At 59.4% G+C, this 115,343-nt stretch carries 106 protein-coding genes and 2 tRNA genes (2 of these 108 only partly in view); 37 read left to right on the top strand and 71 right to left on the bottom strand.

Going from position 1 to position 115,343, the window contains the following annotated elements:
* Positions 1-248, top strand: partial view of a FadR/GntR family transcriptional regulator gene (locus tag F0M17_RS07800; RefSeq protein WP_038990947.1) — the final stretch only. Its footprint begins 487 nt before the window's first position; only the last 248 of its 735 coding nucleotides appear in the window; the start codon falls outside the window, past its left edge; its stop codon occupies positions 246-248.
* An 89-nt stretch (positions 249-337) separates the two neighbouring features.
* Here F0M17_RS07800 and F0M17_RS07795 read toward each other — a convergent pair whose 3' ends face one another.
* Positions 338-1,753: a GntP family permease gene (locus F0M17_RS07795; protein ID WP_149596857.1), complete on the bottom strand. Its 1,416-nt coding sequence runs from the start codon at positions 1,751-1,753 to the stop codon at positions 338-340.
* Positions 1,754-1,805: 52 nt separating this feature from the next.
* Positions 1,806-2,339 carry a gluconokinase gene (locus F0M17_RS07790; RefSeq protein ID WP_121866770.1) on the bottom strand — a complete coding sequence of 178 codons (534 nt, stop codon included), beginning with the start codon at positions 2,337-2,339 and terminating at the stop codon, positions 1,806-1,808.
* A 320-nt stretch (positions 2,340-2,659) separates the two neighbouring features.
* On the opposite strand from F0M17_RS07790, the gene F0M17_RS07785 reads away from it, so the two are divergent.
* A complete protein-coding gene (locus tag F0M17_RS07785; RefSeq protein WP_066138115.1) occupies positions 2,660-2,920 on the top strand; it encodes a GlsB/YeaQ/YmgE family stress response membrane protein in 261 nt (86 codons plus the stop codon).
* A 92-nt stretch (positions 2,921-3,012) separates the two neighbouring features.
* On the opposite strand, the gene F0M17_RS07780 is transcribed toward F0M17_RS07785, so the two are convergent.
* A complete protein-coding gene (locus tag F0M17_RS07780) occupies positions 3,013-3,945 on the bottom strand; it encodes a zeta toxin family protein (protein ID WP_149596856.1) in 933 nt (310 codons plus the stop codon).
* A 111-nt stretch (positions 3,946-4,056) separates the two neighbouring features.
* On the opposite strand from F0M17_RS07780, the gene F0M17_RS07775 reads away from it, so the two are divergent.
* Positions 4,057-4,746, top strand: coding sequence for a hemolysin III family protein (locus F0M17_RS07775; protein ID WP_174520593.1), 690 nt, complete (start codon positions 4,057-4,059; stop codon positions 4,744-4,746).
* Positions 4,747-4,834: 88 nt separating this feature from the next.
* Here F0M17_RS07775 and F0M17_RS07770 read toward each other — a convergent pair whose 3' ends face one another.
* The 4 genes from F0M17_RS07770 to F0M17_RS07755 form a co-directional block, all read right to left on the bottom strand.
* Entirely contained in the window at positions 4,835-6,109 is a 1,275-nt protein-coding gene (locus F0M17_RS07770; RefSeq protein ID WP_038991536.1) for an MFS transporter, read from the bottom strand.
* Positions 6,106-7,275: an acetylornithine deacetylase gene (gene argE / locus F0M17_RS07765; RefSeq protein WP_168201984.1), complete on the bottom strand. Its 1,170-nt coding sequence runs from the start codon at positions 7,273-7,275 to the stop codon at positions 6,106-6,108. Before argE ends, F0M17_RS07770 begins: the two co-directional genes overlap by 4 nt.
* Positions 7,276-7,682: 407 nt before the next feature.
* Positions 7,683-8,291, bottom strand: a complete 609-nt coding sequence (locus F0M17_RS07760; protein ID WP_149596855.1) for a bifunctional 2-polyprenyl-6-hydroxyphenol methylase/3-demethylubiquinol 3-O-methyltransferase UbiG — start codon at positions 8,289-8,291, stop codon at positions 7,683-7,685.
* Between the two features lie 110 nt (positions 8,292-8,401).
* Positions 8,402-8,477 (bottom strand) — tRNA-Val (locus tag F0M17_RS07755).
* 190 nt (positions 8,478-8,667) lie between these two features.
* Here F0M17_RS07755 and F0M17_RS07750 point away from each other — a divergent pair.
* The 3 genes from F0M17_RS07750 (at position 8,668) to F0M17_RS07740 (ending at position 10,445) form a co-directional block, all read left to right on the top strand.
* Complete coding sequence (locus tag F0M17_RS07750) at positions 8,668-8,976, top strand: hypothetical protein (RefSeq protein WP_149596854.1); 309 nt, start codon at positions 8,668-8,670, stop codon at positions 8,974-8,976.
* Between the two features lie 384 nt (positions 8,977-9,360).
* Complete coding sequence (locus F0M17_RS07745; RefSeq protein WP_210416708.1) at positions 9,361-10,080, top strand: hypothetical protein; 720 nt, start codon at positions 9,361-9,363, stop codon at positions 10,078-10,080.
* Positions 10,081-10,088: 8 nt separating this feature from the next.
* Positions 10,089-10,445 (top strand): hypothetical protein, encoded by a 357-nt coding sequence (locus F0M17_RS07740; protein WP_038991528.1) that lies wholly within the window; start codon positions 10,089-10,091, stop codon positions 10,443-10,445.
* A 480-nt stretch (positions 10,446-10,925) separates the two neighbouring features.
* On the opposite strand, the gene F0M17_RS07735 is transcribed toward F0M17_RS07740, so the two are convergent.
* The 3 genes from F0M17_RS07735 to F0M17_RS07725 form a co-directional block, all read right to left on the bottom strand.
* Positions 10,926-11,001: transfer RNA gene (locus F0M17_RS07735), tRNA-Val, on the bottom strand.
* A 115-nt stretch (positions 11,002-11,116) separates the two neighbouring features.
* Positions 11,117-11,569 (bottom strand): redoxin domain-containing protein, encoded by a 453-nt coding sequence (locus F0M17_RS07730; protein ID WP_149596852.1) that lies wholly within the window; start codon positions 11,567-11,569, stop codon positions 11,117-11,119.
* Positions 11,569-11,985: a DUF3052 domain-containing protein gene (locus F0M17_RS07725; RefSeq protein ID WP_038991524.1), complete on the bottom strand. Its 417-nt coding sequence runs from the start codon at positions 11,983-11,985 to the stop codon at positions 11,569-11,571. The genes F0M17_RS07730 and F0M17_RS07725 overlap by 1 nt, the downstream gene beginning before the upstream one ends.
* Positions 11,986-12,347: 362 nt before the next feature.
* On the opposite strand from F0M17_RS07725, the gene aceE reads away from it, so the two are divergent.
* From aceE to F0M17_RS07695, 6 genes are all read left to right on the top strand, one after another.
* On the top strand, positions 12,348-15,092 hold the full coding sequence (gene aceE / locus F0M17_RS07720) for a pyruvate dehydrogenase (acetyl-transferring), homodimeric type (RefSeq protein WP_149596851.1): 2,745 nt from the start codon (positions 12,348-12,350) through the stop codon (positions 15,090-15,092).
* A gap of 154 nt (positions 15,093-15,246) precedes the next feature.
* Entirely contained in the window at positions 15,247-16,458 is a 1,212-nt protein-coding gene (locus F0M17_RS07715; RefSeq protein WP_038991520.1) for a CdaR family transcriptional regulator, read from the top strand.
* 176 nt (positions 16,459-16,634) lie between these two features.
* Positions 16,635-17,558 carry an ACP S-malonyltransferase gene (locus F0M17_RS07710; RefSeq protein WP_149596850.1) on the top strand — a complete coding sequence of 308 codons (924 nt, stop codon included), beginning with the start codon at positions 16,635-16,637 and terminating at the stop codon, positions 17,556-17,558.
* Between the two features lie 219 nt (positions 17,559-17,777).
* Complete coding sequence (locus F0M17_RS07705) at positions 17,778-18,023, top strand: acyl carrier protein (protein WP_038991515.1); 246 nt, start codon at positions 17,778-17,780, stop codon at positions 18,021-18,023.
* A gap of 120 nt (positions 18,024-18,143) precedes the next feature.
* Complete coding sequence (gene fabF / locus F0M17_RS07700) at positions 18,144-19,391, top strand: beta-ketoacyl-ACP synthase II (RefSeq protein ID WP_066138960.1); 1,248 nt, start codon at positions 18,144-18,146, stop codon at positions 19,389-19,391.
* Between the two features lie 194 nt (positions 19,392-19,585).
* A complete protein-coding gene (locus F0M17_RS07695; RefSeq protein ID WP_149596849.1) occupies positions 19,586-20,161 on the top strand; it encodes a dihydrofolate reductase family protein in 576 nt (191 codons plus the stop codon).
* Between the two features lie 6 nt (positions 20,162-20,167).
* Here F0M17_RS07695 and F0M17_RS07690 read toward each other — a convergent pair whose 3' ends face one another.
* The 17 genes from F0M17_RS07690 to rpsP all read right to left on the bottom strand — a co-directional run bounded on the left by F0M17_RS07690 (position 20,168) and on the right by rpsP (position 34,556).
* A complete protein-coding gene (locus F0M17_RS07690) occupies positions 20,168-20,554 on the bottom strand; it encodes a VOC family protein (protein ID WP_149596848.1) in 387 nt (128 codons plus the stop codon).
* 300 nt (positions 20,555-20,854) lie between these two features.
* Positions 20,855-21,358, bottom strand: a complete 504-nt coding sequence (locus tag F0M17_RS07685; RefSeq protein ID WP_149596847.1) for a DUF3145 domain-containing protein — start codon at positions 21,356-21,358, stop codon at positions 20,855-20,857.
* A 141-nt stretch (positions 21,359-21,499) separates the two neighbouring features.
* Positions 21,500-22,495 (bottom strand): tyrosine recombinase XerC, encoded by a 996-nt coding sequence (locus tag F0M17_RS07680; RefSeq protein ID WP_168201983.1) that lies wholly within the window; start codon positions 22,493-22,495, stop codon positions 21,500-21,502.
* Between the two features lie 33 nt (positions 22,496-22,528).
* Positions 22,529-23,773 carry a DNA-processing protein DprA gene (gene dprA / locus F0M17_RS07675; protein ID WP_149596845.1) on the bottom strand — a complete coding sequence of 415 codons (1,245 nt, stop codon included), beginning with the start codon at positions 23,771-23,773 and terminating at the stop codon, positions 22,529-22,531.
* 8 nt (positions 23,774-23,781) lie between these two features.
* Positions 23,782-25,338: a YifB family Mg chelatase-like AAA ATPase gene (locus F0M17_RS07670; RefSeq protein WP_149596844.1), complete on the bottom strand. Its 1,557-nt coding sequence runs from the start codon at positions 25,336-25,338 to the stop codon at positions 23,782-23,784.
* Positions 25,335-25,697: a YraN family protein gene (locus F0M17_RS07665; protein WP_073706324.1), complete on the bottom strand. Its 363-nt coding sequence runs from the start codon at positions 25,695-25,697 to the stop codon at positions 25,335-25,337. The genes F0M17_RS07670 and F0M17_RS07665 overlap by 4 nt, the downstream gene beginning before the upstream one ends.
* 161 nt (positions 25,698-25,858) lie before the next feature.
* The gene (locus F0M17_RS07660; protein ID WP_038991500.1) at positions 25,859-26,179 is read right to left on the bottom strand and encodes a DUF2469 domain-containing protein; all 321 of its coding nucleotides are present in this window, start codon (positions 26,177-26,179) and stop codon (positions 25,859-25,861) included.
* Positions 26,179-26,904: a ribonuclease HII gene (locus tag F0M17_RS07655; protein WP_149596843.1), complete on the bottom strand. Its 726-nt coding sequence runs from the start codon at positions 26,902-26,904 to the stop codon at positions 26,179-26,181. The genes F0M17_RS07660 and F0M17_RS07655 overlap by 1 nt, the downstream gene beginning before the upstream one ends.
* Before the next feature lie 11 nt (positions 26,905-26,915).
* Positions 26,916-27,620 (bottom strand): signal peptidase I, encoded by a 705-nt coding sequence (gene lepB / locus F0M17_RS07650; RefSeq protein ID WP_245858301.1) that lies wholly within the window; start codon positions 27,618-27,620, stop codon positions 26,916-26,918.
* Positions 27,621-27,784: 164 nt separating this feature from the next.
* Positions 27,785-28,198: a hypothetical protein gene (locus F0M17_RS07645; RefSeq protein ID WP_210416707.1), complete on the bottom strand. Its 414-nt coding sequence runs from the start codon at positions 28,196-28,198 to the stop codon at positions 27,785-27,787.
* A 347-nt stretch (positions 28,199-28,545) separates the two neighbouring features.
* Entirely contained in the window at positions 28,546-30,681 is a 2,136-nt protein-coding gene (locus F0M17_RS07640) for a trypsin-like serine protease (RefSeq protein ID WP_149596841.1), read from the bottom strand.
* 424 nt (positions 30,682-31,105) lie between these two features.
* The gene (gene lepB, locus F0M17_RS07635) at positions 31,106-31,753 is read right to left on the bottom strand and encodes a signal peptidase I (protein ID WP_149596840.1); all 648 of its coding nucleotides are present in this window, start codon (positions 31,751-31,753) and stop codon (positions 31,106-31,108) included.
* 13 nt (positions 31,754-31,766) lie between these two features.
* Complete coding sequence (gene rplS / locus F0M17_RS07630; RefSeq protein WP_038991493.1) at positions 31,767-32,126, bottom strand: 50S ribosomal protein L19; 360 nt, start codon at positions 32,124-32,126, stop codon at positions 31,767-31,769.
* Positions 32,127-32,375: 249 nt separating this feature from the next.
* Positions 32,376-33,200, bottom strand: coding sequence for a tRNA (guanosine(37)-N1)-methyltransferase TrmD (trmD, locus tag F0M17_RS07625; RefSeq protein ID WP_149596839.1), 825 nt, complete (start codon positions 33,198-33,200; stop codon positions 32,376-32,378).
* 3 nt (positions 33,201-33,203) lie between these two features.
* On the bottom strand, positions 33,204-33,746 hold the full coding sequence (gene rimM, locus F0M17_RS07620) for a ribosome maturation factor RimM (RefSeq protein WP_149596838.1): 543 nt from the start codon (positions 33,744-33,746) through the stop codon (positions 33,204-33,206).
* Positions 33,747-33,900: 154 nt separating this feature from the next.
* On the bottom strand, positions 33,901-34,143 hold the full coding sequence (locus tag F0M17_RS07615) for an RNA-binding protein (protein ID WP_038991490.1): 243 nt from the start codon (positions 34,141-34,143) through the stop codon (positions 33,901-33,903).
* Positions 34,144-34,145: 2 nt separating this feature from the next.
* Positions 34,146-34,556, bottom strand: a complete 411-nt coding sequence (gene rpsP, locus F0M17_RS07610) for a 30S ribosomal protein S16 (RefSeq protein ID WP_038991489.1) — start codon at positions 34,554-34,556, stop codon at positions 34,146-34,148.
* Between the two features lie 250 nt (positions 34,557-34,806).
* Here rpsP and F0M17_RS07605 point away from each other — a divergent pair, with 250 nt between their 5' ends.
* On the top strand, positions 34,807-35,436 hold the full coding sequence (locus F0M17_RS07605) for a LysE family translocator (RefSeq protein WP_149596837.1): 630 nt from the start codon (positions 34,807-34,809) through the stop codon (positions 35,434-35,436).
* A 47-nt stretch (positions 35,437-35,483) separates the two neighbouring features.
* On the opposite strand, the gene F0M17_RS07600 is transcribed toward F0M17_RS07605, so the two are convergent.
* The 3 genes from F0M17_RS07600 to F0M17_RS07590 form a co-directional block, all read right to left on the bottom strand.
* Positions 35,484-37,211: an HNH endonuclease signature motif containing protein gene (locus F0M17_RS07600; protein ID WP_149596836.1), complete on the bottom strand. Its 1,728-nt coding sequence runs from the start codon at positions 37,209-37,211 to the stop codon at positions 35,484-35,486.
* Positions 37,212-37,275: 64 nt separating this feature from the next.
* Positions 37,276-38,331, bottom strand: coding sequence for an iron chelate uptake ABC transporter family permease subunit (locus F0M17_RS07595; protein WP_149596835.1), 1,056 nt, complete (start codon positions 38,329-38,331; stop codon positions 37,276-37,278).
* On the bottom strand, positions 38,328-39,446 hold the full coding sequence (locus F0M17_RS07590; RefSeq protein WP_246857164.1) for an iron ABC transporter permease: 1,119 nt from the start codon (positions 39,444-39,446) through the stop codon (positions 38,328-38,330). The genes F0M17_RS07595 and F0M17_RS07590 overlap by 4 nt, the downstream gene beginning before the upstream one ends.
* 81 nt (positions 39,447-39,527) lie before the next feature.
* Between F0M17_RS07590 and F0M17_RS07585 the strand changes: the two genes are divergently transcribed.
* A complete protein-coding gene (locus F0M17_RS07585) occupies positions 39,528-40,535 on the top strand; it encodes an iron-siderophore ABC transporter substrate-binding protein (RefSeq protein WP_149596834.1) in 1,008 nt (335 codons plus the stop codon).
* A gap of 120 nt (positions 40,536-40,655) precedes the next feature.
* Here F0M17_RS07585 and F0M17_RS17755 read toward each other — a convergent pair whose 3' ends face one another.
* Positions 40,656-40,784 carry a hypothetical protein gene (locus tag F0M17_RS17755; protein WP_255209554.1) on the bottom strand — a complete coding sequence of 43 codons (129 nt, stop codon included), beginning with the start codon at positions 40,782-40,784 and terminating at the stop codon, positions 40,656-40,658.
* A 60-nt stretch (positions 40,785-40,844) separates the two neighbouring features.
* On the opposite strand from F0M17_RS17755, the gene F0M17_RS17750 reads away from it, so the two are divergent.
* From F0M17_RS17750 to F0M17_RS07575, 3 genes are all read left to right on the top strand, one after another.
* The gene (locus tag F0M17_RS17750; RefSeq protein ID WP_256370204.1) at positions 40,845-40,967 is read left to right on the top strand and encodes a hypothetical protein; all 123 of its coding nucleotides are present in this window, start codon (positions 40,845-40,847) and stop codon (positions 40,965-40,967) included.
* Positions 40,968-41,091: 124 nt separating this feature from the next.
* Positions 41,092-42,897, top strand: a complete 1,806-nt coding sequence (locus F0M17_RS07580) for a glycosyltransferase (protein ID WP_149596833.1) — start codon at positions 41,092-41,094, stop codon at positions 42,895-42,897.
* A 67-nt stretch (positions 42,898-42,964) separates the two neighbouring features.
* A complete protein-coding gene (locus F0M17_RS07575) occupies positions 42,965-43,756 on the top strand; it encodes a CatB-related O-acetyltransferase (RefSeq protein WP_149596832.1) in 792 nt (263 codons plus the stop codon).
* Between the two features lie 74 nt (positions 43,757-43,830).
* Here F0M17_RS07575 and F0M17_RS07570 read toward each other — a convergent pair whose 3' ends face one another.
* Complete coding sequence (locus F0M17_RS07570; protein WP_149596831.1) at positions 43,831-44,700, bottom strand: VOC family protein; 870 nt, start codon at positions 44,698-44,700, stop codon at positions 43,831-43,833.
* A 127-nt stretch (positions 44,701-44,827) separates the two neighbouring features.
* Positions 44,828-45,688, bottom strand: coding sequence for a carbohydrate kinase family protein (locus tag F0M17_RS07565; protein ID WP_149596830.1), 861 nt, complete (start codon positions 45,686-45,688; stop codon positions 44,828-44,830).
* Positions 45,689-45,836: 148 nt separating this feature from the next.
* Here F0M17_RS07565 and F0M17_RS07560 point away from each other — a divergent pair, with 148 nt between their 5' ends.
* Together F0M17_RS07560 and F0M17_RS07555 are read left to right on the top strand one after the other, a co-directional pair.
* A complete protein-coding gene (locus tag F0M17_RS07560; protein WP_149596829.1) occupies positions 45,837-47,543 on the top strand; it encodes an AMP-binding protein in 1,707 nt (568 codons plus the stop codon).
* 355 nt (positions 47,544-47,898) lie between these two features.
* On the top strand, positions 47,899-49,611 hold the full coding sequence (locus F0M17_RS07555) for an AMP-binding protein (protein WP_149596828.1): 1,713 nt from the start codon (positions 47,899-47,901) through the stop codon (positions 49,609-49,611).
* A 77-nt stretch (positions 49,612-49,688) separates the two neighbouring features.
* Here the strand turns inward: F0M17_RS07555 and F0M17_RS07550 are convergent, their stop codons facing one another.
* From F0M17_RS07550 to F0M17_RS07540, 3 genes are all read right to left on the bottom strand, one after another.
* On the bottom strand, positions 49,689-50,882 hold the full coding sequence (locus F0M17_RS07550; RefSeq protein WP_149596827.1) for a hypothetical protein: 1,194 nt from the start codon (positions 50,880-50,882) through the stop codon (positions 49,689-49,691).
* A 141-nt stretch (positions 50,883-51,023) separates the two neighbouring features.
* On the bottom strand, positions 51,024-52,586 hold the full coding sequence (gene ffh / locus F0M17_RS07545; protein ID WP_149596826.1) for a signal recognition particle protein: 1,563 nt from the start codon (positions 52,584-52,586) through the stop codon (positions 51,024-51,026).
* A gap of 193 nt (positions 52,587-52,779) precedes the next feature.
* Positions 52,780-54,840 carry a peptidoglycan DD-metalloendopeptidase family protein gene (locus F0M17_RS07540; RefSeq protein ID WP_168201982.1) on the bottom strand — a complete coding sequence of 687 codons (2,061 nt, stop codon included), beginning with the start codon at positions 54,838-54,840 and terminating at the stop codon, positions 52,780-52,782.
* 438 nt (positions 54,841-55,278) lie between these two features.
* On the opposite strand from F0M17_RS07540, the gene F0M17_RS07535 reads away from it, so the two are divergent.
* From F0M17_RS07535 to F0M17_RS07505, 7 genes are all read left to right on the top strand, one after another.
* Positions 55,279-56,004 carry an alpha/beta hydrolase gene (locus tag F0M17_RS07535; protein WP_246857163.1) on the top strand — a complete coding sequence of 242 codons (726 nt, stop codon included), beginning with the start codon at positions 55,279-55,281 and terminating at the stop codon, positions 56,002-56,004.
* 122 nt (positions 56,005-56,126) lie between these two features.
* Positions 56,127-56,360, top strand: a complete 234-nt coding sequence (locus tag F0M17_RS07530; protein WP_246857162.1) for a DUF6480 family protein — start codon at positions 56,127-56,129, stop codon at positions 56,358-56,360.
* Positions 56,350-56,985 carry a cyclodeaminase/cyclohydrolase family protein gene (locus tag F0M17_RS07525; RefSeq protein ID WP_149596824.1) on the top strand — a complete coding sequence of 212 codons (636 nt, stop codon included), beginning with the start codon at positions 56,350-56,352 and terminating at the stop codon, positions 56,983-56,985. The genes F0M17_RS07530 and F0M17_RS07525 overlap by 11 nt, the downstream gene beginning before the upstream one ends.
* A gap of 88 nt (positions 56,986-57,073) precedes the next feature.
* Positions 57,074-57,337, top strand: a complete 264-nt coding sequence (locus F0M17_RS07520) for a hypothetical protein (protein WP_210416706.1) — start codon at positions 57,074-57,076, stop codon at positions 57,335-57,337.
* A 121-nt stretch (positions 57,338-57,458) separates the two neighbouring features.
* Positions 57,459-57,989: a hypothetical protein gene (locus tag F0M17_RS07515; protein ID WP_149596823.1), complete on the top strand. Its 531-nt coding sequence runs from the start codon at positions 57,459-57,461 to the stop codon at positions 57,987-57,989.
* Positions 57,986-59,413, top strand: coding sequence for an NAD(P)/FAD-dependent oxidoreductase (locus tag F0M17_RS07510; protein WP_149596822.1), 1,428 nt, complete (start codon positions 57,986-57,988; stop codon positions 59,411-59,413). The genes F0M17_RS07515 and F0M17_RS07510 overlap by 4 nt, the downstream gene beginning before the upstream one ends.
* A 428-nt stretch (positions 59,414-59,841) precedes the next feature.
* A complete protein-coding gene (locus F0M17_RS07505) occupies positions 59,842-60,168 on the top strand; it encodes a hypothetical protein (protein WP_246857161.1) in 327 nt (108 codons plus the stop codon).
* Positions 60,169-60,272: 104 nt separating this feature from the next.
* Here the strand turns inward: F0M17_RS07505 and F0M17_RS07500 are convergent, their stop codons facing one another.
* The 3 genes from F0M17_RS07500 to F0M17_RS07490 are packed head-to-tail and all read right to left on the bottom strand — an operon-like array spanning position 60,273 to position 63,425.
* On the bottom strand, positions 60,273-61,007 hold the full coding sequence (locus F0M17_RS07500) for a glycosyltransferase family 2 protein (RefSeq protein WP_149596820.1): 735 nt from the start codon (positions 61,005-61,007) through the stop codon (positions 60,273-60,275).
* Entirely contained in the window at positions 61,000-62,370 is a 1,371-nt protein-coding gene (locus F0M17_RS07495) for a bifunctional PIG-L family deacetylase/class I SAM-dependent methyltransferase (RefSeq protein ID WP_149596819.1), read from the bottom strand. Before F0M17_RS07495 ends, F0M17_RS07500 begins: the two co-directional genes overlap by 8 nt.
* Positions 62,364-63,425, bottom strand: coding sequence for an acyl-CoA dehydrogenase family protein (locus F0M17_RS07490; protein ID WP_149596818.1), 1,062 nt, complete (start codon positions 63,423-63,425; stop codon positions 62,364-62,366). The genes F0M17_RS07495 and F0M17_RS07490 overlap by 7 nt, the downstream gene beginning before the upstream one ends.
* Positions 63,426-63,807: 382 nt before the next feature.
* On the opposite strand from F0M17_RS07490, the gene F0M17_RS07485 reads away from it, so the two are divergent.
* The gene (locus tag F0M17_RS07485) at positions 63,808-63,999 is read left to right on the top strand and encodes a CsbD family protein (protein WP_038991459.1); all 192 of its coding nucleotides are present in this window, start codon (positions 63,808-63,810) and stop codon (positions 63,997-63,999) included.
* Positions 64,000-64,393: 394 nt separating this feature from the next.
* On the opposite strand, the gene F0M17_RS07475 is transcribed toward F0M17_RS07485, so the two are convergent.
* The 3 genes from F0M17_RS07475 to F0M17_RS07465 form a co-directional block, all read right to left on the bottom strand.
* A complete protein-coding gene (locus F0M17_RS07475) occupies positions 64,394-65,524 on the bottom strand; it encodes a YihY/virulence factor BrkB family protein (RefSeq protein ID WP_149596817.1) in 1,131 nt (376 codons plus the stop codon).
* Between the two features lie 136 nt (positions 65,525-65,660).
* On the bottom strand, positions 65,661-67,763 hold the full coding sequence (locus F0M17_RS07470; protein ID WP_149596816.1) for a catalase: 2,103 nt from the start codon (positions 67,761-67,763) through the stop codon (positions 65,661-65,663).
* 232 nt (positions 67,764-67,995) lie between these two features.
* Positions 67,996-69,216 (bottom strand): ammonium transporter, encoded by a 1,221-nt coding sequence (locus tag F0M17_RS07465; RefSeq protein ID WP_038991574.1) that lies wholly within the window; start codon positions 69,214-69,216, stop codon positions 67,996-67,998.
* 63 nt (positions 69,217-69,279) lie between these two features.
* Between F0M17_RS07465 and F0M17_RS17450 the strand changes: the two genes are divergently transcribed.
* Complete coding sequence (locus F0M17_RS17450) at positions 69,280-69,456, top strand: hypothetical protein (RefSeq protein WP_168201981.1); 177 nt, start codon at positions 69,280-69,282, stop codon at positions 69,454-69,456.
* 21 nt (positions 69,457-69,477) lie between these two features.
* On the opposite strand, the gene F0M17_RS17445 is transcribed toward F0M17_RS17450, so the two are convergent.
* Complete coding sequence (locus F0M17_RS17445; RefSeq protein ID WP_168201980.1) at positions 69,478-70,137, bottom strand: hypothetical protein; 660 nt, start codon at positions 70,135-70,137, stop codon at positions 69,478-69,480.
* Between the two features lie 67 nt (positions 70,138-70,204).
* Between F0M17_RS17445 and F0M17_RS07455 the strand changes: the two genes are divergently transcribed.
* Positions 70,205-70,915 (top strand): DNA-3-methyladenine glycosylase, encoded by a 711-nt coding sequence (locus F0M17_RS07455; RefSeq protein ID WP_246857160.1) that lies wholly within the window; start codon positions 70,205-70,207, stop codon positions 70,913-70,915.
* 71 nt (positions 70,916-70,986) lie between these two features.
* Here F0M17_RS07455 and F0M17_RS07450 read toward each other — a convergent pair whose 3' ends face one another.
* Positions 70,987-73,056: an acyltransferase family protein gene (locus tag F0M17_RS07450; protein ID WP_168201979.1), complete on the bottom strand. Its 2,070-nt coding sequence runs from the start codon at positions 73,054-73,056 to the stop codon at positions 70,987-70,989.
* Positions 73,057-73,544: 488 nt separating this feature from the next.
* On the bottom strand, positions 73,545-74,726 hold the full coding sequence (ftsY, locus tag F0M17_RS07445) for a signal recognition particle-docking protein FtsY (protein ID WP_066137952.1): 1,182 nt from the start codon (positions 74,724-74,726) through the stop codon (positions 73,545-73,547).
* Positions 74,727-74,902: 176 nt separating this feature from the next.
* On the opposite strand from ftsY, the gene F0M17_RS07440 reads away from it, so the two are divergent.
* The gene (locus F0M17_RS07440) at positions 74,903-76,138 is read left to right on the top strand and encodes an MFS transporter (RefSeq protein WP_168201978.1); all 1,236 of its coding nucleotides are present in this window, start codon (positions 74,903-74,905) and stop codon (positions 76,136-76,138) included.
* A 5-nt stretch (positions 76,139-76,143) separates the two neighbouring features.
* Positions 76,144-78,480 (top strand): cell wall-binding repeat-containing protein, encoded by a 2,337-nt coding sequence (locus tag F0M17_RS07435; protein WP_149596813.1) that lies wholly within the window; start codon positions 76,144-76,146, stop codon positions 78,478-78,480.
* Between the two features lie 284 nt (positions 78,481-78,764).
* Here F0M17_RS07435 and F0M17_RS07430 read toward each other — a convergent pair whose 3' ends face one another.
* Complete coding sequence (locus tag F0M17_RS07430) at positions 78,765-80,228, bottom strand: glycosyltransferase (RefSeq protein ID WP_149596812.1); 1,464 nt, start codon at positions 80,226-80,228, stop codon at positions 78,765-78,767.
* 77 nt (positions 80,229-80,305) lie between these two features.
* Entirely contained in the window at positions 80,306-83,884 is a 3,579-nt protein-coding gene (gene smc, locus F0M17_RS07425) for a chromosome segregation protein SMC (protein WP_149596811.1), read from the bottom strand.
* A 149-nt stretch (positions 83,885-84,033) separates the two neighbouring features.
* Here smc and F0M17_RS07420 point away from each other — a divergent pair, with 149 nt between their 5' ends.
* Entirely contained in the window at positions 84,034-84,849 is an 816-nt protein-coding gene (locus tag F0M17_RS07420) for a serine hydrolase (protein WP_149596810.1), read from the top strand.
* Positions 84,850-84,875: 26 nt separating this feature from the next.
* Here F0M17_RS07420 and mutM read toward each other — a convergent pair whose 3' ends face one another.
* Genes mutM through F0M17_RS07400 form a run of 4 tightly spaced genes read right to left on the bottom strand, consistent with a single transcriptional unit; the run spans position 84,876 to position 87,287 of the window.
* The gene (mutM, locus tag F0M17_RS07415; RefSeq protein ID WP_149596809.1) at positions 84,876-85,805 is read right to left on the bottom strand and encodes a bifunctional DNA-formamidopyrimidine glycosylase/DNA-(apurinic or apyrimidinic site) lyase; all 930 of its coding nucleotides are present in this window, start codon (positions 85,803-85,805) and stop codon (positions 84,876-84,878) included.
* 10 nt (positions 85,806-85,815) lie between these two features.
* A complete protein-coding gene (gene rnc / locus F0M17_RS07410; protein ID WP_149596808.1) occupies positions 85,816-86,514 on the bottom strand; it encodes a ribonuclease III in 699 nt (232 codons plus the stop codon).
* Between the two features lie 3 nt (positions 86,515-86,517).
* Positions 86,518-86,721, bottom strand: a complete 204-nt coding sequence (rpmF, locus tag F0M17_RS07405; RefSeq protein ID WP_013348816.1) for a 50S ribosomal protein L32 — start codon at positions 86,719-86,721, stop codon at positions 86,518-86,520.
* A gap of 2 nt (positions 86,722-86,723) precedes the next feature.
* Positions 86,724-87,287 carry a DUF177 domain-containing protein gene (locus tag F0M17_RS07400; RefSeq protein WP_128470482.1) on the bottom strand — a complete coding sequence of 188 codons (564 nt, stop codon included), beginning with the start codon at positions 87,285-87,287 and terminating at the stop codon, positions 86,724-86,726.
* A 383-nt stretch (positions 87,288-87,670) separates the two neighbouring features.
* Here F0M17_RS07400 and F0M17_RS07395 point away from each other — a divergent pair, with 383 nt between their 5' ends.
* Positions 87,671-88,960 carry a CDP-glycerol glycerophosphotransferase family protein gene (locus F0M17_RS07395; protein WP_149596807.1) on the top strand — a complete coding sequence of 430 codons (1,290 nt, stop codon included), beginning with the start codon at positions 87,671-87,673 and terminating at the stop codon, positions 88,958-88,960.
* A 70-nt stretch (positions 88,961-89,030) separates the two neighbouring features.
* On the opposite strand, the gene F0M17_RS07390 is transcribed toward F0M17_RS07395, so the two are convergent.
* The 10 genes from F0M17_RS07390 to coaD all read right to left on the bottom strand — a co-directional run bounded on the left by F0M17_RS07390 (position 89,031) and on the right by coaD (position 100,962).
* The gene (locus F0M17_RS07390; protein WP_168201977.1) at positions 89,031-92,543 is read right to left on the bottom strand and encodes a CDP-glycerol glycerophosphotransferase family protein; all 3,513 of its coding nucleotides are present in this window, start codon (positions 92,541-92,543) and stop codon (positions 89,031-89,033) included.
* 414 nt (positions 92,544-92,957) lie between these two features.
* Positions 92,958-93,419: an adenylyltransferase/cytidyltransferase family protein gene (locus F0M17_RS07385; RefSeq protein ID WP_149597725.1), complete on the bottom strand. Its 462-nt coding sequence runs from the start codon at positions 93,417-93,419 to the stop codon at positions 92,958-92,960.
* 249 nt (positions 93,420-93,668) lie between these two features.
* On the bottom strand, positions 93,669-94,559 hold the full coding sequence (locus F0M17_RS07380) for a glycosyltransferase family 2 protein (protein WP_149596805.1): 891 nt from the start codon (positions 94,557-94,559) through the stop codon (positions 93,669-93,671).
* 38 nt (positions 94,560-94,597) lie between these two features.
* Complete coding sequence (locus F0M17_RS07375) at positions 94,598-95,419, bottom strand: CDP-alcohol phosphatidyltransferase family protein (RefSeq protein ID WP_149596804.1); 822 nt, start codon at positions 95,417-95,419, stop codon at positions 94,598-94,600.
* Positions 95,416-96,453 carry a glycosyltransferase family 2 protein gene (locus F0M17_RS07370; RefSeq protein ID WP_149596803.1) on the bottom strand — a complete coding sequence of 346 codons (1,038 nt, stop codon included), beginning with the start codon at positions 96,451-96,453 and terminating at the stop codon, positions 95,416-95,418. Before F0M17_RS07370 ends, F0M17_RS07375 begins: the two co-directional genes overlap by 4 nt.
* 7 nt (positions 96,454-96,460) lie before the next feature.
* On the bottom strand, positions 96,461-97,348 hold the full coding sequence (locus tag F0M17_RS07365; protein WP_246857158.1) for an ABC transporter ATP-binding protein: 888 nt from the start codon (positions 97,346-97,348) through the stop codon (positions 96,461-96,463).
* Complete coding sequence (locus F0M17_RS07360) at positions 97,338-98,186, bottom strand: ABC transporter permease (protein ID WP_149596802.1); 849 nt, start codon at positions 98,184-98,186, stop codon at positions 97,338-97,340. Before F0M17_RS07360 ends, F0M17_RS07365 begins: the two co-directional genes overlap by 11 nt.
* A 136-nt stretch (positions 98,187-98,322) precedes the next feature.
* Positions 98,323-99,393 carry an LCP family protein gene (locus tag F0M17_RS07355; RefSeq protein ID WP_149596801.1) on the bottom strand — a complete coding sequence of 357 codons (1,071 nt, stop codon included), beginning with the start codon at positions 99,391-99,393 and terminating at the stop codon, positions 98,323-98,325.
* A gap of 115 nt (positions 99,394-99,508) precedes the next feature.
* Positions 99,509-100,408 carry a UTP--glucose-1-phosphate uridylyltransferase GalU gene (galU, locus tag F0M17_RS07350; RefSeq protein WP_149596800.1) on the bottom strand — a complete coding sequence of 300 codons (900 nt, stop codon included), beginning with the start codon at positions 100,406-100,408 and terminating at the stop codon, positions 99,509-99,511.
* Between the two features lie 83 nt (positions 100,409-100,491).
* Positions 100,492-100,962, bottom strand: coding sequence for a pantetheine-phosphate adenylyltransferase (gene coaD, locus F0M17_RS07345; protein ID WP_149596799.1), 471 nt, complete (start codon positions 100,960-100,962; stop codon positions 100,492-100,494).
* A 112-nt stretch (positions 100,963-101,074) separates the two neighbouring features.
* On the opposite strand from coaD, the gene F0M17_RS07340 reads away from it, so the two are divergent.
* Together F0M17_RS07340 and F0M17_RS07335 are read left to right on the top strand one after the other, a co-directional pair.
* Positions 101,075-102,286: an aminotransferase class I/II-fold pyridoxal phosphate-dependent enzyme gene (locus tag F0M17_RS07340; protein WP_149596798.1), complete on the top strand. Its 1,212-nt coding sequence runs from the start codon at positions 101,075-101,077 to the stop codon at positions 102,284-102,286.
* Positions 102,283-103,065, top strand: coding sequence for a spermidine synthase (locus tag F0M17_RS07335; RefSeq protein ID WP_149596797.1), 783 nt, complete (start codon positions 102,283-102,285; stop codon positions 103,063-103,065). Before F0M17_RS07340 ends, F0M17_RS07335 begins: the two co-directional genes overlap by 4 nt.
* Here F0M17_RS07335 and rsmD read toward each other — a convergent pair.
* The 4 genes from rsmD to F0M17_RS07315 are packed head-to-tail and all read right to left on the bottom strand — an operon-like array spanning position 103,042 to position 107,872.
* Entirely contained in the window at positions 103,042-103,626 is a 585-nt protein-coding gene (gene rsmD, locus F0M17_RS07330) for a 16S rRNA (guanine(966)-N(2))-methyltransferase RsmD (protein WP_149596796.1), read from the bottom strand. The two genes, F0M17_RS07335 and rsmD, sit on opposite strands and share 24 nt — an antisense overlap.
* Before the next feature lie 19 nt (positions 103,627-103,645).
* Positions 103,646-105,832, bottom strand: a complete 2,187-nt coding sequence (locus F0M17_RS07325) for an ATP-dependent DNA helicase RecG (RefSeq protein ID WP_149596795.1) — start codon at positions 105,830-105,832, stop codon at positions 103,646-103,648.
* Positions 105,825-106,793 carry a DAK2 domain-containing protein gene (locus F0M17_RS07320; protein ID WP_052253772.1) on the bottom strand — a complete coding sequence of 323 codons (969 nt, stop codon included), beginning with the start codon at positions 106,791-106,793 and terminating at the stop codon, positions 105,825-105,827. Before F0M17_RS07320 ends, F0M17_RS07325 begins: the two co-directional genes overlap by 8 nt.
* A gap of 23 nt (positions 106,794-106,816) precedes the next feature.
* On the bottom strand, positions 106,817-107,872 hold the full coding sequence (locus F0M17_RS07315; protein ID WP_066137896.1) for an LCP family protein: 1,056 nt from the start codon (positions 107,870-107,872) through the stop codon (positions 106,817-106,819).
* A gap of 114 nt (positions 107,873-107,986) precedes the next feature.
* On the opposite strand from F0M17_RS07315, the gene F0M17_RS07310 reads away from it, so the two are divergent.
* Complete coding sequence (locus tag F0M17_RS07310) at positions 107,987-108,463, top strand: DUF3515 domain-containing protein (RefSeq protein ID WP_371737266.1); 477 nt, start codon at positions 107,987-107,989, stop codon at positions 108,461-108,463.
* A gap of 74 nt (positions 108,464-108,537) precedes the next feature.
* Here the strand turns inward: F0M17_RS07310 and F0M17_RS07305 are convergent, their stop codons facing one another.
* The 6 genes from F0M17_RS07305 to leuC form a co-directional block, all read right to left on the bottom strand.
* Positions 108,538-109,650 carry a D-alanine--D-alanine ligase family protein gene (locus F0M17_RS07305; RefSeq protein WP_149596794.1) on the bottom strand — a complete coding sequence of 371 codons (1,113 nt, stop codon included), beginning with the start codon at positions 109,648-109,650 and terminating at the stop codon, positions 108,538-108,540.
* A complete protein-coding gene (locus F0M17_RS07300; RefSeq protein ID WP_371737265.1) occupies positions 109,650-110,690 on the bottom strand; it encodes an NAD(P)H-dependent glycerol-3-phosphate dehydrogenase in 1,041 nt (346 codons plus the stop codon). Before F0M17_RS07300 ends, F0M17_RS07305 begins: the two co-directional genes overlap by 1 nt.
* Before the next feature lie 27 nt (positions 110,691-110,717).
* On the bottom strand, positions 110,718-111,401 hold the full coding sequence (locus tag F0M17_RS07295; RefSeq protein ID WP_149596793.1) for a 1-acyl-sn-glycerol-3-phosphate acyltransferase: 684 nt from the start codon (positions 111,399-111,401) through the stop codon (positions 110,718-110,720).
* A gap of 95 nt (positions 111,402-111,496) precedes the next feature.
* Positions 111,497-112,816 (bottom strand): UDP-N-acetylglucosamine 1-carboxyvinyltransferase, encoded by a 1,320-nt coding sequence (gene murA, locus F0M17_RS07290; RefSeq protein ID WP_149596792.1) that lies wholly within the window; start codon positions 112,814-112,816, stop codon positions 111,497-111,499.
* Between the two features lie 256 nt (positions 112,817-113,072).
* Positions 113,073-113,678: a 3-isopropylmalate dehydratase small subunit gene (gene leuD / locus F0M17_RS07285; RefSeq protein WP_149596791.1), complete on the bottom strand. Its 606-nt coding sequence runs from the start codon at positions 113,676-113,678 to the stop codon at positions 113,073-113,075.
* Positions 113,679-113,692: 14 nt separating this feature from the next.
* Entirely contained in the window at positions 113,693-115,132 is a 1,440-nt protein-coding gene (leuC, locus tag F0M17_RS07280) for a 3-isopropylmalate dehydratase large subunit (RefSeq protein WP_149597721.1), read from the bottom strand.
* 122 nt (positions 115,133-115,254) lie between these two features.
* On the opposite strand from leuC, the gene F0M17_RS07275 reads away from it, so the two are divergent.
* A protein-coding gene (locus tag F0M17_RS07275; RefSeq protein WP_038991426.1) for an IclR family transcriptional regulator crosses the window boundary here: on the top strand, positions 115,255-115,343 show its 5' end (the start). The gene runs 637 nt beyond the window's last position; only the first 89 of its 726 coding nucleotides appear in the window; its start codon is at positions 115,255-115,257; its stop codon lies beyond the right edge, outside the window.

Genomic DNA, 115,343 nt, shown 5'->3' with positions numbered 1-115,343 from the left:
TCGCGAACCTCTCCACCCCGATCGGCGCGATCCTGCGTGGCCGCACCGAACTGGGCCTGATGCCCGAGCGCCCCCACGAAGAAGCACTGCTCTGGCACCAGTCAGTCGCCGATGCGATCTCCAATTCGGATGCCGCCAGCGCGCGGAAGAACATGGAAAGCATCATGCGCCGGACGCACAACGAAATCTGCAGCCTCTGGGACGGAGCACCGCGCTTGTTCGTGGATCCGGCCAAGAGCTCCCAGTAGCCGGGCTCCCCCGCATCGCACGAAGAATCTGCCGGGGCAGCGATCTGCATCGCTGCCCCGGCAGATTCTTGGCGTAGTCCGGGCTCGCTTTAGGCCAGTGCGGTCGCCAGGCCGTAGAGCACCATGACGCAGGCGAAGCCGACCACCGAAACCAGCGCCTGGCCAACAGTCCACACCTTCAAGGTCGTGGGCACATCGAGATCCAGGAAGCGCGAGATCAGCCAGAAGCCCGAATCGTTGACGTGACCGGCGAAGACCGAGCCCGCAGCCAGGGCCAGCACCATGGCAGCGATCTGGAAGGCGCTCAGCGAGGAATCGGCCAGTACCGCAGGCTGGACGATGGCGGCCGCCGTAGTCAGCGCCACCGTGGCCGAACCCTGGGCCAGGCGGACGATGGCAGCAATCAGGAAGCCGGCGACGATCAGCGGCATGCCCACCGATTCAAGCGAGCTGGCGATGGCGTTGCCGATGCCGCTGGCCCGCAGCACGCCGCCGAACATGCCGCCTGCACCGGTGATCAGGATAATCGAGCAGACCGGGCCCAGCGCCGAGTCCACCACGGTCTCGGTCAGCGTCTTGTCCTTGCCCTTGCGGAAACCGAGCAGGAAGATACCCAGCAGCACGGTGATGAGCAGGGCCACCGGGGTCTCGCCGAGCAAGCGCAACCAGCGCACCCATGCGGTTTCCGGATCCACGATGCCGGCGGTGCCGAGCATGTTCAGCCCGGTGTTCATGAAGATCAGCAGCAACGGAAGGAGCAACAGGCTGAACACCGTGCCCACCGACGGCGAGGACTTGAATTCGTCCTTCGATGCCCCATTGCCCAGGGCCGCATCCAGGATATTCGGGACCGGGATGTCGAACTTCTTGCCGACAAGCTTTCCGAACAGATGGCCGGCAACGAACCAGGTGGGAATTGCGACGACCAGACCGAGCACCAGCACGAGCCCGACGTTGGCTTCCAGCAGGCCGGACGCGGCCACTGGCCCCGGGTGGGGCGGCACGAATACGTGCATCACCGAGAATGCGGTGGCCGAGGGGATTGCGTAGAACAGCAGCGAACCGCCCAGGCGGCGGGCCACAGTGAAGATGATCGGCAGCATGACTACCAGTCCGGCATCAAAGAAGATCGGGAAGCCGAAGAGCAGCGAGGCCACCGACAAGGCCAGTGGCGCGCGCTTCTCGCCGAACTTGGAGATCAGCCAGCTGGTCATCACATCGGCACCGCCGCTGGTTTCCAGCATGCGTCCGAGCATGGCACCCAGGCCGACCAGCAGTGCCACGCTCGCCAAAGTCGATCCGAAGCCGCCGGTCAGTGTCGTGATGACCGATTCAGCGGGGATGCCCGACGCTACGGCGGTCAGCAAGCTGGTGAGAACTAGTGCGAGGAACGCATGGACGCGGAAGCGGATGATCAGCACCAACAGCAGCGCTACCGCGGCGACCGCCAGTAGCAGCAGGCCGGGCGTGCCCAGCGTCCAGTTCAGTTCAAGTTCGTTTGTCATTGTCTTCCTTGATCAATGGGAGGCCTTTGCCTTGGGGGTTTGCGGATCGACGTCAGCGCGCCGCACGAGGAGCGTTCGGCGAAGTGAGCTTTGCGGCCAATTGGCTGACGATCTCCTCTGGGCTATCGGCAATATCGGCACTGAGCACCGGTTCGTCCGGGTCCGGTACTTCGAGTGTGGCCAGCTGGCTGTCGAGCAGGCTGGCCGGCATGTACTCGTGCGAACGCGCAGTCATCCGATCCCGAATCAAGTTCGGGCCACCGGCCAGGTGGATGAAAACCGTCGCCGGTGCCAGGCGCCTGATGAGATCCCGGTAGCTTCGCTTGAGTGCGGAGCAGGCGATCACCAGCGGCGCCTGGCGCTGATTGCTTTGCGCCAGCTTCGTTCCAATCAGTTCCAGCCATGGCTCGCGATCTGCGTCATCCAGCGACTGGCCAGCAGCCATTTTTTCCTTATTGGCCTTGGGATGCAAGCTGTCGCCATCGATGAATTCATGCTCCAGCCGGTCGGCGAGCAGTTGGCCGATGGTGGTTTTGCCGCTGCCCGAAACACCCATCACCACAATGGGCGGGACTTGCTGATTCATGCATTCACTCCGTTGCGTGCAAACTAATATATGACTTATGGATTCTCGTGTTCCATAAAATATGATTTAACTAGACTAGAAGTGAGCTGGGCTACTGTCAACAAATGTCGCGGAGAATTTGCTTGGTCCACGCAAAAACACAGGTCAACGAACATATTCCCCGCAGAGCACGCCAATCCTTCAACCAATACTTGAAGCAAGTCTATTAAAACCCTGAATTTCGCTGCGATTTTCGTAGATCACCTGCTCAAACCCATGTATTGTCTCGTTTTAAGTGGATCGAACCCGACCACTACACAGTCTGACCATTGGAGCGAATCATGGGATTCATTGGATGGATCGTATTGGGCTTGATTGCCGGAGCGATCGCAAAGGCCATTCTGCCCGGCAAGCAAGGTGGCGGCTGGATCGCTACCCTCATTCTCGGCGTCGTAGGCGCTCTGCTAGGCGGATGGATCGGAAGCGCAGTCTTCGGCGAGGGCGTGGATGAGTTCTTCTCCATCTCAAGCTGGCTTCTTGCCATTGGTGGGGCCCTCATCGTGCTAGTCATTTGGGGCTTCATCACCAAGCGACGGGCTTAACGCGCTTTCCGCGGGGCACTTGTCCTCCGGATATAGATTTCCCGCCGGGTAACAGTTCTCGCTATTACCCGGCGGGATTTCTTTTGTCTTCGCTATTTCACCCGCACTAACAGAGCCCCAACGGATTCTCTGCGCAATTCGAGACGCAGGATACACCCATCCGAGTCCATTGCCGCTTCAGGTGCCGTATGGAACACCTTATAGCTGAGTACCGATGGGCAGTTCCGCGCGAATATCTGGGCAACGACGGCTGGCCGGGATCGATGGCCCGGAGCGTCGAAAACCATCTCGGTAAATTCTTCGGGGACCCAGCGCGCACCAAGGTAGTCGTCGCCGTCCAGGGAAGTTTCCTGTTGCTTCTGCCAACGTTCAACAATCCGTTCTTCTGAGACATCCTGCGGCGCGTAAGCCTCTACGACTTGAATTTCGTATCCGGCTTCCTGCAGTTGGGCAGCCAGCTTCTGCGCCGACTCTTCAGATGCGAGGACCTTGTCAATGACGACGTTCAGTCCTCGCGCTAGGCATGCAGCACGTAGTTTTTCACTAAGCATGGATGATTCCTCATGCACCAGGCTCGCCATGTCCATAGGGAAGAACTGCTCACCGAGTTCTTCTCGCTTCCTCACTTCAGGAGGCTTGAAAAAGCTATCGTAGGTGCCATCTTCTAGCGCTTCCCGCATCAACTTCTTCTTGAACTTGTCCGCATCGATTACTACATAGTCGTTTTCATGCCCTCCGAGCAGGTCTCGCAACAGACTGCTCTTGCCGGCTCCCGGAGCCCCTGCAAGTACGATGGCTTGACGCTCGGCTTTGGCGTTGCCCGATACTCGCAGTTCTTCGTCGACCAGCCGCCGATGCAACAGATCACGCTCCCCGATGGCCTTCCACGTGTCCGGAGCCACTTCTTCGAACCAGTCAATATTGCGCACGGAGATGAACGGTGAATCGTTAGCCAGCACTTCGCCGGGCTCATTGAGCTGAGCGATAGTCTTCAGGTGCTCGCTGATTTCTAACTTATCTGCCATATTCGAATCCTAATCGGGAATAAGCGCGACGCCCGTCCAGCGCGCGGGCAGCCAAGTACCGTATAGTTCGATGACGGGCCCAGCGTCCCGCGCACAATACAAAGGAGACTCATGGCTACCGCACCACTCCCCGCTCCAAGCACAGTCCGGGCAGCCCGCACTTTCGCGCACATCGGCACCGAACGCACGCGCTGGCGCGGGCTCATCCACGCCTGGTCCACCCCGGGCATCATCATCATGAACCTGGTGCTGATCGTGCTGGCCGACGGGCGCTTGGCCGAATGGACCACCGCCGTCTTCGCCCTCTGCTCGATCCTGCTCTTTGGCACCTCTGCGCTATATCACCGCGGGAACTGGACGGACAAGGTTATGGGCCTCTTCCGCCGAGCCGACCATGCGAACATTTTCCTGCTCATCGCCGGCACCTATACCCCGGTCGCAGCGCTGACCTTGCCGGGCCGGCAGGCGATCATCGTCCTGTCGATCATCTGGGCCGGAGCATTGGCCGGGATCGCCATCAAGTCCTTCTGGCCAGCTGCACCGCGCTGGGTAGGGGTCAGCCTCTACATCCTGCTCGGTTGGGGCGCCTTGATGCAGCTGCCAGCATTCTGGGCAGCGAACCCCGCGGTAATGATCCTGATTCTTGCAGGGGGCGTGGCATATACGGTTGGTGCGGTGTTCTACGCCACCAAGCGGCCTAATCCCCTGCCCAAGGTCTTCGGTTTCCATGAGCTCTTCCACGCCTGCACCGTCATGGCCTTCCTCTGCCATTGGACGGCAGTGCTTCTCGTAGCCCTGTAGCCGTACCGGCCAGTTGTTAAAAGCGATCGCCGCAAGCCTCGCCACAAAGCTTGCGGCATTCGCTTTTATGCATCCGCTACTATGCTGGCTACCGCTGGCCGTAGCGCTTGCGCACGACAACCAGTCCGAGCAGCGAGATCACGGCAATCGCCATGTAGTACAGGCTAGGCGCATCCAGCGACCCGGTCACATCCAGCAGCCAGGTCAGCACCAGCGGGGCGATGCCGCCCAAGAGGGTAACGCCCACGTTGTACGCCACGGACAGGCCCGAACCGCGGATCGCGGCCGGGAAGAGGTTTGAGAGCAATGCCGGCAGCGGGCCGAAGTAGAAGGACATGATCACGCCGAGCACCGCAATCACGATCACCATCACGATGACGCTCGGCTTCGAAGTCATCAGCTTGAACAACGGGTAGGCCAGCACGAACGCTGCCACTGCCGCATAGGTCATCACCCTTGCCGGGCCGATCCGGTCGGCCAGATGGCCCACCAGCGGAACACCGCACAGCGTGATGATGCCCGCCGAGATTCCACCCAGGAAGGCTGCATCGGCGGGGATCTTCAGGTTCGTGACGGCGAAGGTCGGCATGTACAGGATCATGTACACCGAAATCGTGGCCACGCCAATGGTTGCCACCGCGGCGAGAACGCGTCCGTAGTGCTGGGCAAACAGCGTGCCCAGCGGCGATTTCTCCTTGGCCGTGGAAATGAACTCCTCGGTTTCCTCCAGCTTTGCGCGAATGTACAGGCCGACCGGCCCGATCAGCAGGCCAACGAAGAACGGCACGCGCCAGCCCCAGCTCTCCAGGGCTTCCTGGCTCAAGCCCGTGGTCAGGAAATAGCCGAAGGCCGAGGCCAGCAGCATGGACGCACCCTGGCTGGCGACTTGCCACGAAGAGTAGAACGCTTTCTTATGCGGTGCCGTTTCAATCAGGAACGCCGTGGCCGTGCCGAACTCGCCACCGGCGGAGAATCCTTGGATCAATCGCGAGAGCAGGATGATCAAGGCACCCGCCACGCCCGCCACTTCATAGGGCGGCGCCACGGCCATGATCAGCGTTCCGAGCATCATCAACCCCAGCGTCAGGGTCAGTGCGCTCTTGCGCCCCTTGCGGTCGGCATAGCTGCCCAGCACCATGCCGCCCAAGGGCCTGATCACGTAGGAAATCGCGAAGGTGGCGAAGGTGAGAATCAGCGCGAACGTGCCATCGGATTCCGGATAGAACACCTTGGCGATCGTGGTTGCAAAGGTGGCATAGACAATGATGTCGAACCATTCAAGGGCCGCACCGATGGAACTGGAGATGACGGCCTTGCGCGCCTTGGCGATCTGTTCTGGGGTAGCCACGGCTCCGGTGCTCATGAGCTGGCCTTTGCAATCAGCGAATCAATGAAGTTCTCGCAGGCTACGATCTGCTCCAGCTCGATGTACTCGTCCGGAGCGTGTGCCTGGGCGATATCGCCGGGACCGCACACCACGGTGGGAATGCCTGCCGCCGCGAACAGCCCGGCTTCGGTGCCATAGGTGACCTTTTCATCGGTGGCAATGGCTCCGCAGGAGGCGGCGAAGGACACGATTTCTTCATCGGGTGCGGTATCCAGGCCCGGAGCTCCTGCCTGCTGGGCGAACTTCACTGAGCAGGCGGGGTTCTGCTCGCGCATTTCGGCCTGCAGCTTGGCCGCTTCGTCGCGGAAGCGTCCGGTGAGCGCCTCGCGGTCCACTACCGCCAGCGAGCGGTATTCGAAGTGGACCACTGCCTGCGAGGGAATGGTGTTCACGGCGATGCCGCCGTCGAACTTGTTCACGTTCATGGTGGTGGTCGGTTCGATGAAGGATTCATCGCGCGGACCATTGCTGCGCAGCTCGTCTGATACTTCTTCGACGAAATTCGCGAAGCGCAGCGCGTAGGAAATGGCGTTGACACCTTCGGATGGCAGCGAGGAGTGGGCGGCGACACCGTTGAACTCGGCACGGAAAACGTTCATCGACTTGTGTCCGCGGATGGCCCTCATGCTCGATGGCTCCCCCACGAAGCATCCGCGCGGTGCCAGGTTCTGGTCAACGATCTTCTGCACCAGCGACACCGCGCCGACGCAGCCGACTTCTTCGTCGTAGGACAGCGCCAGGTGGATTGGCTCGGCAAGCTTGGCACTGGTGAGCTGGTCCAGCTTGGCGAGGATCACCCCGAGGTAGCCCTTCATGTCGCAGGTGCCGCGGCCATAGAGCTTGCCGTCGCGCACCTGTGCATCGAACGGATCGCTGCTCCAGTCCTGGCCGTCCACCGGCACCACGTCGGTGTGCCCGGAGAGCACGATGCCTCCGGTGCGCGTCCCATCGGCCGCGGGGATGGTGGCTAGCAGGTTGGCTTTGGTGCCTTCGTCGTTGTGGATCAGCTGGGAGCTGATGCCGTGGGCGTCCAGCTTCTTCACCACATTCTCGATCAGTGGGAGGTTGCTGTCGCGGCTCGTGGTGTCCACGGCGATGAGCTCGTGGATTTCCTTCATGCTTGCTTCGCTGGGCGCGGCCATCTCGGCTCCTCGTTCTAGGCAATAAAGCTATGGACTCATAGTTCCACAGTGACCCTGCTCCGCCTAGAAGATGTCAAACAATGGCCATTTGGCTAGTGGAGAATAACGCCGGCACCACGCAGAGAGGCCATGATCGCGTTCATCAATGAGCAAGGCTTGCCCAGGTAGTCTGCGAAGAGGTTCGACCAGCGCGGGCCAGTGCAATTCAGGTGACCGGATTCGGCTTCTGCAGGATCTTGCCCAGTTTCGCGCAGTCAGCAATAGGCCTGAATCATCCGCTGCGCACAATGGTGCCCGCGCATTTCGGTGAATGGCCGAACCCTTCTGGCGATGGCTCCTTCATGGGCACGTGAATATAAACCGGGCGCGAAGCGGACTTTTCCTGCAGTGCAGTTATCTGCTTTCCACTATTTGCGACCGAGCACGGCCACCAGGAAATCATCGGCGGGCGAATGCAAGTTCCAGGTCGAATAGCGCTGCTGGATTGCCAACCCGGCTTGCAGTGCGTCGGCCTCGAATTCGTCGAACTCGTAGCCACGTCCGGAACCGAAGCCGATGATCACTCGTCCATCGGTAGCCAAGTGCTCGCGCAACTGATGCAGGGCTGGACGGCGTTCGGACTCGGAAAGAAAGGTGACGACATTGCCAGCGGAAACGATCAGATCGAATTCCAGCTTCTCCCGCGCTTCGTCAGTAACGGTGAAATCTGAGAGATTCCCGACTTCCCATTGCGCCTTGGGGTAGTCCACTCGCGCAACATCGATGAGATGCGGGTCGAGGTCGACGCCGACGACGTGGTGTCCTTGCTCGGATAGCCAGCCGCCGATGCGCCCGGTTCCGCAGCCGGCATCAAGGATCCTGCTGCCTCGGGCAACCATTGCGTCAACGGTGCGTGCTTCTCCGAAAATATCCTGGCCCTCGGCAGCAAGCGTGCGCCAGCGCTGGGCGAAGTTCTGCGAGTGGTCCGGATTCTTGCGCACGGTGGCAAGCCACAAGTTTTCTTCAGGTGCAGTCATGAATCCAGTTTCGCACCTTCACCGGATTTATACGATTTGCGGCCGCGTCCGGAAAACGAAAAGAGACCGTTTCCATCACTGTGAAAAGTGATTGAAACGGTCTTCATCTTTGGTGGGCCCTACCGGGATCGAACCGATGACATTCACGGTGTAAACGTGACGCTCTACCAGCTGAGCTAAAGGCCCTCCTGCAATGGTGAATTTGGAATTATCTTTCCTTCATCCCTCCGCTGCAACAAGTAACAATCTAATGCATCCCGAACTGACTTGGCAAATTGATATGGGGGTTTTCGCGAAAGAGTGCCGAGCGTCACCCGCGAGGCAGTTTCCGTACCAACATTCCCATTCTGTTTCAGGGACACGAGCGGATGAGTGCGTGAACAGGAAACTCGCAACTGCCGGCCCTGCCCTACGCCTGATCCTTTCAGGCTGCGCCTCCGGGAATATCTACACCGATGCACCACCACGGCCGTCAGCAATTGACGATATGGCAGCTGAACCTGTAGACCTGACCGGCCTTGGGAAGCAAAGCAACTCCAGGGGTGATGATTTCTACCAGGAAGCGGTGACCGAAGACTGCGTCATAACCATTAATTGGGTCACGAATAATGGCGACACCAAGTCGGTGTACCGGGTTGGCCGATTCCAAGCACCCAAAGATGCGGCGCAACCATCCATCAGATAACCCATAGCGTTTTTGCCAGTTATGCCACCAGAGTCACTTATTGGCCAAGCCTGGCCATGAATGCTGTTATCCAAAAGAAACCGGCTGGATGATTGTATGGTCCGAACCATCAAGCGCAACATCTTTCCGGTAGAGGTGATCATCTTCCGGAGGAGTTCCAGGAGAGACTCGGTTATCTTAGCCGGATGATCTGAATTTCGACTCGATTCACCGGGCTACGCCTGTTTCCGCTCCCTGCAATTGGGGCGAATAGGGCTCTAACCACGAAACTCATTATCAAACTGTAGTCTTAAATAATAGTTGGTCACCTGACAGTCAGTAAATCCCACTGCTAGGTTTTAACTACACTCGCAACCGACTGAAATCAAAGAAAAGGACGCACGGATGCGGAATTTCCGAAAGTTTGTGGCGGTCGCCTCAACAGGTGCTCTAACGCTGAGTCTGCTCGTGGCTGGCGCACTGCCGAGCTCGGCTGCAAGCAGAACAACCGAGCAGGAGGTGGCAAACGCCGCGACGCTCGAAATGAGCGTGCCGGAATATAAGTCAATGCGAGAGCTGGCCGAAAAGGGCCAGGTAGAGCTTTGGGCTAATGGGAAAAAGTTTTTGCCTAACAGTGAGGACAGCTGGCCGCAATCAATCCGCAACCTGCCAATCGGCAAGACATCTTTATACCAGGCGAAAACGTGGGGCGCCTGCGGTGTCAAAAGCGCCAATAATAAGCATGTTCGAACCTGGTATGTAAACAAAACGCCGTATGCGCGACTCGCTGCGGTTTTGAATTGTGGAACCTGGACTCCGAAGAACCCCAATGGAGGCTGGGGCTACCGTCATATCGCCGGGAAACATGGCGGGGAGTGGAAGCAACTGGCCGCGCAAGTGGCATTTAACACGAACTGGCGGGATATTGCAGACTTCGCGATCAATGACGGTTTGACTAACATCTATTCGGGTGCAAGAAATCCTGCCAACAACACCTTCCGCTACAAAGGTAAAATCGAACTAAAACGGTATGACGGACGAACTATAAAGACGTACTACACCACCGTCGCTGTCGACCAAAGAGATCGCCGCATCATTACCGCTTACTACCGGAGCAAAAAATAGGGGTCTAAGTGCGTGACTTTTCAGGCAAAGTGGAGCAATTCAAGTACCAACTTTCGGGGCTTGGTGAGGTCTCAATAGTTCCTCTGGTTCAGGAGGGATACGTATTTTTGCGATATAAGGACTCCCAAGAGCTATACGCATTCGACTGCCCTTTTGAAGAAGTCCTGAAACACGCAGTTCAATCCGGTGGAGAAGATCTCTGGCCTGATATGGATCCGCTTGAAGCGCAATTGGCTCTTTTCTCAGTGCATGTCATGGAAACGATCGATACAGCTCCGGATGAGGCGCACATTTTGAGCTTTGGCGACCGGGGGCTTGAGGCCGTTAAGGGCAAGTTACCGGCGGCAGCGATTGGTGAAGATTAGAAAATTGAGTGACCATGATGCAGATCTCTGTGTAGTCCCCAGAAGCATGTGTCGTCGTTACCAGGCCTGAAATGCCCGGTTCCCGCACGGGAGCCGGGCTTTCCCGCATCCTGCGGATATGGCTGAGACCTAATTACTAAACGGGAACAGTCTCACCTAGATCCTGCAAATCCTCACCAGACTCGCCTTCCGATCCGTCAGGATACCCTGACCCAAGGGCCTTCAGGGTTGTTCGATCCGGATTTGAATGACCTGGGTTTGGCTGTGGAATTGATGATCCGACCTGCGCCGATTGCTGATGCGGCGTGGCCCTACGTGTTTCTTACGTTTGGCTTACGTTTCGCTTACGTGCTTAGAACGGAGAAAGAGCGCGCAAGAGATTCAAATACGCCTAAGTGTGTGATCCTAGAAACAGCGTGTAAACGCAAGAAAACCCGCCCTAGCCAACCTTTTCAGGCTAGTTCGGAGCGGGTCTTATTTTGGTGGGCCCTACCGGGATCGAACCGATGACATTCACGGTGTAAACGTGACGCTCTACCAGCTGAGCTAAAGGCCCTTACCATGTTCACTTTTGCAAGCCAACGAGGAATAACTCTACACAGGTATCTGCACACAGGCAAATCGAGGAGCCTGTTTTTCCAGTGAACCAGAACACAGTTACCATCGGTAGGCTAAGCGCTGCGCTCCACCGCCGCCATATAGTCTTCGACACTTCTTGGCTGAGTCATCTCGCTGCGGAAAATATCGCGCACCTCACCGTCGACCAGGTACAGCGACAGCCTCGTTGCGACCCCGCGTTCGTGATCGAAGGCGTCGGCCTGTTGGGCCACTGCCCCGTGTGGCCAGAAGTCGGCCAGCAGCTCGAATTGAAGGTCGAGGGACTGCGCGTAATTGCGCAGGGTGAACTTATGGTCCACTGAAATGGCAACGATGCGCACCTGATGCCGCTCGAAGAATTCGTAGTGCTCTTGGAGTGTCGCCAGTTCCGACCCGCATACCCGTGAAAACGCCCATGGATAAAAGACAACCAGCACCCGGCCTTTGGACAGCCCGGTACTGGTTATCGTTTCGCCGTACTGATTTTCCAGCGAGAAGTCGAACAGGCGTAAACCTGCTTGGATCATTAGTTCTTCTTACGCGGGGCGAGGCGGATTGCGGACCAATCCTCCGAGACACCTTCACTAGTAGTTACGTGCAGTCCTGCAGATGGGGCCTCCTGCTGGATCAGGGATGGCGATACATGTCCCTCGCGGCCCTGCTTCGGAGTGAGCAGCCAAACGACACCCTTCTCATCCAAGCAGTTCAGCGCGTCCATCAATGCGTCAACAAGATCTCCATCGCCGTCACGCCACCAGTAGATGACTGCGTCGACAACGTCATGGTCCTCTTCGGTGAGCAGCTCTGAACCAATCAGGTCCTCAATCGAATCGCGCAGATCGTAGTCCACGTCATCGTCATAACCCAGTTCCTGAATAAGGTCTTCATTAGCGAAACCCAATTTTTTGGCGGGCTCCAAGTTTGCCGATACGGCGTCGCTCACTTCATTCCTCCTGCTGGTGCAAAGCGTTACTACCAACGAAACACGGTTTTGCTGTTCCATTCAAGCGCTGCAGCGATAACACGCCGAACAAATATAACCCAGATTCCAGTGACCCACACCATAATGACATGAGCATAAAGAAGATAGCCACCATACATAGTTGCGTAAGTCACTTTAAATGTCTGCTTTAAACCGGTTTTTGCTCGAAATCTCGACTCCAAAGATGATCTTTTGACACTAGAGTTGCATATGAACCGGCAGTGCACATCATTCCAGTGTTACTGCACCCGTTGTCCCAATACCGGTGCACCGCAGCGCAAAACTGCACAGCGTCGGAGCCGCAATTCAATCAAGGAGCTTCAGTGGCTGTAGAGGAACACATCTCCCAGATCCGTAGCGGGTTGACTTACCAGCTGTCCGATCGGGATCCTGAGGAAACTCAGGAATGGATGGACTCGTTTGACTCCCTCGTAGAAACCCAGGGCACCGAGCGTGCCCAGTTCATTATCCGTTCGCTGCTGCAGCGCGCAGGTGCCAAGTCCGTGGGCGTGCCGCACGTGACCACCACCGACTACGTGAACACCATTCCTGTAGACCAGGAACCAGAATTCCCAGGCGATGAGGCCATCGAGCGCCGCTACCGCGCCTTCATGCGCTGGAATGCCGCCATCATGGTGCACCGCGCGCAGAACCCTAATATCGGCGTTGGCGGACACATCTCCACCTACGCTGGTGCAGCGACCCTGTATGAAGTAGGTTTCAACCACTTCTTCCGCGGCAAGGACCACCCAGGCGGCGGCGACCAGGTCTTCTTCCAGGGCCACGCTTCGCCGGGCATGTACGCCCGCGCCTTCCTCGAAGGCCGCCTGTCCGAGGAGGACATGGACGGGTTCCGCCAGGAGAAGTCGAAGGAAGGCCACGCGCTTCCTTCCTACCCGCACCCGCGCTCCCTGCCTGACTTCTGGGAATTCCCGACCGTGTCGATGGGCATCGGCCCGGCCAACGCCATCTACCAGGCGCAGCTGAACCGCTACCTGCACAACCGCGGCATCAAGGACACCTCGGACCAGCAGGTCTGGGCCTTCCTGGGTGATGGCGAAATGGACGAGCCGGAGTCGCGCGGCTTCCTGCAGCTGGCCGCCAACGAGAAGCTGGACAACCTGAACTTCGTCATCAACTGCAACCTGCAGCGCCTCGATGGCCCGGTTCGCGGCAACGGCAAGATCATGCAGGAACTGGAAGCCTTCTTCCGCGGTGCAGGCTGGAATGTCATCAAGGTCGCTTGGGGCCGCGAGTGGGATGCCCTGCTCGAAGCAGACAAGACCAACGCCCTGGTTGACATCATGAACCAGACCCCGGATGGCGACTACCAGACCTACAAGGCCGAGTCCGGCGCGTTCGTCCGCGAGCACTTCTTCGGCCAGCGTCCGGAAACCAAGGAATTGGTTGCCGACATGACCGACGACGAGATCTGGAACCTGAAGCGCGGCGGCCATGACTACCACAAGGTCTACGCCGCCTACAAGGCTGCCGTGGAGTTCAAGGGCAAGCCGACCGTCATCCTGGCGAAGACCGTCAAGGGCTACGGCCTGGGTTCGCACTTCGAGGCTCGCAACGCGACCCACCAGATGAAGAAGCTGACCATGGAAGACTTGAAGAAGTTCCGTGATCACCTGCGCATCCCGATCACCGACGAGCAGCTCGAAGCCGACCTGTACACTCCTCCGTACTACCGCCCAGCCGAGGATTCGGCCGAGTACAAGTACATGATGGAGCGCCGTGCGGCCCTGGGCGGTTCGGTGCCTACCCGCCGCCAGGAAACCTCGAAGAAGCTGGCCCTGCCAGGCGAAAAGACCTACGCGATCGCGAAGCGCGGCTCGGGCAAGCAGCAGGCGGCCACCACCATGGCCTTCGTTCGCCTGCTCAAGGACCTGATGCGCGACAAGGAATTCGGCCATCGCATCGTGCCGATCGTTCCGGATGAGTCCCGCACCTTCGGCATGGACTCGTTCTTCCCGACCGCGAAGATCTACAACCCAGGTGGCCAGAACTACCTGTCCGTGGACCGCGACCTGGTGCTGGCCTACAAGGAATCCCCTCAGGGCCAGCTGATCCACCCGGGCATCAACGAGGCCGGCGCCGTCGCCGCGTTCACCGCTGCCGGCACCAGCTACTCGACCCATGACGAGCCGCTGATCCCGATCTACGTGTTCTACTCGATGTTCGGCTTCCAGCGCACCGGCGACCAGTTCTGGGCCGCCGGGGACCAGATGACCCGTGGCTTCATCATCGGCGCCACCGCCGGCCGCACCACCCTGACCGGTGAGGGCCTGCAGCACGCCGACGGCCACTCGCCGATCCTGGCGTCGACCAACCCGTCGGTGATCACCTACGATCCGGCCTACGGCTACGAAATCGGCCACATCATGCGTTCCGGCCTGGAGCGCATGTACGGCGGAACCCACGCCGATCCGAACGTGATGTACTACCTGACTGTGTACAACGAGCCGATCAGCCAGCCAGCTGAGCCGGAGAACGTCGACGTCGAAGGCATCATCAAGGGCATCCACCTGCTCAAGGAAGCTACCACCGACGGCCCGCGCGCACAGCTGCTGGCTTCGGGCGTGGCCGTGCCATGGGCACTGGAAGCGCAGTCCATCCTGGCCGAGGAGTGGGGTGTCTCCGCCGATGTCTGGTCGGTCACCTCGTGGAACGAACTGGCCCGCGACGGCCAGCGCGCCGACGCCGAGGTGCTCGTGGATCCGTCGAAGCCGCGCCGCACCCCGTACGTGACCTCGAAGCTGGAGTCCACCCCGGGCCCGGTCATCGCGACCACCGACTACATGCGCGCCGTTCCTGAGCAGCTGCGCCCATACGTGCCAGGCGAGTTCCACACCCTGGGCGCTGACGGCTTCGGCTTCTCGGACACCCGTGCGGCAGCCCGCCGCTTCTTCAAGATCGATGCGCACTCGCTGGTCGTGCAGACCTTGCAGTCGCTGGTTGAGCGTGGCGAAATCCCTGCGGACACCGCAGTGAAGGCGCACGCAAAGTACGATCTGAACAACCCGAATGCCGGCAGGTCCGGCAACGCTGGCGGCGACGCCTAGCATCCGGGTTCCCGGCGCTGGACTAGCATCTGGCACCGGCCCGGCCGGCCGCCCGGCAACGAGGATTCTTCGTTGCCGGGCGGCCGGTTCATTTAACCCCGGCTTCACCTGCAGTGCCGGGCACGGGAGCGGAAAAGAAACTAAGCTGGAAACCATGAGTCCTGACATGGATGCCGCCGCAGCTCCGAAGAACCGTCCCAGCCGATCCCAGGCACCCAGCAGTGAAACGCTCAAGCGACTCAAGAGCCATATCGGCGTGCTGTCCACCGCAGCACTGAAATACCTGGACCAGCAGCTGCCCTGGTACCGCTCGCTGGCACCCAACGAGCGCGCCGCCCTGGGACTCATCGCCCAGAAGGGCATCTCCACGTTCGTGACCTGGTACGAAGACCCTTCCTCCACCCCTTCCTGGGTGGTTACCGATGTCTTTGGCGCCGCCCCCACGGAGCTGACCAGGTCCATCTCCCTGCAGAAGGCCCTGGGCCTGCTGCGCACCATTGTGGAAGTGGTCGAATCCCAGGTGCCGGACATCGCCGCCGAACACGAGCAGGCAGCCCTCCGCGAAGCCGTGCTGCGCTATTCTCGCGAGGTCGCCTTTGCCGCCGCCGATGTCTACGCCCGCGCCGCGGAAACCCGCGGGGCATGGGACTCGCGCCTGGAGGCGCATGTGGTCGACGCGGTGCTGCACGGCGAAGCCCACGACTCGCTCTCCTCGCGCATTGCCGCCATCGGCTGGAAGTCGCAGAAGAACATCCGCATCCTGGTCGGGACCACCCCTTCGTCCAACCCGGCAACCTTCGTCTCGGCGCTGCGCCGCATGGCCATCCGCTACTCGCGCGACTCCCTGGTGGGCGTGCTTGGCGACCGCTCGGTGCTGATGCTCTCGGACACCAAATTCGAGGAAGCCGACCTGAGCCGGCTGACCCGGTTCTTCGGTCCCGGCCCGCTGGTCTACTCCCCTCTGGCCCCGACGGTCAAGGAAATGCACCACGCCGCGGCCGCGGCCGTGGCCGGATTCAGTGCCGCCAGGGCTTGGCCGCAGGCACCGAATCCAGTCAGTGCCGATGACCTGTGGCCAGAACGCGCCTGCAACGGCGACGAGCTGGCCCGCACGGCACTGGTGGAGCAGGTCTATCTGCCGCTGCAGCAGGCATCGAACGGCCTGGCCGAAACGCTCTCCAGCTACTTGGCCCTCGGCCACTCGCTGGAAGGCACCGCCCGCGAGCTGTTCGTCCATGCGAACACGGTGCGCTACCGGCTCAAGCGGGTCAGCGAAGTCACCGGCTGGGATCCGCTGGTTCCCCGCGATGCCTTCGTGCTGCAAACCGCATTGCTTTTCGGCCGGCTCCACGAATCGAACTTGTAGGCTTCAGCCAAAGAACGCCGGGCAGCCATGACGGATATTTCCGTGTTGATCGCGCATTACCGCGGAATTCAGCTTCTGGATACGCTAGGCTTTTGTGGAGATCCTACAAACAGTCACCTCGAGCTTGGTACTCAAAAGAAGCGCCAAAAGCTCCCAACATTTGGAAAGCTGTAAGAGTGTTAGCAATCGTTTGCCCCGGACAGGGCTCCCAGACCCCAGGTTTCCTTACCGAATGGCTCGACGTCGATGGCGTTGCCGAGCATCTGCAGGCGCTCAGCTCGATCACCGAGCGCGACCTCACCGCCCACGGCACCACCTCCGATGAAGAGACCATCAAGGACACTGCCGTCGCCCAGCCGCTGATCGTCGCCGCTGGCCTGGTCACCGCGCGTGCGCTCTTCGGCGAATCGCTTCCTGCCGGTGCCATCGTTGCCGGTCACTCCGTTGGCGAGATCACCGCTTCGGCATTGGCCGGCGCGCTCGACGAGGCTGACGCCATGAATTTCGTGAAGGTGCGCGCCAACGCCATGGCCGAGGCCGCAGCCGCCACCCCGACCGGCATGGCCGCCGTGCTCGGCGGAGATCCCGAGGAAGTCCTGGCCAAGCTCGACGAGCTGGGACTGACCCCTGCCAATGCCAACGGCGGCGGCCAGACCGTGGCCGCAGGCACCCTGGAGCAGCTCGCTGCCCTGGGCGAGAACCCGCCAGCCAAGGCGCGCGTGATCCCGCTGAAGGTTGCCGGCGCATTCCACACCGCGCACATGCAGCCAGCAGTCGGCACCCTGCAGGAACTGGCCGATACCATCACCCCGAAGAACCCTTCGGCATCGCTGCTCTCGAACTTCGATGGCCAGGCCGTAGCCGATGGCCAGGCAAATCTCGATTCGCTGGTCGCCCAGGTCTCCCGCCCGGTCCGCTGGGACCTGTGCATGCAGACCCTGGTCGAGGCTGGCGTGACCGGCGTGCTGGAACTGGCACCGGCCGGAACCCTGGTGGGCTTGGCCCGCCGCGGCCTGAAGGGCGTGAAGGCCCTGGCAGTGAAGAGCCCCGCGGATCTGGAAGCAGCCAAGGCGTTTATCGCCGAGCACACCGCCAACTAGGCTGGTGCTCCATTCGAAGATTGTGCTCGCCGGGAACGTCATGTTGCCTGCCCCGAGCCCATCTCTGGCCTAAGCTTTAAACCGACGAAACCTGCCACGCATCGCTGATGCACCAGCAAAGTTTCATTAAGCCGGCTGGAACCGGCTCCTGGAAACAGGATCCGGACCCAGCCACAAAAATGACCGGAGTCCTCCGGCTAAGAAGAAAAGGAGCCATCCATGGCTAGCAACGAAGAAATCCTGGCGGGCCTCGCCGAAATCGTCAACTCCGAGACCGGCCTGGACGAAGCAGACGTGCAGCTGGACAAGTCCTTCACCGAGGACCTGGACATCGACTCGATCTCGATGATGACCATCGTCGTTGAGGCCGAGGAAAAGTTCGAGGTCAAGATCCCTGACGAAGAGGTCAAGAACCTGAAGACCGTCGGCGACGCCGTCAACTTCATCGCTGCGGCACAGGCCTAAGCTTCCTGGCGTTCATCGCCACACCGTTGCGCGGGCAAGCCGCGCACGCGGGCCGGTACGTCAAGCCGGCCCCCTGAATTTCCAAGCACAGTTCTTATTCGCACAGTAGAGAGTTTGATGATGGCGCGCAAAGTAGTGATCACCGGTCTCGGAGCCACCACCCCAATCGGCGGCGATGTCCCCACCCTATGGGAAAACGCCCTGAAGGGCGTCTCCGGTGCCGCACCCCTGGAAGACGACTGGGTCAAGGAATACGACCTGCCGGTCACCTTCGCCGCCCGCGCTGCTGTGCAGCCGACCGAGGTGCTGACCCGCCCGGAGACCAAGCGCATGGATCCATCGACCCAGTTCGCTGTAGTCGCGGCCCGCGAAGCCTGGGCCGATTCCGGCCTGGTCAAGGAAGAGATGGACCAGAACAAGCTGGCCGTAGCCTTCGCTACGGGCATCGGCGGTGTCTGGACCCTGCTCAACGCCTGGGACACCCTGCGTGAAAAGGGCCCGCGCCGCGTGCTGCCGATGACCGTGCCAATGCTGATGCCCAATGGCCCTGCCGCTGCCGTCTCGCTGGATCTCGGTGCTGCCGGTGGCGCGCACACCCCGGTGTCGGCGTGCGCTTCGGGTACCGAGGCGATGCACGTAGGCCTGGATCTGATCCGATCGGGCAAGGCCGATGTGGTCATGGTCGGTGGCGCGGAAGCCGCGATCCATCCGATGCCGCTGGCCGCCTTCTCGTCCATGCACGCGCTCTCCCGCCGCAACGACGATCCAGCCAAGGCTTCGCGCCCCTATGATGTCGACCGCGATGGCTTCGTCATGGGCGAAGGCGCCGGTGCACTGGTGCTGGAGGCCGAAGAGCATGCCATCGCCCGCGGCGCCCGCATCTATGCCGAACTGGCAGGTTCCTCGGTGACCTCCGATGCGCACCACATCACCGCTCCGGATCCGGATGGCCTGGGCGCGACCCGTGCGCTGAAGGCCGCCATGTTCGACGGCCGCATCCAGCCAGAGGACGTCGTTCACGTCAACGCCCACGCAACCTCCACTCCGGTCGGCGACAAGCCGGAATACACTGCGCTGAAGAGCGCCCTGGGCGATCAGCTCGACAACGTCTGGGTTTCGGCGACCAAGTCGCAGATGGGCCACCTTCTGGGTGCCTCGGGCGCTGTGGAGTCCGTGCTGTGCGCACTGGCCGTCTACAACCGCAAGGCCCCGGTGACCATCAACCTGGACAATCAGGATCCGGAGATCCCCTTGAAGGTCGTCACCGGCGAGCCAGCGCAGCTGCCAGCCGAAGGCACCATCGTTGCTCTGAACAACTCGTTCGGCTTCGGCGGCCACAACGCTGTCGTAGCCATCCGCAGCGTCTAATCGCTTCGGCAGCAACACGAACGCAAACCACTGGGTTGGCTGGAGGAAATCCTTCAGCCAACCCAGCGGCTTTTAACCTGGGAGGAATTGGCGGGCAGCCATTGCTTCGGTCCTGACATGTTGGTTAGGCTCAAGTACCGCCTCGAATCGGAGGCACCTGACGGTACTTGGCCTAGAGCAAAGGATCCTTTCCCGTGCGCACCCTGATTGCCACTTCTTTCGTATCCCTGGATGGCGTCGTCGAGGCGCCGGGCGGTGAACCGGGCTACCGCAATTCAGGCTGGACGGTGGATTCGGTCGACTTCGACCCGGCCGCCTATGAGCTGAAGGGCACCGAGCAGGCCGAGGCCAGCGCGATGCTCTTGGGCCGGCACAGTTACGAGTCGTTCTCTGCGGTATGGCCGTCAATGACCGACGAATTTCCGCAGTACAACGCGATGCCCAAGTTCGTGCTGTCCACGACCTTGCGGGAGAAGGACCTGGCCACGAACTGGGGCGAGACCACCATCTTGCGTTCGGTAGCCGATGTGGCGCGGCTTCGAGCCGGCGACGGCGGACCAATCAGCATCCACGGTTCCGCGACGATGGTCCACTCCCTGCAGGAGCATCAGCTCATCGACCAATACAACCTGCTGGTCTTCCCGGTCTTGCTCGGTGCCGGCAAGCGCCTGTTCAGCGACACAAGCCTGGATGCGCAGAAGCTGAAGCTCGTCGATTCCCAGGTGTACTCCAACGGGATCCAGAAGAACATATTCAAGGTCCAGCGCTAGAGGATCCTAGCCAGCCACTGGCAGATAGGGCCGGGTAATTAATTCCAGGTAGTGCCCGGAAGGGTCAAGCAGATAGACGCCCCTGCCACCATGGTCCCGATTGATCCGCCCTGCCAACTGCCGTTGCGGGTCTGCCCAGTGCTCGATTTCCCGCTTGCAGACCGTGGCGTACGCACGATCGAAATGCTCGTCATCAAGCAGGTAGGCGTAATGCTGCGGCGGGAAGTCGATCGGTGGTGCGGCGAACTGCAGCAGGACGCCATGGGCCAGGCTGATGTTGGCAAATGGTCCCCAGCCCGGTTCCTCGCGTGCTTCGAGCAGTTCCAGGTAGAACTTCGCCATGCGCTGCGGGTCCAGTGAAGCGATGATGGTGTGGTTGAACTGTGCGGTCATTCTCTCCCTTTCGTGTATCAGATGTGCTGTTCATTGGTTGAATGCATCTGGCACGGGAGGTCCGCGAATCAGGGAACGACCAGATAGCCGTTCCGGGAGTGGCCTGCAACGGCCTGGCTGGTCTTCATCGCCACCGAGCATAGCACTGGCAAGCGACGCGACGCCACAATCGCAGTTCTAAAGGCAAGAAGTGGGATCCCCGGCATGGGATCCCACTTCTTTGTTGGTAACAACCCCGCGCCAACGGGGTCATTTCTGGGTGAGCTACGAAAAGTCACCCAGAGACTAATTAACCAGTCGTTATACCACCTGGTTGAGCCATCGTACAGGCGCATCTTCGCCCGCGTGACGGAAGGGTTCAAGTTCTTCATCCCAGGGCTCGCCAAGGGCGATGGACATTTCCTGGTAGAACACCGATGGGTTGCCGTCGCCTTTTTCATAGGCCCAGCGGATGCGTTCTTCACTGACCATGACATTGCCAGCGCAATCGACAGTGGCGTGGAAGATACCGAGGTCAGGGGTTACGGACCAGCGGCTTCCGTCAGCCCCAGGGCTCGGGTCTTCGGTGATTTCGAATCGAAGGTGCTGCCAGCCGTGCATTTCGCTGGTCAGCAAGGCGCCGGTACCTTGGGTACCAACCCAATCAATTTCGGCGCGGCAAAATCCGGGTGCGACGTGCTGTTCGGTCCACTCCATCTTTACTGGAGTGCCGAGCACGGACCCGATTGCCCATTCCAGATGTGGGCATAGCGCTGCAGGGGCGGAATGAATATAAATCACGCCTCTGGTCATCGGTGCAGACATGCCATCCTCCGTTGCGGTGTTGATCGTCTTCCCCTACGTCAACATCGTTCCGGTACCATCGCCGCCGATACTTCCATTTTGCCTGATGATGAGGGCTTTCGCCACCCAGAAAGGCCATTTTCGCGGATTCATGCCAAATAGTCAGGCTCGCGGATGGGCTTGGCGATAGCTTTGCCTCAGCCGATCGACCGAAACATGCGTATAGAGCTGGGTCGTTGCCAGTGAAGCGTGTCCGAGGAACTCCTGGACAGCACGCAAATCAGCCCCGCCATCAAGCAGATGGGTGGCCACGGTGTGGCGTAACGCGTGCGGACCGCTAGCAGCGGTATCCCCCAGCGATTCCAGCGCCTTGGAAATGACTTCTCGCGCTTGGCGCACGTTCAAGCGCGCACCGCGCACGCCGACAAGCAATGCCCCCTTGGCCTCCTGCCGGGCCAAGACCTTGCGATGCGAGCGGATCCACGCGATGATCACGCGCTCTGCAGGCTTGCCGAAAGGAACAACCCGTTCCTTATTTCCCTTGCCAAGAACCTTCAGGGTACGTCGTTCGAAGTCGATGTCGTCCACGTCCAGGGCCACGAGCTCGCTGATGCGCAATCCGGACGCGTATAGCAGCTCCGCGATGACCTTGTCGCGTGCCGCTACCGCCTGGCTCCTGGCATCCGGGCCTGATTCCGCTGCGCTTTCGCTATCGCCTGTGCCGGCAGTCACCTCAGTTTTTTCGGAGAGCAGGCGATCGATCTGGCTTGGCTGCAAAACGTGCGGAAGCCGCCGCTCCTTCTTGGGCGCGGCCAGCCGCAGGGCGGGGTCGGTGTCGATCAATTGGTGCTTCAGCGCCCATGCGAAGAAATTCTTCACCGCAGAGATCCGCCGGGCCAACGTAGTTCGGGAAACCTGCGCTTCGTGAAGCTGGGCCAACCAGTCGCGGAGCATCTCGACCGTAATCTGCTTGAGGCTCGGATCCTGGGACTGGTGCTGCAGGAACTGGCCAAGGTTGCGCAAGTCCACGTCGTAGGCTCGCAGAGTATTAGCGCTTCGGCCGCGTTCGCGTTGCAGGTACTCCAGGTAATCCGCAACCGGCTCGGCGAACTTTGCCGACAGCGCAGTGCTGGTGTGCGTCGTTGGTTCTGGCTTCATCACTATTGAGAATACCCCCAGCTGCTTCTCCGGCTAGTTCTGGCGCACCAGCTTCCAGGTCAAGCCATCGGTAGCGGCCATGTCCAGCGACTCCAACCGGTTGATGGCCCGGAGCGTCTTGATCAGTGGCACGCCACTGCGCGCCGAGATTTCATCGACCAGCATCCCTTTGGCGAAGGACATCGTGTCGTACACCATGCCTTCATCTTTGCTCAGGTTGTCAGTAAGGCGCGGCTGGGCTTTGGAACTGGGCGACCCTGTTTGGCGATGCTGGCCCAGCAGGCCCAGTGCGTCTTGCGGACTGGCAAGCAACGCCGCACTGCCCTCCGCAATCAAGCGATGGCATCCTGCCGAGTTGGGAGCGAAAACACTGCCTGGAACAGCTGCAACATCGCGTCCGAGCTCGACCGCATGGCTGGCGGTGTTCAGCGCACCGGAACGGTGGCGCGCTTCGCTGATGATGACTAGCCTGCTCAATGCGGCGATCAGCCGGTTGCGGTTCAGGAAGCGGAAGCGAGCGGATGTGGTCCCGGGCGGCACCTCGGATATCAGCACGCCGCGGGCAATAATCTGGTTCAGGAGATTGCTGTTGCCCGAAGGGTAAAGCCGATCGATGCCACCAGCCATAACGGTGATCGTTGGCGGACCCGGGTACTGCCAATCCTCCACGCTCAGCGCTGCACGGTGCGCGCTGGCATCAATGCCGTAGGCGCCGCCCGAGACGACGGTATACCCACTCAATGCCAGTGTCCTGCCAAGATCAAAGGTGACTTGATCACCGTAGTCGCTGGCGTCGCGTGAGCCGACGATGGAAACGTTGCTGGCCAGCTCTTGGCCTTCAAGCAGCTGGGGGTTTGCCGATCGCCACCATAGGCACAGCGGACGACCGAGATTCAGGTCGGCTAGCTGACGTGGCCAGGCGGCATCGGTGGGGATCAGCAGTCCTCCGCCAACCCGAGCGGCGGCATCCAGGGCGCCCACCGGGTTGCTCAGCGGCAGGCGTTTCCGCCAGCGGGTCAGCGCCACTTTCAGGTGTTGCGCGGAATCCCCGGAAGGGTGGAATCCCAGGATTCCGTCCACTGGAAGCTTGAGCGCAGACGGATAGAAATCCTCTCGCTGGATCAAGCGCAGCAACTCCTGTGTGCTCATGAGTTCCAGCAAGGCCGAGGCCACGTAGTCGTTGGGCTCTATGAGCTGGTTCAAGTGAGCATAGACCCGACGCTCCTGGGAGCTTGGGGTCACCGATCCCCCGGCAGTGTTCGTATTACTGCAAGTCATGACCTTACCTAGCTGCTTTCCAAGTTCTGGCGGAGATGACCGGCGATGGCCAAATCGTCCGCGGTCGGTGCTGCGTGTTCCTGCTGATCTGCCACAGTCCACGCGACCCTCAAGAGGCGGTGGATTGCCCGGGCAGAGAGCCCGCGCCGCGTGGCAAGCTGCTCAAGCGCCGCCCGCGTCCTGGCCGGGTAGTCCAGCTCATTCTTGAGGATTTGCGTTGGAATCTGCGCGTTGCAGGCAATTGAGAACTTTCCCAGCCGAGCCAGGCTGCGTGCTCGGGTGGCCACGACTCGTTCACGAACCTGAGCACTGGATTCGTTCGGTGCCGAGTTCAGCAGCTGGGCTTGCGGAACCGGATTGACCCTGACTTGCAGATCGACACGGTCGAGAATCGGTCCCGAGAGCCGGGCGAAGTAGCGCCGGCGAGCCATGGGAGTGCAGGTGCATCCGGTACCGGTTCCGAAATTCTTTCCGCAGGGACACGGGTTGGAGGCCATGATGAGTTGGAAACGGGCCGGCAGACGCTGATGCCCTCGGATCCGCGCAAGGTTGATATACCCTTCTTCGATCGGTTGGCGCAGCGCATCGAGTACGCCTGTATGGAATTGCGCTGCCTCATCGAGGAACAGGATGCCGTGGTGGGCGCGCGTAATGGCGCCGGGAATCAGTTGTGCTGTTCCACCGCCAATCAGCGCTGATCGGGATGCGGTGTGGTGCGGTGCGACAAATGGCGGCGTGCGTTGCAACTGGTCCAGTTCACCGGCACCTCCCCGGGTAATGGAATGCACCGCTGTGGCTTCGAGAGCCTGGAGATCATCCAAGGGCGGCATGATTGTCGGCAGGCATTTGGCCAGCATGGTTTTTCCGGCGCCGGCCGGCCCTACCATGATCAGGTGGTGTCCCCCGGCCGCTGCCAATTCCAGTGCGAGCCGTGCTTCCTGTTGCCCGTTGACCAGGCCCAGATCCACCTCGTCGGCAGCGGCTCCGACGACGTGCCCACCAGTTTGGTTAGCTGATTGCGGTGGCCGGTGGCGCAGGTAGGTAGTAATTTGATCCTTTGCCGCTCCACAGAACGCCATGACCTGCCCGAGGTGGCGCAGCGCAATGACCTCTACGCCACCCACCAGCCGGGCTTCCGCTCCGTTCTCTTCGGCCACGATCACCTGGTCAAGTCCATGGGCGCGAGCCAGTTGCACGGCTGGCAGCACCCCAGGTACCGGCCTCAAGGTGCCATCCAGGCCGAGTTCTGCCATGTACAGGGTGCTTGCTGAAGCGAACAGTTTCTGATCAGCGGCCAAGGCGGCAATGACGATGGCAAGGTCAAAAGCTGACCCGTATTTCGGCAGCGTGGCCGGGGATAAATTGACCGTCAGCTTTCGGTTGGCTAGCGGGATTCCTGAATTCCGTGCCGCTGCCTTGATCCGTTCGCGGGCCTCGCTCAAGGATGCGTCGGGCAAACCCAGCAGGACGAATCCCGGGATGCCGTTGCCTAGGTCGGCTTCGACTTCCACCAAGGAAGCGCTGACCCCGTGCAGGGCCACGGCACTGGTTCGAGCGGTACTCATGAGTGCACATTTTCATGCAGGTTGCAGTCGAATCCGGTCGCCGTCGCGTAGACCTCGACGACATCCACGCGAAGTTCGGGCAGAAACAGGCGATGGGATCGGGCCCAGAAGAGAAGCAGCTTGTTGAGCCGGCGAAACTTGGCCGGGGTGATCGCGTCGAAGCCGGAACCGAAGCGTTGCGACGACCGCGTTTTAACCTCGACAGCCACGATCTGGCCATTTCCAGCCCGCGCTACCAGGTCCAGCTCCCCTGCCGGGCATCGCCAATTGCGATCGAGGATTTCGTAGTGCTGTCCTGCGAGAAATGCGGCGGCGGCTCGTTCCCCGTCGGCACCTAGCCGTTGTTTCTCGGTCTGCATGCTTGCTCCTCGATGTCTATGATCCGTTATGGAAACATCGTCGGAGATTCATAAGCCACGGCAGTAGCACGGGCCGCGGAATGTGGATATCTCGTTGCCAACGAGAAAGCCAGCCCTGTTCTGGAAACAGAGCCGGCTCTCGGATACCTATGCAGCTTGAGCTAGTTGCCCAGTCCGTCCTTCGGAATCTGGAATTCGTCGGGGTTGAGTTCTTCGACGTTGACATCCTTGAACGTCAGCACCTTGACGGACTTCACGAAGCGGCCCTGGCGGTAGATGTCCCAAACCCACGCGTCGGTGAGGTTCAGCTCGAAGTACACTTCCCCGGCATTGGACAGGGTCTTCACGTCCACCTGGTTGGCCAGGTAGAAGCGGCGTTCGGTCTCGACCACGTAATTGAACAGCCCCACCACGGTCTTATACTCGCGGTACAGCTGCAGTTCCATGTCGGACTCGTAGTTTTCCAGGTCGTCGGCAGCCATCACTTTGCTTTCTTTGTCGTGGCTTCACCTTGGGCCTGATCAGCGCCCGAAGTCAAGTTCCAGCTCTTTCGGTGGTAGTCGCAGGGACCCTGTACGACAATCGCGGCACGATGCGCTGCGGTGGCATAGCCCTTGTTGATCTCCCAACCGAAGTACGGATGCTCCGTGGCCAGGCCTACCATGATGCCGTCGCGTTCGACCTTGGCCAGTATAGATGCACCGGCGATAGCCTGGCAGGTCATGTCCCCCTTCACGATGGTAGCCACAGGGATATGCAGGCCAACGGGCTCGCGGTCATCGGCCAGGATATCGAACAGGTCCGGTTCGGGCGCGGTCAGCCAGTCGTAGCTGCCATCCAGAAGCGCCGCTTCAGGCTGGACGGCGCACTGCGCCATGGCCCGTGATCCGGCCAGGCGCAGGGCTCCAGTGACACCGAGCGCGTCGATTTCAGCTGCCGAGGCATGCCCCACGCCATAGCCGACGGCCCATTGGCGCACTGGGTCAACCAGTGCCATCCGGGTGTCCGGGCTCAGGAGCTTGGAATCGCGCAGTTCAGGGAATTCGGTGACTTGCTGGATATCGATCACTGTCATTCCGACGGTAATCGGACCAGCCAGCGCGCCGCGTCCCACCTCATCGACTGCGGCGATGTAGCGGACGCCATGTCTGGCGGCCAGGGCGCGCTCGTGTTCGAGTGTGGTTGCCTTGCTCTTGGAATCAGCCATGTGCAGGTACGCTACTCAGCCACTGGGTGCGGGACATCGGAGAAGACTTCTTCATGGGAGTCGATGGTGCCCCAGCGCGAAGTAGGCCACGAGATCACCGAAGCTCGGCCCTGGACGGATTCGATGTCGACGAAGCCGCCTTGGCGGTCGGCGTGGAAGCGGGAATCCGCGCTGGCTGCACGGTGATCGCCCATCACCCAGAGCTTTCCTTCCGGGACGGTCACCTTGAATTCCATGTCCGACGGGCTGTCTCCGTCGTAGATGTACGGCTCGTCGATGGGCTCGCCATTGATGGTGATGGCACCTTCTGCGGTGCAGCATTCCACGGTGTCACCGGGCATGCCGATGATGCGCTTGACCAGGTACTGCTCGTCGGCCGCGGGAAGCACGCCGACAAAGGAAAGCACGTTCTGGAATGCGGTGGGGTACTCGGTCAGCGGCGGCAGCCACTCCTGGTCATCTCGGAATACGACGACATCTCCGCGTTCCAGGTCGAAAGGACCGGGAACCATGAGGTTGGCGAAAATCCTGTCGTCGACCTCGAGAGTATGCTCCATGGAGCCGGATGGAATGTAGTAGGCACGGAAGAAGAAGGTCTTGATCACGAATGAGAGCAACAGCGCGATCGCGATAATGATGACAATCTCGCGAACGAAGCGCCATAGTTTATAAAGTGGTCCCCGGCTTCGAGGAGTCTCTGCTGATGCTGCACTCACGATTCGATTAGTGCCTTCCATTGTCGCGTGTTATCCCCATCTTACGTGCCGTATCAGGCGCAACGTATCATTGCACGGCTACGGCCAGTTGCTCCGGAACGCGCCAACGGCCAGTCCCGGCGAAGAGACTGGCCGTTGGCGCGACCGTGAAAGCGGAGTCTGGGCTACTGGGTGGCTGCTGGCGTCATGATGCCGCCGCTCTCTTTGTAGTCCACAGGGATTTCGCCGATGGGCTTCTCATCGTCGATCAGCTTCTCGACAGCTTCGAGCTGGCTCTTGTCCACCGACAAGGTGATGCCTCCAGTCTCAGGATTCAGCATGTAGGCATGGATGGCGTTGCGCACAGAGTTTTCCTGCTTGCTTTGCCACTTCATGATTTCGGAGATTGCCGAGCGGAGTTCCTCGCTGCTGAACTGGACCAGGTGCCCGACGGCCCCCGCTTGTTCAATGGTGGCAAGCTGGTCTTCGCTGGTCGTTGAAACGTTCAGCTTCCCGTCCTTGATCCAGCCTTGGACGTAGTCGTCGCCCAATGCTTCGGAAAGCTGGTCATTGGTTTGGAGCAGTGCGTCTTGGTCCACGGCATTCTCACTTGAATTGTCTGTTTGCTGCGAGGATTCCGATGCCGTAGTGCTGGCGGAAGGCTGCGTGCCTGGATCGGTTCCCTGGCCGCAGCCGGTAAGCAAAAGTGCAGCCATGGCGGCGGTAGATGCCAGCATGATTGGCGTGCGTGAAGTTCTAGCGTTCGAATTCATAATTTACACCTCGGTGGTATTCACGTTGCCGCAACGATCTTAGCTATCAGGCTAGTGCTAATTCCGTAGAGCAACCAAGGAGCTACATGTGTGCCAAGTAAAAATGCCCCGCTACTTGTTCCAAAGTAGCGGGGCACTTTCAGCAGGATCTATCCTTGTGGGTCAAGAAATCCTTAGCCGTGACGGCGTGCGCTGCGGCGGAACAGCAGGAATGCTGCACCGGCCAGAGCCATTGCACCACCAGCGGCGATCAACGGAACGCTGCTCGATCCGGTATCTGCCAATGGATCTTCCTTCTTAGGAGTTTCCTTTGGAGTTGCAGACTTGCTTGGCTCGTCATCCTTAGGAGCTTCCGACTGCTCCTCATCTTCCGAAGCGGAAGGCGAGGTCGATGGCTCGTCGGATTCATCCTCGGACGGCGATGGCGAGCTGCTCTCGGAAGGCGAGGTCGATGGCGACTCCGAAGGCTCTTCGGTTGGCTCGTCAGTCGGAGTCTCAGTTGGCTCGTCAGTCGGAGTCTCGGTCGGAGTCGGCGTTGGGGTTGGGGTCGGAGTCGGCGTCGGAGTTGGGGTCGGCGCAGCAACGATCACGACGTTGGCGTTGACCCGCTCAGAGGTGTTGAATCCGTTCTTGGCCTGCAAGGTGAACGAGTACTCGCCCAGCTTCTCCGGTGCGGTGAAGCTGAAGTTGCCTTCGGCATCCACAGTCACGGTATCGACAACCTTGCCGTCAACGATGATGTTGACCTTGGTGCCGCTGGCGGCGTTCTTGACGGTGCCGGTGATGGTATCGCCGGCTTCGACCTCGGTGCCGTTCTCCACGGACAGTGCAGGGGCGTTCACGAAGAACTTCACCTGGTAGCCGTCGATGTAGCCCTTCTTGAAGACATCGTCCAGCGAGGTGTACATCGCGACGTCGTCTGCGGTGTTCTCGAGCTTGTCCTCGCCCGGCGCGTTGGCCGAGTTGATACCCACGGCCCTGCTGCCAACGAGTACTGGTCCACCGGAATCGCCCTGGTCCAGCACGGTCTGGCCTGGGTTCTCTGCTGCGTAGCCCCAGACAGAACGCAAGTTGCCGTTCTTGCCGTAGACGAAGAACACGCCTTCGCCGTAAACTTCCGAGCAGCTCCAGCCGGTGGTGCGGCCAGCCGAGCAGGCCTCGGAACCGATGACGGCCTTGGACACGCCGGTAACGTTCAGTACCTTGTCGCGTTCGTCCTGGCCTTCTGGCCACTGCGAGACCGCAGCATGCAGGTTCAGCTCGGGGTTGATGTTGTCGATCACCGAAATGTCGGTGCCCGGCTCCAAGTTCGCGAACTCCTCATCAGTCATCGAGGTCAGTTCTTCTGCGGTGAAACCGGAGTTGCCCGGGCCGCCGAACTGGTTGAAGCCGAAGGTGCCCAGATCTGCACTAAGACCTTCGTACTTATTGGGAGCCGAGTGCTCCAAGAGACCGAGGATTTTGGCGCTGCCATCCTCGGTGCAGTGGCCTGCGGAGATGACCGCATCCTCGCCGGCCGGGTTCCAGGCATTGAAGCCCAGCGAGCATATTGAAAATCCGTCGGAAGTCTGGCCCGACTGGTTCATGGCGTAGCCCATTGCACCGTAGACGTCTTCCAGTGCGGAGGTCTCGGCGACGCCGGAGCTGTCCTCACCCTTGACAAACTTGGCCTTGCTGACGAATTCCTCGATGGTCAGATCCTCGGCCGAGAGATCGGCAGCCTCGGACTCAAGGGCCTTGGCTTCCTTCTTCTCGAAGCCTTCAGCGTAGATCTTCAGGCCTTCCGCGGTGTTCAGAATCGCGGTAATGCGCTTCATTTCCTTCGGTGCGACGGTCTTGGCCAGTTCCTTGTAGACCTGTCCAGGCGTCTTCACCTCAGCATCGAGGACCTTAATTTCCAACGTGGTAGGTGCTGGAGTAGCGGTTTCGGCGATGATCTTCTTCGCCTTGTCTGCGTCGTCCTTGCCCACGGTGATCTCGGCCTTGCCGTCCTTCACCGAGGCAGTGGCTTCCACGCCGTTTTCATTCAGTTCGTCGCGAACCTTGGAAACAGCGTCGCTGGTTTCCCCGTCCTTGACGTACTCTTCAACCGACTTGTCGAGGTCGCGCTCGATAGCCTTGTCGAGACCTTCGGTATCGACAGCGCTTGCGCTCGGCGATGGCTTCTCGCTAGCCGGAGTGGAAGCAGTCGGCGATTCGGAAACCGTCGGCGCTGCCGCTGCAGGCATGAAGCTCGAACCGACCACCAAAGCGGTCGCGGCTGCTGCAACGATGCCGCGTTGCGCAGTCTTCTTTTTCGGATGTGGCATTAACGCTTCTCCCAGATTTATGGTGCGAGTGCTTGCGTTTCCCCTTACCTAAGGGCGCACGCGTAAGCACAGGTGTTGTTACCAAAATGAAACAATACTTGGTTCCCGCACAGTATTTCAAGCATCGAATCCAACAGAAATACAAACTCCGAGTTACGTTTCACCTAGTCAAATGCCCTCGACCGAAACGGATTAGGTGAAAAATTACGCCCCGGTAGCATTGATTTAAGATTGGAATACTCTTTCTAGCCCCTAGTCAACTTGGTAGATCCTGAAAGTTACCGCACAATTTGCACACCGATTACACAGGAACTCTTAGGCCCTGAAATTCAAACCAAATTAATTACATGTTCATAGAAAAAATGCGCCAGATGGGTAGTTCTACCCATCTGGCGCAAGCGAATTTACTAGTTGTTACGGCGTGTCACCTGATATCTGAGCGCTGATCGAGAGGCCAAATTACCTCTGCAGCCTTACCAGTAACCCGTTCAACACTGATCATCCCGCCGCCGCTGGCACCCAGCAACGAGCGCGAATCCTTAGAAGTGGACCGGTGATCGCCCATGACCCACAAACGGCCTTCCGGCACTTCTACGGAAAATTCCTGTTCACTTGGAGCATCCCCGGGGTAGATGTACTGCTCATCTACAGGCTCTCCGTTAACGAGAAGCAGCCCATCAGCACCGCAGCATTCCACGGTGTCTCCCCCAACGCCGATGACGCGCTTGACGTACTTGTTATTGCTGCCGGCGAGGCTGAATGCCGAGAGCAGATCATCAGCGAAACTGGCCTTGGCGTAGGGCAGGAACGAGCCGCGGCCATCGAAAACGATGATGTCTCCGCGCTGCGGTTCGGAATCCAGGTAGGCGCGGCGGTCCACGGAGATGCTTTGGCCAGGGTTGAGCGTGGGCTCCATCGAGTTGGAATCGATACGGAAGACATCGACCACCGTGGCGCGAAGAAGAATGGTGGCCAGCAGGCCGAAAATAACCGCGAGTACAGCGAAGCGCCAGACCCATGAAAAGGCCTGGCGCTTCATTGTTGCCCGCTCGGTGCGTGCAATCCGGTTCATGGAGGAACGCAGATTACTTCTTTGCGCCGAAGTCGCGCTTCTCGCGGATGCGAGCAGCCTTGCCGTGGCGATCGCGCATGTAGTACAGCTTTGCACGACGCACGTCGCCCTTGGTCACGACCTCAATCTTGTCGATGATTGGGGAGTGAACTGGGAAGGTACGCTCAACACCGGTGCCGAAGGAAACCTTGCGAACGGTGAAGGTCTCGCCAATGCCGCGGCCCTGGCGGCCAAGGACGTAGCCCTGGAAGACCTGAACACGGGAGTTCTTGCCTTCGATGATGTTGACGTGCACCTTCAAGGTGTCGCCTGGACCGAAGGCTGGAACGTCGGAGCGCAGCGAGGCTGCGTCAACAGAGTCAAGAATATGCATGGTGCATCTCCTAGGATCAATGCCGCAGGTCACCGAATCCTCGTAGCGGGGCCCGACACCGGTTGAAACCAGTGAAATCCCCGGAACGTTGTACCATCGATTGCCCCTAGCAATCGATGCGGCGGTCTTCTATGGCTCGAACTTCCCCCTGCGGCAGGAGTCGAACAAAAACACACCAAGAAACAATTATGCCGTATCAGCGAAGCCGACGCGAGTCTGCCCGAAATGGCTTCGAGTGATTTTCCCCTCTTAGCCGTTCTCGGTTCCGGCGCCGGCGGCCCAGTCCAGTTCGGCCTTGGGGGTAATGGCACCGTCAACGAGCGCAAATCCGTTGTGCCACAGGGCATCGCGGTCTTTCCGGTTCAGGCTCTCGGGATCCAGCTGCATGATCAGATCGGGGCGGCGCGCAGCGGTGCGCTTGATCTGCTCATCTCGGCGGAACCGTCCCACACGCTGGTGGTTGCCGCCGAGCAGCACCTCCGGGACATCGCGGCCTCGCCAGGATGCCGGCTTGGTGTAGACCGGGTATTCCAGCAGGACATCCGAATGGGATTCTTCCACCAGGGATTCAGGGTTGCCGATCACCCCGGGGATCAGCCGGGCGATGGCTTCGACCATCACCATCACAGCGACCTCTCCCCCGTTGAGCACGTAATCACCGATGGATACCGGGATGACGTTGAAGTTCTCGTGCGCATACTCGATGACGCGCTCGTCGATGCCCTCATAGCGGCCGCAGGCGAAGACCAGGTGCTCTTCTTCGGCAAGGTCGTAGGCCATTTGCTGGTTGAAGACAGTGCCTGCAGGCGACGGGACGATCAACGTCGGCTTGGGACCGGCAGCGTCGGCTGGGCGCACCGAGTCAAGTGCCTGACCCCACGGCTCGGGCATCATCACCATGCCGGCTCCACCACCGTAGGGGGTATCGTCGACCTTTCGGTGCTTGTCGGTGGTGAAGTCGCGCAGGTTGGTGACATTCAGATCCAGGATGCCGTCTTGCGCGGCGCGTCCGATCAGCGACAGCGAGAGCGGCTGCAGGTACTCAGGGAAAATCGAGATGACGTCCAGACGCATGGCTTACCTTGTTCCCTCTTCTTCGCTGCGTTCTTCATCGCTGTTCAAGGTCAGCAGTCCTGCCGGCGGGGTGATGACCACGATGCCGGCTTCCGGATCGATCTCCGGAACGAACTCGTCGACGAACGGCAGGTAGATCTCCTCGCCGTCAGCGTCTTCGAAGACCAGCAGATCCTGGGCTGGATTGGTGCGCAGTGCGGTGATGACGCCGACCTGCTCGCCATCGAGCATGACCTTCAGATCCAGCAATTCGTGCTCGTACCATTCGTCCGAGTCGTCTTCCGGCTCGTCCGAGACCTCGATTTCCAGGCGTGCGCCACGCAGGGTTTCCGCCTGGTTGCGGTCGGCAATTTCCTTGAAGGCGAGCAGCAGGATGGTCTTGTTCCAGCGGGCGTTCTTGATGGTCAGGGTTTTGACCGGGCCGTCGACGACGATGAATTCTTCGCCAGCGGTGAAGCGCTCTTCCGGGTTGTCGGTCATGACCTGGACGGTGACTTCACCACGGATGCCGTGGGGCTTGCCGATGCGGGCAACCTGCAATCGCATAGTCTGCTGCTCTTTCTGCACTAAGTTCCGTGGCGTGCGCCGGGAGACTGGTTTGGAAATTCTAGGGTAAACACGAAAAGGAGTTCCCGTCACTTCTCAGGACGGAAACTCCTTTCGTTTCGAAGCCAACTTACAAGTCAGACTTCTAAGTTGTTCAGCCTCGGCGACGGTCGGTGTCGATTACATCGACACGTACCGGCTCCTTGGCCAACGCTGCCATCACGGTGCGCAGTGCTCGCGCGGTGCGTCCCTGGCGTCCGATCACACGACCGAGATCCTCAGGATTCACACGAACTTCGAGCAGGTCGCCGCGGCGGGTTGACTTCAAGGCAACCTTGACGTCTTCCGGTTCCTCGACAACCCCGCGTACCAGATGGTCTAGCGCGTCAACGAGCACTGTTACTCAGCCTCGGTAGCTTCGGCCTCTGCCTCTTCAGCAGCTGGCTTCTCAGCCTTCTTGGTGATTGCCTCTGGGAGGATCACGGAACCCTTTTCAGGAGCAACGAATGCTGGCTTAGGCTCGGCAACCTTGTAGGTGCCTTCCTGGCCATCGATGCCCTTGAACTTCTGCCAGTCACCGGTGACCTTCAGCAGTGCGTGTACCTGCTCGGTTGGCTGTGCGCCAACGGACAGCCAGTACTGTGCACGATCCGAATCGATCTCGATAACCGATGGGTTCTCGGTTGGGTGGTACTTGCCGATCTCCTCGATGGCACGGCCATCGCGCTTGGCGCGCGAGTCCATGACGACAACGCGGTAGAAAGGTGCGCGCATCTTGCCGAAGCGCTTCAGACGAATCTTTACGGCCACTTTTGTGGTCTCCTGTTTCTCAACATGGTCGAATCCAATTTTTGGCACCTGTGGGGCAGGCCTTACTGGTTGGACTCTAAAAGGACAGGATTCGTAGCGGAGAGAGGGGCCACTGCGAATCGAGTACCCTGCAATTATGCCAGAGAGCAGGCTGGCTGGCCAACTCCATCTGGCGCAACGCGTCGGGCAATGATCATGAGCTTGCTCACCCCGGAGGCCACACTGATTTGGAGCTCTTAGTATTTATTCTATGACCGTCACTTCCGCTTTGCTGGCCTTCAGCGCCGTTGCCGCCTTGATGACCCTGATTCCGGGTGTCGATACTGCGTTGATCCTTCGTTCGGCGATCACCCGTGGGCGCGGCGAGGCCCTGCTGGCCGGGCTGGGGATTTGCACCGGTGTCTTCGTCTGGGGCGTGGCCGCGGCCGCCGGAGCATCGGCAATTCTGGCCGCGTCGGCGCTGGCGTACCAGATCCTCACTTACGCCGGCGCTGCCTACCTGGTATTCCTGGGCGGGCAGATGATCTACGGGAGCCTGCGCAAGAAGCAGCTGCCGAGCACCGAAATCCCGGTGCCGCAAAGCGGCATTCGAACCTACCTGACCGGCCTGGTCACCAACGTGCTGAACCCGAAGATCGGCGTTTTCTATATCGCGGCCATCCCGCAATTCACCCCTGCCGGCAGCAATGCCCTGCTCATGGGCGTCGGCCTGTCCGCCGTGCATGTTGCCCTCACCCTGATGTGGGCCGCCATTCTGGTATTCGGAGTACGGATCGCTGGACGCTGGCTGAGCTCAGCCAAGGCGGTGTCCTGGATGGATCGGATCACCGGGACGGTACTGATCGGTTTCGGGCTGAAGGTCGCGCTATCGCGGCCGTAACCTCGTGCACCAGCCGCCGTGGCGGCGCAGCTGGGCATTCGGCGTGCTCAGGCAGCTACCGGGACACTGTTTCTTCGCGGCATTTGCAGCGGATCCAGGTGCTTGGGCAGCAGGATGTGCGCCAGTCCCCCGACCGTAGCCACGGAGAGCAACCCGGCATGGACGGCATGGTGGTGCCGCCGGCACAGGCAGCTGCCGTTGCGCGTCGAGGTGCACCCGCCTCGCTCCCACCAATTGTCGTGGTGGTATTCGATCATTTCCGGTGGTGCGCTGCATCCCGGGACAATGCATCCACGGTCTCGGGCGAAGATCGCCCGTTTCATCGCTTCCGTGAAGAAGCGTTCCTTGCGCCCCACATCCAGCGGCTGGCCATCGGGCCCGAACACCACCCGGTAGATCTCGCCCTGGCAGATCAGCTGGGCGGTATCCACGGAATCGAGTTTCAACCCATGATCTGTGGTGGCTCCCAGCTTGCCTGGATCACCCAGATCCTGCAGGTCGTTCAATTGGATGTGGATGCCGATCCTTGGCGTGATGCCCTTGGCTGGCGACCCTGTCGAACGCTGCTTCAGTGCGGCCAATAGTGCATTGAGCCGACGCTGAGGCACGGGCACGTCCCCATCGCCAAGCAAGGCGGAATCCTTAGAGCCTTTAGTGCCATCAGTGCCTTGAGCATCTTGGGTGCCTGGCTGCCACTCGGAGGACCTGGACTCTGCGTCCTCCTGGTCCTCAGACTCGCAGTGCTCTTCGTGTTCTTCGTGTTCTTCTTGTTCTGCTTGGGCCCACGGTGGCGGAGGTTCGCTGCTGCTGAACAAGTCGTCGCTGGCTGGCTCGTCCGCGGTGTTAGCCTGTTGGCGTGGCGCCGCGTCTGGGGCGGCTCCGGCCGCGCGGGCGGCCTTGCCTGCGGTGGTGCGCGGATTATCCGCCTGGGCCAGGGCGGAGCGGAATTCCTCGCGCTGGGTTCCGCCGATCAGCAGCTCGTACTTGTCGCAGTCCCCGACGGTGCCCCGCGGATAGATGCCCGGTTGCGGAGTCCGTGTCTGCGTGCGGGCCTTGCGTTCAGCGCTCAGCAGGGCCGACAGCTTGGTTTCGCGGGTGGCGCGATCGGGTTCCTGCAGCAGCTCGGCGGCTTGTTCTTCGAGCAGCTGGCCCTGGGCATTGTAGGCGGTGGGTTGCAGCGGCTGGCCCTGGAAGCTGGTGTCTGCCGGCTCGAACTTGTCCAGGGCACGGGCCGCGCGGGCCACCATCCGCGGATCCAATGCAGGAGCCTCGGCGTAGAGCTTGGCCAGCTGGGCGAAGCGCGGTGCGGCGGTGCTGCCATCCATCAGCCGGCGGGCGATGAGCAGGTGGGCGTCGCTGACCCGATGCTGCCCTTCGTGGGCGTTGATTCCCAGCCACCCGGCCAGGAAGTCGCCGGTGTTCTGGTAGTGGGCGCGTCCCGAATGCTGGCGGGCTGGCCGGGCCAAATTGACTGTTGAATCCGCGACGGCCGCCAGCTCATCGTCTTCCAGCAGGTGGGCGCCGGTTGATTCGAGGTGGATGGCGCTGCGCAGCTGCTCGCGCAGGGTGTAGCGGTAGAGCAGTTCAACCAGCCGGGCATGGGCGGCCGCCACCCGCGGGTCATCGCTCTCGCGCAGGGCTTCAGAAAGCTTGGCCAGCAGCGCGAGGCAGGACGCCATCAGCTCCAGGAGCACGCCGGCCGCTTGGCGCGGCAGGGCCCCGGTGATGGCTTCGCGCAGGATCTGCGTCGCTGCGGCTAGCTGGTGAATTCCCATACACCGATCATCGCCCCGGCCCATTGCGCTGGCCGGGCCGATGCCGCGAAATGTGGATAAGCGGTTATCCGCGCTGGCGGACCTTGGACTGGCGGATCACCAGGAAGATCAGGTACGGGGCGCCAATCACCGCGGTGGCCACCCCGGCGGGCAGGATCACCGGGAAGGCGCGGGCCGCGAGCAGGTCGGCCAGCAGCACGAAGATCGCCCCGATCAGTGCCGCATGCGGCACCGGCGGGATGGTGCCGCGGGCCACCAGCCGGGCGGCGTGCCCGCTGGCCAGCGCGACGAAGGCCAATGGCCCGGCGATCACCGTCGCGGCGATGGCCAGCAGCGAGGCGATGCCCAGCATCAGCACCCGGTCGCGGCCCAGGTGCATGCCCAGGGCGCGGGAGGTGTCCGAATCCAGGGCCAGCACCTCGCGTTGGTTGCGCAGCAGCGCCGCGGCCACCAGTCCCAGCACGATTACCGCCGGGGCGATGGCGAGGTCGGCCCAGGAGATCGCGTTGATCGTCCCGGCCAGCCAGGTCAGCGCCTGCTGCGCGTTGTAGATCTCGCCCAGGGTGAGCATCCAGGAGGTCAGCGCGGCGCACAGCCCGGAGAACCCCAGGCCGACCAGCACCAGCCGGTTGCTTTCCAGCGAACTGCGCCAGACCAGCGCGAAAACCAGTGCGGAGACCAGCAGTCCGCCGACGGTGGCGGCGATCGGCAGCCCGTAGAGCACCAGCAGTTCGGATCGGCCGGCGGTATGCGCGCTGATCGCCAGCACACAGACCGCGCCCAGGGCCGCACCGTTGGTCACCCCGAGGATGTCGGGGCTGGCCAGCGGGTTGCGCGCCACGTTCTGGGTCAGCGCCCCGGCCACGCCGAACCCGGCTCCGGCCAGCACCGCGGCCACGCTGCGCGGCAGGCGGAATTCGGTGATCGCCAGTTCGGTGCGCGCATCCGGGGCCGCGCCGAAGAGCGTGGCCAGCACATCGCCGATGGCGATCGGGGTGCCGCCGATGGCCAGGTGCAGGCAGAAGGCGGCGAAGGCCACGGCCAGCAGCAGCAGCCCGGTAGCCGCCGCGCGCCGGGCGCGCAGCACCTGGGCCGGCTTGGGAATCGCCCGGGTGCTCATACGGACACCGCCTTGCGCCGGCGGGCCACGTAGATGAGGAAGGGTGCGCCGAGCAGCGCGATGACCACGCCCACCGGCAGTTCCCCGGGCCGCGCGAGCATCCGGCCGAGCACATCGGCCACGCACAGCAGCAGCGCCCCGCACAGCGCGGAGCCGGGGATCACCCAGCGGTAGTCGGCGCCGAAGATGCGCCGGGCAATGTGCGGCACCAGCAGGCCGAGGAAGGCGATCGGCCCGGCCAAGGTGACCGCCAGCCCGGACAGCGCCACGATCGCGGCCAATCCCAGGCCGCGGGCGTGCAGTGCGGTGATCCCGAGGCTGCGTGCCGAATCCTCGCCCAAGGTCAGCGCGTTCAGCCCGCGGGCATTGGCCAGCGCCAGCACGGTGCCGGCGATCAGCAGCGGCCACAGCGACAGGAAGGACTCGTAGCCCTGGACCACGGAGCCGACCTGCCAGAAGCGCAGGGTTTCCAGCGCGGCCTCGCTGAGCAGCACGATCGCCGAGACCACCCCGGCGCACAGCGCGGTGACCGCGGCACCGACCAGCAGCAGGGTGATCGGCGATCCGCCGCGCCCGTCGATGCGCCCGATGCCGAAGACCACCAGGGCCGCGAGCAGCGCCCCGCCCAGCGCCAGCAGCGCCTGGGTCCATGCCGGCAGCGGGCCAGTGAAGGCGGCCACCGAGACGATGGCCAACGCCGCACCCTGGTTGATGCCCAGCAGGCCGGGTTCGGCGATCGGGTTGCGGGTGTGCCCCTGGATCAGCGTGCCGGCCATGCCCAAAGCGGCGCCGGCGGCCAGTGCGGTGACGGTGCGCGGCCAGCGGATCTCCCGGATGGCGATGTCGCTGACTTGCCCGTCGGGTGCCAGCAGTGCGTGGCGCAGCTCGGCGAAGCTGGAGGTGGTGCTGCCGATCCACAGGCTGAGCCCGAGGGCGGCGCCCACCGCGGCGGCCAGGACCAGCAGGGAGCTGATGCGCGGTGTGGTGCGGTTGATGGTCGGTGGCCTTTCTCGGGCCGCGAGGTGCGCGGCGGGTGCGAACGGGGGTTGCGATCGATTATGTCGCAGAATGTTGACCGGTGCGGCCGGAATCGTGCTACTGTTCATCTCGCGCATTGAGCTTACCCTTACCTAAATAGGGCTGGCAAAAATACATCATGCGCTATTTAGTAAATCGTCTTCACGGAAAGCACTCGCATGCATACTCCCCGCATCCTCGCACTGGCCGCGGCCTTGGCGGCGGCCTCGCTGGCCCTGTCCTCCTGCGCAAGCTCGACGCCGAGCACCGAGCCGGCTGAAACCGCCGCCACCGCGCAGGCCGATGCCAGCTTCCCGGCGAGCATCAAGCATTTCCGCGGCACCACCGAATTGGCGCAGCGCCCGCTGCGCGTGGCCGCGCTGGATCCTTCATATGTGGATGCAACCATGCTGCTGGGCGCCGAGCTGGTGGCCTACACCGAGTACCGCCAGGGCGACAATCCCTTCCCGGAGTACCTCGGCGACATCTCGGATTTGACCGATGAGGCAGTGAACGTCGGCACCATCGCCGAACCGGATTTGGAGAAGCTGCTGGCCACCGCGCCGGATGTCATCATCTCCGCCGACGTGCGCCAGGGCGCCATGTACGACCAGCTGAACAAGATCGCCCCGACCATCTTCTCCGAGTCCACCGGTCCGACCTGGAAGGAGAATGTGGTGCTGCTGGGCGAGGCCCTGGGCAAGAAGGAGCAGGCCGAGCAGGCCGTCGCCGACTACGAGGCCCGTGCCGCCGCGGTGGGCAAGGAAATCCTGGCGAAGAAGCCGGAAACCACCTATTCGCTGGTGCGCTTCGCCGGCGAGGACACCGCGCGCCTGTACGCCACCGATTCGTTCATCGGCGAGATCATGGTCGACATGGGCATCCCGCGCCCGAAGGACGCGCCGGACACCACCGAATCGATCTTCGTTCCGCTCTCGCCGGAAGAAATCCTGAAGGCCGACGCCGAAGTGATCTTCCAGTCCACCTGGGCGCCGGAAGGTGCCGAGGGTGACGCATCGCGCGCCCAGGAGAAGAAGTTCACCTCCAACCCGCTGTGGGAGAAGCTGGAGGGCGAGGTCATGCCGGTTGACGACTCGATCTTCCTCTCCTCGGTTTCGCTGCAGGGCGCCGGTGAGGTCATCACCCAGGTGGCCGAGCACTTCGAGGTCGACCCGCAGCTGCCATAGCGGCCGCGAGCAGCTCCAACCATTAAAGAGCATCGAGTCCCTGCCCGGCGTCATTCGCCGTAGGCAGGGACTCGATGCTGTTAACTAGCGGCCCCGAAAGGTGCCGCGCTCAATCAGTGGTTATCTGGCGGCCTTGCGCACCGGATCGACAGCGCTCTCCGCGTGCTTCAGCCGCTTCTCAGCGCGCTTCTCCTTGATGCTCTTGCCTGGTTTTTTCGCTTCGCCCTTGCGCGGGGATTTGCTCGACATGACGTGCCGTCCTTTACCGGAGACGCACTGCGCCTCCAACAAATGCGGGGAGAGTACCCCATGACCACGACCATAGGAAGTTTCGCCCAGAAGGGCAAGGGATACTGCCAACTGGGCGATTCTTCCCATGATTCCAGCGCATCCGGCGAGCACCTTGGCGGATGGGCCGATGACGCGGTGTGACCGGCACAACGGCGCATTCCCAGCGCCCGCCTAGCTTCACCGCGTAGGCTGAAATCTGGCGCGGGGTACTGCCTATCCTCGTGTGAAATTAACTTTCCTGTGGTCAACCTAAGGATCCTTCACCGTGGTATTCAAGGAACAGCATGTGGACGCCTATATGGTGACGTGGAAGCTGGAGCGCGAATTCGGCGGGATGACCACCGTCTGCACCCAGCGCGCGGCGGCTTTCGCCGAGCGCCATGGCTCGGCCGCTGTGATCACCTTCGCCCCGAATGCGCAGATTCCGCAGATCGCCGAAGAGCTCGTGGAACGCGGCAAGCTCTCGCCGAAGGTCAAGGTGCTCAACCCCTATCTCTACCTGGCGGAGCACGACCTGCAGCCGCAGGAGCGCATCCCGGACAGGAAAGCGGAACCCGCGCATCAGGACTTCACCCTCAGTGATTCCGTTCGCCATCCCGGCGGGACCGGCGTGTTCTGCGAGCACAGCGTGGCCGGTCCGGAGGGCGAGGTCAGGCAGACCGCCTACTTCCGCAACGACGGCACGGTCTTCCTGACCGATACGAAGTTCCACGACGGCAAGCACCGCCGCGTCGTCGAGGCATTCGACCGCACCGGAATGCTGGTGGCGCGTTTCAACAGCGCTGCATCGTTCTACCGCTATTGGCTTTCGCAGATCGTCGACCACCCGAACTCCCTGGTGGTCATCGACAGCAAATTCACCGCGGCCATGCTCGCCTCCTGGAAAACCGTGCATGTGCCCAAGGTGTTCGCCTTCCACAGCATTCATGTGGCCAAGGGGCAGGATTTGGCCACCGGCAAGCTTTCCAAGGGCCACGGCCCGATCATCGAGGAACGCGCCAACTGGGATGCGTTCGTCTTCCTGACCCGCGCGCAGCGCCAGGCCTATGTCGAGCGCTTCGGGAATCCGGACTCGGCATTCGTGATTCCCAATCCGCTGAAGCCTTCGGTTCTCCAGCCGCCAGAACCGGAGCGCGGCGCCACGGATTTGATCGTCGCCGGTTCGCTGACCCCCAACAAGAATGTGGCCGCCGCACTGGATGCCGTCCATGAGCTGTCGCGCCGCGGCAAGCATCCCACCTTGCACATCGTGGGCGAGGGCAGCGAGCGCGACGCGCTGGAAGTGCGGGCCGCCGAGCTGGGCTTGGGCGAGCAGGTGGTCTTCCACGGCTTCTCCGATCAGCTCCCCCGCCGCTTCGCCTCCTGCCTGGCCCAGCTGTTCACCTCGACCAACGAGGGCCAGGCCCTGGTGATCCTCGAAGCCCAGGCGCAGGGATGCATTCCGGTGTCCTTCGACATCAACTTCGGCCCCGCCGACAGCATCACCGATGGGAGCAACGGCTTCCTGGTCCCCCATGGGGACATCCAGCTGATGGCGGACCGCGTCGAGCAGCTCATGGATGACCCCGCGCTGGCCGCGAGGATGTCGCAGCAAGCCCGCACTTTTGCCCGCGAGTACCAGTCTCGCGATCTCGTCTCGCTCTGGGAGGAAACCGTGTCCATCGCCAAGCTGTTCAAGAAGAAGGCCGCAACCAGCGACGTCCCGCATTTCGATGCGCGGCTGCGCGGCGTGGAATTCCCCGAGGGCCAGGGACTGCAGGTGAAGGTAGAGCATCATGCGGACCTCGATGCCCTGCCCGCCGATGCCGTTTTCGAGCTGGTCTTCGTCAACCGCGGCAGCAAGGAAGAGCTCGCCTCGGTGCCCAGCACCGGCGTGGAGGGAGAACTGGTCTTCTTCGATGTGGATCCCCAGCTGCTGGGCGAGATCCCGGAGCAGGACACGGCAGTGGACGTGAACCTGCGCCTGCGGGTGGGCAAGGATGCTGGAGACAAGCGCCTGGGCCTGCCCGAATCGATGATCCTGCCCTACTTCACGACGCAGAAGAACCTCTCCTTCCGCCCCGAGCAGTAGCCGGCATCCAGCGCGTGCTCCGCGCCCATGGACAATTCTCCAAGCCCGCTTCGATAAACTCGATCGCATGCGAATCAAGATGTCCCAGCTGCGGCCGCTGCTCAAGAGCCACCGGATCCTCATGACGGTTCCTGGCATGAAGGATTTCGAGGACACCGGAAGCACCTACAACCCCGGTGCCTGGGTCAGCTACGAGGAAGACCTCGCCTTGGATCCCTACACCACCTTCTGGGGCACCAGCGGAACAGCACTGCCGCGCATGGGAGCGTTCTCCTATACGCATTCGAAGCTCAACAAGGCCATCAGCGTCGGACGCTTCACCTCGATCGCCAAGGGCCTGTCGGTCATGGGTGCCAAGCACCCTTTGGAGTGGGCTTCGACCAGCCCGGTGTTCTACAACCAGCGGCTGCTGATGCAGACCTACTGCGCCGATCGCGGCGTGGAACTGGGCACGACAAAGTACAGCTACACGCCGGGGAAGATCACCATCGGCAACGATGTGTGGATCGGCGAGAAGGTCACCCTGGGCCATGGGGTATCGATTGGCGATGGAGCGGCCATCGCCTCGAATTCGGTGATCACCAAGGACGTGGCGCCATTCACCGTGGTGGGCGGGCTGCCGGCGAAGAAGATCCGCGACCGCTTCGATGCCCAGACCACCGAAGCGCTGAAGGCCTCCCAATGGTGGCGGTACGCCCCGGAGGATCTCACGCCGCTGCAGGTGTCGGACCCTGCGGCCTTTGCCGAGCAGGTGCTTGAACGGGCAGCGGCCGGCACGCTGAAGCCCTTAGAAACCCAGCCGCTGACCGCCCGGCATATCGCCGAACACCTGGAGTCCCTGCAGTCCGCAAGCAACTGAACATGGGAATGCCCCGGGCGCTCGCCGAATTGGCGGGCGCCCGGGGCAATTAAGCTGTCGGGCCAGAGTCTGGATCAGCCCACTGCCACGCGCAGCTCGTTGTTCCATGGGTCCTTGAAACGCAGCTCGGCGCCGGTGTGGTGGTTCTCCACCTTGGCGAAGGCCAGCCGTTCGGCCAGCTTGCCCACCTCGTCTTCGGTCGGGACGTTGATCAGCACCTCGCCCAGGCCCAGGGTGTCCTTGCGCGGTCCGGCGCCGCGCGAGTTCCATACATTCATCGCCATGTGGTGGTGGTATCCACCAGCGGAGACGAACAGCGCCTGGTTGCCCAGCGTGGCAGTCTCGTCGAAGCCCAGGGTGTTGACGTAGAACTGGCGGGCGGTGGCGACGTCGCCAACCTGCAGGTGCACGTGCCCGATATCGGCGGCGGCCTGGCGCTGTCCCGTGATGGCCTGCTCATTCAGGTGCTCATCGAGGAACTTGTTCGGATCCAGGTAGATGGTATCCATGGCCACCTCGCCGTCGCTCCAGCTCCAGGTATCGCGCGGACGATCCCAGTACAGCTCGATGCCGTTGCCTTCCGGATCGGTGAAGTAGAAGGCCTCGGAGACCAGGTGGTCCGAGCTGCCCACGAAGCGGCTCTGGTCGAACTGTGCTGCCGAGAGCACGGTGGCTGCCAGATCGGCCTTGGTGTCGAAGAGCAGCGCGGTATGGAAGAGCCCCGCTTCGTTGCGCGATGGCAGCTGCAGGCCTGGCGCGTTCTGCAGGTTGACCAGTTCCTGGGTGCCGCGGCCCAGGCGGGTGCCTTCCGCGGTTTCATCCAAAACAGCCAGTCCCAATGCCTGCTGGTAGTACTCGCTCATGGTCTTCATGTCGCCGACCTTCAGTTGCACGGCGTTCATGTGGGTGGTTGCGGCGAGCTTGTCTTCTTTGAGCATGGTCATCTCCAGCGCCTTCTTTCCGATCAGGACTTCCTGTTGGCTATCACCCTACTCCAATTTACTTGATGCTTCAAGTACATTCTGGTGTTCCGGTGATCACGCCATTGAACGCATCGGGTGCACCGCTCCGCTAGGCTGACAACTGGGCGAGCTTCGGGTGCAGATGCCTGCTCGATAGCGCTGCCGCCGCACTGCTGGCAGCCGCCTCCATCGACGCCTGCACTGGCGCGCCGCGCAGCCGGGCCGCCAAGAATCCCGCCATGAAGGCATCTCCGGCACCATTGGTATCGACCACCTCGACCTTTGGCGCGGCCACTTCCCAACGCCGGCCCTGGCGATCCATGGCCACCGCGCCCTGCTCCCCCAGCGTGCAAATACCCAGACCGGGGCCGCGGCGCAGGCAACCGGCCAGCAGCTCCCACGGGTCACTGGTGGCATCATCGTTCATGAAAACCACAGAAGCCGCGCCCAGGAATGGCTGATGGAACGAGGTAAAGCCATCAAAGTCATGCAGGTCGACCCACAGCGGCACGGCCGGCCCACGCAATCGCTCAATGACCCGCAACCCCAACTCGCTCAGATCAATCACCGCCAGATCGGCCTCGCGCACCGCGGCGCAAACGGCTTCGACATCCGCGTCGGCGGGAGTGGACGGCGTGGCAAGATAGACCGAGACCCGCTGGCCGCCAGCCATGAGGTTAACATGCTGCTCGGTGCTCGCGCTGGGCACCACCTGCAGGTTGATGCCAGCGCCCAAGAGCGCACGCCGCAGCGCACGCCCGGATTCATCGTCGCCTACCTGGGTAAAGAGCTCGGTGGCGACACCCAGCGAACTCAAGTGCAGTGCCTTGCCCGCAGAAGTGCCACCGACGGTACGCCATGCGCTGTTCGCGAGGAGTTGCTGGGGGCGGGGATCGGGCAGGTGGTCAAGCTCAACCAGCTGATTCCAGCTGGATGGACCACAGACAGGCACCTTGGGCTGCTGGCTCATGCACTAATTAAATACCCCCAGCCTCAGGTGATTCAAGACTTCGGTCGGCAACAACGCTTTCAAACCCTTGGACTTCCAAGTATATTGGCCAGTGATCCGCCTCACTCTATCGACGGGGCGCCATTGTCCACGCGAGGGAAGGTTAGTTGTGAGCGTTACCGATGAATTCAGAGCTGCCCGAGATCGGCTACTGGAATTGCGCAACGATTACCAGCAGGCACGGGCCGAGTTCAGCTGGCCTCAGTTCAGTGAGTTCAATTTCGGCTTTGACTGGTTTGACCAGGTTGCCAAGGATCCGCAGCGGGCGGATCAGCCGGCGCTGATCATCACCGAACGAGACGGCAGCTCCATCAGGCGCACCTGGGCCGAGCTCTCCGAGCGCTCCACGCAAGTGGCCCGCTGGCTCGCCGACCAGGGCGTGAACCGCTCGGACTCCATTGCCATCATGCTCGGCAACCAGGTTGAGCTCTGGGAGTCGATGCTCGCCGGAATCAAGCTCGGCGCCATCCTGATCCCGTGCACCACGCAGCTGACGCCCACGGACCTGGCCGACCGGATCGATCGCGGCCGCATCCAATGGGTGATCACCAACGAGGCCGAGATCCAGAAGTTCGACACCGTGCCCGGGGACTACACGCTGATCCAGATCGGCGGCAGCGTGCCAGAAGAAAATCTCAACTACGCTAAGTCCCACCAGGCCGAGGCCGGTTTCCAGCTCGATTCCCCCACGCGCGCCGATGAAACGCTCTTGCGCTACTTCACCTCTGGCACCACATCCAAGGCCAAGCTGGTAGAGCACACCCATACGTCCTACCCGGTGGGCCACTTGAGCACCATGTTCTGGATCGGCCTGGAACCAGGAGACGTGCACCTGAATGTCGCCTCGCCGGGCTGGGCAAAACATGCGTGGTCCAACCTGTTTGCGCCATGGATCGCCGAGGCGACTGTTTTCCTCTATAACTATGACCGCTTTGACCCGATCGCGCTGATGAACCAGATGGACGCCGAAAAGGTGACCAGCTTCTGCGCGCCGCCCACCGTATGGCGCCTGCTGATCCAGGCGGATCTGGGCGCCTTGAAGACGGCGCCGCAAAAGCTGGTCTCGGCCGGCGAACCGCTGAATGCGGAAGTCATCGACCAGGTGCACAAGTCCTGGGGACAGGTCATCCGCGATGGCTTTGGCCAAACCGAGACCACGGTGCAGATCGCGAATCCGCCAGGCGAGCCGATCACCATCGGCGCGATGGGCCGGCCGATGCCCGGCTACGAGGTGGTGCTGCGCGATCCGGCCACCGGCGAGGAAGGCGAAGTGGGAGAAATCTGCCTGGTCACCACCCCGCGTCCGCTGGGCCTGATGAAGGGCTACTTCGAGAACGAGGAGAAGACCAATGAGGTCTTCCGGGACGGCGTGTACCATACCGGGGATATCGCCGAGCGGGACGAGCGCGGCGTGCTGACCTACGTCGGGCGTGCCGATGATGTGTTCAAGTCCAGCGACTACAAGATCAGCCCCTTCGAGCTGGAATCGGTGCTGATCGAGCACCCCGGCGTGGCCGAAGCGGCGGTGGTCCCGGCACCCGATGAGCTGCGGCTGACCGTGCCCAAGGCCTACATCGTCGCCTCCGGCGGGCACGAGCCGGGCCCGGAATTGGCCGAATCGATCCTCGCCTACTGCCGCGAGCACCTCTCGGCCTTCAAGCGCATCCGCCGCCTTGAATTTGCCGATCTGCCCAAGACGATCTCGGGCAAGATCCGCCGCGTGGAACTGCGCCAGGCAGAAGAACGGCGGCACACCGGCGGTACCCCAGCTGGAACCGAATACCGGGATACCGACTTCCCGAAGCTCAAGGGGTAATCGCCCCAAGCATCCAGGGCGCTTTCCGAATTTGGCTTCGGCAGGCGCTCTGGATTTTTCCTTGCCGCCAATGCACCTTGCGGATACTGGCTGCACGTCTGCGCCGAGGCCAGCCAATGAGCACCACCGCCTGTCGGCACAAGGCGTCAGGCGCCACCGCAAAGTTCGCAGAACGTCTCCATTCAGGCACTATGTATGCCTGCAGTGGAATTTGTTGGGCAGAATTTGCGAACTTCAACACTCTTACCGCGCATGATGTCGCAACAATTCGTCAGAACTGGGCACTGAAGTATATTGATTCCAGAAGACCGAAGAATTCTCTTGGGCGCTGGCGCCCATCATGCAAAGGACTCTGATGAGCAATACCGGCAAGTTCCGGGCAGCACGCGATCTGCTGCTGGCAGCACGCGATGACTACGACCGGGCCCGGGCCGAGTTCTCCTGGCCGGAATTCAACGATTTCAACTTCGCCTACGACTGGTTCGACCAGGTGGCCAAGGACCCGGCGCGGGCCAATGAACCGGCACTGATCCTCACCGAACCCGATGGCAGCTCCGCACGCTACAGCTGGGCCGAGCTCTCGCGCCGCTCCACCCAGGTGGCCCGCTGGCTCTCGGATGAGGGCCTGCAACGCGGCGACACCATCATCGTCATGCTGGGCAACGAGGTGGCCCTGTGGGAGGTGATGCTGGCGGGCATGAAGCTCGGAGCGGTGATCATCCCGTCGACCACGCAGCTGGTCAGCGCGGATCTGGCCGACCGCATCGAGCGCGGCAACGCGAACTGGGTGATCACCAGCCATGACCAGGTCGCCAAGTTCGACACGGTCCCCGGGGACTACCGGATCGTCCAGGTGCGCGGCGAAGCCAGCGAGGGCACCTTGGACTACGGCAAGTCCCACGATGCGCCGGCCGAATTCAGCCTGGACTCCCCGACGCTGGCCGATGAGAACATGCTGCTCTACTTCACCTCGGGAACCACCTCGCTGGCCAAGCTGGTGCAGCACACCCACACCTCGTACACCGTGGGCCACCTGGCAACGATGTTCTGGATCGGCCTGGAACCAGGCGACGTGCACCTGAATGTGGCATCCCCCGGGTGGGGCAAGCACGCCTGGTCGAACTTCTTCGGCCCGTGGATCGCCGAGGCGACGGTGTTCGTCTACAACTACGAGCGCTTTGATCCGCTGGCGCTGATGAACCAGATGGCGGTGGAGAAGGTCACCAGCTTCTGCGCGCCGCCCACCGTCTGGCGCTATTTGATCCAGGCGGACCTGGGCACCCTGAAGACTCCCCCGCGCAAGCTGGTCTCCGCCGGCGAGCCGTTGAATGCAGAGGTCATCGACCAGGTGCGCCAGGCCTGGGGCCAGGTGATCCGCGATGGCTACGGGCAGACCGAAACCACGGTGCAGATCGCCAATTCGCCGGGCACCGAGGTGAAGGTCGGCGCGATGGGCCGCCCGATGCCGGGCTATGCGGTGGAACTGCGCAACCCGACCACCGGGCAGCTGGCCGAAATCGGGGAAATCTGCCTGCGCCTCGATCCGGCTCCGGCAGGCTTGATGAAGGGCTACTTCGCCGATGAGGAGAAAACCGCCGAAGCGATGCAGGGCGGCGTCTACCACACCGGCGATATCGCCGAACGCGATGAGGAAGGCGTGCTGACCTATGTGGGCCGCGCCGATGACATCTTCAAGTCCAGCGACTACAAGCTCAGCCCGTTCGAGCTGGAGTCGGTGCTGCTGGAGCATCCTGCGGTGGCCGAGGCGGCCGTGGTGCCCTCTCCTGATCCGCTGAAGCTCTCGGTGCCCAAGGCCTTCGTGGTGCTGGCCGGCAACCTGGAGCCATCCGCCGAGGTGGCCAAGGACATCCTCGGCTTCTGCCGCGAGCAGCTGGCCCCCTACAAGCGGATCCGCCGGCTGGAATTCACCACCCTGCCCAAGACCATCTCGGGCAAGATCCGCCGCGTGGAGCTGCGCCTGGCCGAGGAGGAACGGCATGCGGCCGGCACCACCGTCAGCGGAGAGTACCGGGATACCGATTTCCCTGAACTGAAGGACCGAGGCTAGGACTTTGCGGCAAAGGCCAGCCCGGCAGGAAGCATTTTCGCTTCCTGCCGGGCTGGCCTTTGGTTTGCTGCGATTGGCTAGCGGCTGCGCTTGGCTTTCAGCGCGTCGACAATGCCCTTGCCCAGGTAGAAAGCGCCATCGGCATACCAGGCCAGCATCAGCAGCTGGCGCGCCGGCTTGGGCAGCCACCCGAAGCGTTCGCTCTTGGCCAGCACCAGGTGCACTGCCGCACCGGATGCCAGCACCGCTGCGCTTGAACCGATCAGCGCCTTGGGGTTCCAGTTGTGCCGGTAGAGCAGCCGTTCCAGGCCCTTGGCTTCGCGCTCCTGCTCTGCCAGGGCCGACTTGATGGTCTTGTACGGGCCGCCGGTGGTGATCACCCGGCGTTCCTCGGGCAGCGGACGGCCGGTGAGGTAGTCGACGCTGCGCGCATCGAAGCCCAGCAGCGTCAGCAGGCGCTTGAGATCCTTCAAATCCCTGCTGCCGCGAGCCAGCTGCTGCGCCTCCGCGCGGTGGGCAGGATCCTCGACCAGTTGCTCGACGAGCTCCAGTTCCGTCTCATCCCAGCCATGGAGCAGGTGATCCAGCTCTTCGAGGCGCACCGCTGCCGGGCTGCCGGCTTCCGGCTCCAGGATGACGGTGCGTTCCAGGTCCACCGTCATGGACAGCGAGGAGCCGAACAGCTCCAGCCGCGGCCCCTTGGCTTCGATGGTTGCGGTGATGACATTGCCGGTACGGTCCAGGGACAGGTACGGGCGGTTTGAACGCCCGATGCTCGGAGCATGGACCGGTTCCTTGGGCATGGCCATCAGCCCGGAGCCGTTCTCCCACACGGTGATCTCGTTCGTCTCGAAGCCTGCCGCGAGCACCAATTCGGAGCCCTTGAGCTTCGGACCGTGCAGCAGCTCGCTGGAAGTGCCGTAGTCGCCGAGCAGCTCCTCATCCGGGTTGGGCCCGTCGATCTCGTCCCCGTCCACCAGCACGTAGTCGGCACCGGTGGAGTTCTTCAGCTCGTGGACCAGCTTGGTCACGCGCGAGCCTTCGCGCAGCTTGCCCTTGGCATCGATGCGGTAGAGCACCGCATCGCGGGCTTCGCTCACCGTGGCCACCTCGGCCATCACTTCGGTGGAATGCTCGCGTTCAACTGCCCCGCCGATGAATCCGAGCAGGCGCCGGTCGGCCAGCGCGGTGCGGATCAGCGCCGCCACATCAGGCTTGTCGCCCATGAAGATGAATTCCAGGTTGAGGTAGTTGAACTCGGTTGAATCCACGGAGGCGGACCCCTTTCGCGGGTGGGATTGTCGTTATCTATCAATCATAGGTGGCGCTGTGCTGCGCAAAGGAAAACCGCGCCATGGGAACTGGTTCCAGTTCCCATGGCGCGGTCACTTCCCTGTACAGGGAATCAGGGCCTACTTCTTGCCCAGGTACTTCTCGAAGCCGGATGGCAGGTTCAGGCTCGACGGATCGAAGTCCTGGTTGGCGCCTGCGCCGAAGGCGGCACCGCTCGGAGCTGCGGCCTTCTTGTTCTTGGCCTCCAGCTCGGCCTGCGCGGCCTTGGCCGGGTTGCCGTACTTCTGCTTCTTGCCCTTGCCCTTGGCCTTCGCCTTGCGGGCTGCGCCCTTGCCGGCACCCGGCATGCCCGGGATGCCGCCGCCGGCAGCCATCTTCTTCATCATCTTCTGCGCTTCGCCGAAGCGCTCCAGCATCTGGTTCACCTCGGAGACCGAGACGCCCGAGCCCTTGGCGATACGTGCGCGGCGAGAGCCGTTGATGATCTTCGGGGCCACGCGCTCGTGCGGGGTCATCGAACGGACGATGGCCTCCACGCGGTCGATCTGGCGCTCGTCGAACTGCTCAAGCTGCTGGCGGGAGATCTGCGCGCCGGGCATCATGCCCAGCAGCTTCTTCATCGAGCCCATCTTCTTGATCTGGGCCATCTGGGCGAGGAAGTCGTCCAGGGTGAAGTCTTCCTGGTCGGCGAATTTCTTCGCCATGCGCTCGGCTTCGCCCTTGTCCCAGTTCTTCTCGGCCTGCTCGATCAGGGTGAGCACATCGCCCATGTCCAGGATGCGCGAAGCCATGCGGTCCGGGTGGAAGATCTCGAAGTCGTCGAGGTTTTCGCCGGTGGAGGCGAACATGACCGGCTTGCCGGTCACCGAGGCTACCGACAGGGCGGCGCCGCCGCGGGCGTCGCCATCGAGTTTGGAGAGGACCACGCCGGTGAAGTCCACGCCCTCGTGGAAGGCCTGGGCGGTGTTGACCGCGTCCTGGCCGATCATCGCGTCGATGACGAAGAGCACTTCATCCGGGTTGATGGCGGCGCGGATGTTCGCTGCCTGGGCCATCATCTCGGTGTCCACGCCCAAGCGGCCGGCGGTATCGACAATCACGATGTCGTGCAGCTTGGCCTTGGCCTCGGCCACGCCGTCGCGGGCCACTGCTACCGGGTCGCCGGTCGGGGTGTCGAATTCGGAGGAGACGCCCGGGTGCGGTGCGTAGACCGGCACGCCGGCGCGTTCGCCGTTGATCTGCAGCTGCTTGACCGCGTTGGGGCGCTGCAGGTCGCAGGCCACCAGCATCGGGGTGTGGCCTTCGGACTTCAGGTGCTTGGCCAGCTTGCCGGCCAGGGTGGTCTTGCCGGCGCCCTGCAGGCCGGCGAGCATGATCACCGTGGGAGGGTTCTTGGCCAGGTTCAGCCGGCGGGTTTCCCCGCCGAGGATGCCCACGAGCTCCTCGTTGACGATCTTGACGACCTGCTGGCCCGGGTTCAGCGACTCGGAGACCTCGGCACCCAGGGCACGTTCCTTCACCTGGGCCACGAAGCCGCGAACCACCGGCACGGCGACGTCGGCGTCAAGCAGGGCGCGGCGGATCTCGCGTACGGTACCGTCGATATCCGCTTCGCTCAGGCGGCCCTTGCCGCGCAGGTTCTTGAAGGTTTCTGTCAGGCGATCGGAAAGTGAATTAAACACGTGCCGGGCACTTCTTTCGATAGGTCTTGTGGTGCGCATTGGAAAATCGCACAGGACTCAACTCCCAAGAATATCAATAATCGGGCGCCGAACTAACCAGCTGTGCAGCGTTTCACCAGCAGCCTATGGCGCAACGCCGAAGCTGCTCCCCTCCGAAAGGACGGGAGCAGCTTCGGGTGCCGGCAGCCAAGGGCTACGGCTTGGCCTCGCTGGCAGCAGGCGCGGTGCCTGCCGGCGGCTGCGGCACCTTGGCGGGGGCGGCAGCTTCAGCCGGTGCAGGAACCGTGGCCTTCAGCTTCGGCTTGGCCGCTGCTGGGGCAGCTTTCTGCACGGCCGGCGCCGCAACTGGCGGCTTTGGCTTTGGTTTCGGCTGCAGCTTCGGCTTCGGCTTCGGCTTCGGCTGAGGTTGCGGAACCGTTGCGGCCGGCTCCTTCGCGACCTTCTTCGCTGCAGGCGCAGCCGCCGCGGCCGGAGCTGCCGGCTTGGGTTTGGCCGGGACTGCCGGCTTTGGCTTAGCCGGTGCTGGCGCCTTCTTCTTCGCCGGAACAGCCGCCTTCGGCTTGTCCGCGACTGCCGGCTTGGGCTTTTCAGCCGCTGGATTCTTTGCGCTCTTCTTCTCTGGTGCAGCAGGCTTGGCCGGCTCCAGCTCTTTGGCTACAGGTGGAGCCTTCTGGTCCTTCTCTGCCTGCATGTCCACGATCTTCGGCTGGGCTACGCCGATGATCTTCTCTGTCCCGGTCGTGGGCTCGGTTTCCTCCTCATGGTCCGAGATGTCCGGGTTTCCCGTTTCTTTCTCCTGCTGCGGTTCGATACCCGAGTCCGGGCTCGGTTCAGGAGCTAGGGTCGGCTCGGCCGATGGAGGCGCCTTGAAGGATTCCACCTCCTCTGTTGGATTCTCCGGAGCTGGAGACTCCGAGGCGCTCGGTGATGCCGAAGGCATCGTCGACTCGGTGGGTGACGCGGTAGGTGATGCGGAAGCGCTGGGTTGCTCCACTGGCCCAGTGCTTGGCGTTGGCGCTGCAGTCGGCGCACTTGGAGTCGGTGCTGCCGTTGGCGCACTTGGAGTCGGCGCGCTTGGCGCAGCTGGAACAGGAGTTTGCGTTGGCGAAGGCGTTGGCTGGGCCTTCGGGCGTTCGGTTTCCAGCTTCTTCGGCGGCTTAGGCGCCTTGCTCGGCTGCGGTGCCGCCTGCGTGGTTCGTGGAGACGGGCTGGTTTTCGAGTGATCCTTTTTCGGCTGGGTCTTGGGCTTGGCCGCCTTGGCCTCTTTCTGGTTGCCGTCGGCAGATGGCTGCACCGGGTCACCCTGGTAATGCTTCGCACGGGTTGGGCGTTCTTGGTCTGCTGAGCTGCGGTTGCTTGAGGTCCCGGAAGAATGCCCAAATGCTCCAGCAACCGATTGCTGGCGCAGGGCACTGCCGGCGTCCACCGCAAATGGCCCGGCTGCAAGTACCGCTCGCCGTTGCCCGCCGGCCATCGGCAGGTAGTTGCTCGGATTCTGCCACTGCCCATTGACGATGACTTCGAAATGCACATGGCACCCAGTGGAATTGCCTGTTGTCCCGGACAACGCAATGACTTGGCCTTGGACCACGAATTCGCCAACGCTTACCAGCAGCAGCGAATTGTGGCTGTATCCCGTCTGCACCCGATTCCCGTGGTCAACGGTGACCCGTTGGCCGGAATGGCCCGCCCAGCCGGCGACAATCACCCTGCCGGTCTCGCTGGCCCGAACGGGCGAGCCGCAGGCAATGGGATAATCCTGGCCGATGTGGATTTGGTGCCCGGCACCTGTCGGGTTGGCTCTCCAGCCGAACGCACTGGAGATTTGCCGGGTGGCCACTGGGTGCTCCAGCAGCAGGCCGGTGCGCAGCATGGCCGGCCGGATCTCCTGGGACGCGGCAATCGGTGCGGGCGGCACTGTTATCCCCGTACTCAACGTTGCCGTCATGGCCGCTCGATGCTCGGCCATCTGTGCCACCGGGCCAGGCTCGGACCCGCCGAGCCTCTCAGTGCCAGATTTCAGGCCGGTGATTTCTATGCCGGCCACTTCGGGCATATCCGGTACGGTGACGACGTCGCGCCCGAGCAGCGGCCGGGATTCCGCGCTGAAGGCCACGGTGCTTGATTCGGCTCTGGCAGGCATGGCACCGGCCGCACCGGGCCATGCCAATGCACTGCTCAGGCCAAATGCCGCAGCAATAGCCAGTGCGCCATACGGCAGCTTGCGGCTGGTCCCCAAGACTCCGCGCGGCATAGAAGTGCTTAAACCATGATGTTGTCGTTTCATAACTTGCCAGTCCCCCAAAACTGCAATTACTCAACAGAACCTCAGAATAGCCCTAGCCCGATGAATAATCCATGGCTAGTTGAAGGCTTTTGCAACGGCGGGGATGATTCTGCGGAACACCGTTCTCCCGCGGCACCATCCCAGTCGTGCCGCGACCCCGGAAATCCGGCATCAAATCGTTGCGGTTCCGATGCCTGCTCGTCTTCCGGCGAGCGCCGATTCCACCCGGGATTCCTGCCTCGATACGGCGCGTTGGCGACAACTGCTCGGCCGCCGGAAACCCGGAATTCCCTGGGCGGGCAATGTCGCTTCCTGCCTGAACCGTGCTGATGTGCTGATAATGCTGTGAGGAGGGACCCCGGGGCAACCGGTCCCCGCAGCGCGGTGAAAAACGGAGGATCCACGGTGGAGACCAGCACCCTGGCCGGCAGGCTTTTCCGGTGGGCAGTACTGTCCTGCGCATGGCTGCAAGATTATCTCTATGCTGGCGCCTGGCAGCTGCGTTCACTGCTGCCGGGCACGCCGGCCGACCAGCTGCGCACGGGCAGCGACCCGGCGGCCGAACCGGTGGTGCTGATTCCGGGAATCTGGGAATCCTGGAAATTCATGCTCCCGGTCGCCAAGGCGCTGCCCCAAGCCGGCCACCCGGTGCATGTGATCCCGCAGCTCGGATTCAACCACGGCACCGTGCCGGAGATGTCCGAGGCAGTTTCCCGCTACCTGGCCACGGAGCAGCTCGACGGTGCGGTGCTGGTGGCGCACAGCAAGGGCGGACTGATCGGCAAGTACCTCATGGCCGCCTCGCTGCAGGGCTACCGGATCAACCGGATGATCGCCATCGGCACTCCTTTCTCCGGTTCGCGCTATGCACGCTATGCTCCGATCCGCTCCCTGCGGGCTCTGTCCCCCAATGACCAGGGGCTGCTCAAGCTTTCGGCCAACTTGAGCGTGAATTCGCGGATCATCTCCATCTACAGCAGCTTCGACCCGCACATCCCCGGCGGCTGCGACTTGGCCGGAGCCACCAATATCAAGCTGCCCACGCTGGGGCATTTCCGGTTGCTGTCCGATGCGCGCCTGCATGCAGCAGTGCTCAAGCACCTGGGGCATGAATCGCCTTCGGCCGGCTGATCCCCGGCAGGCAGCGCACCGCAATCCGAGCGTTCGGTGTGAATTGCTCCTTGCGGTTGAACCCGCCGCTGAGCGCTGCCTAGCGTGAGCGGACAAGGGCTGGACTCTCGGCCACAGCAATCATGAGACAGGAGCAGCCGATGGACCCGCAGGAATTCTCCGCGCCGCAGGACGATGGCGAACGCGACGATGCACACGACGATGCACAATCAGCCAACCGCGAGGCCGCGGCCACATCCAACCCCGATCCAGAAGAGCAACTGATTACCGGGCTGGAACCGGGCGGTTCGGTGCCGCCGGGTGAAACCCCGCCCGGTGAAGGTTCGATGAGCCAAGACCAGGGGCATGGCGAATAGCCTGGCGCAGCGTCCAATCAGCGATGCACGCATTGGACGCTGGCTGGAGGAGCTGGCTGAATCGGACGGGAACCCGGGCGGCGGAGCCGCGGCGGCGCTGATGCTCGCAGCCGCCGCCGCGCTGATGTCAATGTCCGGCGGCTACGTATCGGCTTCGGGGACCGCACAGCCCGAACTCACCGGCCTGCTGGCACGGGCCAAGCAGCTGCGGCTCGACGCGCTGGCCATGGCAGACCGTGATGCGCGGGCTTCCGCGGAGTTCGGGGTAGCCTACGCGCAACCGGCCTCGGAGCAGCGCGACCGCCGCCTTGCACAGGCCTGCTTGCAGGCCGCGAAATCCTCTGCCGCACTCGGTGCGCTGGCCATGACCGCTCTGGATGACCTGCGCTGGCTCTCGCAGCATGCCAAGCCGCAACTGGTGGCCGATGTCGCCACTACCCTGGGCATGCTGAGCGCAGTGCTGAAGGCTGCCAGCAGCAATCTGCGCTATGACCTTTCCCAGTTGGCTTCCGGCCCGGCGCAGGTCAAGCACGCCGGGTTATGGGATACCGCAGCATCGCTGGACCGGGCGATGCAAAATGCAGGAGAGCTGGCCGCGCGCATCGATGCGCGCATCAAGCGCTGATCCGGCTCCCAGCACTGCCCATGGCAAGAACACCAAGGCAAGGAATCATGATCATGGCCCGGACACCGATCAAAGCCTTGATCCTGGTATGCACCCTTTCCACTCGCCCAAGGCCTCCAGCAGCGATTTGCTGGCCGGGCAGGTGGCGGCCGATTCCAAGGAGCACCTGGTGTCCTCCGAGATCCTGCGCATTTCCGATTTCAATGTGAAGCCCGGGGTGCCCATGCACACCACCGACTGCCAGGATCTGCAGTGGTCCCCTGAGAGCACAGCCATTGCCACGGGCATTGCCATCCGCAACGCGGCCCACTTGGCGCGGCTGCCCAAGGCCAGGCCCTACCCTGCCGGCTAGCCGCCGAAGGCTGGGTGCAGCCTGCAGATCAGTGGTGCGCCATTGGCCTGCGGCGGCCGGTGCCCTAGCGTTCGAGCCAGCAGAAGACTGCAACCGCTTTCGAGATCTAAGGACGGGCACGATGCCGCACAACACCATCGACCAGATGACCCTGCACAGGTACTTGGGAGAGCACCTGCTGGGTTCCGAATCGGGGCTGAACCATTTCAAGGCGGCGCACCACACCTGGGCGGGCACGGCGTACGCCGACCGCTTCGAGTCGCTGCACCGGCAGGTGAAGGACGACCAGGCGGATCTGAAGCGGATCATGGACCGGCTGGGATGCCGGCAGCGGCCGCTGGCCCGCCTCCTGGCACCGGTGGCCAAGCTCGCCGGGCATGCCAACCCGTTCAATCCGCTGCGGATGCGCAAGCTGGCCGCCGCGCAGGTGCAGCTCGATGTGCTCACCGGACTGCTCAATGCCAAATTGCGCATGTGGCAGACGCTGCTGCTGATGCTGCCCCACGATCCTCGCCTGGACCAGGCGCTGCTGCAGGACCTGTCGCATCGTGCCGAGTCGCAGATCAGCCAGCTCAAGGCGCTCAGCGACGAGACCTGGCCCGAGCGCTTCGCCCCGCAAGAACACGAGAACCAGGAGGAACGCCGCCGATGAGCAATGGGAAGGCGAATGTCGTCGGGGCCGGCCCCAATGGGCTGGTCGCCGCGGCGGTGCTTGCGCAGAACGGTTTCGATGTCCAGGTCTTCGAGCGCAATGCCCATCCGGGCGGCGCCGCGGCCTCCGGCAGCACGCTGGGCGAGGGCACCATCGTGGATTTGGGAGCTGCCGCCCACCCCTTCGCCTACGGCAGCCCGGCATTCGCGCATTTCGATTTGGCCGGACATGGCCTGCAATGGGATTTCCACGATTATCCGCTGGCCCACCCGCTGGAAGGCGCCGAGTCGGTCTTCCTGCACCAGAGCCTGGACGCCACCAGCGGGCAATTCCCCGCCGACCGGAAGATCTGGCGGCTGCTGCATGGGCCGCTGGTGCGCAATCCGCAGGCGATCCTGGAGAACGCCACCAGCCCGCTGCTGGGCATCCCGCCGCATCCGGTGCTGATGGCGCGCTTCGGGCTGCGCTCGCTGCCGCCGGCGAAGCTCTTGGCCGCCGCGGCCTTCCGCACCCGGCAGGCCGCGGCGCTCTTCGCCGGATCCAGCGCGCATTCCATGCTGCCGCTCGCCCACCCGTTCACCTCGGGATTCGGCGTGCTTTTCGGGTCCCTGGGCCAGTCCTGGGGGTGGCCGGTGGCGCACGGCGGCACCGGCAGCATCATCGACGCGCTGCTGCGGGTGCTCGATGGGCTGGGCGTGCAGATCCACACCGGGCACCAGATCACCAGCCTCGCCCAGCTTCCCGATGCCGAACTCACTTTCCTGGATGCCACGCCCCGCCAGGTGGTGCAGATCGCCGGCGGCCAGCTTCCGCCACGCCTGCGCCGCCGGTTCGAACGCTGGCGCTACGGCACCGCTGCCTTCAAGGTGGACTACCTGCTCGATGGCCCGATCCCCTGGCAGGATGCGCGCACCGCACGGGCTGGCACCGTGCACGTGATCGGCGATGCCGTCGAGCTGGCCGCCGCCGAGCACCAGGTCACCTCCGGGACAATGCCCGACCGCCCCTTCGTGATGGTGGTCCAGCCTTCGAGCGCCGATGCCTCGCGCGCCCCGGCCGGCCGCCACGTCATCTGGTCCTACGCCCATGTTCCCCACGGCTATGCCGGGGATGCCGGTGCGCTCATCGATGCGCAGATCGAGCGGTTCGCGCCGGGTTTCAGGGACCGGATCGTGCAGCGGGTGGACACCTCCCCGGCGCAGCTGCAGGCCTGGGATCCCAACCTGGTCGGTGGCGATATCGGCGGCGGATCGCTGTCCGGCACCCAGCAATTCTTCCGCCCCTCCGCTTCGCTCAATCCCTATTCGCTGGGCGTGCCGGGACTGTACCTGTGCTCCTCTTCCACTCCTCCGGGCGGCGGGGTGCATGGGATGGCCGGCTGGCATGCGGCGCATCGGGCCCTGCGAGAACTGGGGCTTAACTGAGCCGATGATCAGCGCCCTTGGTTGCCGGCGATGGATCAGCGGCATGCAACTACATGGGCGAACCGAGCCCGCGCAGCCCAAGCCAATTCCTGCAATAAGGCTTTTGACTAGTAAAAAATAAAGTCTGGGAATTTCCTCAGAATCGGGACGGGTGCACAAGAACTTGGTGGACCAATGATAATTTCATACCAAGTCCCCCACCGCTTGGCGTATGGTCGACAGCGTCACTGAAGGCCATGCCGCCGCCTCAGGGGCCGGAAAACTGCATAGTTGAAGTGAGAAGTATCGTCTAGAAGTGGAGGGTAGTTCACATGCCAGGAAGGCTAGTCAGATCCCAGACTGCGGTGCGCGTTGCTGAGTTGCTGGGATCACGCGAAGGCAGAAGACATTTGGGCAATTATGGCTGGACCCAGGGAATGCCAGTGGTCATGACGCAGCCTGAGGAATCGCTCGACGATGTCATGGGCCTCGTGTCAGTGCACAAGCGGCCGGTGCTGGTCGCGATGCTTGGAAAGCAGACCGGGGAGCTGAAATTCTTGCACATTTCCGAGCCTTCTCCAGTCTTGGAAGTGGTTCCGGCCAGCGCGCCGCACAGCACGATCAAGGATCTGTTCGCGCAGGCCGAGCACAGCGGCATGGCAGCATTCCGCGTGAAGTATTGGCAGTACAGTGCGGTCGCCCACGCGGTGCCCCATTTCGACGCGAATGCGCCAGGACACAGGTACGCCGCCCAGGAGTCCGGCAGCAGCTCATGACATCTGGCAACGCTGCCACTGGCACAGCCCCCTGGCAATCTGCGCACCGCGCAGTTCACCAGGGGGCTGTTTCCATGCCAGGGACCAGGTCTGCTTGCTGGATGCTAGCCGGTGTTGAGCATCCGGTGTTCCAGCGCTGCCAGATAGTCCGCGAAGCCTTCGCCCAGCCGGCCGCGCAGGCGCCCAGAGGTGGTTACCTGCAGCCGGGCCGTGGCCTGGACCCGGTAGCCGGCATGGCGCAAGGCTTCCACCAGTGCCACATCCTCCCGGGACGCCAGCGGCTCGAAGCCTCCGACAGCCAGATAGGCGGCAGCGCACACGCCGAAGTTCGCGCCGTGGATATGGCCATGCCCCTCCACCGGCTGGTATTCCTGCTGCCATAGGGCGAAGAGGTGCTCATCGAGTTCGCTGCGGTCCGGTTCCACGGTTCCCGCTACCGCATCTGCCCCGTCGGCGTGCAGGCGGGCAAAGCCCTGAAGCCAATGCTCTGGGACGCAGGTATCCGCGTCGGTGCTGGCCAGCCAGATGGCGCCCGGGTCGCCGGCCGCTGCGAGGAGATCAAGGGCATGGCGTGCTCCGGCGGCCCGGCTCGCACCGACGTTGCCGAAGCCGACCTGCTGCACGCTGATCCGACAATCCTCGCTGGCATGCCGCCCGGCGATCTGCGCCGTGCCGTCCGTGCAGCTGTCGGCAACCACGATGGCCCTGGCCTGGATCTGCGGGCGGGCACGCGCCAGTCGGTCCATGGCCGCGCGCACCGAATCCAGGCAACGGCCCAGGCGTTCTTCCTCGTCGCGGGCCGGGATGATCACCGCCATGGCCGCCAGCTGCCTACCCATGGGCACCAGCTGGCTTGCGCAGTATTTCAAGCAGGAAATCGGCTTCGCGATGCTCCACGATGCGCTCCCACCCCAGCTGGCCCGCCATGCGGTGCACTTCTACCCCGTCCAGCGGCCAGCCGTCGATGGGATGCAGCCAATGGCAGAGCACCAGCTCTCCGCCGGCTTGAAGTGCCGCCGCGCTGGCGGCGAGCACTTGCTCCAGTTCGTCGGCGGCCAGGAAGTAGCCCATCTCGCTGAGCACCACCAGCTGCAAGCTGCCCGGCTCCAGTTGCGGAAATTGCCGGGGCACCGTGGCCTGCAGCAATTCGACGTGGTCCATTCCGGCCACGGCCCGCCTCGCCTGGGCCAACGCGGTGGCGCTGGCGTCGACCGCCAGCAGGCGCGTGCTGCGGCGGGCCAGCTCGGCGCTCTGCACCCCGATGGAGCAGCCCAGCTCCAGCACCGCCGCATACCGCTCCTGGGGCAGGCAGGCGAGCAGGATCTGCTGCTTGCGCCGCTCATAGCGGCTGCTGCGGTATTCCCACGGATCCTCGCGTTCCCCGTAGAGCTCGTCGAATACCGCCGGAGCGGACGCGGCGTCCCTGTGGCCGGGCCAGGTGGCGCGGAAGATCTCTGCACCCTGGGAAAAGTGCTGCAGGAAACCTTCGCCAAGTAGGACTTCGTCCCCGGGCAGTGCGGACAGCGGCCGGGTTTGGGATCGGTGGGCGTCCAAGGCGCGGGCCTTGGCCTGCGCGGTGGATTCGTCAAGGTCCAACCTGTGCCAGTGCTTGAAGCTGCGCTGGCTGTCCGGTTGCGCCCAATGCCAGAACCAGATGGGGAATTCCAGGTGGCACGCATTGTGCGCCAGGGCGCAGTCCGCGGCGATCAGGGACAGGATTTCGTGATCGGGGTGCCCGTCTGCGCGGTAGGTGCTGGCGATCAGGCAGCCTTGGCCGGCGTGCTGCTCCAGGGCCGCGCGGATCCGTGCTTGCTGAGTTTCAAGTTTCCCGTCGCCCAAGCCCAGGCAGTGCAGGTGCAGCGTCCCGGCCTGCGGTCCCTGCACGCGCAGTGTGCCCATCGCCTCGGCCAGCTCCTCCTTGCGCAGCGAGGCCAGCTGGGCGGGGGTGTGGGTTGCGGAGTGCGGGTGGGAGGCTTCGCCGAAGCTGCAGACGATCACGTGGACTTCGATCCCCCGGCAGAGCGCCATGCGGATCAGCCCTCCGGCTCCCAGCGTCTCGTCATCCGGGTGGGCGGCCAGGACAATCACCGATGATATTTCGCGGAAGAGGTCCTCCGGGTCCAGTGCGGCGATTCGCCCAAGCCCGGCCTGCTGCCAGCAGCTTGCAGCTGTTCCCTGGTCCTGATGCGTGAAGCTCACCATGCTCTCCTGCCTTCCTTCGCGGCGCGGTCCGCAAGCAGCTGGCCCAGGGCCGCGTCATCGCGGGCAGCGTGGTGCTGGCGAAGGTAGATGCCCAAATCTGCTGCGCGCCGCGCATGCTCCTCATCGGCGGTCAGCGGTCCCGGCCCGGTGGACTCGCCGCTGAGCTGCAAAATGCGGGTGCAGGCCCACGCCACCTGGCCGCGGATCCGATAGGCGGCAATGGCATCCAGTTCTCCGTCATCAGCCAGCCCGGCTGCATGTTCCAATAGCGCGGCGCAGCCGGCCAGCAAGCGGTCTGCTTCGCCGAGCCAGGCCAGGGCCAGCTGATCCGGGGTACGCGCTTGGGCGCTGCGCTGCAGATGGCGGTAGATTCCCACCGCTCCCCCGAACCAGCAGGCGGCAACACCGACGCCGCCAACGGCGAACCCCGGCCGGGACAGGTACCAGCCAGCGTCTTGCACCGGTTGGGCCGGCACTCCGGTGAAGTCCACGGAACCGCTGGGCAGCTGGGCCATGCCTCGGCTGATCCAGCCACCTGTTGCCGGTTCAACGCCGGGGTGGCGCAGGGAAACCATGAACAGCCGGATACCCTCCGGTGTTTGGGCGGTGACCAAGGCATGCGTCAGCGCGGCGGCCAAGGAGCACCAGGGCTTGGTGCCGTTCAGCACCCAGCCTCCGCCGGATTGGCGGATCGCTTTCAGGGTGGTGGTGGGCGACTGCGCGGCGAAAACGCCCCAGGAGGTACCTGCTTGCCACGGCATGCCCGCCTGGCTCAGGATTCCCGCTGCATCCAAATGCGGTTCCAGCGTCCTGGCCGCAACCAGGTCGGTGGCGGCCACGGACGCCAGCAGCTCCCAGAGCCGCTGCGTCTGGCCAGTGGCTGGGACCGGAGGATCTTCCCCCGAGCCTTCCAGCGCGCGCAGCATCGCTTCCGGGTTGCCCTCGCAGCGCACGGCGGCATCACGCACCGCTTGCTCAGCACCCCACCACGGCTCGCCATTGCGGGTTGCAAATCGTGGTTCGCCCGTACTGAATGACACCGGCTTCTGGTCCATCAGCCCTCTTTCCCTGGTCGGAACTTTTGACAAGTGTAAGTCAGGTCCATTGCGTGCTTGGCTCAGCTGAATGGCTCCTGATAACCGCAAATAACCACAGCCCCACCCCTGAAGTGTTCCGCGGGAAGAATCCGGGGATGCTGCGGATCAGCTGGCCAAATCTGGCAACGCAACGCGCATGGTTCAGGGACGCACCGGCAATCGCCCCGTGGGCCCAAGGCACAACATCGAGAGAGCTTGCGGAATTCGCCGCGCTAAAGGCAGCTCTGTGATGATCTGCAAAGTAGGCCACAAGGAAATTCCCAGCTTCAGGTCCCCGATTTGCAATCTGCCCTAGAGTTCAAATTGTCAGTACACCAGATCCACACAGGAGGTAAGAATCATGGGAATTGGAGACAAGATCCAGAACAAGGCCCAGGAAGCATCTGGCAAGGCCAAGGAAGCCATCGGCGATGCCACCAACAATGAGCAGCTGCAGGCCGAAGGCGTGAAGGACCAGGCCGCTGCCAAGGCCAAGCAGGCAGGCGAACACGTCAAGGATGCCGCCAAGGATGTCAAGGACGACCTGTCCTAAGCAGCGCAACCAGCTGTGCCCCATGAATGCGAATTCATGGGGCACAGCTTTGTGCCAGATAACTTGAATAGCGCTACGGCCGCTGCTCCGAAATCCAGGAACAGCGGCCGTAGAGCCATCCATAAGGTCCTGCCCGCCGACACTGCTCGATCCGCCAGGCTCCGCCGGCTTCCCGGTGAGCTCCTGCTTGGCCCAACCGGCCACCAGGCTTGCTGCCCCGCCGGGGTTCTCCCGGTATTCGGCGAAGGTTTCCACGGGGGCATTCCACAGGACTTGCTGCTTGGCCACATCGAGCACCACCTCGGCGAACCCGCCGACCGGCACCCACCTGATGGACACCTTTGCCTTTGGGATGATCCGGCCTTTGTACACGTTAGTGGTGTGCGGCCCGTACTCAGCTTCCCGGGTTCCGCCTGGACTGAGGATCCGATTGCTCCTCGGCGCGCAGCTCGCTGGCGAAACGCAACTGCCGTCCGTCGCTGATGTCCTGCTCTTCTTTTTCCTCCTGCATCACGCTGGCCTTGGTATCTCGTGGCGGAAGCTGCACCGAGCGCTCGGCGGCAATCCCCGCCTGCAGCTGGCGCCCGCGCTCGGCTTCCGCGTCGAAGACCGCGCCGAACAGCAGCGCGAGGTTGGCAATCCACAGCCACAGCAGCAGCACGATGACCCCGCCAATGGCGCCGTAGGTCTTGTTGTAGTTGCCGAAATTCGAAACGTAGAAGAAGAAGCCCACGGTCGCCACCGCCAATACGCACAGCGCAATGGCCGAACCGAGGCTGATCCAGCGGAACTTCGGCTGCTTCACATTGGGAGCCCCGTAGTACAGCACGGCAACCAGCACAATCGCGCACAGCACGATCACCGGCCATTTGGCGATGTTCCAGACCAGCACTGCGCGCTCGCCGAGCCCGATGACGTCGCCAATCGCCTGCGCCAGCGGGCCGGAGACAATCAGCAGCAGCCCCAGCACGCTGGCCGCAACAAGAAGCACCAGTGTCAGCAGCAGCATCAGGGGGCGCAGCTTGTAGAACGGCCGGCCTTCGGCCACCTCGTAGATCTGGTTCAGGGCGCGGCCGAACGCCCCGACGTAGCCCGAGGCGCTCCACAACGCACCGAGCAGGCCGGCAAACAGGGCCAGGCCTGCCGACGGGGCCGAAGCCAGCTGCTCGATGGGTTGCCTCAGGGTTTCCACGACTTCCGGGCTGGCCAGTTCCCCAAGCAGCGAGAGGATGTTGCGGGTCATGTTTTCCGCCTGGCCGGCGACTCCGAGCAGGGAGACCACTGCGAGCAGTGCCGGGAACAGGGAGAGCATCGCGAAGTAGGTCAGCGACGCTGCCATATCCGTGCATTTCTTCCGGGAGAATTCGCTGATGGCGCGCTTGGCCGCGTATTTCCACGACTTCGCGTGCATGTCCGGCGGGGATTCGGGCTTGGACTCGGCATCCGGTCCAGGTGCGTGCCGGGCTTTGGCAACGGTATCGGCCACGTGCCCCTTCTCGTCATTGCTATCGGTTCCTGAAGGCATCTTGCTATTCTCCTCATCAGATCTCTGTGCCAGTTGGTTGCCACCGGCCAAGCGGCAAGGCCGGCACGGCAGGCGCGGCAGGCGCGGCGAATCCCGAGCCTGCCGCGCCGCACGCCGTTGCAGCTTGGCCGTGCTGCTACTCGGCGACCGGGAAGCGCTCCCACGCGCGGTGGGTGGAAAGCAGCTGCTCCGCGCTCTCGGCAACCGCCGGAATCTCGACCAGGGCAATGCCCGGCGCGTCATCCTCCAGTCCCATTGCTGGCAGCAGGCCGTCGGAGAGCCCGGACAACGTGATGATGGCCTTGTTGTGCCGGTAGGCTTCCGCGACCAGCAACGCCACCCGCGGGTCGATGGGAACCCCGCCGGTTCCCGAGGCGCCGGCCTTGGCATCCAGGGAAACCGCGGCATCCGGGGCTGGCGGCAGCGGGCCGATCAGCACCAGCGCATCGAATTCGATGGAGCGCGCCGTCAGGTAGGTGCGGTCAATGGGCAGGCCCGGGGCCGCCTCGCCGCCGGAGGCCGAAACGAGCAGCGGGGACATCCCCCGCTCTTTGAGCGCCTTGGCAATTGCCGGAACGTGCTGGTGGTTGCCGCTGTTGAACACCACACCGACCTTGCGCCCGTCCACCGGCCAGGTGTTGCCGATCTGCGACAGCGCCGGGCTGGCCACCGGCTGGCCCAGCGGCTGCACCGCCGGCGCCGGCAGTCCCAGTGCCTGGGCGACACCGGATGCCAGCTCGGTATCGATCTTCGCCAGGCATTCCACCTGCCGCTGGCGGATCGCGGTATCGGTGCACTTGCCCAGTTCAAAGGAGTAGGCCTGCTGCACGTGGGCGCGCTCCACGGCCGAGAGGCTGATGTAGAACAGGCGCGCCTGGCTGTAGTGGTCCGAGAAGCTGGCCGGCTCGGAACGCACCTTCTTCCCGGAGGCCACAGGCTGCGGGAAGTCCAGTGGAGGCTGCTGGCCAGAGAGAACCTGCGACATGTAGGGGCAGCCGCCATCCAGCGAGTTCGGCTTGTACGGCGCGATGCCCTTGGGCACCCGGTGCTGGTGGAAGCCGTCGCGGAACATGTCATTGACCGGCGAGTCCGGCGAGTTGATCGGGATCTGCGCGAAGTTCGGCCCGCCCAAGCGGGTCAGCTGGGTGTCCAGGTAGGAGAAGAGCCGCGCCTGCAGCAACGGGTCGTCGCTGATATCGATGCCCGGAACCAGATGCCCGGGGTGGAAGGCCACCTGCTCGGTCTGCGCAAAGTAGTTCTCCGGGTTGCGGTCCAGCACCATCTTGCCCAGCGGCTGGACCGGAGCCAGCTCTTCTGGGACGAATTTCGTCGGATCCAGCAGGTCGATGCCTTCGAAGACCGCTGTGCCGTCATCGGGGAAAATCTGCACGCCCAGTTCCCATTCGGGGTAGGCGCCGGCATCAATGGCTTCGGCCAGATCGCGGCGGTGGAAGTCCGGATCCGCGCCGGCGGCCAGCTGGGACTCTTCCCAGGCCAGCGAGTGCACGCCGAGCTTGGGCTTCCAATGGAACTTCACCAGGGAGGAAGCGCCTTCCTCGTTGACCATGCGGAAGGTGTGCACGCCGAAGCCTTCCATCATGCGCAGCGAGCGGGGTATCGCCCGGTCGCTCATCTGCCACATCACATGGGCTTGGGCGGGGGTATGCAGGGAGACGAAATCCCAGAAGGTGTCGTGGGCGGATTGTGCCTGCGGGATCTCGGTATCCGGGTGCGGCTTCGCGGCGTGGACGAGGTCCGGGAACTTGATCCCGTCCTGGATGAAGAACACCGGGATGTTGTTGCCCACCAGGTCGAAGATGCCTTCGTTGGTGTAGAACTTCGTGGCGAAGCCGCGGGTGTCGCGGGCGGTGTCCATGGAACCGCGGGATCCGACCACGGTGGAGAAGCGGACGAAGACCCGGGTCTGGCGTCCGGGCTTGAGGAAGTCGGCACGGCACAGCTTGCCGGCATTGCCGTAGCTGGTGAACGTGCCGTGGGCGCCGGCGCCGCGCGCATGGACAACGCGCTCGGGAATCCGCTCGTGATCGAAATGCATGATCTTCTCGCGCAGGTGGTGGTCCTGCAGCAGGGTGGGGCCCCGCTCGCCGGCTTTCAGCGAGTGATCGGTGTCGTTGACTTCAGCGCCCTGGGTCGTGGTCAGGAACTCGCTGTCCTGTCCGGGGCCGGACAGCACCGGCTTTCGCCCGTGAGCAGATGGCTGTTGTGGTTCGCTGGTCATGGCACTCTCCTTATTCGCAGGAATGATCGGCTGGTCAGTGCCACGCTAGGGGCCTTCGCGGTGCCGATGCCACCGGGCAAGCTGATTCCCATGGTTTGCACATGTGCCAGCTGGCGCACCGGCAAATGCCAAGACCGCCGGTGGCTGCATGGCCCACCGGCGGTCTTGTCGGACGTTTCAGAAACGTCCTGCCCCTCGTGCTTGTACTGCGTTATTTTCCAGATTCCGCTCCTTACTTGGAAACCAGCTGGTATCCATTTTCGTTGTGTTCGGCCTCGTCGATCCCGGCAATCTCGATGTCTGCCGTGACACGCCATGGGCTGAACTTTCCAATAACCGTTGCGATGACCCAGGTCATCACCGCGGAGAAGGCCATGACCACGATCAGGGTGGCAGTCTGGGCGATCAGCTGGGCTACGCCGCCGCCGTAGAACAGGCCGCCGGCGCTTTCCTCGGTTGGCAGTGCGAAGAAGCCGAGGAACAGGGTGCCGATCAGGCCGGCGACCAGGTGCACGCCGACAACATCCAGCGAGTCGTCGTAGCCGAGCTTCCACTTCAGGTTCACGGCCCAGGCGGCACCGGCTCCGGCCAGCACGCCCAGCAGCATGGCGGCCCATGGGGCAACGTCGGCGCAGGATGGGGTGATGGCTACCAGGCCGGCCACCAGGCCGGAGGCAACGCCCACCGAGCTGGGGCGCGAGCCGCGCAGCTTCTCGACCAGGATCCAGCCGAGGACTGCGGCACCCGGAGCTGCCAGGGTGTTGACCCAGATGAGTCCTGCCTGCTCGACGGTGGTTGCCGCCCCGGCATTGAAGCCGAACCAGCCGAACCACAGCAGGCCTGCGCCGAGCATCACCAGCGGGGTGTTGTGCGGCTGCGGACGGTCGTGGAAGTTGTGGCGCTGGCCGAGCTTCAGGGCCAGGACCAGGGCCGCGATACCTGCATTGGTGTGGACCACTGCGCCCCCGGCGAAGTCGATGGCCTCGCCGAAAATGCTGCCCAGGAAGCCGTCGGCGGAGAGCAGGCCGCCGCCCCAGACCCAGAAGGCCACCGGTGCGTAGACCAGGGTGACCCACAGCGGCACGAAGAACAGCCATGGTGCGAAGCGCGCACGGTCGGCGATGGCTCCTGAGATGATGGCGACCGAGATCATGGCGAAGGTTCCGGCGAATCCGGCGGCGAGCAGCTCAGACTGCTCGGTGTTGTGCATGGCGAAGTCGCTGATCGGGTTGCCGACAATCCCGGCGATGGCTGGTTCTCCGGCGGAGAACGAATAGCCCCACAGCACCCAGACGACAGCGGTGATTGCCGCAGCGGAGAAGCTCATCAGCATCATGTTCACGACTCCGGTGGCGCGAGTCATGCCGCCGTAGAAAAGTCCCAGTGCCGGTGTCATCAGCAGCACGAGCGCGGCAGCTATCAAGATCCATAAGCTGGCAACATCCAACTCCATCTGGATCACGTCCCCTCAAGTTATTCGGTGTATCGGTGGTGATATGACTATTGAACTAACCCGATGTTTCCGAACGCTCGCTGCTTCGTTTCCGCTGTGTATCAAGTTCTTGCCGGGGGTAACGGTTGCTTCTCGGCAATGTTTCGCCGTCGTTTCAAACAGTTCACGGTTCTGCTGGCGACCGGTGAAAACGGGCAGCCCGGCATCGGCAGAAAGTATTTTCTGCCGATGCCGGGCTGATTGCGGTGACGCCGCGTGCGGCTACAGGCGCTTGATTTTCACGACCTGGAACTGCGGCACCGTGGTTGAGCCGCCGATGGTGGTGTCGTAGCTCAGCGAACCGGTAACCGTGGCGGTGATTTGCACGATGTCTTCGGCCACGATGTCATCAAGCACCTTGCAATCCACGAGGCCGTCGCCGGCGGTGAACATCGAATTGTGCTCGTAGTCGTATTTGCCGACGTGCGCGTGGCTTAGATCAGCGCGGAAGGTGCAGGGACCGGTCGCGGAGTCGAACTGCGTGACCCGCCCGTAGACGAACACGTTCTCGTCGATATGCGAGTCCGGCTTCTTCACGATCTGCGCCAGCTCACGCTTGGTGATTTTCCGGGCCTTGTTGGCCTTGGCTTTCTCAGCCTTGGCCGCGGCTTCCTTCTCCTTCTTCTCCTTCGCCTTGCGGGCTTTCTCGGCTTCTTCGGCAGCAACGCGTTCTTCTTCGGCCGCGCGCAGCTCTGCAGCTTCGTCCTGGGCCAGGGCCAATTGCGATTCCGTTTCGGTCAGCTGAGCTTGAAGTGTTTCTACTTCAGCGGCCATGGCCGAGCTTGAGGCCTGCGCGGCCTCGAAATCTTCCGTGGAGACGCCGCAAGCGGCCAGCGAGAGAATTCCGGCAAGGGCAGTTGCCATCAGAATGGACTTTTTCATGGTCCACCTCCATTTCACGAGTGCGAGTTACTTGAACCCCCAAGTTCCAAGTAAAAAGAATCGTGGCATGCGCCAGGGACAATTTGGCTTCAGCAGGCACACTGGAGATATGGACCGCACTTTCTTCTTGCCCGATGCGCTGAGCGTTGCACCGCAACTGCTCGGGGCAGTGCTCACGGTGGATTCCGCCGAAGGACCGGTCAGCGTGCGCATCACGGAAACCGAAGCGTATATGGGGTTGGGCACCAGTGGCCCCTACGATCCCGGCAGCCACTCGAAAGACCGGAAAACCGAGCGCAACGCGTCCATGTTCCTGGACCCCGGACATACATATGTTTATTTCAGCTACGGCATGCACTATGCCCTGAATTTCGTTTGCTCGCCGCCGGGCATTGCGTCCGGGGTGCTGATACGTGCAGGCGCAATTACGTTTGGGACAGAACTGGCAATGGCCCGCCGGCTGGAGAAACGCCCAGCCCGGTACTCGCGCAATCCCATCCCGGAGGCCCAGCTGGCCCGCGGACCGGGGAACTTGGCAGCTGCGCTCGGACTCACGAGATTGGCGCACGATGGATTGGACCTGTTCTCTCCCCCATTTGCCATCCACGCCGCGCCCAGCGCTCCGGCAGCGATCCGCACCGGGCCGCGCGTTGGGGTAGCCGGGATAGCCGGAGGGCCGCAATTCCCGTGGAGATTCTGGCTGCCCGGAGAACCAAGCGTTTCCACATATCGTCCAGGCCGAGATGCTCCTGCATCAGGAAGAAGCACCGCAGAATGACTTTGGGCCCCGGTTACGACGCATTGAATGCGTCGTAGCCGGGGCCCACCAGGCGATGCCCGTCAGAAGCCTTATGCGGCCGGGAACAGCTCCTCGGAATCCAGAGCCTTCTTCAGCCGGGATTCCAGGGTCGGTGACAGAGATCCTGCAAAGGTTTCGGTCAGATGCGAGTGGTCCCAATAGGCCACGATGCCGCCAACCACTACAAAGCAGCGGTCTTCCTCGCACAGCTGGTCATTCATGTCGACGTCGATGATGTTCGGATTATCAAGCGCGTTCACGGCATCGGCCTGCGGGTCCATCGGTATCCACTGCTTTGCTTCGCCGCTGCAGTCGATGAACTCTCCAGCATTGGAAGCCACACAGTCTGGGACATTGTCCACGGTCTCTCCGGGGAAGGCAGTATCCCTGATGACCGCCACAGCGGCACCCGTACCAGCCCACTCTTCCAGAATTTTTTCGTAGGCCTTCTGGGCAGGCTCTGCTGTGTTCTCCATTTCGTATCCGGAGACCGGCAAGGACTGGCGGTTGGAACTGATCACCAGGTCGTAGTCTTCCTTCTCGATCTGCTCGGTGACCCATCCGCCAAAATCAGCGCATCCCGTTTCAGTTGCCTCGGAATCGAAGACCTGAGGCTCGCCCATGACGGCACAGCGGCTTGCGAGATAGGTGTCAATGGTCCAGCCATTTTTCTTGGCCATAGGTTCCAGTGCGGGAATCCACTGGCCAGCGTGCGAGTTTCCAACCAGCGCTACCTTGATTTTTCCATCGCCGTAGCTGCAGACCGGGCGGTCCTTGTAGTTGGCAGCCTGGCTGGCGAAGCAATCATCCTTGTAGACGACCGGCTTGTCAGTCTTCGCGACGACTGGTGCCGGGGCCACCGGCTGGTAGGAAGTTTCGATATTCACCGACTCGCCACACGAATCGCTGAATGATGCGGCGCCAAAGCAGTCTTCACCCAGCTCCTTTTCGACCTGCGCCAATGCCTTGTCGACGTCTTGGGCATCGTTGATGATGCGTTCGGTGTTGAGGTAGAAGGCACCGGCCACCAAAGCCAAGACAAGACTTCCAGTGGCCAGGAAACGTGGAGCCGTGAGCAGCGCGGAGGAGTCAATGAACTTGCGGAATCGGACCTCGACGAGTTTCTGCGTCAATACTGCTAGAACCAGGGTGAGGACCAAGGCAATGATCTTCTGAGGCCATTTGAAGTCTTCCACCAGGAACGGCATCAGAATCAGCAGCGGCCAGTGCCACAGATATATGGCGTATGAATTATCCCCGAAGAATTGGAACAGTTTGCTGCTCAAGAATACGTTGGGCGAGTACTTGTGCGTCGAATGGCAGAGCAGGATCAGCGCGGTGCCGAATACCGGAATCGCAGCAATGTATCCAGGGAACGGCATCTCGCCAGTGAAAGCCAATGCGCTGAATGCGATGGCGAGCACACCACCCCAGGACCCGATCAAGCTGGTCACGTCATTCTTTGCCGCATGCGCACGCGCCCCCAATGCCGCTACCAATGCGCCGGCGGAGAACTCCCAAACCCGGGTAAAGGTTGAGAAGTAGGCGCTGCCCGGTTCAGTTGCTGTCGCGTACAGCGAGTATCCGAAGGAAAGCAAGAAGACTGCACTGATGCCGGCCAACGCGACGGTCGCCGGCTTGAGGCCGAACTTGATGGCGGCAAAGATCAGCAGGCCGATCATAATTGGCCATACGAAATAGAACTGCTCTTCGGCAGACAGGGACCAGAAATGCTGGAAGGGACTTGGTGCTTCGCCTTCGGCCAGGTAATCAACCTTGGTCAGAGCCAGATACCAGTTCTGGAAATAGAACGTCGCTGCCATCGCTTGCAGTCCCCAGTCTTGCCAGACAGTCGATGGCGCGAAAAGCCAAATGCCCAGGACGCTGACCAGGATCACCAAGAACGAGGCCGGGATGAGACGCTTGACTCGCCGCATCCAGAAATTGGCCACGTCAGCGAAGTTCCTCGGTGGTTTGGTCAGCAGATGCGAAGTAATCAGGAATCCCGAGATCACGAAGAACACGTCGACGCCGACGAAGCCGCCGGGCAGATAGTGCCCCCAGAAGTGGTAAAGCACGACGACACCCACGGCGATGGCGCGCAGGCCCTGGATGTCCATGCGAAAAGCCTTGGGTCTCGGGTCCCGCTTGGATGGCATGGGCAAGTCTTGATTCGACGACACTTCTGGATGGATCCTTTACCGGCTGGTCTGGCCGCACGGGCATCCGGAACCATCTGGAGTGCCGTGCAGGCAGTGCGTACGGACTGAAGGGACACAATTCCCCAGAATATATCTTTACCCAAGAAATCTGGACGTTTTCTGTAGCCCTGGTCACCAAACTCTTGGACATCCCGCGGCTAGATTGGGCCCAGCAAGCCGCTTTCAGCTATTGACCTGCACTTTTCTGCCGACATCGGGATGACGTTTCGGAAGTAGTAAATAGTCAATGTGATCCATTTCACTGACAGCTTGCATCTATTTCAGCCCGGGGTCCAGCCAAGGCCTGAACTAATCCGCACCAAGCAGCTGACGGCACATTCACGTTTTAAACAGATCTCCCCGCCATATTTGCATGGCGGGGAGATCAAGAAATTTAGACGTTTCGATTAGCCTTCGAGCAGTGCGTCCACGAAATCTTCGGGATTGAATGGAGCAAGGTCGTCCGGGCCTTCGCCCAAGCCGACGAGCTTTACCGGAACGCCAAGCTGGCGCTGGATAGCCACGACGATGCCGCCCTTGGCGGTGCCATCGAGCTTGGTCAGCACGATGCCCGAAACGTTGACGACCTCGGAGAAGACCTTGGCCTGCTGCAGGCCGTTCTGGCCGGTGGTCGCGTCGAGGACTAGCAGGACTTCGTCAATGGTAGCCTTCTTCTCGACCACGCGCTTGATCTTGCCCAGCTCGTCCATCAGGCCGACCTTGTTCTGCAAGCGGCCGGCGGTGTCGATCATGACAATGTCGACTTCCTGGTCAATGCCGGCGGAAACAGCTTCAAAGGCAACCGATGCCGGGTCGGCACCGTCAATCTCCGAGCGAACGGTCGGCACGCCCACACGGTCGCCCCAGGTGGCAAGCTGTTCTGCAGCTGCAGCACGGAAGGTGTCTGCGGCGCCCAGCAGGACATCCTTGTCTTCAGCAACGAGAACTCGGGCCATCTTGCCGATGGTGGTGGTCTTGCCGACGCCGTTGACACCGACAACCATGATGATGCTCGGGCGGTCCGGGTGCGGTTCAGGCAGGTAGCTGCGGTCCAGGCTCGGGTCGACCAGCTTGAGCAGTTCCTCGCGGAGCATCGCCTTGACCCGGGCCGGGTCCTTGCTGCCTTCAATCTTCACTCGTTCGCGCAGCGCGTCGACAAGCTCAAGGGCGGGTTCGGTACCCAGGTCTGCCATCAGCAGGTTCTCTTCAATCTCTTCCCAGACATCCTCGTCAATCGAGTCTTGGCTGAGCAGGGCCAGCAGGCCCTTGGAGAACATGTTATTGGACTTGGTCAGTCGCGCACGCAGGCGGGCCAGACGGCCCTGCACTGGTTCAGGAACATCGAGCTGTGGCGCAGCCGGTGCGGCAGGTTCCTGGACTGCGACGGGCGCATCGCTTGCTCCGGCAGTGTCCGCTGCGGCATCAGTATCGCCCTCAGCGCTCTGGCCGGTTGGCAAGTCGTCTGCATCGCGCTCTGACGTATACGGGGTCTTGGGCTTGCGGCCCTTGGTGACGAAGGCAATGACGCCAATGGCCACCACGGCAACAACCGCGACAATGATGATGGTTAATATAAGCGAATCAGACACGCCTTAAATCGTCTCATATCTCCAACGATTTAGGGATCATGTGGCGCTCAGCACCAGCGAAAGCGTATCTGGCATCCGGGGCTAGACTGGCTGGTGGGCTGATTTGCCCTTCGCATCGTTCCAGAAAGGCTGACGGTTGCTGCCCGCTTGGCTGCAGAACCATCTTTCCAATAAATATGGCATTGAAAACCTCCCGTGCTTCCAGGCCGCCGATCCCCCAGGAGATTGGCGTGCTGCTGGTAGCGGCCTTCATCATCGCCCTGGGTTTCGGGCTCATCGCCCCGATCCTGCCCCAGTATGCGGTGAGCTTTGATGTCGGCAATGCGGCCGCCACAATCATCGTCAGCATCTTTGCCTTCACCCGCTTGATTTTCGCGCCGGTAGCCGGAGTGCTGGTAGGCAAGCTGGGCGAGCCAAGGATCTACGTCACCGGCGTGCTGCTGGTGGCGGTATCCACGCTACTCTGCGCGGTGGTGCAGGACTACACCCAGCTGTTGATTGCCCGCGGTCTGGGTGGATTCGGCTCGACCATGTTCACCATTTCGGCCATGGCGCTGATTGCACGCCTGGCTCCGGAGAAGTCCCGTGGCCGCATCTCGGGCTTGTACGCCGGCTCGTTCCTCTTGGGCAATGTCTTTGGCCCGGTTCTCGGGACCCTCCTCGCCCCGCTGGGCATGCGTGTTCCCTTCCTGATCTATGGAACCGCCTTGGTGATTGCAGCGGGTGTGGTCTACATGGCGTTGGGCCGCCGCCGTGAACTGGATGCGGATGCCGCCAACCCGCGTTCAAGGAAATCGGATATCGAGGTCGTGACCACGCGCGAGGCGCTGGCCTCCCCCGCCTACCGTGCGGCACTGTTCTCCGGGTTCAGCTACGGCTGGTTGGCGTTCGGCGTGCGCAACAGCATGATCCCCCTCTTCGCCTTGGCCGTCTTCGGCCAAGGCATGGGCGCCACCGCCGCCGGGATTTCCATGACGGTGTTTGCCATCGGCAATGGTTGCGCGCTGATGTTCTCCGGCCGCCTGACCGATAGCATTGGCCGCAAGATTCCTATTGTCCTCGGGATGAGCATCCTGCTCTTGTCCATTGGCGCCATGGGCTACTCGACGTCCCTGGTTGGCTTCATCGTCTTCTCAGTGCTGGCTGGTCTTGGCGGTGGGCTGCTTGGCCCAGCGCAGCAGGCATCCGTGGCTGACGTGATTGGTTCCGGACGCAACGGCGGCAAGGCCCTGGCCGGTTTCCAGATGTGCACCGATCTCGGCTCAATTATCGGTCCACTGCTGGCCGGCGCCATGGCGGATATGATCAGTTTTCAATTGGCATTCAATATTTCGGCAGTGGTTGGCCTGGTCGGGGTGATTGCGTGGCTTCTAGTTCCGAAAACCATAAAGCCGGTGAAATTGGCTGAATAGGGAACTTGGTTTCCACTGTTTTTCACCCTGATATTAATTCCCGGAATCTTGCCGGAAAACATCGGGTAGATATACTGGCAAAGGCCTTTGCCATGTCACTTGCACTCAATTATTCAGGGGAATCCATGCCGGCACTCCGGACACGACGATCCAAAGCCCTATCCATTGCGGTCGTAGCCGCACTTTCCATCCCGCTTTCTGCTGGTCCGGGTTTCGCCGCGCCAGCGGAAGAACCCTCCGCTCAAGCAAGCCAGTCTCCCACTGCCACGGCTACCGCGACAGACGCGCCGGAACCGTCTTCTGCGCCATCTGATGCGCCGGAGACCACCGGAACCGGCACCAACGTTGCTGAGTCCACGGCGGCAACGCCGAGCACATCTGCAGTGGCGGCCACGCCAGCTGCTGAGGAAATCTCCAAGTCGCTGGCCAAGGGTGAAGATCTTTCCAACAAGGAGCGTGTGAAGCTGGCCGACAAGGCGCTGGCCGAACTGGATATGGAGCACCTAGATGCCCAACTGGGGCAGGGTGCCAAGCGAATCGCGGAAACCGGAGACGCCACCGTCCCCACCGTGGCCGAGCTGGCGGATCTCGCGCGGCTGACCTCGGATGATGCTGCCGCTTCCATTCCCTTCGAGGTCGGTGCGCCCGCTTCCCTGGATGAGCTGCGCACTTGGCGTCCGCCGGGCACCCTCGGAATCGATGTTTCCCGCCATCAAGGCACCGTGAACTGGTCCAGCGCCAAGGCCAACGGAGCACGCTTCGCCTACATCAAGGCCACGCAGTCATGGCCTTCTTCCTTGTACAAGGACCCGAAGTTCAGCCAGAACTACACCAACTCGCGCAATGCAGGCCTGATCCGCGGTGCGTACCATTTCGCCATGCCTGCCCATTCGTCCGGCGCTGCACAGGCCAAGGAATTCATGGCCAATGGCGGGGGCTGGACCAACGACGGGTACACCATGCCGCCGTTGCTGGATATCGAGTGGAACCCGTATAGCAAGACCGCTTACCCTCAGGGCAAGGGTGATATGTGCTACGGCATGTCTCCTTCGGCAATGGTCGCGTGGATCAAGGACTTCGGCAACACCGTCAAGGCCAAGACCGGCCGCTTGCCGATGATCTACACCGCCCAGTCATGGTGGGATGAGTGCACCGGTGATTCCGTAGCGTTCAAGTCCTGGCCACTGCATGTGTCCATTTTCCCGACCGCTGACGTCGCAAAGAACCCCCGGGAGCTTCCCGAAGGCTGGACCACCTTCAACGTCTGGCAGTATTCTTCCAACTCCAACATGCTGGGCTCGACCAATAACGTGGATGCCAACGTGTGGAACGGCGACCTGACCTCATTGCGCGACTTCGCAAAGAACCGCCGCAGCACCGCTTACAAGTTGACCACCAGCTACTTCGGCAATGCGGATGTGTGGCCAACCCGTTTAATGCCGGTTCGTATGCACGGACGCACTCGATTCGATACTCCGGTAGATATTTCAAGGCGCACTTTCCCCTCAAAGGCATCAACCGTCGTTATTGCATCAGGTGAGCGTTTCCCTGATGCTTTGTCTGGTTCCCCGTTGGCAACGATTAACAAGGCGCCAATGCTTCTAGTCAAAAAAGACGCGCTTCCTTCCGCCGTGGCTGCTGAATTAGAGCGTTTGGATCCAGAGAACATCATCGTGCTCGGAGGACCATTGGCGATTAGCGACACGACGGTCTCCAAGCTGAAGTCATACGGTAAGATTTCGCGAATCTGGGGAGACAATCTATACGACACGAGTGCAAAGATCTCCAATAAGTGGTCGAGTGCTTCTTCCGTTTATTTAGCAACTGGAGAGCGCTTCGAAGACGCCATGTCTTTGGCGGCCGTGGCTGCTGGTAAAATGTCCCCGATGCTACTAACCAAGAAGTCTTTACTGCCTGCGAGCACTATTCGTGAGCTTAAAAGACTGAAACCAACACGCATTTACATGGCAGGCGGCCCAATCGCGATATCAGACAACGTGGAGCGGCAAGTACGCCAGGCCGTTCCGAATGCATCTGTGGTTCGCTTCGAAGGCAATACCCGATATGACACCAGCGCAATGATCGCGAAGAAATTCTGGCCCTACGGATCTCAACGTCAATTCATCGCGACTGCTTCTGACTTCCCCGATGGACTAACTGGTGCTGTCGTTGCTTCGTACAACGGCGCTCCGCTACTCCTAACTAAAAAGAACTGTATGCCTTCGTCGGTGGCAAGCGCCATGCGAGCAATGAAGGGATGGACGAACATATTGATTGGTGGTCATTTAGTACTCGACGACACTGTTGCTTACAAACTAAATGGCAAGCAGAACATCTGCTGACCTAATTGACTTCAAAGCTTCAGAAGGCTCAGCTAGGATTGTTATCCCAGCTGAGCCTTCCTGTATAAAGAGCATCGGTAACAAGTTCCCCCAGCGCTCTGACTAGTTTCTTCTGCTGAAGAAGAACTTCACGACGATCCACGCTCGCTCGCAGTCGGCACTATCTAGTTTGAAATAACTATGGCGCCAGGCGCCAAATGACGTTTTGAAAGCAAGCCGCGGTTTCAAACCCCGCCAGATAGAAATAGACCAAATCGAGAACTTTTCCGATGTCAGTTGAGGGATCAACGACCCATGTTCTGCCATGACTTATTGTTAGCTTTTCGCACATCAACACTAAAAAAGCCGTTGGCGGTTCGATAGTATCGGACACCCCGTACCGTCTGGTCCTGAACCTCCGCGCTCATAATGACTCGACGAACTTCTGTCTCGCCGTACGCGACACCAACGTTTCCAAGTCGCACCAGGCCATCGGCTAATGTCTGGCTTGGCATATCTGCCGCGAATATTTCTTCGTCGGCTGTGCCTGCTAACTTTACGGGTACGACTTTCTGATTGTCACGATCGTCAATCACTAATCGTGATGGCAGCAAATTTGAAGCAAAATTACGAATGCGAACTCGTACACCTTCAGATGTTGCTTCAAGCCCAACCAGTTCCGGCTTGCGGGCGTTTCTAGTATCAGTTTCCGCTAAGTCGACTAACTGAGCGTACTCATTCTGTAGAATCGCAGCAACGCGCTCGGCGGGCAGACCACTGAAGAATTCTAATGTGTTCCCGGGCAAGAACCTGCGTAGGAATTTGACATGTTCAGTTATCCACTCACGACGTTCGCTTTCGTTGTATGAAAGGAATCGTTTCCCCTCATAGAAGCGCAAGGCTTTGCGGGAGAATAGTCCTGCAATCAACTGATCGGCCAGCCCCTTATCGCGAACGTTGGAAGTGATAGTTTCCGCGATATGAGAGAGTGAAGCTACATATCCACTCGGTTCGATATGCGAAATGCTTATATTCTGCCCATCGCTTCGAATCCGTGAATGGTAATAATCGTAGTCCGAGAGAATGGAGATGCGATTAGCGTGCATATACGCCTGCGCGACGAACATTCCGTCTTCCAAGCGTACGCGTTCTTCTCTGAATCGAATTTTGTTGTCTATAAGTAGAGAGCGGCGCACCATTTTAGTTGGGTTGAGCGAACGTAGTGCGACTTCCAATGGAGTATCCACGCTCGTTGTACGATAAAGACTCGCCATGGTCCTACGCCCATTCAATCCGATCATTTTCGGTATCAGGATATCCACGTCGTGCTTTTCCGCGAAAGCAAGCATCCGAGCTAGGGCTTCTTTGCCGAGCACGTCATCACCGTCACAGAAGAAAACCCATTCCCCGTAGGCCTCATCGATGCCAACATTCCGGGGTTTTCCGGGCCATCCGCTATTTTCTTGGTGAATGATTCGAAAATTCGTATTTCTCTTCGCGTATACGTCGAGAATCTCACCGCTGAAATCCGTTGATCCATCGTCGACCGCTATCACTTCGAATCGGGATGCAGGGAGGCTCTGGAATTCTAATGAATTGAGAAGCTCTGTTAGGTACGGCATCGTGTTGTAAACGGGGATGACAACGCTGATCCTCAGCGTAGAGGATTCACTCTCTTTATTTATGGTCGCCAGATTCAGTTCCGCATCAGCCCGTTCTGTGGCCGAATCACCAACTTTTATTTTTGCTTCTCGCTTGAGAATATTCAAGTTGAACAAACTCCACCGTTCCAGATACTGCAAATCTACAGATACTTACAAGTGCCAACTTTATCTCAAAATGGGATTTAATCCGAGATCCTAGTGCGATTGTCCATCTTTTGGCTAATAACCGTGGATACCCCGTCTCCGCGCATGGTGACGCCGTACAGCGCATCGGCCACTTCCATGGTCTTTTTCTGGTGGGTAATCACGATCAGCTGGGAGGACTCGCGCAACTCCTCAAAGATCGTGATCAGGCGACCCAAGTTCATATCGTCCAAGGCAGCCTCGACCTCGTCCATTACATAGAAGGGAGATGGCCGGGCCTTGAAGATGGCGACCAGCAAGGCGACGGCAGTCAGCGAACGCTCGCCACCGGAGAGCAGCGAGAGCCGTTTGATCTTCTTGCCGGCTGGACGCGCTTCCACCTCGATGCCCGTGGTGAGCATATTCTCGGGATCGGTAAGCACGAGCTGGCCCTCGCCGCCCGGGAACAGGCGATCGAAGATCCGCTTGAACTGCACGGCTGTGTCGTTGTAGGCTTCGGTGAACACTCGTTCGACGTGGGAATCAACGTCAGCAATGATCTGCTGCAAATCCCCGCGGGACTTCTTCAAATCCTCGAGCTGGCCTGACAGGAACTTATGGCGCTCTTCCAAGGCGGCGAATTCTTCAAGTGCCAGCGGATTGACCTTGCCCAAGGCCGCCAGGTCGCGTTCCGCTTTCTTCAGCCGCTTTTCCTGCTCCACGCGATCATAAGCTCGGGTGCCGACAGGGTTCCCGTCTTCGTCAACGCTCTGCCGCAGCGCACCCCACTTGTCATCTTCATCTACAGCTTCCGGAATCAGCTGGTCTGGACCATAGTTGGCAATCAGATGATCGGGGGTGAATCCCAGTTCTTCCAGTGCCTTGGTCTCAAGGTTCTCAATACGCATCCGCAGTTCTGCACGGGCCATCTCGTCGCGATGCACGGCATCTGCAAGCCGGGCGAGCTCTGCGGAGAGCTGTTCCGCTTCCCTGCGCTGGCTACCCAGCATGGTTTCGAGTTCAGTTTTCTTGCCGTCGAGTTCTTCGCGTTCTTGGCCAGCCATGGATACCGATACTTCAATGAAACGCAGGACGCGTTCAGCTGCTTGCTCAATGCGGTTCGCATTGGCGGCCTGGGCCTTGCGCTGTTCAGCGCGTCGGGTGGCGACTTCACGGTGATTTCGCTCGGCGGCCGCAGTGCGGCGCAACCCCTCGATGCGTGAGCGCAACGCAGAAACGCGCTCTTCGCTGCTGCGCAAGGCCAAACGGGCTTCCAATTCCTGCTGGCGTGCGGCGGCCGCGGCATCGGCCAGTGCTGCCCGGGCCGCGTCATCCACGGTTTCTTCGTCTTGATCGGTCGAAGCAAGTTCCATGCGCTCGGTAATCTCCTCCAGAGATTCCTGCTCAATTTCCAGCTTCTCAAGCGTTGCCTCAAGCTTTTCTTCCAACGCGGCTTTATCCGAATGCGCGCTGCGCAGCTTCTGCCCGAGACGTGCCAGATACGACGACAGTTCATCAATTGTCGCGTCTGATTCCGTTAAAGCGGACAGGGCGTCCTCTCGCTGTTGCTGGGCGACAGAGAGCTCTGGACCTCGTTGGGCCAGTCTTTGTTCAACTGATGAAAGTTCTTCTTGGCACTGGGATAGTTCGGTTTCCGTTTGTTCTACCAATGCCTGTTGAGCGATCAGGGAAGCGCCCGCTGAATCTCCCACAGAGCTGCGCAACGCGGAAACAGTTATGCCGTCCAAGGTGGTGAGCAAAGCCGACGGGTGCTGCGCCAATACTGCCGGCGCTTGGCTCATCTCCTCAATGATGTAGTGGCCAGCAAAAAGCTGATCAAGCAAACTGTCCAGGGCACTATCGGCAGCGACAACTTCACGAGCGCTCACGGCGTTAGCCACGCCATCCGCAGTAGCAACCTGTGAAGACAGCTCTGCGTGCAGGAAAACCTGGCTGGCCTCTTGCTGTTGCAGCTCTTCGATGAGCTCCAGCGCGTTGCCAAGGTTCTTGGCTACCAAGGCTTCGGCGTTCTCACGCAATATCGCGGCGATGGCCTGTTCGTATCCGGGGTTGACCGTAATCAGCTCGCCCAAACGCCCCAGGAGCTTGCCAGCAGCCGAACGAAGAAGCTGAGCGGACTGATCATCTGGTTTTGAGTTCAGCTTCAGGGCATCAAGACGTGCGCGCAGTCCGGAAACACGCACAGATAGTTCACGTTCCCGCTGGCTATCGGCGTTGTGTGCTTCTGACAAAGCTGAATGTTCTTGATCCGCACTCTCGAAATCCAGATTCAGCTGCGCTTCTCCAGCTAGTTGTTTTTCAAGATCGGTGGCGACTTCGGCGTGAGAGCGCGAATCCAATTCAAGATCCGAGTCGAAGGAACGGACACTTTCCTGAAGGCGAGATATCTCAGCCAGAGTTACGTCGACACGGCTACGTGCGGAAGCCACCTGGGAGGCTAGCCGGGACATCCCCTCGCGGCGATCCGCTGCAGCACGAAGCATGGCAGCCATTCGCTGTTGTTCAGCCCGTGAAGCTTCCTCGGCCTGCTCCTTAGCTTCGACGGCTTCAGCCAGGATCTCATGGCGGTCTTCAAGAGCTTCTTCCAGTTCCTCAAGTTCTGAGCTCATTCGCTCAGCTTGGGCTTCCAACCGCTCAGGATCTCGGCTGGAATCGAAATGAGTTTCGTTGCTCTCCAGCAATTTCGCTCGTTCACGAGCCAACGCGGCAAGCGAACGGTACCTTTCTGCTTGGGTACTCAGCGCAACCCATGTTTCCTGAATCTGCCCAAGACGCGGGGTGATGGTTTCCATCTGGGAAGCGAGTTCTTCGATATGCTTCTTGACGCGTTCCAGGCGCGCAGTAGCCTCTTCTTGCTGGGCTTGGATCTTCGATTCGTCATCAATATCTTGTGCCAGCTTGTTATTCAGCGTGACCAAATCATCAGCAAGCAGGCGGGACTTTGCATCCCGAACGTCGAGCTGAACCGTCTGCGCGCGGCGAGCAATTTTCGCCTGCCGTCCCAACGGGGCCAATTGGCGCCGCACCTCAGCGCTCAAATCTTCAAGGCGATTCAGGTTTCCCTGCATTGCCTGCAGCTTACGCAGAGTTTTCTCTTTGCGCCGACGGTGCTTGAGCACGCCGGCCGCCTCTTCAATGAACCCACGTCGGTCTTCGGCTGTTGCGTGCAGAATGCGATCCAGCTGTCCCTGCCCGACAATCACATGCATTTCCCGACCCAGGCCGGAGTCCGAGAGCAGCTCTTGAATGTCCAGTAGACGGCACGAGCTTCCATTAATCGCATACTCGGATCCGCCGGTACGGAATAATGTCCGGGAGATGGTGACTTCTGCATAGTCGATGGGAAGCTGGCCATCTGCGTTATCGATGGTCAAGGAAACGTGGGCACGGCCCAGTGGTGGGCGACTCGACGTGCCGGCGAAGATCACGTCTTCCATCTTGCCGCCGCGAAGTGTCTTGGCACCCTGCTCCCCCATGACCCAAGAGAGCGCATCTACCACATTGGATTTGCCCGAGCCGTTAGGCCCGACAACTGCTGTGACACCGGGTTCGAACTCAAAGGTGGTCGCCGACGCAAAAGACTTGAATCCGCGAACGGTGAGAGTCTTCAGATGCACGGCGTGAAGTTCCTAAGTTTGGGTCGAATGGCTAAAGTTGGGTTGGGCATCCAAACCCAATCCTTGTGGCAATTCTAGCGAAGCACGGTAGGGATTTTCTGGTTGTGCTCGCAAAATCCAAGAACGAAAATCGAGGGATAGATCATTCTATGAGCATTCTGACGCAGATTGACCAGTGGCCAAGTGACAATGCGGTTTCCGTGGTAGTCAACGGCAACGGGGCAATCATTGACCAGCACGGTGATACTGCACGCGTTTATCCCTTGGCCTCAGTGACGAAATTGCTCAGTGCCTATACGTTCTTGGTAGCGCTGGAAGAAGAAGCCATAACCCTCGAAAATCCTGCAGGGCCAGAGGGTTCCACGGTGCACCACCTCCTGGCGCATACAGCCGGCTATGACTTCGATTCCGAAGCGATCCGCTTTGCCGTAGGGACCAAACGCGGCTACTCGAATTTCGGATTCGAGAAGCTAGCAGAGCATTTGGAGCAACAGACTGGAATCCGCATGTCGGAGTATGCGCAAGAGGCTGTCTTCGCTCCGCTGGCCATGGCTAATACTGAGATTGCCGGCAGCTGCGCGAAGGATGGGCGCTCCACTGCCGCGGACTTGGCAAAATTCGCAGCTGAGCTGTTGAACCCAACTATCGTGGCCCAACAAACTTTGCGTGACGCAACGCGTGTTCATTTCGAGAACCTTGCTGGGATTCTGCCTGGCTATGGGCGGCAGAATCCGAATGACTGGGGCCTCGGCTTTGAAATCCGATCATCCAAATCGCCACACTGGACAGGCGCAAGCCATCCGGCGTCAACATTCGGGCACTTCGGGCAGTCCGGCACATTCCTCTGGGTGGACCCCGAGCATCGTCTAGCCTGTGTGACGCTCACCGATAAGGACTTTGGACAGTGGGCCGTTGACGCTTGGGCACCATTCAATGAACAGGTGCTCAATTCTCAGACTGCATAGCCAGAGATAAGTTCTCGATGTGCCAGCTAGCGTCGTGTGCGGCGTGGACGTGGTTGGCACACCGGACAGCTGTATGAGGAACGGCCCATAAACGGATCCCGCCGAATCAACGATTCTCGTCCGTTCTCCTCGCACCGCAAACAGACTTTGCCTTCACGCCCATAGGCGTTCAATGACCTGGCGAAATAACCGCTGGCACCGTTCACATTTACATAGAGGGAATCAAAGCTGGTACCGCCAGCTGCAAGGGCGCGCGTCATCACATCAACCAGGGCATCGTTAAGGCGTTGAACCTCAGGACGCCTAATTGTTGCGGTACTGCGCAATCCGGACAGGCGTGCTTGCCATAGTGCCTCATCCGCATAGATGTTGCCGACGCCTGAAATGATCCCCTGGTCCAGAATGGCCCGCTTCAATTCTGTATTCTTTTTGCGAAGCGCGACGTACAGGTCCTCGGGATTGCGGTGAGGATCCATGACATCCCTGGCGATGTGCGCAGCCGCTAATGGGATCGATGGCTGTAGCGAACCTGCGCCCGCAGGCAACCCATCTGGTGTTGCTATGACAGGCGACAGGAACATTCCGCCGAAGATTCGCTGGTCGACGAAGCGCAGTTCGCGTGGGTAGCCGAATCTATTGCTCAATGATAGGCGTACTTTTAGATGCTTCTCATCGGGAGCATCAGGCTCTTCAACAAGAAGTTGCCCGCTCATCCCCAGGTGAGCTACCAAGGCCGCCGGAGTAGGCAAGCCTTCCAAGTCCATCCAGAGGAACTTGCCCCGGCGAACAACAGAAGCAATGGAACAGCCGCTCAGGGTCTGTTCGAAATCTTCAACGCCATCGGTATGACGGCGGACAGAACGGGGGTCGAGCACCTGAACGGTTTGCACCGTTCGAGTGCGAACCCACTTGTCCAACCCTTCGCGGACGACTTCAACTTCTGGCAGTTCTGGCATGCGCTAAATGCTATCCCTTGGGTAGCTGCTCACCAGGATGCAGCATGAGCCAAGTCTTGTGTGCCGCTTCCTGCTCGGCTTCCTTCTTGGACGGCCCATGCCCCTCGCCGTACGTCTTGTCACCGATGAGGAGCTCCGCGAGGTAGGTACGTGCATGGTCAGGACCGGAACCAGTGACCCGGTAGTGCATCTCGCCTAGCTTTTGGGAGGCTACTTCCTCCTGGATTACAGTTTTCCAGTCAGTGGTTGCGCCTAGCAGTCGAGGATCCTCCAGCAGCGGAGTCACGAAACGAAGTACAAATGAGCGGGCGGCTTCCATACCTTGTACCAGGTAGGTTGCTCCAAGGATGGCTTCCATGGTGTCTGCGAGAATGGATGACTTGTTTGAGCCGTTGGACTGCGCTTCACCACGACCCAGGAGTAAGTGCTCCCCCACTTCCAGATCACGGGCAATCATTGCCAAGGCGCGGGTGCTGACGATAGCCGCGCGCCGTTTCGCGAGATCGCCTTCTGGCAGAAGCGGGAAAGTTGCGTATAGGTATTCTGCAACGCAGAAGCCAAGAATTGAATCGCCCAGGAACTCCAGGCGTTCATTTGTTGGAATGCCACCGTTCTCATATGAATAGGAGCGGTGGGTGAATGCAAGACGAAACGTCTCGGAATCAATGTTGATTCCGAGACGCTTCATAAGTTCTTCTTTAGAAGACATGTCTTAGACGTCTGCGACCTTGCGACCCTTGTACTCAAGGAACAGTTCGGTACCAGCCGAGTCGGTGACAACCTTAGCCTGGTGAGGCAGGCTGTAGGTTACGCGACCGTTTTCAACGGTCTTCACCAGGTTCGGTGCGGTAGCCTTCCACTGAGAACGGCGGGCACGAGTATTCGCACGGGACATCTTCCGCTTTGGAACAGCCACGACTACTTCTCTTCTCTCTTGTCTGACGTTTTATCGTTTGTCGCATCCTCTGCGACAATGTCGGACAGCTGCGCTAGCGCTGCCCAACGTGGATCCAGGATCTCATGATCATGCTGGGGGTCATCGTTGAGGCTGATTCCGCATTCGCTGCAGAGCCCCAAGCAATCTTCCCGGCAAACCGGTTGGAACGGCAGGGCGGTAACCACTGCGCTCCGTAGTACCGGATCGATGTCAATCAAGTCACCGACCACCCAATACTGATCCATATCATCATCGTCTTCGAATTCTTCGCTCTCTTCATAGTAGAAGAGCTCTTGAATATCAGCCTCGAAATCGTACTCGATAGGCTCCAGGCATCGTCCACATTCCCCAGCAATCTGCGCTGTAGCGGTACCCGATACCAGAATTCCCTCATGCACGGCTTCAAAGCGAAGATCTAAGTCAAGCTCAGATCCTCCACGAATACCGATGAGTGCATTTCCCACATCAGTGGGCGCCGGAACCTGCTCCTTGAGAGTTTTCATCGAGCCAGGCGAACGGCCGAGCTCCCTGGTTGAAAAGACCAGAGGCGAGTTGCGATCGAGTTCGCCGTGTGGCGATCGATCAGAACGCTTTTCGCTAATGATGACTCCTATAGAAACATAGTCCGACATTTCATCTTAGCTTGCCCCAGTCCAAGTTCCCAAACTGAAACCAATTTTTGGAGCCTGACACCAGTGTTGCACTGAACACATCTTACCGTAGGCACCATGAAACTGCCGTCGAGGCGTGGCACCTGGCTCAACGTTACAAAAGTAGAAACTTCAATTTACCTCTTACCTGAAAGAAATTAGAACAATCCCAGTGAGATCGCCAAGTTGTTGTGTAACCTAAGGCATGTCTACAGCTCGGTATAAGCTTGGCAATTTATGCTTGTCTGTAAGCAAGTTAATGAAACGAAGGAATTGCAATGAAGGTGCTCAATACCGTCGCTAGAGTGGCGACATACGCGAAGAAGCGTTACGTCGCTCAGCAGCACCGAAAATTCATTGACAACCACGCCGCGGAACTGCGGGCGACGCCAACTGGAGAGAGTCGCTACGCAGTCGCATTGCACTTTGCCGACGATATGGTGAATGCCTATCAGATACGCCAATGGTACGAACCCTTGAAAAACCTCGCGCAGCACGTTCCTGTCGTGATTATCGTCCGTCAACCAGAAGCTGCAGTCGCCTTGCATAAAGAATGCCCGCTGCCGATCCACTTTGCACCTACTATCGAGGCACTGGAACAGTTCACTGAATCCCAAGACTTACGGTTAGTGCTTTACGTAAACCAGAACATCCGGAATTTCCAGATGATGCGCTTTAATTCGCCAAACCATGTTTTCATTTGCCATGGTGAAAGCGATAAAGCTTACATGTGGTCCAACCAGCTCAAAGCGTACGATTATGTATTTTCAGCTGGCCAGGCAGCGCGTGATCGCCTAACGGAGCACTTGCGTAATTTTGACGTCATGGATCGTACAGTGCTTATCGGCCGGCCGCAGATCGATGTTCAATATCCTGTTCCATACAAGATCAATCATGACTATCCGACCGTGCTCTATGCTCCAACTTGGGAAGGCGACCGCCCTTCAATGGCCTATGGATCAGTGCTTTCACACGGCGAACAGTTAGTAGATGCATTGCAGAACGATGGTGGGTTTAATATCATATTCCGCCCACACCCACGCTCAGGTATGAATTCACACGCATACGGGCAGGCCCTAGAGCGCATCCGAAACAAATTCGAATCATCTGCAGCTTCCAGCACTGCAAAGTATATTTACGACGAATCCGCTCAGTGGGGCTGGCAATGGTCCGCCGCTGATATTTGCATCACTGACATTTCAGCGGTGGCATACGATTATCTGGCCACTGGCAAACCCATGTTCATTACAGAGCCGGTGTCTCGTGAAGCTACCGTTGAAGATTCTCTGGCTCTGACGAAATTGCCAGCAATGCCAGCCGACGAAGCTGCAAACGCGGCTCAACTGGTGCGCTCTGCATTGAAGACTGTCAACAAGGAATCACGTGCTCTTGTACACCACTACTTTGGCGATGTCACGCCCGGCGCAAGCATGAAGCGCTTTATTGATGAATGCCTCAACCTTGTCAAGGGGACTACGCCGAATAAAAGCCCTGGCCACCAACCAGGCAGCCTCAAGGTTCATTCAAAGTCGGAGACTGAATCGGAACACACACGGAAAACGGCATAATGAACACGGCCTGCACTCATAGTCTCAATGGAAACTCCACTCAGACTATGAACGCAGGCCGCTTCGACTCTTAGAAGAAACGCTCTACTACACGCCGGGATGCCTGCCCATCATCGTGCGGTGCAAATCTTTCAACAAATTCTCGACGGTCAGCGCCTGGAAGTTCATTGCCGGAAAGCGCCAATGCCAAGGTGTCCCACAGTTCAGCTTCTGTTTCGACAATCGGACCCGGCAGGGCCTTTTCGTAGTCAAGATAGAATCCACGCAGGTTGTCTCTGTAATTTTCCAAGTCGTAGGCGTAGAAAATGATTGGCCTTCGAAGCAGCGAATAATCGAAGAACACAGACGAATAATCCGTAATCAATATATCGGACGCCAAATACAGTTCCTGAATGTCGGCATACGCCGATACGTCGATGATACGTTGGCTCAAGTTCTCCGGAATCGCGACCGAGTTTGAAACAAGGACATGCATACGAAGCAGGAGAATAGTGTCGTTGCCAAAACGTCGGTCAAATTCCTCAAGGTTCATAGGCAATTCGAATCTGAATTTTCCTCGCGCAGAAGCGGCATCATCGCGGAATGTTGGTGCGTACAATACGGTCTTTACACCATCAGGAATAGCAAGTTCTTCTCGCACTCGGCTTTCCCGTTTCTGGGCATTCGCATCTTTGAGAATATCGTTCCTTGGGTATCCGATCTCAACTGCTTCGCCAGAAAATCCATATGCGGATCGCATGATTTGGCTCATGTAAGTAGACGGAGAAATCAGGTGAGTCCACTGGGCCGTCGCCGTTGTTACGCGCTCGAGATATCCCTCGTCGCGACCATGAACTTCTCGTATGTCGCGAGCCATCTGCTTAAGCGGAGTTCCATGCCACGTCTGAAGGAAGACACCCTTTGCCCGTCGCCTAACGTAGTGTGGAAAATTCTGATTGTTCACCCAAAACTTTGCCCGTGCTAGGTACCAGAAATACTCCGGTGACAAACGCTTTACCGTAGACGTTAACGGATCTTTAAAACGATGAGTCCCTGAATAGATCCAAACTTTTCGCCTAGTATCCCCCTGGCGTACCAGTTCTTCGTAAATGTAGCGCGGGGAGTCTGCATACTGGCGGCCAAGCCCGGACTCGAAAATAACTAGATTCTCATCCATCGGGATGAGCTTGTAAAGTTTAAACAGCCCTCGCATGATGTCGAAGTAGCGACGATCTCGACGGAAGCGGTTCTTCAGTTTGACTCCGAATTCGCGTTTCCAACCGTCTTTGGCCTTCGATCGCAATCTGGCATTCTCAATCTCCTCCGTAATACGAGCTGAGTTATTACGATCCCGATGGGACATGAAAGCATCCGCGCGTCTGCGGTACTCTCCTTCCATGGCATTGCCACGTTCGAGGGTCGCCCGCAGATCTGAAAGCAACGTATCACTATCGAACGCAATACGACCAGGCAATTCCTTGTCTAGATCGAGGTGCGAACCGTTCCGTCCTAAGAAACGCGAGCGGTCGAACTGGTAGTAGTGAACCGGCTTATGCAAGAAGCTGAAATCAAAGTTTACAGATGAATAGTCCGTTATCATGATCGCTGCAGTCTTGATTAGTTCCTGAACATCGACTTCGCCTTGGACAATCAATCTTGCAGGGGTGCCCGCGAAATGCTCGCGGAATTGCATCATGTTCGGGTGCAAGCAGAAGACAATTTCCAAGCCATATGTATCTGCCAGAGCGGAGAGTTCCGCAGAACACAGGAGCGATTTCCATTGTTTTAGGTAGTCAGATTCAAGGAAAACTTCCTCATTCTGAAGCCAGTCGCGCCATGTTGGAATGATCAACAGCATGTTGTCATTAACGGCGATGTCGTTGGCTAGTAACGCATCAAACCTGGCTAAGCCTGTAACCTTCACTTCCTGTGGTGAGTATTGGAAATCTTGTACGATATATTGCTTCTCTCGCTCGGAAGAAACCATGAACAAGTCAGTCGAAAATCCAGGAGCGTTCTTACCGTAGTTGGGTACCATCCATTTTGTACCCATGACTCCGTGTTGCAGGAAAACCCTAGTAGCTTTACATCGTGACGAGAAACTCTGATGACGAGTGGGGTAGAGATAATCTGCATGGTGTGTACCCACAAATCGTTCTGCCCTAATCGCAAGTTCGAAATGTTCCTTGCTGCCATGGAATACGACATGATCCATTGAGCCAAAATTACGCAGATCCGGCGAATTTTCATCAATGACGTAGTAAGCATCAATATCGGGTCGTTCAAGACGCAGATAGTTAAAAAGATGCAAACCGTTGTCCTGAGCCTTATACGCGAGCTCACCAATGATCCAGACAGGTCTATTCGCAGTCTGTCTCGTCGGGAAACTCCGAGCCCTAGAGTCTTTGACGACACTAAATGCTTCTTTATCAAAGACTTCAAGGATCAGCGATGTCGATTTCGCCTTGAAAGTAAAGTACGGAGAAATTGCCAAGGTCTTATCACCAATGGTCACTGCTCCAGCTTCGGTTGTGTGGCGTACGGCATAAGGCGTGCGCGTGACACGAAGTCGCCGCGGTTCATCTGCGCCGTGGGCAGTTACCCACAAGTACAAGTCATAGTTGTCACCGCGGTCGATAGTTGACCAGTCGATGTTCTTAAAATCAATCTCTGCAGCCCATGAATAGTTAGCTCGTCCGAATCTCTTCGAGGAATCGTGCTGGTCGTAAGCAAACTTGACTGGCGCAAAGACATCTAGTGATGATCTGCGGCCGACCAATTGCACTTTTGCCGACTCTAAACGATCACTTTGCGTATCCAGAGCACCCGCGAGTGTGAGCACGCCATCATGTATCTGCGTGATGTCCGTGCGGATTCGATACTTATGCGTTAGAACTCGATTGATGGCCATAGCGAGTTCTGCTTTTTTGCTAATGTAAAGCTGAACTTTGTTTGGTCCAGAAGAGTAAACAGTCTCGTGATCTATGCTTGTTAATGAGAATCGACCAATAATTCTGTGGGCAATGACCGGACCAACAAGAGTAAGTTCACCGGTTGTGAGTCGCGAACGCACATCTTTTCGACGCAACAACTCGCCATCAGGCGTTACCTGTACCCAAGCGATTCCGGAAGGAAGTTCGTCGAAATTGGATTCGAACGTGAACGCAAAACGCACAGTTCCGGCATATGGGTCCCCTTCTTGATCCACGACTTCCTCGTCGTCCTCCAGTACAGGACTCACATCTGAGAAATCATTTTCATGAGACGTGTTGGCAAAGTCGCGGTATAAACGCCATTCATTGATGAAGTCATCCAAATCAATTTTGGCCTGATATGCATTGCCAGAAGAGCTACGGGTGGAACTGGCGTTCCCAGTCCCTCTCAACGTAACGGAATGAACAATGTGCCTCCCATGCAACACTGACAGGACTGGTGCATCATCGTCTAGTTCCGCGCTCAGAACCAGAAAATTGTCATCGATTCGGACGTCAAGTCCTTGATAGCCGCTGTAATAACGGTAGGTGCGAGCCTTTGATCTGCGATCGCGCAACGAGCGCATTATAGACTGAGCCAAATTCTGCGCCGACGGTAATTCAACTGCCACGAAAGATTCCTTCAACGTGTGTAGCACTGATAGCTCATACGCCCTCAAAGAAAGAGCGTAAAAGCCTTCTTGTATCAACATGGAATGCCCAAAGTAAGCGTGGATTCCCCAGCGCTAGATGGCACTAACACCTCAACGAGGTGACCTTAATAAGCCTACCTTGAACCGTTTTCAAGCCTGCCTGTTCACTGCCTGGGAGATTCGTGCTCTTCATCTCCACCAGATTTACGGTTAAACCGAGAAGACCCGGAACTGGAACCTCGAATGACTGTATTTGCAAAAGCTCATTACGAGATTCAGTTTCGGATCTTCCAGCAAATATTCGAGTACCAGTGTATGCACATCTCAAGAACGATCCTATCTGCCAAGCTGGGACAGCTCGTTCTCGAGTAGCAATGCGGCATAAGCTGCGTTCTAGCTAAGTTCTTTAACGATTTGGCTCAACGAGTCCAAGGTATCTTTCAAGGACTGCACGTGACGCTCATCAAATTGACTCAGCACTCGTTTCATCTCAGTAGTTGAAATGCCCGACGTGCGCGGAAGGTAAACAACTTCGACCTCATCACCAAGGTCATCGAATTTCCCCTTCCAGTCTTCTCCAATGCCGAACACCTTGGCATCGTACTTCTGAATATCAGATCTCTTCTGCTCCCAATTCTCCTCTGGAATGGCGAGATCGACATACTTAATTGCTTGAACGATTTCACGGCGTTGCTCAAACGGCACTACCGGCTTCTTGCCTTTAATCGCATTGAACTCATCGGTAGAAACACCAACGATCAAGCGATCGCCCTTTTCTTTCAAGCGTTTCAAAATATTAAGGTGCCCGATGTGGAACAAGTCGAACGTTCCGTATGTTAAAACAGTCTTTGTCATCCATTCCCCTGTTATATGTATTCGATAATTTGCGAGGCAGTTGCCTGAAACGTCGTACACTGAGTACTTCCTCAAGGCTTGTGAGAAACAAACGACTCCCCGTTGCTACCAAGAATAGCCGGTTAAAGGGTATCTCTAGACCCATAAAGTTCTACTTGTTACGCCAGCCTATCGCGTGATTCGAGTTGAGCCCAAAGATTGGACGCTACCTTCGTCCGTGATCCGCCGGTTGGTCTTACAGTTGTAATTCTAAAGAATTGGCGGTCTTCCTGCTAAAGTCATACGCCATAGAGTGCTCCAGCGAAGCTTTGCGCGTGGTTCACGATACCAAGGGCTTCCCCGCCAACCCGCTTTCCACCCTTCCAAATACTGCTTGACAGCGGAAGTATTCCTTCGCAGTCGGAAACATTCAACAAGCATCCAAGACATCGGGTAGATCCAGGTAAATGGAGCCGGAAGGTTACGACGTGCCAGCCAGACGCGATTCCTTGCGTTCAAACGGTAAAACTCATCATGCCGACGAGGATCCACAACAGGATGGCCAATTCTCATATCACCGGCGTACCACACATACGTTCCCGTATCCCAAATCCGCCAAGCAAGTTCGATACCTTCATGCGCATACCAGAAGCCTCCCGCCCAACCACCAGTGGCATCGAAAAGCTCACGAGTTGTAACGAGGCAGGTCTCCCCGACATGAAAAACTTTGCTAGGGTCTTCAGCTGTGCGTTTGTTCAATCGTGGGATCCAGCGTGTCGGCTCCTGATCGTTATGTTCTGGGTCCGTGATCCTCGGCTGCAGTAAACCCAGCTTCGGGTATTGTTCAAACCGCCTAACAGCCGTAATAAGAAAGTCGTCGTCCAAAAACCAAGAATCATCGTCCAGAAAACACAAATATTTACCTGAGACCTGAGGTACGCCTGCGTTTCGACCGGCAGGGATACCCAGATTCTCCGGCAAGAAGTGAGACTTGATCGACTCCGGAATACCGGTAGGGTTCCACCCGTTTCCAACAACAACTGCATCAATCTCTACATCACGCTGAGCAAGTAACGATTCCAGGGCGCGATGGAGCTCTAACGGACGATTGCCCATTGTCAGAACAACTACACCGATCCTCGGAGCTAGCTGCTGGTCCATACACGGCCTTTCACTCTAATTGTTTCGTTCAGATGGCTTTACGCTTTTAGGCGCGCGGAAACCATATTCGATAAGAAATGACCAAGGTTAACAAGAATGCACGCTGGCAACAAAATCCAGATCATCCACTTCTCGGCTACTCCCGGAACACCAGTAATTGCTGAGACGAAAGAACAAGCTAAAATGATCAGGCTTAGCTCCACAGCATGTAACAACTTGTGGAAGGGAAGGAAACGGGCCAATGAACGCAACCTTCCGATGACCGTCGTGGTAGGAACCGCGCGCGCGGCTGCAGTATCTGGGAGTTTAGCCAGGCCGGCTATCCCGCGCGCAGCGTGCACCATCAGTGATTGGGAACGGTTCAGCACCAGAAGCACAGCAAGGCAGGCACCCATGAATAGCGTTGGCCACGCTTGGCTAAACGTTGTACCCTGCGCCGAAAGTTCTAAAAATACACGATAGCCAAGCGCAATCGGAATCAATGCTTCGGTGGTGTGGTGGCCAACCATGTCAATGAAAATGCCTCGTGGCGACTGTGATGCACGCCAACGAGCCACCTCACCATCTGAACAATCGAAATAAAGCTGTAGCTGCGATAGTGCAACGGCCAGTAGCGGTCCCCAGATCCCTGGAATTAACAATGCCAAAGACATCGACCAGCCAGCCAAGATCATCAACCCAGTCACACCATTGGCAGTGATCCGAGTACGGACCAGTACTGCAGTCAAGTAAATAGAAATATGGCGCAGGTAAAGCTCGGCGGTCCAATGCTCAGCGTTCTTCCTGGCCTTGACTTCTGGCGGTTGGCAAACTGCGCGCAATTGATCCAACGTAGGATTCTTCGGGCGGTCCGTGCTCACTTCACACGTCCTTTGTCCAAGGTACCGGCCGCGCCGAAAATACGGCCTTTCAGATATCCTGCGGCCCAAGGCAGATGGATTGCTTGGAACGCAATTGCGGTGAGAAGCTTTTCCTTAGCACCCTGAGCGTTGGATCCCAGCCCAGCAGCAATTGTCGCTGCAGAATATACAGCCGGTGCGAGGCGGGCGGTATCAATTATCAATTGGACGGGACGGGTAGCATGGCGCCGGGTCAGAGGCGCTATCAGAGTGGCCAGAGCTCCGGCAACTACACCAGCAAGTAATACGGGTGGCATATCGTGGCGCAGGGACTTCCCTTCAGGGAATCGACGAGCAATTTCACCACGCCAAGTTCCCGACGCATAAGACTGTCGTGCCAATGCTTTGAAGTTGTCGCGTGGATAATAACCTACCTTAAGCTCTGGATCGAACCAGACCTTATGGCCGGCCTGGCGTATACGCAGGCACAACTCCCAGTCCTGTGCACGCCACATATCCTCGTCGTAGTAGCCAACCTCATCAAAAACTTCACGGCGGAAAATGCCTAGGTAGGCTGATTCCGCTTCTCCTTCCGGGGCACCAGAATGATACGCAGGTCCACCAAAACCAAACTTAGAATGGTAGGCTGCCGCGATGGCACGCTGGATAGTTGAGCGACCGCGTGCGTCCATGAGTCCGCCTACGTCATGAGCACCCACGCGGAAGAGAGTTTCTACCCCACGTCGGGTGTAGTTTGCAGGCAGCTCGCTATGCGCATCAACTCGCAAGATAATGGGATAGGAAGATTTCTTGACTGCCAGGTTCAATGCAATCGGAGTTCGGCCCAACGGATTATCGACCAAGACAACTCGCGAGTCGGCTTCCGCCAAGCGTCTCGCAACGCTTTCGGTACCGTCGGAACTCGGACCCAATGCAAGGATCAGTTCTTTTTCGCCCTCATAGTCCTGATTGAGTATCGAGCGAACGGCTTCTTCTAGATAGTCGGCTTCATTCAATACTGGCATGACGTAGGATACGCCAGGATTTTCAGTCATTCGTTATTTACTTCTTTGCCTTCTGATGCTTCTGGTACTCCTTGATAACTTCATCTGGAGAACCGTCCATCATTTGCACACCTTTTTCGATCCAAATGCATCGATCACAAGTATCCTTGATGGAGTTCATCGAGTGGGATACATTGAAAATCGTGCCAGCGCTGTCCCTGATCTCACGTATTTTTGCTTCGCTTCGCTTCCGGAACTTGGCATCGCCTACTGCCAAAGCTTCATCGATAATCAAGATGTCGTGTTTCTTGGATGCTGCAATTGCGAACTTCAAACGGGCACTCATACCCGATGAATACGTGTTCATGGGAAGATCGATAAACTCTTCAAGCTCAGCGAACTTCGTAATGTCATCACGCATTAACTCGACTTGGCCACGATCGTACCCAAGGGCCAACCCTCCAAGTGTGATGTTCTTGTCGCCCGAGAGATCTGGAATTAGCGCGGCGCCAACACCAAGCAAACTTGGACGCGAACGGGCATACACCGAACCGCTTGATGGAGGCGTCAATCCTGTAATGGCTTTAAGCAAGGTTGACTTACCGGAACCGTTGGATCCTATGACACCGATTGACTCATTCTCGTACGCAACAAAAGTGATGCCTTTGAGTGCATGAACTGTTCGCACGCCTTTGAGCTTAGGCTGTAAAAGTCGGCGCGCACCGGCATTTCCAACTGCTTTTCCGCTGGAAAAAACCTCGTATTTCACATGAAGATTATCTACGAAAACGACCGGGTTACGGGACCCGTCAATTTGGAGCTGTGAGTTTTCGACCTGTTCAGGTTTAACTACATCGATGAATGAAGTGTCGTCTGAAAAGATAGGTGCCGGCTCGTATTCCGGATGTAGCTCGGGATTGATTAAATCATCAAAACTAATTCGCACGGCCGTAACGCTCCTCAGCTTTCCAGAAGTAGATCAGTCCAACCAGCAAGGTAATCACTGACCATGCAGCGACTAGCGGCCAAGCCCACGCATCATAGATAGCATCATTCATGATCAGGCCTCGGGCGATCTGCAGGGTTTGATACAAAGGGTGGATATCGAAGATTGCAATCATCCAGGGCCATTCATTCAATAAACGATCGGCACTGAATAGAACGCCAGAGGTGTAGAAGAGAACTCGTGTCAGGATTGGCAAGATTTGAGTAAAATCTCGGACGTGAACTGTGATTCTGGCACATATCAGGGCAATGCCCATATTGAAAAGGGTGAATAACGCAAGCAGCGGAATTATGCCTAGCCAAGTCCATTTAGGAGTGGTGCCCAAGATCATTGCATACACAAACATTACTGCAAGCATTGGCATCAGCATTAGGAAGTTCTGGGTAACTTGGGCTACAGGCAATGACAGCCTCGGGAAAGCCAATGACTGCACCAGAGGCTTGTTACCGGTAATTGACTTTGCGCCGCCATTCATCGACGTAGTGAAAAATTCGAATAAGAATACCCCAATAATGACGAAGACTGGAAAATCTGGACCTTTCTTGCCGCCCATGAGCACCCCGAAGATTGCACCGTACATAATGGCATTGAAAGTTGGTTTCAGAACAACCCAAATCATTCCCAATCGGTTCTTCTGGTTTTGCGACTGGACGCGGGCCTTCGCAAGTTCGTAAACAAACTCTCGACGCTGCCAAGTCTGCTTCAGATAGTTGACCAGAGTAGGTCTTGCGCCAACTCGGTGCAAGCCGTACTTCTCGGCCTCCTCCGCAACTGTCATGCTGAATATGTCCTCTTGTTCAAATACGTCTATTTCGCATTAACGGCTAAGCATAGATGTTCAAAGTCTAGTTGATTGTAGGATCTTCTACTGGCTTTTGCCGTTCCGTCGCGTGTAGTTCATCCCACATCCACTCCTACGGTTCCTCAGGAGGGTTGTCCCGCAGATACTCCGCCATACTGTCATTTACAAGAGCCTGACCAATTTGTTCCACAGCAAGTTCACTTGGAAGTTCAATTGACTGGCCATCTGGACTGGTTGCCGACCCTGCCGTAGGCATGGTGAACATGGCCATATTCTCTGTGTCCACATTCTTGAGTTGCATACCTAACCCGACGAGCGTAGCAGCGTCAAAACCTTCGTCGAAAGTCAGATACGGCGAGACCTCATCTACAATCTTGTAAAGCTTGACTGGATTGGTAAGCGTCTCGGTGGACAATAGTTGGTTAGCCGCTGCCGAAATAAATTTCCGCTGATTGGCTACGCGTTGATAGTCACCGTTGGTGAATGACTTGCGTTCTCGGACGAAGCGAAGCGCCCGGTCCCCTTCCAAGGATATCTGTCCGGTCGGATAGTAGTAATCGGTATCATTTGCGGTAAAAGGGATCTCATTCTCGACTGTGACGCCACCCAGGGCACTGGATAGTTCTTTGAAGCCTTCAAAATCCACCATGACAATGTGATCGATCTTGCTATTGAATAGGTTCTCGACCGTCTGTAACAGCAATGGAACACCACCAAGAGAAATGGCAGCGTTCAACTTATTCTTTCCGTACCCCGGGATATTTACGTACATGTCTCTGACCATTGACATCACATATACTTGCGAACGATCTTCCGGGATGTGTACGAGCATCATTGAATCGCTTCGTTGAGACACCGCCCCGGTAAGCGCAGCGGATTCCCCGGCGTCGTCATCGGCATGATCCACGCCCAACAGCAATACATTCATCGATGTATCGTCTGGAGATTTGACAGGGCGGGCTTGTTGCTCGGAATCGGAGAAGCCCAATGATACCGTGTTGGATTTTATGTTGAACTGCCGTTGCAGATCAAATAAGACATAACCCGCACCCAAAATCGCAACAAGCAAGACAGCCACGATCGACGCTACTATTCCTTGCGTCCGTTTTTTCTTCCGTCGCTCTGCTCTATTTCTAGCGCTTCGCGATAGAAGTACTTGACTATCTGCGTCTTCGATTTTCATTCCTACTCCAACTCAACTACGCTCCCCCAAGCCGTCCAGCGCGCCGGGCGACTTTGCGCAATGAAAAAGACTACCCAAGATAATTGTGATTATCCTGAGTAGTCTAAGACAGATACTAGTTGTCAAGCGTAGCTACAAAGTCCTTCAACCATGTTTTCAGACCTGGACCAACAGAATCATGGTCTACAGCCAGCGTAATATTTGCTTGTAGGTAGCTCAGCTTGTCGCCAGTATCGTATCGTCTACCGCGGAAGACAACGGCATGCACGCCAGAGCCCTCACCTTCAGCGGATGCGAGTACCTGAAGAGCGTCAGTTAGCTGAATCTCGTTGCCACGGCCAGGAGCCGTGTGTTCCAGAACCTCGAAGACACGAGGATGCAACAAATAGCGGCCAATGACGGCCAGATTGCTCGGTGCTTCTTCGACAGCCGGCTTTTCTACCAAGCCATTGACCTTTACGTATTCTTCACCTTCTACGGAGCTAACGTCGGCACAACCATAGGCACTGATCTTTTCGGGATCCACTTCCATTAGGGCAATAACCGATCCTCCAGTCTTGCCTTGGACTTCCGCCATAACGGACAAAAGCTCATCGCGCTCATCGATAAGATCGTCACCAAGCAATACCGCAAAAGGTTCGTTGCCCACGTGCTGCTTGGCGCATAGTACGGCGTGACCGAGGCCTTTTGGGTCTCCCTGCCGAACGTAGTGGATGTCTCCTAAGTGAGTCGCCTCATGAATTGCATCTAGTTTCTTTTTGTCGCCCTTGGCCTCAAGCGAGTATTCCAAGGACGGAACGCGGTCAAAGTGGTCTTCTAGGGCACGCTTGCTTCGCCCGGTGACCATCAGAAGATCAGTGAAACCCGCCTTTACTGCTTCCGCAACAACATACTGAATTGCAGGCTTGTCGACGACTGGCAACATCTCTTTGGGCATAGCCTTTGTTGCCGGCAAGAATCGTGTCCCTAGCCCTGCCGCTGGAATGACTGCTTTTTTAATGGCCGAATGTGGCATCTTTGAAACCTGTCCAGTTTGTGCGAATGATCTTACAGTTAGACCACTTTATATCTTGAATATTGAAAAACCAATTTCGAATATTACTGTTGAATAAGACGTTTAATCACCGCTCTAGGGAAGTACTCATCAACGTCCCCACCAAGTGCCTGTACTTCCTTGAGCAATGAAGATGACAAATGCGTGTAGCGCGTATCGGCCTGAAGGAAAACAGTTTCAACTCCAGTCAGATGCCGATTCATGGTGGCCATGGGAATTTCGTATGCGTAGTCAACAGTGCTGCGCAATCCCTTGACGATTGCTTCGGCGCCCTGCTCCTTGCAGAAATCAGCCAGCAGGCCTTGGCCCATGGGCACAGCAGAAACCCCACGCAGTCCCCCGACAGTCTCCTCAACCATCGCTACGCGCTCATCTTCGCTGAAGCGGTACTTCTTGGAGTAATTAGTGGACACAGCGACGATCACCTCATCAAACAGGCTCGCTGCGCGCGCAATGATCTCGACGTGTCCGTTGTGAATTGGGTCAAAAGAACCCGGGCATACCGCTCTTCGCATGATCTGAATCTATCAAGAACTCTCGCCAATTCAGCGAACTCGTATGAATGTCTCGTAAAGATTCAATGACTTAATGCGCATGCTCCCCTATACACGGGACGATAATGGAAACATGAGCATTGAATTCACTCCATGGCAGCGGACCGCCCACGGTGCCAACCTACTAGATTCCACTGGCCGCCCGGGAGTGACCATCTTCGAAGAAATCACGGGACTGGCGAACCTTCATCAGGCAATTAACCTTGGGCAAGGATTCCCGGATTCCGAAGGGCCGGAAGAAATCAAGAAAATCGCTATTGATGCGATCGAGAATGGCGCTAACCAGTATGCGCCCGGTTTAGGAACTCCTTCGCTCCGCGAAGCCATAGCTGCCCACCAGGAGCGCTTCTATTCATTGAAGCTCGACACCGAATCCGAGGTAGTTGTTTCGACCGGGGCTACCGAAGCTATCGCTGCTTCCTTGCTTGCTTTCCTGGAACCTGGCGATGAAGTAGTGACCTTTGAACCGTATTACGATTCCTATGCGGCCATGATCGGGTTGACCAACGCAGTGCATAAGGTCGTTCAGCTCAAGGCTCCGAAATTCGAGCCGGATATGGATGACCTTCGACGCGCGGTCACAGACAAGACCCGAGTAATCGTCGTGAACAATCCCCACAATCCAACGGGCACAGTTCTAGATGTTTCGGTGCTTCAGGAAATCATTGCCCTGGCACATCAGCACAACTGCATCATCATCTCCGACGAGGTCTATGAACACCTCACTTTCGGTATTCGGCATGTTCCGATCGCGAGCTTGCCTGGTGGATTCGAACGAACCATCACCATTTCTTCGGCAGGCAAGTCTTTCTCCTTTACCGGCTGGAAAGTTGGATGGGCAACCGGCCCCCGCGAGTTAATCACTGCCGTCCGTACCGTGAAACAGTTCCTTACCTATTCCTCGGGCCCTGCGTTCCAACCTGCTGTCGCACAAGCCTTGAATCTTCCTGATGCCTTTTTCGAACGCTTTGCTGCCGATTTAGGACAGCAGGGAGAAATTCTCGCATCAGGCCTGGAACAAGCTGGGATCCCGGTTATACGTCCAAAGGGCACCTACTTCTTGGTTGCCGACGTACGCAGCTTTGATCTGAACGACGCTGCTGAAATAGCGCGCATGATGCCCGAGCGCGTACGCGTCGCGGCGATTCCAATGTCTGCCTTTGTCCACCCCGAGAATCAGCAAGAGTACCAAGGACTGTTGCGTTTCGCTTTCTGCAAGAAGCGTGAGGTCATTGCCGATGCCGTCGAGCGCTTGCAGCTGCTGCCAAAGGTGCTTTCGCAATGAGGCGCAAGCCTGCTAAACGGTGGCTCGGGTTCATCCAGGAACATGCCACTATTTACGACGATGACCTGATCCCCGGGTCGAAAATACTCGCCATCGGCGACGCGCCTCAATCTCATGTGAATCTTTCCCATCCGGAAGAAGTGTTCTACGAGTATCTCGCACGCATAGCTAATCATCTGAAGGTCTTACGCCCAGAAAAGCGCCCATTGAAGATGCTTCATCTAGGTGCAGGTGCATTGACCTTGGCCCGTTGGGCGAGTGTTATTTACCCATTTAGTACCCACGTGGCTGTAGACATTGAGCGCGAACTTCTTGATTTCGTTCTCACGCATCTTCCTTTGCCGGATGGCTGCCACTTGTCACCGATTGTCGCCGATGCGAGGAGTGTACTTGCCGAACAACTGGCCGGTGAAAAGTTTGACGTCATCGTCTTGGATATTTTCTCTGGCCCGGAAGCACCAGAACACCTGACTACGGAGGACTATTACGCCGAACTCAAGAACTCTTTGGCCAATGACGGATTGCTCTTCGTGAATATCGGCGATGATCCGCCTTTGAATTTCACTTGCACCCAAGTCGAGGCGGCAAACTCCAGCTTTGAGTTTGTGATGTTGAGTTCAAGTCCGGAAATGTTTACCAAGCGCTTCCCCGGGAACTTGATTCTCTCAGCGTCGCGCCAAAACTTTACCGAAGACCAAATACTCCAGTGCCAGGCAGCGGGGCCGTACCCGTCAGAAGTTCGCCGTTCAATGGATCTAGATGGGTTCTGCAAACCATAGGTGCGTTTCGCCGTATTTCTTGTCGGCGAACTTCTGCATGGTGCTTGGCCATGTAGGTTCCGGTGAGCGCCCGGAACGCTCCACAATCACTGTCGCATCCTCAGTCAGAATTTTGGATATTTTCTCGAGGGTGAGAGCCAGTTCTTCTTCAGTCAGCGGGTAGGGAGGATCCAGCAAGACAATGTCAAAGGTCTTGCTGGGCACACCCGAAATTTCGTTGTAATAGCCGTCTAGGACACTATCAACGGTTCCCCGCTGTACCGTCACCGTATTGGCCTTCAACACCTTGTTCACCAGAGACGCATTTTGCTGGCAAACGGAAACCGCTTTAGGGGCTTTTTCTACCAGAACAACCTGCCGCGCGCCGCGACTGGCCGTCTCGATTCCCAGCGAACCCGAACCTGCGAAGAGATCCAGCACTCGGGCGCCGGCAAGAATATCCCAGCTATCCAAGCGGGAGAAGAGGGCTTCCTTGACACGATCCGTTGTCGGGCGCGTGGCATCACCTGGTACGGACTTCAGTGGATGCCCACCGGCAGCTCCAGCGATAATACGGCTCATTGCCTAGCAATACCTTCAATCAGTTCTTATTCAAAAATTCTTTAGTGGACTCATCAAGCCAATTCCCGGCTGCGCTCAGGAGCTCCGGATAGTTGCTTCCCCAGTTGGCATCGGCAAGAAGCCTGCCCACATCGGTTTTCGCCTGCTCAATGAGCGAGCGATCCTTGATGATGCTAAGTTCCCGCAGCGTCGACCGGCTGCCTGATTGCTGAACACCCAAGATATTTCCTTCTTTGCGTTCAGCCAAGTCTGCCTCGGCTAGCTCAAAACCGTCGATGGTTGACTCGATGGTCTTCAAGCGTCCAACCGACGGATGGTCCGCGTCCAGCCATGTGGTCATGAGGCACGTCCCAGGCAGTCCACCACGGCCTACGCGGCCGCGCAGCTGATGGAGCTGCGAGATGCCGAAGCGCTCCGCATCCATGATCACCATCAATGTCGCATTATGGACGTCAACGCCAACCTCAATGACTGTCGTGGAAATCAGCACGTCAATTTCACCACGGGCAAAGGAATCCATGGTTGCCTGCTTGTCTGCCGCATCTAGTTGCGAGTGCAACGCCTCGGTGCGTATCCCAGCGAATTCAGGCATCCCAGCGAGCATCTCATGCATGGCTTCTACACTCATGGGCTGACCGGACGATTCTTCATAGGATGCCAGAAGAATGCCTTGTTCCGCTGCTGAGTCCGAAATTCGTGGGCACACCACATATGCTTGGTGACCCTTCTCCACTTCTTCAACGATTCTGGTGAATAGCCTGTCGCGGAAACCGGTTAACTGCATGGGCACGATATGCGTGTGGATCGGGGCGCGGCCGGCGGGCAAGCGTTTAATGGTGGAGGTGTCCAAATCGCCGAATACGGTCATGGCGACGGTTCTCGGTATCGGAGTCGCAGTCATGACCAGGGTATGAGGAACCGAGTCGACTGCTTTATACTTCAAGGCGTCGCGCTGCTCAACGCCAAATCGATGTTGTTCGTCCACGACGACGAGGCCGAGATCTGCAAACTGCACATGGTCGCTCAAGAGGGCATGTGTGCCAATAATCAGTCCAGTCTCACCGCTGGCAATACCCAGCAATGCTTCACGGCGATGGGCACTTTTTGCCGACCCGGTTAGAAGCTCTACGCCTGTTCCTTCGCCTTCGCCGAAAAGCCCAGGTTCAGCGAGCTTGCCAAGCATCTTCTTGATCGAGGCGTAGTGTTGTGCGGCCAGGACTTCTGTTGGCGCTAGGAGTGCAGCTTGTCCTCCAGCATCGATCACCTGCAAGATGGCTCGTAGCGCGACAACGGTCTTGCCGGAGCCGACTTCGCCCTGCAGCAAACGATGCATTGGATGCGACTGGTCCAGGTCCTTGGAAATTTGTTCTCCGACGACAAGCTGGTCTTCGGTCAAGCTGAACGGCAGCTGGGCATCGAATTTGTCAGCTAGGCGGCCCGGCACCGGTGGGCGTGCAATTGCTTTCTGCGCGCCCAGCTGGCGCCCGCGTTCGCCTAACGCCAACTGCAGCATAAATGCTTCTTCAAAGGCAAAGCGCTGTCGAGCGACGTAGGCGTGCTTGATTTCCTTGGGGAAATGGCGATCCAAGAACGCTTGATGGCGTTGTGGATAATGATGCGTGCGAAGAAGTTCCCCTGGAAGAAACTCAGGAAGCTTCTGATCTGTGAAGTGCTCCAGCAACAGCCCCATCAGATCACGGATGCGCTTGTTGGGCATCTTTGCCGAAGCAGGATAGATCGGAATTGGACGCGGATCTGCCTGGGATGCCTCATCCAGGATTGCGTATTCAGGCTGGCTCAACTGCAGGTGGTCCTGGTACCAACCGACCTTGCCGCTGAACATCGCGATAGTTCCAATGTGCAGATCTGTCCGTGCTTGATAGCCATTGAAGAAGGTCATCTTCAGCTCTTGGCCGCCTGCGCTAAGCTCATCGCTGACGGTCACTTCGAAAATGAAACCGCGCCGCGAGTGCATCTGCCGCTGGCTGACGTTGACAACCTGGGCGACAACTGTAACGTGCTCATCGAAGGGAAGCTCTGAAATCGGGGTGAGCTCGCCTACTTCAACGTACCGACGCGGAAAATGCCATAACAACTCCCCCACCGTCGTATAGCCGAAAGCCTTTTCTAGGGCGGTGGAGTTCTTCTTTCCTAAGAATGCTGAGAGCTCTGCACTCTCAAACGAAGTAAGCGTTGTTTCAGCCATCGTGGGTGCACAGATCAGTGACGCTGATATTCACCGGGTCACCGTGTTTTCTTATGAGTTCCAGTGCCGGTTCGGCATCAGGAACGTGGACGTGAACGCGCCATCTATAGGTGTCTTCCTCCAGCTGATTCACGGGCGACATGATCACTGAATTGCCCATTGAGTCCAGTTGCCCGCGCAGAGTAGCGGCACCCAACGCGTCCAAGGAAACAGTGCACATTACCTCAACACCTGACTCTGTTTCTTCAGTCAGGTGAATGTGCGGGTCTTGTGAACGGTAACCGTGGAAGTCGTCGTAGGAATCGAATTCGGTGGATTCGCTCCGAATCGCGGCGCATAGCTCGTCAATTATGATCAGCATCCCGACCGCCCCTGCGTCAACAACGCCAGCCTTAACGAGACTCGGAAGTTCAGCCTCGGTGCCCCTGACTGCGAGTTGAGCTGCTTGACTCATTTGCGTGAGAACGGCATCAAGTGCTGCACGACTATCCGGATCCGTCTTCAAGTGCGCAAGTGTTGAGCCTGCGGCCAAAGATATTGCATTGATCACGGACAGCATGGTGCCTTCGACCGGTTCGCTCAGCGCTGACCAAGACCGCACTTTGGCTCGCTCGAGACCGAGCGCAAGCAACGGCGCAGTTAGGCGTTCATGGCCACTCCAAGGCTCGCTCAGGCCGCTCAAGAAGACTGCTAGCAATGTGCCCGAGTTGCCGCGTGCAGATTCCAACGAAGCCCGCGCGGCAACTTCAAGAAACCCACCAATATCGTCGCTTTCCAGTTTGCTGATCGCGTCATGTCCCGCTCTCGCGGTCAGATACAGGTTGCTACCGGTATCGCCGTCTGCCACTGGGAACACATTGATTGCATTCAACCTGTCAGAATGGTTCCCGAGACTCTTGACGCTTCGAGCGAGCCATTCTCGGATGGCACGCACGGAGGTATCGAGTTTGTGGGGCGTCATGGAAAGTCGTTCCTTAGGTGGTCTTACTGCGACAAGTCAGTTGATGCTACGAATTCATCAACCGTGTCATTCTGCAATGCTTCGCCAAACTTGGCAATCGTATCCATGTCAGGAACGACAATTGATTGCCCGTCTGCTGAACGCCCAGGACCATTGTTTGGCAGGGTGAAGAACTCCATATCACTGGAACGGATGCTAATCATCGAAGACGCCAACGATGCGATTTTTCCTGCGTCCAGGGATTCGTCGACTGCTACATATGGTGCGATTTCCTCAACGACAGACTGGATCTTTGTGGGGCTGGTCAGAGTTTCCTTGGACAGGATCTGGCCAATCAAAGCCTTGACGAAGAGCTGCTGGTTCTTGACACGGCGGTAATCGCTACCACCTGGACCCGTAAACGCCTTGCGCTCACGAACAAAAGCTAGTGCTTCGTCTCCGTCGAGCGTTTGCACACCTTCTGGGAAGAAGTAGCCCTTGACATGTACGGGGCTGAAAGCGATCGGATTATCGACGGTTACGCCGCCGACCGCATTGGTCAGGCCCTTGAAGCCTTCAAAGTCAATCGATGCCACATGGTTGATCCGGATGCCGAAGAGACCTTCGAGAGTTTCGACTGCTTTGGGAACACCGCCGCTGGCGAATGCGCGGTTAATCTTCGCGGTGCCGACGCCAGGAATGTCCAGCCAAGTATCACGCATGATCGACGTGACGAAGACGTTCTTCCGGTCCGAAGGAATGTGCACCAGCATCATGGTGTCGGATCGTCCGCCACCCGGTAGCGTGGCGAACTCATCATCCTGTGCATCGTCACTACGCACGGCCCGGGTATCAGTACCCAGCAGGAGTACGTTAACTGCGTCCTTAGACTCCTCTTTCACCTCCGGGCGCGTCTCTTCCGCCGGGAAAGCGTTGGTGATTTTGGTGCTGTTGTCATTGAACGTTCTGCCGAGGTTCCATGCGTAACCACCAGCGACAAGTCCAGCGATAACCACCAGGGCAAGGACACTCAGGATAATAGCTCGACCCGTGCGTTTCTTTTTCTGGCGTGGTCTCACCGAATGCTCTTCAAAGGACATATGCTACCTTTCACAGTTTCAACTGACTACATCTTATCTTTCAGATTGCCGATGTAGGCTTATAACGTGTTTAAAATCAGTGTCTCTGCACGACTGTCACCAAAACTTAACCGAATATTGGGTCGTGGTTCAGTCGTCGCCGGAATCGGGCTCATTTCCATAACTGGCCTCGCCGGTTGCGCATCAGTAGCTTCCGTTGATGCTGCCCCAGACGCAGCCAACCCGCTGTGCGCAGAAATGATGGTTGTCCTGCCCGAAGCCATCGATGATGCGGAACGCCGCACCACGACGTCCCAATCAACAGCTGCCTGGGGCGACCCGTCCAAAGTTGTCCTGCGTTGCGGAGTAGAAGTCCCCGGGCCGACCACAGATCCTTGCGTATCAGTGAATGATGTTGATTGGGTAGCGCATGAGGACGAAGTAACAAGCATCTGGACCCTAACCACATATGGCCGGACCCCGGCAACCGAAGTTATCCTCGACCCTAACGTGATCCCGTCGAGCACAGTTCTGGCGACACTTTCAGATGCTGCGCAGAAGATCCCAGCTTCCAAGAAGTGCGTCAGCGTTGACAAGTCAGTGAGCTTGTAAGCAACCCTTCGACAAAAGCTTTGGGGTGTGTTGAATTTTCAACACACCCCAAAGTTTCACCAACGTTCCTTTGACTAGCGCAAACCGATGTTCCGCTCGGTCGCCAGGGCAATCAGCTCATCAATGAGTTCACGGTATCCAATTCCCGTCTTCGCCCACATTTGCGGATACATGCTGGACGGCGTAAAGCCAGGCATGGTGTTGATTTCATTGATGATCCACTCGCCTTCGGGAGTATAGAAGAAATCAACCCGGGATAGGCCTTCGGCACCGATCGCGTCAAAGGCCTGGACTGCCAGCTCGCGGATTTCGCGCGTGGCTTCATCGCTCAAGTTTGCCGGGCAGCTGAGCTCAGCTGCGGCTCCATCAACGTACTTGGCTTCGAAATCGTAGAAGGTGTGCTGATTGTCCGCCACCGCGATTTCGCCTGGCAATGAAGCACGCGATGGTCCGCTGCTGCGGCCTTCAAGAACGCCGCATTCGATTTCCCGCCCGACGATCCCCTGCTCGATGATCACCTTGGGATCTTCGGCCCGGGCGATTTCAATAGCAGCACGCAGCTCGGACGGATCATCAACCTTCGTGATGCCTACCGAAGACCCTGCGCGGGCCGGCTTGACGAACAACGGGTACTGCAGGTTATCGCAACGCTTCATGGCAGCTTCGCTATCACGCAGCCACTGCTTGTTGGTGATCACTTCGTACGGTCCCACATTGAAGCCGGCCCCTTCGAAAACCACCTTCATGTAGTGCTTATCCATGCCCATCGCACTGGCTGCAATACCCGAGCCCACATAGGACACGCCTGCCATTTCAAGCAAGCCCTGGATCGACCCGTCTTCACCGAACGGACCGTGAAGCAAGGGGAAGACTACGTCAATCTCCCCCAGGTCTGCCACGGTGGAGTCCGAATAGGACAGCAATGATGTCTTCTGCGCATCGGTAGACAGGTGCACCGGATGATCCACCGAGGAAATCTCCGGCAGCTTGCCGGTGTTCAGAGCCCAGCCTTCCGGATCTTCATCCAGCAGGGTCCAGCCTCCTTCGCGGGTGATACCCACCGGAACGATTTCAAAACGTTCACGGTCGATAGCATGCATGACCCCGGCAGCGGTCACGCAGGAAACGGAGTGTTCTGAGGAACGGCCGCCGAAGAGCAAGAGGACGCGTAGCTTGCGTTCAGTCATTAGTGACGTTCTCCTTCGGATTTCAATTCACGCGACAACAGGCGTGCGGCCATGTTCTCAACGCTCAAGGTGCCTTCCAGGACCATCACCACTGCTTCGGTAATCGGCATTTCCACGTTATGGGCTCGGGAAAGGTCGAATACGGCACGTGCTGATTTGATGCCTTCCGCGGTCTGCGACATGCGGTCATTGACCTCTTCCAGGAAGAGCCCCTGGCCGAGCAGTCGTCCGGCGGTGTTGTTGCGCGAGAGCGAGGAAGAACAGGTAGCGACAAGGTCGCCCAGACCAGAAAGGCCGGCCAAGGTATCCAAGCGGCCGCCAAGGGCGAGGACCAAGCGAGTGGTCTCGGCCAAACCGCGAGTGATCACGGTGGACTTGGTGTTATCGCCCATCCCCATGCCGTCGCACATGCCCACGGCAAGCGCGATGATGTTCTTGACGATACCGCCAAGCTCCACGCCCAGTACATCATCATTCGTGTAGGGACGGAAGTACGGAGCGGAGCACAGTTCAGCGATCCACTGCGCGATATCGGAATCTGTGCAGGCAACAACAGAGGCGGTGGGCTGCTCGCGCGCAATCTCCATGGCCAGGTTCGGCCCGGACAGCACGGCAATCTGCTTGGCTGGCAGCCCGGTCACTTCCGCGATCACTTGGCTCATGCGCAGGTCGGTTCCGCGTTCAAGGCCCTTCATCAGGGAAAGCAGCACGGCGCCTGGTTCAAAGAATTCCTTGAATTTCGCCAATTCCTGGCGCAAGGACTGCGACGGAATTGCCAAGACCACAAGGTCGGCGCCGGTTAGCACGGTCTGCGGATCCGATGATGCCGTGACGTTGGCAGGAAGCTTGGTTTCGCGCAAGTAGCGTGAATTGGTATGGCGTTCGTTGATTTCATTGGCTGCGTCTTCGCGACGTGCCCAAATCTGAACCGCGATTCCCTTGTCTGCAACTGAATCGGCAAGCACCTTGGCGAAGGTGGTCCCCCAGCTGCCAGCGCCCATGACGGCGATTTTGCGTGGTAGCGGCTTAGTCAAAGTCAGTCCTCTGGAAGGTGATGATGAAAGTAATTAATTTTCCGGGGTATCGAAATTGCGTCCAGTCTTCGACTGGCCGTGCTTGCTGGGATCCCAACACACAGCCGGTGCTTCTTCTTGGCGCAGCTCCGCGGTCAGTGCAGTGATCCCGTCCATGATGCGATCTGTGGCTTCCTGCAGCACTGCACGAGTGCGCGGGCCTCCACGCAGATCGTCGAGATCCACCGGCTGCCCGACGGACACGGTGACGTGCTTCCGCGGGAACAGGTACATCTTCTTGGAATAGCGAGGCAGCAGTTCCTGGTCGCCCCAGTGAGCCATCGGCACCACTGGTGCACCGGTTTGCAAGGCCAACCGTGCGGCGCCAGTCCGTCCAACCATTGGCCACAAATTGGGATCGCGGGTCAGTGTGCCCTCCGGGTAAATGACAATGACACCGCCGGCATCGAGCACTTTCTTGGCCGCGGCCAACGATTCGCCGGCGTTGGATGCGCTGCGTGAGACCGGTACCTGGCCGGTCTCGCGCAGCAACCAGCCAAGCACTGGAATCTTGAACAAGGACTCCTTGGCTAGCCAGCGTGGCAGCCGGCCATTGCTGTAGATAGCGTGGCCGACAACCAGCGGATCAATTTCGGTGAGGTGATTGGGGCAGAGGATGTACCCGCCCTGCGGAAGCGTCTCGAAACCCTTCCACGTCTTGCCAATCAAAGCGTTCATGGAAGTACGGACAACGCCCGCCAATACTGAGAAAACCCGCTTGGTCCTCGCAGATTCACCAGGGGCCAGAATCTTTACCACGAATCTGATCCCCTTTAGTTGCTCAGCTCGACGTTTGCGCCCAGGGCCTGCAGCTTCTCCATGAAGTGCTCGTAGCCGCGGTTGATGATCTCGATTCCGGTGACCTTGCTGGTGCCTTCGGCAGCCAGTGCGGCAATCAGGTGGGAGAAACCACCACGAAGATCCGGAACATCGATGTCGGCACCGGTGAGCTTGGCGGGGCCCACCACAACAGCTGAATGCTTGAAGTTGCGCTGCCCGAAACGGCAAGGGGTGGATCCGAGGCAGTCGGTGTGCACCTGGACAGTGGAGCCCATTCGGACCAGTGCATCGGTGAATCCGAAGCGATTCTCATACACGGTTTCGTGAATGACCGAGACGCCCTTGGCCTGGGTCAAGGCAACCACCAGCGGCTGCTGCCAGTCGGTCATGAAGCCCGGGTGCACATCGGTTTCGAGGATCAGCGGATTAAGATCTCCACCTGGGTGGTAGAAGCGGATGCCATCGCTCTTGACTTCGAATTCGCCGCCAATCTGGCGGTAGACATGCAGGAAAGCAGTCAAGTCACGCTGGGTGGCGTCCTGGACGAAGATATCGCCCTTGGTGACCAGAGCGGCAGAGGCCCAAGATGCGGCTTCGTTGCGGTCCGGCAGAGCCGAGTGGTCGAAGCCCGAGAGCTTCTCGACACCCTGGATGCGGATCACGCGGTCGCGGTGCACCGAGATGATGGCGCCCATCTTCTGCAGCAGCGAGATCAGGTCCAGGATTTCCGGCTCAATGGCTGCATTGCTGACTTCCGTGACGCCCTTGGCGCGGACGGCCGAGAGCAGCACCTGCTCGGTGGTGCCAACGCTCGGATACTGCAGTTCGAGCTTAGCGCCGGTCAGCCCGTTAGGGGCAGAAATGCGGATGCCGTCGGTTGCTTTGTCCACGATGGCACCAAAGTCGCGCAATACTTCCAAGTGGAAGTCGATTGGGCGGTCGCCGATGCGGCAGCCACCCAGGTCCGGGATGAAGGCTTCGCCCAGCGAATGGATCAACGGTCCGCAGAAAAGAATGGGGATACGCGAGTCGCCGGCGTGGGCATCGATGGCCTGGTTCGAGGCGGTCTTGACCTGGGTAGGGTCCATGGTGAGATCACCGGTCTCGGGATCCTGGTCCACCTTGACGCCGTGGATTTCAAGCAGGCTGCGGACAACAGCTACGTCCTTGATCTCCGGTACGTTGCGCAGTACCGAAGGGCTGTCGCCCAGCAGAGCCGCGACCATGGCTTTTGGCACTAGGTTCTTCGCTCCGCCGACTCGTACGGTGCCCTTTAGCGGAACACCACCATGGATCGTCAGGATCTTACCCATGTATGAATTACCTCATCGCGTAGTCGTTATCGCCCGCCGAAGCATCAAGGCTTTCGAACTGGCAGGACTAAGTAAGCATACCGCCTCTATACCTGCCAGTACGCCCAGATCATCTCGTGGCGCACACATTGTGAGCATGCTTTCAGACAGAGCCATGGTGCCCTGCAGAAAAACATTGCGTTGGGAACGCAATGGTCCGCTCACCCCTAACAACGCCAGGGATAAGCGGACCATTCCATTTACCTTGAACTCGGTGCTAGCCCGCAGTGCGTGCGGGCAAAGTCCTCGGCTTGTGCGCAGGGCGCTTGGCCTCGTATGCGGTGATATCTTCTTCGTGCTGCAAGGTCAGGCCGATGTCATCCAGGCCTTCCATCAAGCGCCAGCGGGTGTAGTCGTCAATCTGGAACGGTGCCGAGATGGAACCGCAGTGAACCGTACGCGATTCCAAGTCCACGGTCACCGTGGTGCCTGGATTGTTTTCCAGTTCCTTCCAGATCAGTTCGATGTCGCTCTGGGCTACTTCGGCAGCAACCAATCCCTGCTTGCCCGAGTTGCCACGGAAGATATCGGCAAAACGGGAGGAGATCACGGCCTTGAATCCATAATCCTTCAACGCCCAGACAGCGTGCTCGCGCGAGGAACCGGTGCCAAAGTCGGGGCCCGCCACCAGTACGGAGCCGGTGTTGAACGGTTTCTGGTTCAGGATGAAGTTCTCATCCCGTCGCCAACCTGCAAACAACGCGTCCTCAAAACCGGTGCGGGTGATGCGCTTGAGGTATACGGCAGGAATAATCTGGTCCGTATCCACATTGCTCTGCCGCAGTGGAACACCAATACCGGTGTGGCTGACAATCTTTTCCATGACGGTGATCCTTCCTAGACCGAAACCGGTGCGTTGACGAGGTCGCTAGGCGACGAGAGGGTTCCACGGATTGCGGTAGCGGCGGCAACCAGTGGCGAGACCAGATGGGTACGTCCGCCCTTGCCCTGGCGTCCTTCGAAGTTGCGGTTCGAGGTGGACGCGCAGCGCTCACCCTCGGCCAGCTGGTCCGGGTTCATGCCCAGGCACATGGAACAGCCCGCGAAGCGCCATTCAGCACCGAAGTCCTTGAAAATCTGGTCCAGTCCTTCTGCCTCGGCTTCCAATCGAACTCGCGCCGAGCCCGGGACCACGATCATGCGGACATTAGGGTCTTTTTCCTTACCCTTGATGACCTGGGCAGCCGCACGCAGGTCTTCCATGCGGGAGTTGGTGCAGGATCCCAGGAACACGGTATCCACCCGAATATCCTTCATTGGGGTACCGCCCTCAAGTCCCATGTAGGTCAATGCTCGCTCGCAGGCCTTGCGATCATTTTCGTCTTCGAAGTCTTCTGGCGAAGGCACATTCTCGGACAGCGAGACGCCCTGGCCAGGGTTGGTGCCCCAGGTGACGAATGGTTCAAGTTCATCAGCGTTCAAAAAGACTTCAGCGTCGAAGCGTGCACCCTCATCGGTGTGCAGCTGCTTCCAGTCGGCAACTGCGGCATCCCAGTCTTCGCCCTCCGGAGCATGCGGGCGGCCCTTGACATATTCGAACGTCGTTTCGTCCGGTGCAATCATGCCGGCGCGGGCACCGGCCTCGATGGACATGTTGCAGATAGTCATGCGGGCATCCATGGACAGCGAACGAATCGCTGAGCCACGGTACTCCAGCACGAAACCTTGGCCGCCACCCGTACCGATTTTGGCAATCACGGCCAGGATGATGTCCTTGGAGGTAACGCCCGGCTTCAAGGTGCCCTCGACGTTGATAGCCATGGTCTTGAACGGCTTCAGGCTCAGCGACTGGGTGGCCATGACATGCTCGACTTCCGAGGTGCCAATGCCAAAAGCCAGGGCACCGAAGGCGCCATGGGTCGAAGTGTGCGAGTCGCCGCAAACGACGGTCATGCCCGGCTGGGTCAATCCCAGCTGTGGACCCACGACGTGGACAATGCCCTGTTCCTTGTCGCCCAAGGAGTGCAAGCGGACGCCGAATTCCTTGCAATTGTCGCGCAGGGTGTGGATCTGGGTGCGGCTGGTCAAGTCGGCAATGGGCTTATCGATGTCCAGCGTCGGAGTGTTGTGGTCCTCTGTCGCAATGGTCAGATCCGGACGACGCAGCGGACGGCCAGCGAGACGCAGGCCTTCGAAGGCCTGCGGAGAGGTCACCTCATGTAGCAGGTGGAGGTCAATGTAAATCAAGTCCGGCTGGCGGGCTTCGCCTTCACCTTCTCCTCGACGCACAACATGTGCATTCCAGACTTTTTCTGCCAACGTCTGGGGCGACTGCATGGCGGACATGCGACACACTCCTCAAGCTACGAACAATTGATACTCCAACTTTGACACTTCACAGAGCGACTTTTCCAGTATACGGACTTGAATCTCAAATACTGAGACGCGATACTTGGACTATGACAACAGGCAGCGGCGTAGGCGTACTGGATAAGGCAGCAGCCATTCTCAATGCATTGGAGAATGGCCCCACTTCCCTTTCCCAGTT

The organism is Glutamicibacter sp. ZJUTW (assembly GCF_008370855.1).
Taxonomy (GTDB): domain Bacteria; phylum Actinomycetota; class Actinomycetes; order Actinomycetales; family Micrococcaceae; genus Glutamicibacter; species Glutamicibacter nicotianae.
Note: the sequence above shows the minus strand (reverse complement) of the source record. Positions and strands in the feature narration are given on the sequence as shown.

Excerpts from the sequence above, each read along its gene's own strand:
- F0M17_RS07795 (WP_149596857.1), bottom strand. The coding sequence starts at position 1,753 with ATGACAAACGAACTTGAACTGAACTGGACGCTGGGCACGCCCGGCCTG.
- F0M17_RS07790 (WP_121866770.1), bottom strand. The coding sequence starts at position 2,339 with ATGAATCAGCAAGTCCCGCCCATTGTGGTGATGGGTGTTTCGGGCAGC.
- F0M17_RS07785 (WP_066138115.1), top strand. The coding sequence starts at position 2,660 with ATGGGATTCATTGGATGGATCGTATTGGGCTTGATTGCCGGAGCGATC.
- F0M17_RS07780 (WP_149596856.1), bottom strand. The coding sequence starts at position 3,945 with ATGGCAGATAAGTTAGAAATCAGCGAGCACCTGAAGACTATCGCTCAG.
- F0M17_RS07775 (WP_174520593.1), top strand. The coding sequence starts at position 4,057 with ATGGCTACCGCACCACTCCCCGCTCCAAGCACAGTCCGGGCAGCCCGC.
- F0M17_RS07770 (WP_038991536.1), bottom strand. The coding sequence starts at position 6,109 with ATGAGCACCGGAGCCGTGGCTACCCCAGAACAGATCGCCAAGGCGCGC.
- argE (WP_168201984.1), bottom strand. The coding sequence starts at position 7,275 with ATGGCCGCGCCCAGCGAAGCAAGCATGAAGGAAATCCACGAGCTCATC.
- F0M17_RS07760 (WP_149596855.1), bottom strand. The coding sequence starts at position 8,291 with ATGACTGCACCTGAAGAAAACTTGTGGCTTGCCACCGTGCGCAAGAAT.
- F0M17_RS07745 (WP_210416708.1), top strand. The coding sequence starts at position 9,361 with ATGCGGAATTTCCGAAAGTTTGTGGCGGTCGCCTCAACAGGTGCTCTA.
- F0M17_RS07730 (WP_149596852.1), bottom strand. The coding sequence starts at position 11,569 with ATGATCCAAGCAGGTTTACGCCTGTTCGACTTCTCGCTGGAAAATCAG.
- F0M17_RS07715 (WP_038991520.1), top strand. The coding sequence starts at position 15,247 with ATGAGTCCTGACATGGATGCCGCCGCAGCTCCGAAGAACCGTCCCAGC.
- F0M17_RS07705 (WP_038991515.1), top strand. The coding sequence starts at position 17,778 with ATGGCTAGCAACGAAGAAATCCTGGCGGGCCTCGCCGAAATCGTCAAC.
- fabF (WP_066138960.1), top strand. The coding sequence starts at position 18,144 with ATGGCGCGCAAAGTAGTGATCACCGGTCTCGGAGCCACCACCCCAATC.
- F0M17_RS07690 (WP_149596848.1), bottom strand. The coding sequence starts at position 20,554 with ATGACCGCACAGTTCAACCACACCATCATCGCTTCACTGGACCCGCAG.
- F0M17_RS07685 (WP_149596847.1), bottom strand. The coding sequence starts at position 21,358 with ATGTCTGCACCGATGACCAGAGGCGTGATTTATATTCATTCCGCCCCT.
- F0M17_RS07680 (WP_168201983.1), bottom strand. The coding sequence starts at position 22,495 with ATGAAGCCAGAACCAACGACGCACACCAGCACTGCGCTGTCGGCAAAG.
- dprA (WP_149596845.1), bottom strand. The coding sequence starts at position 23,773 with ATGACTTGCAGTAATACGAACACTGCCGGGGGATCGGTGACCCCAAGC.
- F0M17_RS07670 (WP_149596844.1), bottom strand. The coding sequence starts at position 25,338 with ATGAGTACCGCTCGAACCAGTGCCGTGGCCCTGCACGGGGTCAGCGCT.
- F0M17_RS07665 (WP_073706324.1), bottom strand. The coding sequence starts at position 25,697 with ATGCAGACCGAGAAACAACGGCTAGGTGCCGACGGGGAACGAGCCGCC.
- F0M17_RS07660 (WP_038991500.1), bottom strand. The coding sequence starts at position 26,179 with ATGGCTGCCGACGACCTGGAAAACTACGAGTCCGACATGGAACTGCAG.
- F0M17_RS07655 (WP_149596843.1), bottom strand. The coding sequence starts at position 26,904 with ATGGCTGATTCCAAGAGCAAGGCAACCACACTCGAACACGAGCGCGCC.
- F0M17_RS07640 (WP_149596841.1), bottom strand. The coding sequence starts at position 30,681 with ATGCCACATCCGAAAAAGAAGACTGCGCAACGCGGCATCGTTGCAGCA.
- lepB (WP_149596840.1), bottom strand. The coding sequence starts at position 31,753 with ATGAACCGGATTGCACGCACCGAGCGGGCAACAATGAAGCGCCAGGCC.
- rplS (WP_038991493.1), bottom strand. The coding sequence starts at position 32,126 with ATGCATATTCTTGACTCTGTTGACGCAGCCTCGCTGCGCTCCGACGTT.
- trmD (WP_149596839.1), bottom strand. The coding sequence starts at position 33,200 with ATGCGTCTGGACGTCATCTCGATTTTCCCTGAGTACCTGCAGCCGCTC.
- rimM (WP_149596838.1), bottom strand. The coding sequence starts at position 33,746 with ATGCGATTGCAGGTTGCCCGCATCGGCAAGCCCCACGGCATCCGTGGT.
- F0M17_RS07605 (WP_149596837.1), top strand. The coding sequence starts at position 34,807 with ATGACCGTCACTTCCGCTTTGCTGGCCTTCAGCGCCGTTGCCGCCTTG.
- F0M17_RS07600 (WP_149596836.1), bottom strand. The coding sequence starts at position 37,211 with ATGGGAATTCACCAGCTAGCCGCAGCGACGCAGATCCTGCGCGAAGCC.
- F0M17_RS07595 (WP_149596835.1), bottom strand. The coding sequence starts at position 38,331 with ATGAGCACCCGGGCGATTCCCAAGCCGGCCCAGGTGCTGCGCGCCCGG.
- F0M17_RS07590 (WP_246857164.1), bottom strand. The coding sequence starts at position 39,446 with ATGCGCGAGATGAACAGTAGCACGATTCCGGCCGCACCGGTCAACATT.
- F0M17_RS07585 (WP_149596834.1), top strand. The coding sequence starts at position 39,528 with ATGCATACTCCCCGCATCCTCGCACTGGCCGCGGCCTTGGCGGCGGCC.
- F0M17_RS17755 (WP_255209554.1), bottom strand. The coding sequence starts at position 40,784 with ATGTCGAGCAAATCCCCGCGCAAGGGCGAAGCGAAAAAACCAGGCAAG.
- F0M17_RS17750 (WP_256370204.1), top strand. The coding sequence starts at position 40,845 with ATGACCACGACCATAGGAAGTTTCGCCCAGAAGGGCAAGGGATACTGC.
- F0M17_RS07575 (WP_149596832.1), top strand. The coding sequence starts at position 42,965 with ATGCGAATCAAGATGTCCCAGCTGCGGCCGCTGCTCAAGAGCCACCGG.
- F0M17_RS07570 (WP_149596831.1), bottom strand. The coding sequence starts at position 44,700 with ATGACCATGCTCAAAGAAGACAAGCTCGCCGCAACCACCCACATGAAC.
- F0M17_RS07565 (WP_149596830.1), bottom strand. The coding sequence starts at position 45,688 with ATGAGCCAGCAGCCCAAGGTGCCTGTCTGTGGTCCATCCAGCTGGAAT.
- F0M17_RS07555 (WP_149596828.1), top strand. The coding sequence starts at position 47,899 with ATGAGCAATACCGGCAAGTTCCGGGCAGCACGCGATCTGCTGCTGGCA.
- F0M17_RS07540 (WP_168201982.1), bottom strand. The coding sequence starts at position 54,840 with ATGCCGCGCGGAGTCTTGGGGACCAGCCGCAAGCTGCCGTATGGCGCA.
- F0M17_RS07530 (WP_246857162.1), top strand. The coding sequence starts at position 56,127 with ATGAGACAGGAGCAGCCGATGGACCCGCAGGAATTCTCCGCGCCGCAG.
- F0M17_RS07525 (WP_149596824.1), top strand. The coding sequence starts at position 56,350 with ATGGCGAATAGCCTGGCGCAGCGTCCAATCAGCGATGCACGCATTGGA.
- F0M17_RS07520 (WP_210416706.1), top strand. The coding sequence starts at position 57,074 with ATGCACCCTTTCCACTCGCCCAAGGCCTCCAGCAGCGATTTGCTGGCC.
- F0M17_RS07515 (WP_149596823.1), top strand. The coding sequence starts at position 57,459 with ATGCCGCACAACACCATCGACCAGATGACCCTGCACAGGTACTTGGGA.
- F0M17_RS07510 (WP_149596822.1), top strand. The coding sequence starts at position 57,986 with ATGAGCAATGGGAAGGCGAATGTCGTCGGGGCCGGCCCCAATGGGCTG.
- F0M17_RS07505 (WP_246857161.1), top strand. The coding sequence starts at position 59,842 with ATGACGCAGCCTGAGGAATCGCTCGACGATGTCATGGGCCTCGTGTCA.
- F0M17_RS07500 (WP_149596820.1), bottom strand. The coding sequence starts at position 61,007 with ATGGGTAGGCAGCTGGCGGCCATGGCGGTGATCATCCCGGCCCGCGAC.
- F0M17_RS07495 (WP_149596819.1), bottom strand. The coding sequence starts at position 62,370 with ATGGTGAGCTTCACGCATCAGGACCAGGGAACAGCTGCAAGCTGCTGG.
- F0M17_RS07490 (WP_149596818.1), bottom strand. The coding sequence starts at position 63,425 with ATGGACCAGAAGCCGGTGTCATTCAGTACGGGCGAACCACGATTTGCA.
- F0M17_RS07485 (WP_038991459.1), top strand. The coding sequence starts at position 63,808 with ATGGGAATTGGAGACAAGATCCAGAACAAGGCCCAGGAAGCATCTGGC.
- F0M17_RS07475 (WP_149596817.1), bottom strand. The coding sequence starts at position 65,524 with ATGCCTTCAGGAACCGATAGCAATGACGAGAAGGGGCACGTGGCCGAT.
- F0M17_RS07470 (WP_149596816.1), bottom strand. The coding sequence starts at position 67,763 with ATGACCAGCGAACCACAACAGCCATCTGCTCACGGGCGAAAGCCGGTG.
- F0M17_RS07465 (WP_038991574.1), bottom strand. The coding sequence starts at position 69,216 with ATGGAGTTGGATGTTGCCAGCTTATGGATCTTGATAGCTGCCGCGCTC.
- F0M17_RS17450 (WP_168201981.1), top strand. The coding sequence starts at position 69,280 with ATGTTTCCGAACGCTCGCTGCTTCGTTTCCGCTGTGTATCAAGTTCTT.
- F0M17_RS17445 (WP_168201980.1), bottom strand. The coding sequence starts at position 70,137 with ATGAAAAAGTCCATTCTGATGGCAACTGCCCTTGCCGGAATTCTCTCG.
- F0M17_RS07455 (WP_246857160.1), top strand. The coding sequence starts at position 70,205 with ATGCGCCAGGGACAATTTGGCTTCAGCAGGCACACTGGAGATATGGAC.
- F0M17_RS07450 (WP_168201979.1), bottom strand. The coding sequence starts at position 73,056 with ATGGACATCCAGGGCCTGCGCGCCATCGCCGTGGGTGTCGTCGTGCTT.
- F0M17_RS07440 (WP_168201978.1), top strand. The coding sequence starts at position 74,903 with ATGGCATTGAAAACCTCCCGTGCTTCCAGGCCGCCGATCCCCCAGGAG.
- F0M17_RS07420 (WP_149596810.1), top strand. The coding sequence starts at position 84,034 with ATGAGCATTCTGACGCAGATTGACCAGTGGCCAAGTGACAATGCGGTT.
- mutM (WP_149596809.1), bottom strand. The coding sequence starts at position 85,805 with ATGCCAGAACTGCCAGAAGTTGAAGTCGTCCGCGAAGGGTTGGACAAG.
- rnc (WP_149596808.1), bottom strand. The coding sequence starts at position 86,514 with ATGTCTTCTAAAGAAGAACTTATGAAGCGTCTCGGAATCAACATTGAT.
- F0M17_RS07395 (WP_149596807.1), top strand. The coding sequence starts at position 87,671 with ATGAAGGTGCTCAATACCGTCGCTAGAGTGGCGACATACGCGAAGAAG.
- F0M17_RS07385 (WP_149597725.1), bottom strand. The coding sequence starts at position 93,419 with ATGACAAAGACTGTTTTAACATACGGAACGTTCGACTTGTTCCACATC.
- F0M17_RS07380 (WP_149596805.1), bottom strand. The coding sequence starts at position 94,559 with ATGGACCAGCAGCTAGCTCCGAGGATCGGTGTAGTTGTTCTGACAATG.
- F0M17_RS07370 (WP_149596803.1), bottom strand. The coding sequence starts at position 96,453 with ATGACTGAAAATCCTGGCGTATCCTACGTCATGCCAGTATTGAATGAA.
- F0M17_RS07360 (WP_149596802.1), bottom strand. The coding sequence starts at position 98,186 with ATGACAGTTGCGGAGGAGGCCGAGAAGTACGGCTTGCACCGAGTTGGC.
- F0M17_RS07355 (WP_149596801.1), bottom strand. The coding sequence starts at position 99,393 with ATGAAAATCGAAGACGCAGATAGTCAAGTACTTCTATCGCGAAGCGCT.
- galU (WP_149596800.1), bottom strand. The coding sequence starts at position 100,408 with ATGCCACATTCGGCCATTAAAAAAGCAGTCATTCCAGCGGCAGGGCTA.
- coaD (WP_149596799.1), bottom strand. The coding sequence starts at position 100,962 with ATGCGAAGAGCGGTATGCCCGGGTTCTTTTGACCCAATTCACAACGGA.
- F0M17_RS07340 (WP_149596798.1), top strand. The coding sequence starts at position 101,075 with ATGAGCATTGAATTCACTCCATGGCAGCGGACCGCCCACGGTGCCAAC.
- F0M17_RS07335 (WP_149596797.1), top strand. The coding sequence starts at position 102,283 with ATGAGGCGCAAGCCTGCTAAACGGTGGCTCGGGTTCATCCAGGAACAT.
- rsmD (WP_149596796.1), bottom strand. The coding sequence starts at position 103,626 with ATGAGCCGTATTATCGCTGGAGCTGCCGGTGGGCATCCACTGAAGTCC.
- F0M17_RS07325 (WP_149596795.1), bottom strand. The coding sequence starts at position 105,832 with ATGGCTGAAACAACGCTTACTTCGTTTGAGAGTGCAGAGCTCTCAGCA.
- F0M17_RS07320 (WP_052253772.1), bottom strand. The coding sequence starts at position 106,793 with ATGACGCCCCACAAACTCGATACCTCCGTGCGTGCCATCCGAGAATGG.
- F0M17_RS07315 (WP_066137896.1), bottom strand. The coding sequence starts at position 107,872 with ATGTCCTTTGAAGAGCATTCGGTGAGACCACGCCAGAAAAAGAAACGC.
- F0M17_RS07305 (WP_149596794.1), bottom strand. The coding sequence starts at position 109,650 with ATGACTGAACGCAAGCTACGCGTCCTCTTGCTCTTCGGCGGCCGTTCC.
- F0M17_RS07295 (WP_149596793.1), bottom strand. The coding sequence starts at position 111,401 with ATGAACGCTTTGATTGGCAAGACGTGGAAGGGTTTCGAGACGCTTCCG.
- murA (WP_149596792.1), bottom strand. The coding sequence starts at position 112,816 with ATGGGTAAGATCCTGACGATCCATGGTGGTGTTCCGCTAAAGGGCACC.
- leuD (WP_149596791.1), bottom strand. The coding sequence starts at position 113,678 with ATGGAAAAGATTGTCAGCCACACCGGTATTGGTGTTCCACTGCGGCAG.
- leuC (WP_149597721.1), bottom strand. The coding sequence starts at position 115,132 with ATGCAGTCGCCCCAGACGTTGGCAGAAAAAGTCTGGAATGCACATGTT.